Annotated in this window: 85 protein-coding genes and 1 tRNA gene (2 of these 86 only partly in view); 37 read left to right on the top strand and 49 right to left on the bottom strand. The window is 69.3% G+C overall.

Annotated features, from left to right (window positions below):
• Together NJ1_RS02455 and NJ1_RS02450 are read left to right on the top strand one after the other, a co-directional pair.
• Positions 1 to 864, top strand: the 3' portion of a protein-coding gene (locus tag NJ1_RS02455; RefSeq protein WP_084477652.1) for a 4-hydroxybenzoate 3-monooxygenase. It extends 324 nt beyond the left edge of the window; the window shows 864 of its 1,188 coding nt (coding positions 325-1,188); the start codon falls outside the window, past its left edge; it ends in the stop codon at positions 862 to 864.
• A gap of 19 nt (positions 865 to 883) precedes the next feature.
• Positions 884 to 2,590: a methyltransferase gene (locus NJ1_RS02450; RefSeq protein WP_245717178.1), complete on the top strand. Its 1,707-nt coding sequence runs from the start codon at positions 884 to 886 to the stop codon at positions 2,588 to 2,590.
• Positions 2,591 to 2,653: 63 nt separating this feature from the next.
• Here NJ1_RS02450 and NJ1_RS02445 read toward each other — a convergent pair whose 3' ends face one another.
• Positions 2,654 to 3,403 carry an SCO6745 family protein gene (locus NJ1_RS02445; RefSeq protein ID WP_067686683.1) on the bottom strand — a complete coding sequence of 250 codons (750 nt, stop codon included), beginning with the start codon at positions 3,401 to 3,403 and terminating at the stop codon, positions 2,654 to 2,656.
• 227 nt (positions 3,404 to 3,630) lie between these two features.
• Here NJ1_RS02445 and NJ1_RS02440 point away from each other — a divergent pair, with 227 nt between their 5' ends.
• Both NJ1_RS02440 and NJ1_RS02435 read left to right on the top strand, forming a co-directional pair.
• Positions 3,631 to 4,341: a metal-dependent hydrolase gene (locus NJ1_RS02440; RefSeq protein WP_067686680.1), complete on the top strand. Its 711-nt coding sequence runs from the start codon at positions 3,631 to 3,633 to the stop codon at positions 4,339 to 4,341.
• 85 nt (positions 4,342 to 4,426) lie between these two features.
• A complete protein-coding gene (locus tag NJ1_RS02435) occupies positions 4,427 to 4,921 on the top strand; it encodes a phosphoribosyltransferase (RefSeq protein WP_067686677.1) in 495 nt (164 codons plus the stop codon).
• Positions 4,922 to 5,050: 129 nt separating this feature from the next.
• On the opposite strand, the gene NJ1_RS02430 is transcribed toward NJ1_RS02435, so the two are convergent.
• From NJ1_RS02430 to NJ1_RS02415, 4 genes are all read right to left on the bottom strand, one after another.
• Positions 5,051 to 5,542 (bottom strand): peptidylprolyl isomerase, encoded by a 492-nt coding sequence (locus tag NJ1_RS02430; RefSeq protein WP_067686674.1) that lies wholly within the window; start codon positions 5,540 to 5,542, stop codon positions 5,051 to 5,053.
• Between the two features lie 263 nt (positions 5,543 to 5,805).
• The gene (gloA2, locus tag NJ1_RS02425; protein ID WP_067686671.1) at positions 5,806 to 6,192 is read right to left on the bottom strand and encodes an SMU1112c/YaeR family gloxylase I-like metalloprotein; all 387 of its coding nucleotides are present in this window, start codon (positions 6,190 to 6,192) and stop codon (positions 5,806 to 5,808) included.
• Positions 6,193 to 6,301: 109 nt separating this feature from the next.
• Complete coding sequence (locus NJ1_RS02420; RefSeq protein ID WP_157573695.1) at positions 6,302 to 7,264, bottom strand: fructosamine kinase family protein; 963 nt, start codon at positions 7,262 to 7,264, stop codon at positions 6,302 to 6,304.
• A 10-nt stretch (positions 7,265 to 7,274) separates the two neighbouring features.
• Positions 7,275 to 8,066 (bottom strand): helix-turn-helix domain-containing protein, encoded by a 792-nt coding sequence (locus NJ1_RS02415; protein ID WP_067686668.1) that lies wholly within the window; start codon positions 8,064 to 8,066, stop codon positions 7,275 to 7,277.
• A gap of 185 nt (positions 8,067 to 8,251) precedes the next feature.
• On the opposite strand from NJ1_RS02415, the gene NJ1_RS02410 reads away from it, so the two are divergent.
• Positions 8,252 to 9,088, top strand: coding sequence for an SDR family NAD(P)-dependent oxidoreductase (locus NJ1_RS02410; RefSeq protein ID WP_084477650.1), 837 nt, complete (start codon positions 8,252 to 8,254; stop codon positions 9,086 to 9,088).
• Positions 9,089 to 9,127: 39 nt separating this feature from the next.
• On the opposite strand, the gene NJ1_RS02405 is transcribed toward NJ1_RS02410, so the two are convergent.
• Positions 9,128 to 9,685 (bottom strand): sugar O-acetyltransferase, encoded by a 558-nt coding sequence (locus NJ1_RS02405; protein ID WP_067686664.1) that lies wholly within the window; start codon positions 9,683 to 9,685, stop codon positions 9,128 to 9,130.
• 485 nt (positions 9,686 to 10,170) lie between these two features.
• On the opposite strand from NJ1_RS02405, the gene NJ1_RS02400 reads away from it, so the two are divergent.
• A complete protein-coding gene (locus NJ1_RS02400; RefSeq protein ID WP_422615728.1) occupies positions 10,171 to 10,515 on the top strand; it encodes an iron chaperone in 345 nt (114 codons plus the stop codon).
• 59 nt (positions 10,516 to 10,574) lie between these two features.
• Here the strand turns inward: NJ1_RS02400 and NJ1_RS40325 are convergent, their stop codons facing one another.
• The 3 genes from NJ1_RS40325 to NJ1_RS02385 all read right to left on the bottom strand — a co-directional run bounded on the left by NJ1_RS40325 (position 10,575) and on the right by NJ1_RS02385 (position 14,647).
• The gene (locus tag NJ1_RS40325) at positions 10,575 to 12,815 is read right to left on the bottom strand and encodes a DUF4153 domain-containing protein (RefSeq protein WP_245717177.1); all 2,241 of its coding nucleotides are present in this window, start codon (positions 12,813 to 12,815) and stop codon (positions 10,575 to 10,577) included.
• Between the two features lie 96 nt (positions 12,816 to 12,911).
• A complete protein-coding gene (locus NJ1_RS02390) occupies positions 12,912 to 13,961 on the bottom strand; it encodes a HAMP domain-containing sensor histidine kinase (RefSeq protein WP_084477649.1) in 1,050 nt (349 codons plus the stop codon).
• Complete coding sequence (locus NJ1_RS02385) at positions 13,958 to 14,647, bottom strand: response regulator (protein WP_157573694.1); 690 nt, start codon at positions 14,645 to 14,647, stop codon at positions 13,958 to 13,960. Before NJ1_RS02385 ends, NJ1_RS02390 begins: the two co-directional genes overlap by 4 nt.
• Positions 14,648 to 14,765: 118 nt before the next feature.
• Between NJ1_RS02385 and NJ1_RS02380 the strand changes: the two genes are divergently transcribed.
• The 4 genes from NJ1_RS02380 (at position 14,766) to NJ1_RS02365 (ending at position 17,842) form a co-directional block, all read left to right on the top strand.
• Entirely contained in the window at positions 14,766 to 15,317 is a 552-nt protein-coding gene (locus tag NJ1_RS02380) for a hypothetical protein (protein ID WP_067686660.1), read from the top strand.
• A 282-nt stretch (positions 15,318 to 15,599) separates the two neighbouring features.
• On the top strand, positions 15,600 to 16,094 hold the full coding sequence (locus NJ1_RS02375; RefSeq protein ID WP_067686943.1) for a copper chaperone PCu(A)C: 495 nt from the start codon (positions 15,600 to 15,602) through the stop codon (positions 16,092 to 16,094).
• Positions 16,087 to 17,286 (top strand): Dyp-type peroxidase, encoded by a 1,200-nt coding sequence (locus NJ1_RS02370; RefSeq protein WP_067686658.1) that lies wholly within the window; start codon positions 16,087 to 16,089, stop codon positions 17,284 to 17,286. Before NJ1_RS02375 ends, NJ1_RS02370 begins: the two co-directional genes overlap by 8 nt.
• Positions 17,287 to 17,506: 220 nt before the next feature.
• Positions 17,507 to 17,842, top strand: coding sequence for a YnfA family protein (locus tag NJ1_RS02365; RefSeq protein ID WP_067686656.1), 336 nt, complete (start codon positions 17,507 to 17,509; stop codon positions 17,840 to 17,842).
• A gap of 171 nt (positions 17,843 to 18,013) precedes the next feature.
• On the opposite strand, the gene NJ1_RS02360 is transcribed toward NJ1_RS02365, so the two are convergent.
• Positions 18,014 to 18,364, bottom strand: a complete 351-nt coding sequence (locus NJ1_RS02360) for a hypothetical protein (RefSeq protein WP_067686655.1) — start codon at positions 18,362 to 18,364, stop codon at positions 18,014 to 18,016.
• A gap of 210 nt (positions 18,365 to 18,574) precedes the next feature.
• On the opposite strand from NJ1_RS02360, the gene NJ1_RS02355 reads away from it, so the two are divergent.
• Positions 18,575 to 19,564, top strand: coding sequence for a glycosyltransferase family 9 protein (locus NJ1_RS02355; RefSeq protein ID WP_067686653.1), 990 nt, complete (start codon positions 18,575 to 18,577; stop codon positions 19,562 to 19,564).
• Here the strand turns inward: NJ1_RS02355 and NJ1_RS02350 are convergent.
• On the bottom strand, positions 19,546 to 19,884 hold the full coding sequence (locus NJ1_RS02350; RefSeq protein WP_067686650.1) for an ArsR/SmtB family transcription factor: 339 nt from the start codon (positions 19,882 to 19,884) through the stop codon (positions 19,546 to 19,548). The genes NJ1_RS02355 and NJ1_RS02350 overlap by 19 nt on opposite strands.
• 183 nt (positions 19,885 to 20,067) lie before the next feature.
• Here NJ1_RS02350 and NJ1_RS02345 point away from each other — a divergent pair, with 183 nt between their 5' ends.
• Both NJ1_RS02345 and NJ1_RS38680 read left to right on the top strand, forming a co-directional pair.
• A complete protein-coding gene (locus NJ1_RS02345) occupies positions 20,068 to 20,757 on the top strand; it encodes a M23 family metallopeptidase (protein ID WP_084477648.1) in 690 nt (229 codons plus the stop codon).
• Positions 20,758 to 21,016: 259 nt separating this feature from the next.
• Positions 21,017 to 21,355 carry a hypothetical protein gene (locus tag NJ1_RS38680; protein ID WP_157573693.1) on the top strand — a complete coding sequence of 113 codons (339 nt, stop codon included), beginning with the start codon at positions 21,017 to 21,019 and terminating at the stop codon, positions 21,353 to 21,355.
• A 217-nt stretch (positions 21,356 to 21,572) separates the two neighbouring features.
• Here NJ1_RS38680 and NJ1_RS02335 read toward each other — a convergent pair whose 3' ends face one another.
• From NJ1_RS02335 to NJ1_RS02320, 4 genes are all read right to left on the bottom strand, one after another.
• Positions 21,573 to 21,803, bottom strand: a complete 231-nt coding sequence (locus tag NJ1_RS02335; protein ID WP_067686644.1) for a hypothetical protein — start codon at positions 21,801 to 21,803, stop codon at positions 21,573 to 21,575.
• 69 nt (positions 21,804 to 21,872) lie between these two features.
• A complete protein-coding gene (locus NJ1_RS02330; protein ID WP_067686641.1) occupies positions 21,873 to 22,202 on the bottom strand; it encodes a plasmid stabilization protein in 330 nt (109 codons plus the stop codon).
• 102 nt (positions 22,203 to 22,304) lie between these two features.
• Positions 22,305 to 22,619, bottom strand: coding sequence for a hypothetical protein (locus NJ1_RS02325; protein ID WP_245717176.1), 315 nt, complete (start codon positions 22,617 to 22,619; stop codon positions 22,305 to 22,307).
• Between the two features lie 42 nt (positions 22,620 to 22,661).
• The gene (locus NJ1_RS02320; protein WP_067686637.1) at positions 22,662 to 22,916 is read right to left on the bottom strand and encodes a hypothetical protein; all 255 of its coding nucleotides are present in this window, start codon (positions 22,914 to 22,916) and stop codon (positions 22,662 to 22,664) included.
• A 119-nt stretch (positions 22,917 to 23,035) separates the two neighbouring features.
• On the opposite strand from NJ1_RS02320, the gene NJ1_RS02315 reads away from it, so the two are divergent.
• Together NJ1_RS02315 and NJ1_RS02310 are read left to right on the top strand one after the other, a co-directional pair.
• Positions 23,036 to 23,296 carry a hypothetical protein gene (locus tag NJ1_RS02315; RefSeq protein ID WP_218025113.1) on the top strand — a complete coding sequence of 87 codons (261 nt, stop codon included), beginning with the start codon at positions 23,036 to 23,038 and terminating at the stop codon, positions 23,294 to 23,296.
• A 12-nt stretch (positions 23,297 to 23,308) separates the two neighbouring features.
• Positions 23,309 to 24,829, top strand: coding sequence for a catalase (locus NJ1_RS02310; protein ID WP_067686631.1), 1,521 nt, complete (start codon positions 23,309 to 23,311; stop codon positions 24,827 to 24,829).
• Positions 24,830 to 24,922: 93 nt separating this feature from the next.
• On the opposite strand, the gene NJ1_RS02305 is transcribed toward NJ1_RS02310, so the two are convergent.
• Both NJ1_RS02305 and NJ1_RS02300 read right to left on the bottom strand, forming a co-directional pair.
• Positions 24,923 to 25,360, bottom strand: a complete 438-nt coding sequence (locus NJ1_RS02305) for an aldehyde dehydrogenase family protein (RefSeq protein ID WP_157573692.1) — start codon at positions 25,358 to 25,360, stop codon at positions 24,923 to 24,925.
• Positions 25,361 to 25,658: 298 nt separating this feature from the next.
• Positions 25,659 to 25,734, bottom strand: a tRNA-Arg gene (locus tag NJ1_RS02300).
• A gap of 318 nt (positions 25,735 to 26,052) precedes the next feature.
• On the opposite strand from NJ1_RS02300, the gene NJ1_RS02295 reads away from it, so the two are divergent.
• Genes NJ1_RS02295 through NJ1_RS02285 form a run of 3 tightly spaced genes read left to right on the top strand, consistent with a single transcriptional unit; the run spans position 26,053 to position 35,329 of the window.
• Complete coding sequence (locus NJ1_RS02295; protein ID WP_084477675.1) at positions 26,053 to 32,499, top strand: type I polyketide synthase; 6,447 nt, start codon at positions 26,053 to 26,055, stop codon at positions 32,497 to 32,499.
• On the top strand, positions 32,496 to 33,944 hold the full coding sequence (locus tag NJ1_RS02290) for an MFS transporter (RefSeq protein WP_067686627.1): 1,449 nt from the start codon (positions 32,496 to 32,498) through the stop codon (positions 33,942 to 33,944). The genes NJ1_RS02295 and NJ1_RS02290 overlap by 4 nt, the downstream gene beginning before the upstream one ends.
• Positions 33,926 to 35,329, top strand: coding sequence for a condensation domain-containing protein (locus NJ1_RS02285; RefSeq protein WP_067686625.1), 1,404 nt, complete (start codon positions 33,926 to 33,928; stop codon positions 35,327 to 35,329). Before NJ1_RS02290 ends, NJ1_RS02285 begins: the two co-directional genes overlap by 19 nt.
• 7 nt (positions 35,330 to 35,336) lie before the next feature.
• Here NJ1_RS02285 and NJ1_RS02280 read toward each other — a convergent pair whose 3' ends face one another.
• The 9 genes from NJ1_RS02280 to NJ1_RS02240 all read right to left on the bottom strand — a co-directional run bounded on the left by NJ1_RS02280 (position 35,337) and on the right by NJ1_RS02240 (position 58,424).
• Positions 35,337 to 35,696, bottom strand: coding sequence for a hypothetical protein (locus NJ1_RS02280; RefSeq protein ID WP_067686622.1), 360 nt, complete (start codon positions 35,694 to 35,696; stop codon positions 35,337 to 35,339).
• 239 nt (positions 35,697 to 35,935) lie between these two features.
• The gene (locus tag NJ1_RS02275; protein WP_067686619.1) at positions 35,936 to 37,453 is read right to left on the bottom strand and encodes an FAD-dependent oxidoreductase; all 1,518 of its coding nucleotides are present in this window, start codon (positions 37,451 to 37,453) and stop codon (positions 35,936 to 35,938) included.
• Between the two features lie 69 nt (positions 37,454 to 37,522).
• Positions 37,523 to 37,978 (bottom strand): flavin reductase family protein, encoded by a 456-nt coding sequence (locus NJ1_RS02270; protein WP_084477674.1) that lies wholly within the window; start codon positions 37,976 to 37,978, stop codon positions 37,523 to 37,525.
• A gap of 192 nt (positions 37,979 to 38,170) precedes the next feature.
• Complete coding sequence (locus tag NJ1_RS02265; RefSeq protein ID WP_067686614.1) at positions 38,171 to 39,328, bottom strand: FAD-dependent monooxygenase; 1,158 nt, start codon at positions 39,326 to 39,328, stop codon at positions 38,171 to 38,173.
• Positions 39,329 to 39,363: 35 nt separating this feature from the next.
• Positions 39,364 to 40,251 (bottom strand): SDR family NAD(P)-dependent oxidoreductase, encoded by an 888-nt coding sequence (locus NJ1_RS02260; RefSeq protein ID WP_084477647.1) that lies wholly within the window; start codon positions 40,249 to 40,251, stop codon positions 39,364 to 39,366.
• A 5-nt stretch (positions 40,252 to 40,256) separates the two neighbouring features.
• Entirely contained in the window at positions 40,257 to 41,753 is a 1,497-nt protein-coding gene (locus NJ1_RS02255) for a phthiocerol/phthiodiolone dimycocerosyl transferase family protein (RefSeq protein ID WP_067686608.1), read from the bottom strand.
• Complete coding sequence (locus NJ1_RS02250) at positions 41,750 to 55,510, bottom strand: hybrid non-ribosomal peptide synthetase/type I polyketide synthase (protein WP_067686605.1); 13,761 nt, start codon at positions 55,508 to 55,510, stop codon at positions 41,750 to 41,752. Before NJ1_RS02250 ends, NJ1_RS02255 begins: the two co-directional genes overlap by 4 nt.
• A gap of 109 nt (positions 55,511 to 55,619) precedes the next feature.
• On the bottom strand, positions 55,620 to 57,101 hold the full coding sequence (locus NJ1_RS02245; RefSeq protein WP_084477646.1) for a cytochrome P450: 1,482 nt from the start codon (positions 57,099 to 57,101) through the stop codon (positions 55,620 to 55,622).
• A gap of 321 nt (positions 57,102 to 57,422) precedes the next feature.
• The gene (locus tag NJ1_RS02240; protein ID WP_067686603.1) at positions 57,423 to 58,424 is read right to left on the bottom strand and encodes a bile acid:sodium symporter family protein; all 1,002 of its coding nucleotides are present in this window, start codon (positions 58,422 to 58,424) and stop codon (positions 57,423 to 57,425) included.
• Positions 58,425 to 58,508: 84 nt separating this feature from the next.
• On the opposite strand from NJ1_RS02240, the gene NJ1_RS02235 reads away from it, so the two are divergent.
• Positions 58,509 to 59,360, top strand: a complete 852-nt coding sequence (locus NJ1_RS02235) for a LysR family transcriptional regulator (RefSeq protein ID WP_067686600.1) — start codon at positions 58,509 to 58,511, stop codon at positions 59,358 to 59,360.
• Between the two features lie 111 nt (positions 59,361 to 59,471).
• Here the strand turns inward: NJ1_RS02235 and NJ1_RS02230 are convergent, their stop codons facing one another.
• Together NJ1_RS02230 and NJ1_RS02225 are read right to left on the bottom strand one after the other, a co-directional pair.
• Positions 59,472 to 59,816: a hypothetical protein gene (locus NJ1_RS02230; RefSeq protein WP_067686598.1), complete on the bottom strand. Its 345-nt coding sequence runs from the start codon at positions 59,814 to 59,816 to the stop codon at positions 59,472 to 59,474.
• 77 nt (positions 59,817 to 59,893) lie between these two features.
• A complete protein-coding gene (locus tag NJ1_RS02225) occupies positions 59,894 to 61,612 on the bottom strand; it encodes a cation:proton antiporter (protein WP_067686596.1) in 1,719 nt (572 codons plus the stop codon).
• A 208-nt stretch (positions 61,613 to 61,820) separates the two neighbouring features.
• Here NJ1_RS02225 and NJ1_RS02220 point away from each other — a divergent pair, with 208 nt between their 5' ends.
• Positions 61,821 to 62,873: a hypothetical protein gene (locus NJ1_RS02220; protein ID WP_067686594.1), complete on the top strand. Its 1,053-nt coding sequence runs from the start codon at positions 61,821 to 61,823 to the stop codon at positions 62,871 to 62,873.
• On the opposite strand, the gene NJ1_RS02215 is transcribed toward NJ1_RS02220, so the two are convergent.
• Complete coding sequence (locus NJ1_RS02215; protein ID WP_067686591.1) at positions 62,824 to 63,150, bottom strand: hypothetical protein; 327 nt, start codon at positions 63,148 to 63,150, stop codon at positions 62,824 to 62,826. The genes NJ1_RS02220 and NJ1_RS02215 overlap by 50 nt on opposite strands.
• A 242-nt stretch (positions 63,151 to 63,392) precedes the next feature.
• Between NJ1_RS02215 and NJ1_RS02210 the strand changes: the two genes are divergently transcribed.
• Positions 63,393 to 63,728, top strand: a complete 336-nt coding sequence (locus NJ1_RS02210; RefSeq protein ID WP_067686590.1) for an RNA polymerase-binding protein RbpA — start codon at positions 63,393 to 63,395, stop codon at positions 63,726 to 63,728.
• 92 nt (positions 63,729 to 63,820) lie between these two features.
• Here NJ1_RS02210 and NJ1_RS02205 read toward each other — a convergent pair whose 3' ends face one another.
• The 8 genes from NJ1_RS02205 to NJ1_RS02170 all read right to left on the bottom strand — a co-directional run bounded on the left by NJ1_RS02205 (position 63,821) and on the right by NJ1_RS02170 (position 86,512).
• Positions 63,821 to 64,603 carry an ABC transporter permease gene (locus NJ1_RS02205; protein ID WP_067686933.1) on the bottom strand — a complete coding sequence of 261 codons (783 nt, stop codon included), beginning with the start codon at positions 64,601 to 64,603 and terminating at the stop codon, positions 63,821 to 63,823.
• 89 nt (positions 64,604 to 64,692) lie between these two features.
• Positions 64,693 to 65,685, bottom strand: coding sequence for an ATP-binding cassette domain-containing protein (locus NJ1_RS02200; RefSeq protein WP_067686589.1), 993 nt, complete (start codon positions 65,683 to 65,685; stop codon positions 64,693 to 64,695).
• Entirely contained in the window at positions 65,682 to 79,343 is a 13,662-nt protein-coding gene (locus NJ1_RS02195; protein WP_084477645.1) for a non-ribosomal peptide synthetase, read from the bottom strand. The genes NJ1_RS02200 and NJ1_RS02195 overlap by 4 nt, the downstream gene beginning before the upstream one ends.
• Positions 79,344 to 79,684: 341 nt before the next feature.
• Positions 79,685 to 81,499: an apolipoprotein N-acyltransferase gene (gene lnt, locus NJ1_RS02190; protein ID WP_084477644.1), complete on the bottom strand. Its 1,815-nt coding sequence runs from the start codon at positions 81,497 to 81,499 to the stop codon at positions 79,685 to 79,687.
• 67 nt (positions 81,500 to 81,566) lie between these two features.
• Positions 81,567 to 83,162 carry an amidohydrolase gene (locus tag NJ1_RS02185; RefSeq protein WP_067686927.1) on the bottom strand — a complete coding sequence of 532 codons (1,596 nt, stop codon included), beginning with the start codon at positions 83,160 to 83,162 and terminating at the stop codon, positions 81,567 to 81,569.
• A 267-nt stretch (positions 83,163 to 83,429) separates the two neighbouring features.
• A complete protein-coding gene (locus NJ1_RS02180) occupies positions 83,430 to 83,924 on the bottom strand; it encodes an FxsA family protein (protein WP_067686588.1) in 495 nt (164 codons plus the stop codon).
• Between the two features lie 207 nt (positions 83,925 to 84,131).
• Positions 84,132 to 84,794: a response regulator gene (locus NJ1_RS02175; RefSeq protein WP_067686586.1), complete on the bottom strand. Its 663-nt coding sequence runs from the start codon at positions 84,792 to 84,794 to the stop codon at positions 84,132 to 84,134.
• 455 nt (positions 84,795 to 85,249) lie between these two features.
• On the bottom strand, positions 85,250 to 86,512 hold the full coding sequence (locus NJ1_RS02170; RefSeq protein WP_067686580.1) for a sensor histidine kinase: 1,263 nt from the start codon (positions 86,510 to 86,512) through the stop codon (positions 85,250 to 85,252).
• 118 nt (positions 86,513 to 86,630) lie between these two features.
• On the opposite strand from NJ1_RS02170, the gene NJ1_RS02165 reads away from it, so the two are divergent.
• Positions 86,631 to 87,398, top strand: a complete 768-nt coding sequence (locus NJ1_RS02165; RefSeq protein WP_067686570.1) for a TSUP family transporter — start codon at positions 86,631 to 86,633, stop codon at positions 87,396 to 87,398.
• 87 nt (positions 87,399 to 87,485) lie between these two features.
• On the opposite strand, the gene NJ1_RS40320 is transcribed toward NJ1_RS02165, so the two are convergent.
• Positions 87,486 to 88,769: a TetR/AcrR family transcriptional regulator gene (locus NJ1_RS40320; RefSeq protein ID WP_245717174.1), complete on the bottom strand. Its 1,284-nt coding sequence runs from the start codon at positions 88,767 to 88,769 to the stop codon at positions 87,486 to 87,488.
• 188 nt (positions 88,770 to 88,957) lie between these two features.
• Here NJ1_RS40320 and NJ1_RS02155 point away from each other — a divergent pair, with 188 nt between their 5' ends.
• The 5 genes from NJ1_RS02155 (at position 88,958) to NJ1_RS02135 (ending at position 94,757) form a co-directional block, all read left to right on the top strand.
• Positions 88,958 to 90,487, top strand: coding sequence for a TldD/PmbA family protein (locus tag NJ1_RS02155; protein WP_067686925.1), 1,530 nt, complete (start codon positions 88,958 to 88,960; stop codon positions 90,485 to 90,487).
• A gap of 10 nt (positions 90,488 to 90,497) precedes the next feature.
• Positions 90,498 to 91,895 carry a TldD/PmbA family protein gene (locus NJ1_RS02150; protein ID WP_067686922.1) on the top strand — a complete coding sequence of 466 codons (1,398 nt, stop codon included), beginning with the start codon at positions 90,498 to 90,500 and terminating at the stop codon, positions 91,893 to 91,895.
• A 252-nt stretch (positions 91,896 to 92,147) separates the two neighbouring features.
• On the top strand, positions 92,148 to 92,744 hold the full coding sequence (locus NJ1_RS02145; RefSeq protein ID WP_067686563.1) for a dihydrofolate reductase family protein: 597 nt from the start codon (positions 92,148 to 92,150) through the stop codon (positions 92,742 to 92,744).
• Positions 92,745 to 92,886: 142 nt separating this feature from the next.
• Positions 92,887 to 93,879: an aldo/keto reductase gene (locus NJ1_RS02140; protein WP_067686556.1), complete on the top strand. Its 993-nt coding sequence runs from the start codon at positions 92,887 to 92,889 to the stop codon at positions 93,877 to 93,879.
• A gap of 287 nt (positions 93,880 to 94,166) precedes the next feature.
• Positions 94,167 to 94,757: a pyridoxamine 5'-phosphate oxidase family protein gene (locus NJ1_RS02135; RefSeq protein ID WP_067686553.1), complete on the top strand. Its 591-nt coding sequence runs from the start codon at positions 94,167 to 94,169 to the stop codon at positions 94,755 to 94,757.
• Between the two features lie 260 nt (positions 94,758 to 95,017).
• Here NJ1_RS02135 and NJ1_RS02130 read toward each other — a convergent pair whose 3' ends face one another.
• Complete coding sequence (locus tag NJ1_RS02130; protein ID WP_067686919.1) at positions 95,018 to 95,290, bottom strand: helix-turn-helix transcriptional regulator; 273 nt, start codon at positions 95,288 to 95,290, stop codon at positions 95,018 to 95,020.
• 77 nt (positions 95,291 to 95,367) lie between these two features.
• Here NJ1_RS02130 and map point away from each other — a divergent pair, with 77 nt between their 5' ends.
• Entirely contained in the window at positions 95,368 to 96,135 is a 768-nt protein-coding gene (gene map / locus NJ1_RS02125) for a type I methionyl aminopeptidase (RefSeq protein WP_067686550.1), read from the top strand.
• 83 nt (positions 96,136 to 96,218) lie between these two features.
• Positions 96,219 to 97,031 (top strand): TetR/AcrR family transcriptional regulator, encoded by an 813-nt coding sequence (locus NJ1_RS02120; RefSeq protein WP_157573690.1) that lies wholly within the window; start codon positions 96,219 to 96,221, stop codon positions 97,029 to 97,031.
• Between the two features lie 31 nt (positions 97,032 to 97,062).
• Here NJ1_RS02120 and NJ1_RS02115 read toward each other — a convergent pair whose 3' ends face one another.
• Positions 97,063 to 97,779: a DUF8817 family protein gene (locus NJ1_RS02115; RefSeq protein ID WP_067686547.1), complete on the bottom strand. Its 717-nt coding sequence runs from the start codon at positions 97,777 to 97,779 to the stop codon at positions 97,063 to 97,065.
• Between the two features lie 157 nt (positions 97,780 to 97,936).
• On the opposite strand from NJ1_RS02115, the gene NJ1_RS02110 reads away from it, so the two are divergent.
• Positions 97,937 to 98,320 (top strand): PPOX class F420-dependent oxidoreductase, encoded by a 384-nt coding sequence (locus tag NJ1_RS02110; protein ID WP_067686545.1) that lies wholly within the window; start codon positions 97,937 to 97,939, stop codon positions 98,318 to 98,320.
• Here NJ1_RS02110 and NJ1_RS02105 read toward each other — a convergent pair.
• From NJ1_RS02105 to cobN, 3 genes are all read right to left on the bottom strand, one after another.
• Entirely contained in the window at positions 98,313 to 98,702 is a 390-nt protein-coding gene (locus NJ1_RS02105; RefSeq protein ID WP_067686542.1) for a PPOX class F420-dependent oxidoreductase, read from the bottom strand. The genes NJ1_RS02110 and NJ1_RS02105 overlap by 8 nt on opposite strands.
• A gap of 180 nt (positions 98,703 to 98,882) precedes the next feature.
• Positions 98,883 to 99,422: a DUF8020 domain-containing protein gene (locus NJ1_RS02100; RefSeq protein WP_067686540.1), complete on the bottom strand. Its 540-nt coding sequence runs from the start codon at positions 99,420 to 99,422 to the stop codon at positions 98,883 to 98,885.
• A gap of 325 nt (positions 99,423 to 99,747) precedes the next feature.
• Positions 99,748 to 103,509, bottom strand: a complete 3,762-nt coding sequence (gene cobN, locus NJ1_RS02095; protein ID WP_067686530.1) for a cobaltochelatase subunit CobN — start codon at positions 103,507 to 103,509, stop codon at positions 99,748 to 99,750.
• Positions 103,510 to 103,808: 299 nt separating this feature from the next.
• On the opposite strand from cobN, the gene NJ1_RS02090 reads away from it, so the two are divergent.
• On the top strand, positions 103,809 to 104,036 hold the full coding sequence (locus NJ1_RS02090; protein WP_067686526.1) for a hypothetical protein: 228 nt from the start codon (positions 103,809 to 103,811) through the stop codon (positions 104,034 to 104,036).
• A gap of 220 nt (positions 104,037 to 104,256) precedes the next feature.
• Positions 104,257 to 105,456 carry a precorrin-3B synthase gene (gene cobG, locus NJ1_RS02085; RefSeq protein WP_067686523.1) on the top strand — a complete coding sequence of 400 codons (1,200 nt, stop codon included), beginning with the start codon at positions 104,257 to 104,259 and terminating at the stop codon, positions 105,454 to 105,456.
• A gap of 71 nt (positions 105,457 to 105,527) precedes the next feature.
• Here cobG and NJ1_RS02080 read toward each other — a convergent pair whose 3' ends face one another.
• Positions 105,528 to 106,454, bottom strand: a complete 927-nt coding sequence (locus tag NJ1_RS02080) for an LLM class F420-dependent oxidoreductase (protein WP_067686913.1) — start codon at positions 106,452 to 106,454, stop codon at positions 105,528 to 105,530.
• A gap of 130 nt (positions 106,455 to 106,584) precedes the next feature.
• Between NJ1_RS02080 and NJ1_RS02075 the strand changes: the two genes are divergently transcribed.
• On the top strand, positions 106,585 to 107,136 hold the full coding sequence (locus NJ1_RS02075; protein WP_067686521.1) for a hypothetical protein: 552 nt from the start codon (positions 106,585 to 106,587) through the stop codon (positions 107,134 to 107,136).
• Here NJ1_RS02075 and ddaH read toward each other — a convergent pair.
• Positions 107,105 to 108,019, bottom strand: a complete 915-nt coding sequence (gene ddaH / locus NJ1_RS02070; protein WP_245717173.1) for a dimethylargininase — start codon at positions 108,017 to 108,019, stop codon at positions 107,105 to 107,107. The genes NJ1_RS02075 and ddaH overlap by 32 nt on opposite strands.
• Before the next feature lie 132 nt (positions 108,020 to 108,151).
• Here ddaH and NJ1_RS02065 point away from each other — a divergent pair, with 132 nt between their 5' ends.
• From NJ1_RS02065 to NJ1_RS02050, 4 genes are all read left to right on the top strand, one after another.
• The gene (locus NJ1_RS02065; RefSeq protein ID WP_067686518.1) at positions 108,152 to 108,589 is read left to right on the top strand and encodes an Lrp/AsnC family transcriptional regulator; all 438 of its coding nucleotides are present in this window, start codon (positions 108,152 to 108,154) and stop codon (positions 108,587 to 108,589) included.
• Positions 108,590 to 108,674: 85 nt separating this feature from the next.
• Positions 108,675 to 109,310 carry a precorrin-8X methylmutase gene (locus NJ1_RS02060; RefSeq protein WP_067686515.1) on the top strand — a complete coding sequence of 212 codons (636 nt, stop codon included), beginning with the start codon at positions 108,675 to 108,677 and terminating at the stop codon, positions 109,308 to 109,310.
• A complete protein-coding gene (cobJ, locus tag NJ1_RS02055; RefSeq protein ID WP_084477643.1) occupies positions 109,307 to 111,034 on the top strand; it encodes a precorrin-3B C(17)-methyltransferase in 1,728 nt (575 codons plus the stop codon). Before NJ1_RS02060 ends, cobJ begins: the two co-directional genes overlap by 4 nt.
• A gap of 36 nt (positions 111,035 to 111,070) precedes the next feature.
• On the top strand, positions 111,071 to 111,616 hold the full coding sequence (locus NJ1_RS02050; RefSeq protein ID WP_067686512.1) for a PadR family transcriptional regulator: 546 nt from the start codon (positions 111,071 to 111,073) through the stop codon (positions 111,614 to 111,616).
• Between the two features lie 143 nt (positions 111,617 to 111,759).
• On the opposite strand, the gene NJ1_RS02045 is transcribed toward NJ1_RS02050, so the two are convergent.
• The 4 genes from NJ1_RS02045 to NJ1_RS02030 form a co-directional block, all read right to left on the bottom strand.
• Positions 111,760 to 112,497, bottom strand: coding sequence for a cobalt-precorrin-6A reductase (locus tag NJ1_RS02045; RefSeq protein ID WP_067686904.1), 738 nt, complete (start codon positions 112,495 to 112,497; stop codon positions 111,760 to 111,762).
• Positions 112,494 to 113,081, bottom strand: coding sequence for a DUF8020 domain-containing protein (locus tag NJ1_RS02040; protein ID WP_067686509.1), 588 nt, complete (start codon positions 113,079 to 113,081; stop codon positions 112,494 to 112,496). Before NJ1_RS02040 ends, NJ1_RS02045 begins: the two co-directional genes overlap by 4 nt.
• A 379-nt stretch (positions 113,082 to 113,460) precedes the next feature.
• Entirely contained in the window at positions 113,461 to 114,552 is a 1,092-nt protein-coding gene (locus tag NJ1_RS02035; protein WP_067686504.1) for an NAD(P)H-dependent amine dehydrogenase family protein, read from the bottom strand.
• 6 nt (positions 114,553 to 114,558) lie between these two features.
• Positions 114,559 to 115,343, bottom strand: partial view of an aromatic ring-hydroxylating dioxygenase subunit alpha gene (locus NJ1_RS02030; RefSeq protein ID WP_067686498.1) — the 3' portion only. It continues 256 nt past the right edge of the window; 785 of the gene's 1,041 nt are visible here — the last part of the coding sequence; its start codon lies beyond the right edge, outside the window; it ends in the stop codon at positions 114,559 to 114,561.

Raw genomic sequence — 115,343 nt, 5'->3', positions numbered from 1 at the left:
CAACAACACCTCGTGAGCGACCTCATCACCCAATACCGCGCACGCGGAGGCACACTGCGTTTCGACACCACCGTCGAACACATCGACCACACCGGCGAGCACATCCACGTGCACGCCCGCGACCACACCGCACGAGCACTGCGATTCACCGGCTCCTACGCCGCCGGCTGCGACGGATCCCGCGGAGTCTCCCGCACCGCCCTGGCCGGCACCGTCACCACCACCGACCACGGCGTGACCTGGCTCGCCCTGCTCGCACAGGCCCCACCCGCGAGCGCCTCGGTCATCTACGGCGTACACGCGGACGGCTTCGCCGGACACATGCCCCGCACCGCCGAGATCACCCGCTACTACCTGCAATGCGACCCCGACACCGATCCGGACGCCCTCGCCGAGGATCAGATCTGGACCCACCTGCGCACCCGCCTCCAAACCCCCGGCAGCCCACCACTTCCCACCGGCCCGATCATCGAACGCGCACTCGTGCGACTGCGCTCGGAAATCGTGGACCCCATCGGATCGGGACGCCTGTTCCTGGTCGGCGACGCCGCCACCTCCATCAGCCCCTCCGCCGCCAAAGGCGCCAACCTCGCCATCGTCGGAGCCCAACTCCTGGCCCGCGCACTCCTTCACGCGGTACGCGAGGGAGACGACTCGGCGCTGCGGCGGTACTCCCAGGAGCACCTGCCCCGCATCCACCGCGCCCACGAATTCTCCCAATGGATGATCGAGCTCCTGCATCCCCCCGCCGCCACGCACCCCGACGCCCCCTACCTCGGGACCATGCAGCGCGCCCGCCTGCACAACCTCGCCACCTCGCGCGTGCACCAAGACTTCTTCGCGCAGAACTACGTCGGAATCTGACACCCCTCAGGAGGAATGTGTGACTCGTGCAGTGCCCCCCTCGCCCGCACTGCGTTTCGCCGCACCCGGAATACGGCCGAGCGAACTGGCCCGACTCGATGCGGCAGTGACCTTCTTGACCGGCAACGACACCGCCAGCGCGCTGGCCACCGTGGTACCGGAACTCACCACCACCGAACGCGACACCCTCGCCCAGCACTGCCGCCTGTCACACACGGCCCTGCTGATCTGCCCCGAGGACATGAGCGAACTCGCCACCGCCCTGCACGCGCGCGGACTCACCGGCCGCGCGCCCGTGCCCAGCGTCGTGGTGCGACAGCGCCTCGCCGCCCGCCACCACCTGCCCGCCGGGCAACCCGACGTGTGGATCGTGCACGCACCGGTCACCGCCGCGGACGGCACACCCTGCACCGTCGAGATCTTCACCCTGCTACCCGCACCCGACATCGACACCACCGCCATCGCCGCGACCGAGGAAGCCGCCGGACACGAACGCCACCTGGGCCTGGACGCCTCGACCACCGACGAGGTCACCCTCGCCGGATTACGGTCCCTGCTGATCGGACACGGCCGCCTGCGCAGCGACGGCGGCGGTTACAACCCGCACGAGGACGTCACCGTCCTGTACTTCCGCAGCCCCGCCAGAAACCCGCACCAGAGATTCGAAATCCGCTGTCCCGGAACACATCCCAGACTCCTGGACACCCACATGCGCGACACCAACGACGCACCCACCCGACTGCTGCGCCTGATGACCGGAGCCTGGGCCACCCAGGCACTGGCGGTCACCGCCACCCTCGGAGTCGCCGACCGGCTCTGGAGCGAACCCGGAATGCCCGTCACCGACCTGGCCGCCGGCACCGGCACCGACCCCGAAGCACTGCACCGACTGCTGCGCTACCTGCGCGAACTCGGCATCGTCACCCCCGACGGCGATGGCTACGCACTCACCGAACTCGGCGAACTCCTGCCCGCCGCCGCCGACCAGAGCCTGCACCCGCTGGCGAACCTGTACGGCGGCTACTTCTACGAATCCTTCGGCAACCTCGAACACACCCTGCGCACCGGAGAAACCGCGTTCGACGCCCACTTCGGGCGACACCACTTCGAATACTTCACCGCCGAACCCGACCGCGCCGAACTCTTCGACGCCGCCATGGCCGCCAGCGCGACCATCTTCGGCCAGATCGCCGGACTCGTCGACTTCACCCACACCCACACGGTCCTGGACATCGGCGGCGGCAACGGCGCCCTGCTGTCCGGACTGCTCGACGCCGTACCGCACCTGCGCGGCATCCTTTTCGAACGCGCGACCACCCTGCGCACCGCACGCGCCGCACTCGAACGATCGGGCTGCCTGACCCGCTGCGACCTGGTGCCCGGCGACTTCACCGTCGAGATACCCGAGGGCGCGGACACCTATTTCCTCTCACGCGTCCTGCACGACTGGGACGACACCGCGTGCCACGCCGTACTGCGCAACTGCGCGGCCGCCATGTCACAGGAGGCCACCCTCTACATCATCGAACGCCTGCTCCCCCACGATGATTCACCGTCACTGGCCCCCGCCTGGGACATACACATGCTGTGCAACGTGGGCGGGCGCGAACGCACCCTGAGCCACTTCGACGACCTGCTGCGCACCGCCGGACTGCACCTGCGCGACATCCAGCCCCTGGCCATGGACTTCACGCTCATGCGCGCCACCCGCACGGTGCCCAACTAGAACCAGCGCGGGTTCATCCGGCCGGGTGTGCCGGTCGGATGAACCCCCGCAACACCCCGTGCGCTAGCGTGCCGGACCGAAAACCTGTGCGTGCGCGGCACTCAACAGCGCCGGCAGCTCGATCGCCTGCTCGGGACTCAGCGCGGCGAACGCCGGAGCAGCCAGCTCATCGGTCAGCGCCTCCGCCTGCATCCACCGGCCCTTCAACTCCGGGGTGATCTCCTGGAAAGGCTCCGGCCACCCGAAATTGCGCGCCTGATCCGCACCCGGCATCAACGGCGAACCGGCGATCAGCACCGCCTGCACAGGGGTCAGACCACTGGCCAGCACCGCCATCAGATGCAGCCCGCCCCGCAACTCGCGCAAGGTCTGAATCTGATGCAGCACCCGCGCGGGCGCGTCCTGAGCCTGCGCCAGCGCCCGCCAGCCCGCGAACAACGGCACACCGTACGGATCAGCGGTGGACACCACGATCTGCAGCAGCTCCGAAAGACGTTCGACCTCGGCGAAACCCGCGAGCTTGCGGCGGCCGAAATCCTCGCACGCCTGCAGATAACCCTGCGCGCCCTTGGCCGCCGGAGTCGAGGAGGTGGACTCCCACGCGGCCCGCACACCCTCGGGACGGAAGAAACCGAACGCCGCGCTCACCACATCGGCATCCACATCACCCAGCACACCCGCACGCCCGCGCGTGTACGAGGGCAGGAAACCCGGCACGCCCACCAGCGCGGAGAACGCCTTCACCTCCCGGGAGAACATGAATCCCCCGCCGATCTGCTGGATCTGATCCTTCACCGCGGACGCAACCGGCATGTCCGTTCCTCTCTGAGCGGAAAGCGCATTCGACCCGAGACTATTGCACCGGATTCGTACACCGTCCAGCGGACCTCGGAACCGGCCCACTCACCCCATACCACCGAAACCGATATGGCACCAGCCCTTTTCACCACTGTGGCCACGGACTCGATTGGGCCTCAACACACCTCGGCGCACCCCGAACCGTGAACGAGCAACCGGTTGCATGAGCTAACCTTCCACCGGTGCTTGGATATTCACACGCCACCAGCGGCGCGCTCGCCTGGTCCGGAGCCGCCGCCGCGTTACCGCTCACCGTATTGACCTACCCGGCAATGCAATCCGGGGAAATCCGCGCGGTGGACCTCATCATGGGAACCTTCCTGACCGCCGGCGCGGCCCTGTTACCCGACGCCGACCACCCCTCGGGCACCATTTCCCATGTACTGGGCCCGGTTTCGCACTACGCGTGCAAATTCATCTCCACGATCTCCGGCGGGCACCGACACGGCACCCACTCCTTCGCCTTCGTCGCCCTCGTCACCTACGGCACCTGGGCCGGAGAACACTGGCTCGGCCGCTGGTTCACCCTCGCCCTGGTGTTCTTCCTGCTCGCCCTCGCCGTCAAAGCCCTCAACCTCGGCGGCACCGGCGACGGACCCCGCGCCTGGATCACCGACATCGTGCTCGCCGCCTGCGGCACCTTCGCCATCGACCACTGGATCAGCGACAAACCCGCCTGGCTGCCCTTCGCCGTCGGACTCGGCTCACTCGCGCACCTACTCGGCGACTGCCTCACCGACCGCGGCTGCCGCCTGCTGTGGCCCTTCAAGGTCCGCACCCGCGTCCCGCTCATCGACCGCACCGGCAACAAGGTCGAAACCCTCATCATCGCACCGCTGTTCGCGCTCGGCACCCTCGCGCTGCTCTGGTACACCATCACCAACCAGCCCTGAACCGCGCCCGCACGATTCGCAAGCCCACACATCGCGGCTCGTATGATCGGCCGGAGTCGATCGAGCCGCGAGAACAGGAGTGGGGATGAGCGAACGCGAGGAACTGAGCTGGGAACTGTTCGGCTCCGCCGGACGAGAACTGGCACAGCAGATAGCCGACGACGGATTCGAACCCGACCTGATCCTGTCCATCGCCCGCGGCGGGCTCTTCGTCGCCGGCTCCCTCGGCTACGCCCTCGACGTGAAGAACCTGCATGTCATGAACGTCGAGTTCTACACCGGCGTCGACCAGCGACTCGACCTGCCGGTCATGCTCCCGCCCGTCCCCAGCGCGGTCGACCTCACCGGCGCCACCGTCCTGGTCGCCGACGACGTCGCCGACACCGGCGCGACCCTGAAACTCGTGCGCGACTTCTGTTCCGACCACGTCGCCGAAGTACGCTGCGCGGTCATCTACGAGAAGCCCCGCTCCAGGGTGAACTGCGAATACGTGTGGAAACACACCGACCGCTGGATCAACTTCCCCTGGTCCGTGCAGGCACCCGTGGTGCAGCGCAAACCCCGCGTCCTGGACGCCTGAACCACACAACGCGCCGGTCCCGCCGACAGACACCCGGAGCCTCGCAACAGGCTGCGCCACACACCGATACAGCAACGCGCCGGGCTCGTGTACACGAGCCCGGCGCGTTTTCGTTCGAAACGGAAGGTGTCAGACCAGTTCGGCCGACAGGATCGTCACCGCATCCACCGGCACGTCCTGATGCCCGGCCTTGGAGCCGGTACGCACACCATCGATCGCATCAACCACAGCGGTACCGTCCACGACCTTGCCGAAAACGGTGTAGCCCCAGCCGTCCTGGCCCGGGTAGTTCAGGAAGCCGTTGTTGCTGGTGTTCACGAAGAACTGCGCGCTCGCCGAATGCGGATCGCTGGTGCGAGCCATGGCAACGGTGTACTTGTCGTTCTTGAGGCCGTTGGCGGCCTCGTTCTCGACACGATTCGGGGCAGGCTTCTGACCCATGTCCGCGGTCATACCGCCGCCCTGGATCATGAAGCCCTGGATCACACGGTGGAACACGGTGTCCGAGTAGTGGCCCGCCTTGACGTAGTCGACGAAGTTCGCGACGGTCTTCGGCGCCTTGGCCTCGTCGAGTTCCAGGGTGATGTCCCCGGCGGAGGTCTTCAGGAGCACTTTGGTCATGCGGACCATCGTATGGGAGCCCCGAAACGACAAACCGCGCGGCATCTGCTGCGTACCGAAACCTCACGCAAATGTTTGCGGGACAACGGCACTGGGGAATCTGATTAGCCATCTCGCTCGTCCAAGGAGGCAGTTGTGGAGTCGCAAACCGGATGTACCTCGGTAAAGCGACTCGGTGTGGGTAGGTCGCACGAAGACATGCGTAGATGCGCATAGTGCCATTGTCTAATTGGAACACTCACCCGCGGAGCAAGTCCCACTGCTCACGCTTCGTACAGTTCGAGAGGCAGATCGTCGGGATCGGCGAAGAACGCGAACCGCTTCCCCGTGTACTCGTCGACACGCACATCCTCTACGAACACCCCCTGCGCGGCGAGCTCCGCCACCGCCTCCCCCACATCCGCGACCACGAACGCCAGATGCCGCAGCCCCGCCGCCTCCGGCCGCGACGGCCGGGCCGGCGGATCGGGAAACGAGAACAGTTCCAGCTGCCCGCCATCGGGCAGAGCGAGATCGAGCTTGTACGAACGCCTTTCGGCGCGATAGTTCTCCGCGATGATCCCCAGGCCCAGGACCTGCGTGTAGAAGGCCTTCGACTTCCGGTAATCCGTCGCGATGATCGCGGCGTGATGGATCCGCTGCAGTTCCACGCGCCCGACGTTATCGCACCCGGCGGCGTTTTCACCGCAGCCGGGTGCAGCGGCGGGCCTCCCCTCCCCTGAGCAGTCTTTAGTCCTTCCTTTTCTATCCTTGACGGTTTCAACACAATTTGGGTACACATGCGTAGATGCGCATAGCGTCATGTACATATGAAATACATCGACGGTGTGCCACTTGCCCCTTCTGCAGCTGATTCTCGGAGCTCCTACTGCGCCAGCGCAGCGGTCGCTGCGGCCAAGGCCATCCCCGATACGAGCCGCCGAACAGCACCACATGCACCAGCAGAGGGTGCAGCTGATGCAGCGGAATGCGTTGCCGCCAGCCCGAAGCCGGCGGCACGAGCTCCCGATAGGACCCGAGAATCCGGTCCAGGAACGGCACACCGAAGAGCGCGAGCATGGCCAGATCGGTTTCCCGATGCCCGCCGTGCGCCGCAGGATCCACCAGCACGGCGCGATCTCCGGTCCAGAGCACGTTGCCCGACCACAGGTCACCGTGGATGCGAGCAGGCGGCTCGCCGGGCCCGGCGAGGTCACCGATGCGGTCGATGACGCGCTCGATCAGCCGGACTCCGTCGGCACCGAGTACCGGCGCGGCGGTAGCCAGATACGGCGCGAGACGACGTTCCGCGTACCAGCGGCCCCACTCCCCCGTGCTCGATGAATTGTCCAGGGGCAGTTCGGCGATGTAGCCGGGCCACGGCGCACCGTAGGACCCCGGTGTGTGCGCGTGCAGCGCGGCCAGCTCACGGCCGAATCGATCCGCCGCGTCCGCCGTCGGGGAACTCTGGACCAGCCACGGCAGCACCAGCATTCGCTCGTCGACGGCGAGCACCGGCGCGACGAGGGATTCGTGCCCGTCCGCGAGCCAGCGCAGGCCCGCGGCCTCCGCGGCGAAAACACCCTTTCCGTGCGCGTCCGGCGTGCGCCTGGCTTTCACGAACACCGCACGCGCGGAACCGGTTTCAGCTCGAAACACCGACCACGCGTGGTTGTCACCGATGCGCTCGAGTCGTGCTATCGGCTCGCCGAGCAGGTCGGCCAGGTGCACGCTCACGTCCATCGGGAACACGTTAATCCGCGACGACGGCGATTCGTTCGCGAAGCAGCGACGCGGTGGCCGCGTCGGCGGGGAAGAAGGCTTCGATCGCCAGTTCCGCGACGGTCACGTTCATCGGCGTGCCGAATACCGTGGTGACACTGATGAACGCGAGCTCCCTGTCCTGGATCCGGATGCGGAGCGGAACGACGGCCTGGTCGGGCTCGGGCAGGCCGGGCAACTCCTCACCGCCGGGGTACTCGCGCAACTCCTTCAGCAGAGCGATCAGTTCGGGGGCGCCGCTCGCGTCGATCTGCCGCTGTAACCGCTCGAAAAGGTGTCCGCGCCATTCGGGAAGATTGACGATCCGGCCGGCCAGGCCGTCGGGATGCAGGCTCAGGCGCAGGACATTGACCGGCGCGACGAGCAGGCGCGGGTCCACACCCTCGAGGAACAGGGCGATTCCGGCATTGGCGTCGACCATGTTCCAGCCCGCGTCGACCGCCAGGGCCGGATGGGGTTCGTGCCCGGCCAGGATCTGGCGGATGGCGCTGCGCACGGGTTCCATCTCCGGGGTGTCGAGCGAGGGTTCGGCGTAGACGGGCGCGTAGCCCGCGGCCAGCAGCATCCGATTGCGTTCTCGCAGCGGAATTTCCAGCTCCTCGGACAGGTGCAGGATCATCTGACGGCTGGGCGTGGCGCGCCCGGTCTCGATGAAGCTCAGGTGCCGGGTGGAGGTCTCGGCGCGGCCCGCCAGTTCCAGCTGGCTGAGTCGCCGGGTCACTCGCCAATGCCGCAGCAGATCCCCGGCCGTCTGTGTACGCATGTCTCGATCGTACGAATCGGGCGCGAGCAGAACGATTACCCGTCAGGTAATTTCCGCGGCACGCTCGGTGGCACGCCCTCGGGTGGCGTGGCAGCGACGGGCATCCAGCACGACAACTGCGCACGCTGTCGGCGGCTCTCGCCACGACAGGACAGCGCCGCGCCGGTATGGCAGGCTCGCCGGGCATGAAAACCATGCTGATCACCGGGGCCACATCGGGAATCGGTCTGGCCGCGGCACGGCAATTGGCGGCCGACGGACACCGACTCGTCCTGGTCGGACGCGATACCGGCAAACTCGCCGCAGCCGCCGATCAGGTGCGCGCGGCCGGCGCCTCGGCGGTCGACACCTACCTGTGCGATATCGGATCGCAGGCATCGGTGCGGCAACTCGCGCACCGGGTGCGCGCCGAGCACGAGCGGATCGATGTGCTCGCCAACAATGCGGGCGGATTCACCATGCGCCGCACCGAAACCACCGATGGCATCGAGACCACGTTCGCGGTCAATCATCTCGGCGGATTCCTGCTCACCGAATTGCTGCTCGATCTACTGATTCGTTCGACCCCCGCGCGCATTCTCTTCACCTCCTCGGTCATGCACTACGGCGCGACACTCGATACCGAGGATCTGGGATTCCGGCACGGATACACCCCCAACGCCGCGTACGGCCGGGCCAAGCTCGCGAACATTCTCTACGTGCGTGACCTGGCCCGGCGGCTACAGGGAACGGGCGTGACCGCCAATGCTTTTCATCCCGGCGCGGTCGCCACGAACATCTGGGACGCGGCTCCCCGATTCACGCGCCCGGCATTGGCTCTCGGGAAGAAACTGTTCATGATCTCGCCCGAGGAGGGGGCACGCGCGCTCACCTATCTCGCCACCGATCCCGATGTCTCGGCGGTGTCGGGCTGCTATTTCCAGCGCAATCGGGTGAAAGCGCCGACGGCGGCGGCCCAGGATGACGCGGCCGCACGCCGATTGCATATCGCGTGCGCCGAATCGACCGGGCTTTCCGGCTGATTCGCACCGCCGGTACATGGGCCGCCGAGCATGGGGCGGTCAAAGCGTCTCGATCACCCGTGCGGGGTTTCCCGCGGCGAACACCTTCTCGGGAAGATCACGGGTCACCACGCTGCCCGCGCCCACGACGGTGTGTGCGCCGATGGTGACACCGGGGCAGACGATGACTCCCCCGCCGAGCCAGACATTGTCGCCGATGGTGATCGGGGCGGCGGTCTCCCACCGTTCCCGGCGCAGCGCGTGATCCCGCACGGGATGCAACGCGGTCAGCAATTGCGCCCGCGGCCCGATGGAGACGTCATCGCCGATCGTGACGGGCGCACAGTCCATGACGATGGCGTCGTAGTTCAGGAAACTGTTGCGGCCCAAGCGGATCAGATACCCGTAGTCGCATTGGAAACGTGGCATGATCCACGAGCCCTCACCGATGTCGCCGAGCAGCTCCTCGAGCACGGCGCGGCGCTGGGCGTCCTGGTCGGACGCGGTGGCGTTGAACGTGTCCAGCAGCCGCCCGCAGCGGCGGCGCTCGGCGACCAGTTCTGGATCGTCGTCCCGATAGAGGTCCCCGCGCAGCATGCGATCTTTCTGTTCACCCACGCGACAATCCTCGCCTATCCGGGCAGGAAGGCTCCGGGCCGAGCGGGCCATACGCCGCTCGATGGGCTCAGCCGCCGGGATTCCTCGGTAGTGCGGCGGCGAAGATACCGAGAAATACCGATTCCCCGCGCAGGGGGTGACGCCACCATGAATACGGGTCGGTTACCCGATGGCAAATGCCATCACCGGTGTCACCCCACTCGGCATCACCGAACGACACCGTCTCGCCACCGCCGTCGAGACACAGCTCACTGTCGCGCACCCGTCGCCCGGCATGTTCGAGTGGGGCGGAACCGGCTCGCACCCGGCGCAGCGCCGACCGGACGAGCCACCACGGGCGACGCACACGCGGGGCTCCCCCGGTCAGTCCCGTCCCCGACGACACATCACTCGATCGTGCGGTCACACGGGTTCGGTTTCGGTACGGTCAGGGCATCTCTCGTGTCGTGTGATTCGACCGTTTCCGAAGGGCAGCCATGGCCGGTGTGAGGACAGTCGACGAGTACATCGCGGGATTCGCGCCCGTGGTGCAGGACGTACTGGCGGGAATGCGGGCCGCGATCCACGCGAGCGTCCCGGACGGCACCGAGACGATCAGCTACGACATGCCGACCATTCAGGTGGGCGGCAAGTCTGTGGTCGGGTTCGCCGGGTGGAAAAAACACGTGAGCATCTATCCGAGCCCGGCCGAGGATTCCGACCTCGAGGCCCAGATCGCGCCGTATCGGTCCGGACGGGGAACGCTGAAGTTCCCGCTCGACGCACCGATTCCGTACGACCTCATCGGCCAGGTGGCCGCGCTGCTCGCCGAACAGCGCGGACGGTCCTGACTCGAACGGCCCGGACGCTGAGGCACCGACACTGAGGGACCGACGCGGACGGCGCCGCCTCAGCGGCGACCGGACGAGCGCGAGAGGTTCCAGCCCTGCCAGGTGTCGTCCTCGATCGCCGCGCGGATACGGACCGCGATCTCCTCGCGCTGAGTCTCCGGCAGGCGTTCCAGGGCCGGCAGCGCATCCGGTGACAACGAGTCCAGATACCCGGTGTCCAGCTTGCCTTCCGACTGCCAGCGGTCGATATTGCGGTCCGCCACGAAACGCTCGGGATTCAGCAGCGCCACCGCCAGCAGCGTCACCGCCGCGGTACCGGCGGCCGCGCGCGGCACCCAACCGCGCCGCAGCTCGACCAGGCTCGCGAGCACCAGCACGTACACACCCGCGATCCACAGCTCGAACACCTCGACCAGCAGCCGCAGCACGGTGAAGCCGTACGCCTGCTGGTAGAGCCACATCCGCTGCAGCGCCGAGGCCACGATGACCAGCACCAGCACGCTCACCACGCTCACCGCGATCCGCAACCATCGCCGGTCCCCCGCCGACTCCTGGGCGGCATAGCGCTGCACGATCGCGATCACCGCGAGGGTCAGCATGCTGACGATCGACAACTGCGCGAAACCGTTGCGCGCGTACTCGGCATAGGTGAGCGCGGCGGTGCGCTGCACGTAGTCGTCGCCACCGAACAGGACCGCGAGCTGAGTGGCCATGAACACCGCGAACACCAGGGTCAGAGCCGCCATCGGCAGGCCCCACTCCAGGCGCGAGAAGCGACCCGCGCGCGTCGTGCTCGAATTCTGGTGCACTCCATGGACTTCCGCTGCGGCGAGCGGTCCCGCCAGCAGATACAGCGCACCGGCCGTGCCGAGTCCGGCCACCAGGAACACCACGGCCCAGCGGCTCACGGTCTTCCCGTTCACGGTCGGGATCAACCCGTCCACCAGTTGTGCGAACACCGCGTCCGCGCCCGCCAGCAGCGGCACGATCATCATCAGCAGCAGCACGGTCACGCCCAGCGACAGCCACACCCGCTCGCGTGCACCGCCCCGCCGCAGCCGGATCCGCTCGAGGCCCCTGTACAGCCACGGCACCGTTTGCGCGGCCATCACCGGTACCGCTATCGCGTCGAACAGCGCACCGTGAACGGACCGGCGAGCCACGACCGCGAACGAACCGGCCACCGCGGCGCCGAGCACACACAGGACGAAAAGCCACGGCGCGGCCCGTACCGCGCCCACACCCAGCAGCCCGAGCGCCATCCCGATCCAGAACACGCGACCCCATGTCCGCCACCGGCCGGCGTCACTCCCCGAGATACCGGCCGCGGCGGACTCGTCCGACCGATCGTCTGACTGCGCAGCGTTGTCCGGATCGCTCGTCGACGCGCGGTCCGCTGCACCGGTGGCAGGGGTCTTCTCCGCGCTCTCGTGCGGCTCGACGGCTGCGGGACGCCGGTCCGCGGGCGCGGCACCCACCTCCTCGTGCGGCGCACGCGGCGCAGGGCTCTCGGACTCCAGCGTCGGATTCACCAGGCTCGCACCGAGTTCGTTTGTCGCCGAGCCGGTTTCGGTGACCGGTTCGCTGCCGCCCGGCGCGGGGATGCCGTGTTCGGTGCTTGCGGAGTCATCCGTGGCCGGGGTCCGGGGCGCACTACTCGCACTCGAACCCGAGGCCTCGGCATCGGCCACCTCGGGTCGGCCGGGTTCGGTGACCGCGGACCCCTCGACCGCGGTCACCGAGCCCGGACTCGCACCGGAAGGGACAGCTGGGTCCGATTCTGTTGCGGTGCAGGCTTTCTCGGCCCGTGCTGTGTGGTTCGCGGCCCGGGGAGCACCGGACGCAGCGGCACGATGGTCGGCGGAATCCGTACCGGCGACAGTGGTATGACCGTCGTCGTCCGCTACGACCGGACCCGTCGCGGTCATCGGTGCTGCGGTCGGGTCTTTCGACAGGCCGCCCGAATCCTCATCCGCCGGGGTGACGGCTGAGGTCCATCGGGCCCGGCGATCGGCGGTGTAGATGGCGGCCGTGCTCGCGAGGCCCGCGAGGAACCACCCGATGCCGGGGCGATCGGTCGGGATCAGGACGACGGCCCCCACGCCGGAGACCGCGATCGCCGGTAGGACCGCCCGCGGCAGGGGCACGCGCCGGGAGCGGGGCACAGGCATCGCGGACAGCGGAGGCAACAGGGCCGAGGCGGGCAGTAGATCGCCGAGGTCGGGGGGCCGCGGTGGTCGTGGCGGCGGGGGGACGGCGGACCAGACCGCGAGCGGGCCGGGGGTGGGCGTCGTGGGCATTCGGACCTCCACATGGGTGTGCGGGAACCCGGGAGCACCTGCTCCTCGGGGTGTCGATCGGGGTTCGGGATTCGGTTCGGCGACGCGGCCGATCCGTCAGGTGGGCAGCGTGACTCGGATTCGGGAGCCGGGATCGGTGATCGCGATCGTGCCGCCGTGCAGTTCGACGATCCAGCGCGCGATGGCCAGCCCCAGACCGGTGCCGCCGGTGGTGGGGCGGCCGCCGCGAGAGAAGCGTTCGAAGACCCGGGCGCGCTCGGCGGGCGGGATGCCGGGCCCGTCGTCCTGCACCTCGATGACGGTGCCCGCGCGCACGGTCGTGACGTGGATCCGGACCTCACCGTGTGCGGGGCCGTGCCGGGTGGCGTTGTCCAGCAGGTTGAGCAGAACCTGGTGCAGGCGGGCACGATCGGCCCGCACGGTGGTGTCGGGGGCGGTGATCGTGAAGCGCACCGGGCGATCCACCGCGGCGGCCATCACCTCGGCCTCGGCAACCACCTCCTTCAGAAGTGGTTCCAGCAGAACCGATTCCAGATCCAGGCGCACCGCGCCGGCCTCGATGCTCGACAGGGCCAGTAGTTCCGAGACCAGCAGGCTCAGGCGTTCGGTCTGCGCCAGGGCGGTGCGCAGGGTCACCGGGTCCGGCTCGGAGACGCCGTCCACCAGGTTCTCCAGCACCGCGCCCAGAGCCGTGATGGGCGTGCGCAATTCGTGCGAGACGTTCGCGATGAAATCGCGGCGCTGCTGATCGGCGGCGGCCAGGTCCGCGGCCATCTGATTGAACGCCTCCGCCAGCTGGCCGACCTCGTCACGGGAGGTGGCGCGCACCCGGCGCGAATAGTCGCCGTGGGCCATGCGTTTGGCGGCCGCGGTCATATCCCGCAGCGGCAGGGTCATGCCGTGCCCGAGGAACTGCGAGGTCACCAGGGCGATCAGCATGGCCGCGATGGTGGTGCGCGGCGGGAGCCAGCCGATCCGCAGCGCGAAGAACCCGAACGCCACCGCACCCGAACCGACCATGAGCAGCGCCAGCTTGGCCTTGATCGAAGGCACCCGATCCAGCGGGCGCGGCAGCAGATTCACATATCGGCGGGCGGTGATCCGCCAGGCGGGTTTGCCGTCCTCGATATCGCGGTCGGTGTTCATCTCGCCTCCAGCGCGTATCCGACACCGTGCACGGTGCGGATGAGGTCCGCACCGAGCTTGCGGCGCAGCGCCTTGATATGACTGTCGACCGCGCGCGTGCCGGACGCGTCCGCCCACCCCCACACCTCGCTGAGCAGTCGTTCCCGGGCCAGCACGGTGCGCGGGCGGCGGGCCAGATGCACCAGGAGCTCGAATTCGAGTGGGGTGAGCTGGGTTTCCGCGTCCGCCCGCCACACCCGGCGCTGATCGGTGTCGATTCGCAGATCACCGACCACGAGCGTGGCGCCCGGGGCGCTGCTGCGATCGACCCGGCGCAGCAGCGCGTGCACGCGGGCGGTCAGCACCCGCATCGAGAACGGTTTGGTGAGGTAGTCGTCCGCTCCCACTCCGAGGCCGACCAGCATGTCGGTCTCGTCGGTGCGGGCGGTGAGCATGAGCACCGGCACCGGACGGGTGGCCTGGATCCGGCGGCACACCTCGAGCCCGTCGAAGCCGGGCAGCATCACATCCAGCACCACCAGATCCGGCTCGATCCCCGCGGCGGCGCGCACGGCGGCCGGGCCGTCGTGCGCCAGGTCCACGGTGAACCCCTCCGCGCGCAGCCGCGCGGCGATGGACTCGGCGATCGTCGGCTCGTCCTCGACCACGAGAATGCGCCGCGCGGTGCGCTGCTGGCTGAGTTCCATGGTGGGAACCCTATGCAGTCGGAGTGGAGATGGTTCGCGCCGATTGTGAAGATGTTGTGGAGACGCGGTCATACCACCTGCACACGTGCACGACTACACGTCGTCGTAGCATTACCCGGTGCGCTCACCGACGGATCACACCGCGCCCCTGCGCGGGGCCGCCGTCGGTGCGGCGTCCGGAGCGGTAGCGGTCTTCGCGCACGCGGCCGGTGGCGGAACCGCGTTTCCCAGCGGTACGGCATTGGCGCTGTTGGTCGCCGCGTGCGCGATGGTCGGGGTACCGGCCGCCTCCTTCCGGACACGTCACGGTCTGAGCTGGATGATGGGCCTGCTGGCCGTCGGTCAGACCATCGGACATCTCGCGCTCTCGATCGCGCCCGGGCACCACCATCCCGTCGCGGGCTCGGGCATGCTGGCGGCGCATCTGGTCGCGATACCGGTGGGCGCGACGGTCATTCGCGCGGCCGAGACCGGAATGCGGCGGGCGATCACGAGCGTGTGCCGATTCGTGCTCGCGTGGGTCGCCCCGATGCCAGCACACGGACCCGCACGGATCGTCACGACCGAGGATCGGATCGCCGTACGGCGACTGCTGGTGAGTTCGGGGATCGGACGGCGCGGGCCACCCGGCCGGGCAGGTCTGCTTCTCACTCACCCCGCTCCGGCGTAGCTGCTCTCGTTCCAGACGCGTTCTTCCCGGTCTCCGCGCGCACCCGTGGTGCGCACCCGACACCGAGGTACGCCGCCGACGGTGTCGTTCGTCGCTCGATCTCGTATCGACGTCTCGAATCGCGCTGTCCGCGTACGGAATCCGCCCTGTTCGATCAGCCGCACGCCGCACCGGGTCCACCCCTGCCTCCCCCGACGATTCGGAGTCTCCGTGTCTCACACCCTCTTCGGCCGCCGTGGTGCGCGCCGCCTCTGCGCTGCCGCCGCCATTGCCGCCCTGACGATGCTGCCTGTCGCCTGTTCCGCCGATTCGAGTTCCGCGACCTCGAACAGCAAGACCTCCAACTCCAAGGCCTCGGACACCGTCACGATGAGCGATCAGTGGATCAAGGCCGCCGACAGCGGCATGTCCGCCACGTTCGGCACCCTGCAGAATTCCGGTGATCAGCCGGTCCAGCTGGTCGCCGCCACCAGCCCGGCCTCGGCGACGGTCGAGATCCACGAGGTTGTGTCCGACACCCCCGGCGGCGACAAGACCATGCGCCCCAAGGCAGGTGGTCTGACCATCCCCGCACACGGGAAGGCCACGCTCGCCCCCGGCGCCGATCACCTGATGTTCATCGATCTGAAGCAGCCGCTGCGCACCGGCGCGTCCACACCCCTGACCCTGACCTTCTCGGACGGATCGACCATCACCGTCACCGCACAGGTGCGCGATTTCGCGGGCGGTAAAGAGAAGTACGAGCCCGCGCCCGAGAACTCCGCGCACGGTGGCTGATCGCACGCAACCGCACTCCCGGCTCTCGCGCCGCCGACTGCTCGGCGGCGGCGCGGCGGTGGCCGGAATCGGCTGGGGTGCGGCCACTCTCACCTCGCACGAGCAGAACCGGAGCGATCCGGGCCTGGATACGACGCCGTTCCACGGAACTCATCAGGCCGGGATCGACACCGAACCGCAGGAGTACGCCACGTTCGTCGGCTTCGATCTGAAGCCCGGAACGGACCGCGAGGACATCATCGGCATCCTCGGCATCTGGACCGACGACGCGGCGCGGCTCACCCAGGGGGAGCCCGCCCTCGCCGACACCGAACCGGAATTGGCCCGGCGGCCCGCTGGTCTGACCATCACCGTCGGATTCGGGCCGGGGCTGTTCACCGCCGCCGGGCTGCCGGACAAACGGCCGTCGTGGCTGCACGCGCTGCCCGCCTTCCCCATCGATCAGCTCGATCCCGCCTATACCGGCGCGGATCTACTGCTGCAGATCGGTGCGCGGGAGGCGACCACGGTGGCGCACGCGGTGCGGGTGCTGTCCAAGGACGTGCGATCGCTGGTGTCGGTGCGCTGGGTGCAGCGCGGGTTTCGCAACGCCTCCAAGGGCCGGACCATGCGCAATCTCATGGGCCAGGTCGACGGCACCGTCAATATCGCCCCGCACACGGTCGATTTCGATCAGCTCGTCTGGGACGACGGGGCCGCGCAACCGTGGCTCGCGGGTGGTACGTCAATGGTGTTGCGGCGCATCGCCATGAGACTCGACGCCTGGGACGAGATCGATGCCGAAGCCCGCGCGATCACCCTGGGCCGTCGCGACTCGGACGGCGCGCCCCTGGGCGGCACCGCGGAATTCGACGAACCCGATTTCCAGGCCGTCGACCAGTACGGCATCCCGGTCATCCCACCCTCCTCCCATATCGCGCGGGCGCACCACCGGCACGACGGTGAACGCTTCCTGCGCCGCGGCTACAACTACGACGACCCACCGGCTCCCGGCCAGATCTCCGATTCCGGTCTGTTGTTCGTGGCCTGCCAACGCGATATCGACACCCAATTCCTGCCCGTACAGCAACGATTGGCGGAATTCGACGCTCTCAACATCTGGACCACCCCGATCGGCTCGGCCGTCTTCGTCATCCCCCCGGGCGTGCCCGGCCCGGGCGGCTACCTCGGCCGGCAACTCTTCGAGAGCTGATCACAGAAAGGAGTAAGCAGCCACGAGGCGGCGCCGGCGATCGCGTAGCGCGCCGGCCCGCCCGAGGCCGCACGCCGATCGCATCCGGGCATCGAGGATCGCGGCCCGATGCGACAACGCCGTGACCACCCCTGCACGCGAGGTGCGCGGGCGAGCACCGGCCTCCGGACGGACGCGTGCACCCCGGGGTCGCAGCGGTGGCCCCTTAAGGTTCGATTCCATGACCGTGCTCCGATCCATCGTGTTGTTCGCACTGGCCGCTGTCGCCGAGATCGGTGGCGCGTGGCTGATCTGGCAGGGCGTCCGGGAGCATCGCGGCTGGGGGTGGATGGGGGCCGGGGTGATCGCGCTGGGGGTGTACGGGTTCGTGGCCACGCTGCAACCCGATGCCGACTTCGGCAGGATCCTGGCCGCCTACGGCGGGGTGTTCGTGGCCGGGTCGCTCGCATGGGGAATGGCGATGGACGGGTTCCGGCCGGATCGGTGGGACGTGATCGGGGCGGCGGTGTGCCTCGTCGGAGTCACCATGATCATGTACATGCCGCGCTCGAGCTGAACCGCCGGTCCCAGAGACGCGGCCGCTACCCCACGAAACCGCCTGCGGCCACACCACATTCATGCATCCCCTGCACACTCGCACCCCAGGCCCGGCCGACGAGAAACGGTCACCGCACGGACTGTGCGATGACCGTTCGGCCGGGCGGGAGTGGGCTCGGTTCGACTCGGCTCAGTGCCAGAGTGCCGCGACGAAGACATTGAGGATGGCGAGTCCACCCGCGGCGTGCGTCATCCACGGGAGCGCCTTGCCGCGCTTGGCATCCGCGCGACCCATTTCGGCGAACGCCGCGACCAGCACCGCGATCACCAGTTTGGTGATGATCTTGGGCATGTTCGGGTCCTTGCCGAGCGAATCGATCGACTCGGCCATGCCGACCAGCACGACGCCGGTGACGAGCTGCGCGCGAGCGCCCCACACCATGAGTTCCGATACGCGCGGCTGCGAGGCGACGTAGCCGCCGACCACCGCCGCCATACCGAGCAGGTGGGTCACGACGACAAGGTTGTAGACGAACGTCATGGGGCACACGGTAGTTGATCGGCCCGCGTCAACGACAGCCAGTAGTACTCATTTGCTCCGTCGATCCGTCATACTCCCGACCTTTCGGACATTCGCCCGACGGGGTTTCGCACGCCTACGAGCCGGGTAATCCGCTCCCAGTGGTTCCCCCGCGTGGCTGTGCGGCGGGCCCTCCCGGCAGGACACGTGTTATCGGCTAGGAGAACTCAGGTGGCGGTTGTACTCGTGCTGCGGGCACGCGGACTGGGTGATCTGCTCACCGCTGTCCCCGCGCTGCGCGCCCTGCGACGAGCCCGGCCCGCCGATCACATCGTGCTGGCCGCGCCCCCTCGGCTCAAACCCATCGTGGACCTGATCGCCTCGGTCGACGAGATGCTGCCCGTCCTCGCGCCGATCGGAATGCGATGGGACGGTGAGACTCCCGCACTGGCGGTCAACCTGGACGGTGAAAGCGCCGAGAGCCTCACACAATTGACCAAGACCTGCCCCGCGCGCATCCTCACCTATCGCAATGCGGCGTTCCCGGAATTGCCCGGCCCACGGTGGCAGCCCGATATGCACGAGGTCGACCGCTGGTGCCATCTGCTGGACTCCGAGGGCATCGCGGCCGATCGCCGCAATCTCGGCCTGGTGCCGCCGGTGTCCACCACCAGCCATCGCGATTGCGTGGTCGTGCACATCGGCGCGGGCGCACCCGCGCGGCGCTGGCCGGCGGACCGGTTCGCCGCGGTCGTACGGCATCTGCTGGTGCAGGGCCGCGAGGTCGTGCTGACCGGCGATGAAACCGAGCGCGAACTGGCGCTGGGCGTCGCCGCCCGCGCGGGACTCTCACCGGCGCGAGTCCTCGCGGGTCAGCAGAACCTGATCGAACTGGCCGCCACGGTCGCCGAGGCCGCACTGGTGGTGTGCGGGGATACCGGCGTGGCGCATCTGGCCACCGCGTTCGGCACCCGCACGGTGTTGCTGTTCGGTCCGACGCCGCCCAGCCGCAGCGGGCCGCCGCCACACCTGCTGGGTCGGCACGCGGTGCTGTGGGCGGGCACGGTCGGGGACGCGTCGGCGAACACCCCCGATCCGGGACTGCTGAAGATCGCGGTGCCCGAGGTGATCAACGCGGTCGACAAGCAGCTGCGCAAGCGGCCGTGGCCCGGCACCGGCGTGGATCGCCGCTCACCGCAGGCCTATCGCCGCGTCGGTTGATCGGGCAGATCCGCGCGTGCGGTGGACAGTGCCGCGGAGTACGCGGCGATCGCACTGGGCCAGAACTGCTCGAGATAGTCGCGGGCATCGGCCAGCCCCCGCGGATCCAGGGAGTAGAGGCGGCGGTTCCCCTCGGGCCGCATCATCACCAGATGGGCCTCGCGTAGGACCTTGAGGTGCTGGGAGACCGCGGAACTGGTCACGCCGATGGTCGCTGCGAGTTCGCTGACCGAACGCGGCCCCTGCGGCAGCGCTTCGAAGACCGCGCGGCGGGTGGGGTCGGCGAGCGCACTCAGCACATTCACTCCGTTAGTCGCCACTTACGTAGTGTGGCGCAGAGGTGACAAGTCGGTCAATACACCCGCAGTGGTCATTGGCCAACGTCATCCGAGAATTACCCTCGTGTCGTTATCGAGTTGTAATCCGCCAACTGGGCTTTTGTACCGCTGTGACGGTCGCAACAGGGTTTCGGAACCCACTGGGGCCTGACGTACGTTCGATGCATGCCCGTAACCGTTCCGTTATCTCGCCACCTCAAGGCCGGCCGGTACCGAACGGCCGCAACGCGTGCCGTGGCCGTTACCGCCGTTGTCAGCGCCTCCCTGGGGGTGCTCGCAGCAGCCGATCAGCATGCCGCGGGCGACGCCACCGCCGGCACTCCCGAGGTCATCGCCGCCGCGACCCACGAGGCCGCGTTCACCGCGTTCACGCCCCCCGAAGCGCAGATGCCGCAGAACGTCCCGCCCGAGGTCGTGGACTTCCTGCACAACCTCGGTATCGAGCAGGCCCGGCCCAAGACCGTGCGCCCCGTCGCCGGCCCGCTGACCTCGGGCTTCGGCGCCCGCTGGGGCGAGATGCACGCCGGCATCGATTTCGGCGACGGTATGGGCACTCCGATTCGCGCCGTCACCGACGGTACCGTCCTCGAGGCCGGTCCCGCCTCGGGCTTCGGCCTGTGGGTCCGCATCCAGCAGGACGACGGCACCATCGGGGTCTACGGCCACATGCAGGACATCCTGGTCCAGGCGGGCCAGCAGGTCCGCGCCGGCGACGAGATCGCCACCGTGGGCAGCCGCGGCTACTCCACCGGACCGCACCTGCACTACGAGGTGCACACCTCCCCCGGCGTCAAGATCGATCCCCTGCCCTGGCTGAACGCTCGCGGCATGGACGTAGGCATTCCCGTCGACTGATTCCTTCCCACCCACCCTCGATGTCCGGTAGTCGATGAGGGACTACCGAAACACGCTGGCGCACAACAGCCTCGGCCGCATTCCGGCCGGGGCTGTCGGCATTCCGGCCGACGGGTCGCACCGCAGCCGCCGCGCAGAAGCACTCGGAACACAGAAGCCCTCAGAACTGGGGGCATCGAGCGACTCGGTGAATGCGCGGGTGACCGGTTACGGTGAGCGATCCAAGGTCCGCCGACGGCAGTGGCGGACCAGGTTATCGATGCGCTACCCCGAGGGAAACATGATCAAGTACTTCTCCGCCGCCGCGCTGATCGCGACGGCCACCGCCACCCTGCTGGTCGCCCCAGCCACCACGGCCCAGGCCCAGTCCCCCACCTGCTCCACGGCCATCGATCTGATCAACGCCGCCGTCGATTCGAGCGGCGACAGCTTCGACCTGGCCACTCAGCAGGCCCTGGCCGACCGCCTGCACGGCCTCGCCGCGGTGTCCTCGGGTGAGGAACAGCGCGTCATCGCCGCCTACGCCGACGCCCTGATCGACGACAACGTCACCTACCTGACCCCGTTCACCGACGACCTCAACCGCGTCTGCGCCTGATATCCGCGGCGCACTGCGCCTGATATCCGCTGCGCACAGCGCCTGATATCCGCTGCGCACAGCGCCGATCGGACCGCACCGCAGTCCGCAGCCCCCTGTCACCGATCCGGTGGCAGGGGGCTGCGGGCGTTCACAGGTCTCGCGCTCGTTCACATGTCGGGGGTCGTTCACATGTCGGGGGTCGTTCACAGGTCGAGTCGGTCGGCACCGAGCTGGTTCACCCGAGCAGGCGCTGGCGGGCGAGGCGTTCGCTCAATTCGGGAAGCGCTCCGGCGGGCGCGCTGTCGAGGTCCTGCACACACTGGCGGACAACCGCGGCGACCACGGTGCGCTCGAGCTTGCCACCGAATTCGAGGTAGAGACGATCGACGGTCGACTCGACGGAGCACTCGGTCCAGGTCGAATCCGCGAGTGATCCGGTGACAGCGGGGTCCAGCGTGGTTGTCATCACGAACCGCAGATACCCACTCCGGAGGGAATATCACCGCCGAAGCGAATATTTACGACATTCTCGTCGTCAGTCCTTGCCGAGCGCCTTCGCCAACTGCGCCTTCGTCATGGTGGAGCGGCCTTTGACGTTGCGCTGGCGGGCCTCGTTGTAAAGCTGGTCTCTGGTAAGACCTTTGGGCCCGTTGGTGCCCGAGCGCTGTCCACCGCGCTGCTGCGGGGACTTGCCCTGCAGAGAGGTGCGGCTGGCGGTCTCGGTCTGGCCGGCGCGGGCGCGGTTCTTGTTGACCGTGCGGGCCCCGATCTCCGCGGCGCGCTCGGTGCTCGCGCCGCGCTCCTTCGCCGAATCCTTGATGTGCCGATACTGGCGTTCCTGTTCGGCTGTCCATTCCTTGGGCATGGCACCCTCCTGTTCCGGAGTTCGAGCGGTGATATCGGGCGCCTTACCCGGCCCCGGACGCACGAAACCCGTGCGGCTGCTGCCACACGGGTTTCGCGAGACCTACTTCTTCGGAACCAGGATGCCGGTCAGGTCGGCGTTCTTGATCGGAGTGTCCGGATTCGCCTGCGCACCGCACATGAGCGAGATGGCGCCGATCGAGGCGTCCACGGTGTCCGCGCTCGGTGTCGGGGTGACCTCCGTGTCCTTCTCCAGATACTTGCGGACGGTGACCCGCTGCTTGTCACGATCCTGCGCGGTGAACTCGCTGCAGGGGGTGTCCCCGCCCTTGTTCACCACTTCCTCCGCCTTGTCGCAACCGACGAGAATCACGGTGGAGCACAGGGCCGCCATCAGGACGGGAATTCGTTTACGCACGACAACTCCTCGGGGTGTGAGGCCTGGGACTGCTCGGGTCGTTTACGGGCTGGGCTGCGGCACGTCCACGTTGCAATCGTCGATCTTCGGGTTCACTCCGGCGTAGTTCAGCGGGCCGGCCAGGATGGTGATCGCGATGGTGCTCGCACCCGCGCAGTTGGTGGGCGCGTCGTCGAAGTAGTGCCGTTGACCCGCGGCGACCGCGCCGATGATCAGCCATAGCAGCACCAGCGCCATGAGCACGCCGCCGAATCGGGTTCCGCCTCCGCGCACCCTGCGTTCTCCATAGGTTGCCATTGCGCTTGCCTCCGTGTGTCGATTCTGCGTCACAGGCGAGCGGCCCGTGACCCATTCACCGCCATACCCGGGGATGGCCCGGACAAACCGGGCAACGATTGTGTACCGGTCTTCCGGGTATGCGGCCCACAGCAGGCAAGATCGTCCAGCAGAGTGGAAAACCCATGATCCTCGAGCCCGGAACGTCCGCCACGCAACCCGAACCCGGTTCGCCGGTGCCCATTCCCGATCCCAACAGACCGACCCCCGCGCCCGATCCGGTGGTTCCGCCCCCGGTCCCGGACCCGGGTACGCCGCTCCCGCAACCGGGCCCGGCCGATCCGATCCCCCCGATCCCCGCGCCCGATCCGGATCAGCCGCCCCCGCCCCTGGTCGTGTGAAAGGAAGTCGAGATGTCCGATCGAAATTTCACCACCGACGACGCCGGAATTCCGGTTACCAGCGACGAGCATTCGCTCACCGTCGGCCCCGACGGGCCGATCCTGCTGCACGACGCCTATCTGATCGAGAAGATGGCGGCGTTCAATCGTGAGCGCGTGCCCGAGCGCCAGCCACATGCCAAGGGCGGCGGTGCGTTCGGCACCTTCGAGGTGACCCACGATGTGAGCGCCTACACCATGGCCGAGGTGTTCCAGCCCGGGAAGAAGACCGAGATGCTGGCCCGGTTCTCCACCGTCGCCGGTGAGCGCGGCAGCCCGGACACCTGGCGTGATCCGCGCGGTTTCGCCCTGAAATTCTATACCGGGCAAGGGAATTTCGATCTGGTCGGCAACAACACCCCGGTGTTCTTCGTGCGCGATCCGATGAAGTTCCAGGACTTCATCCGCTCGCAGAAACGCCGCGCGGACAACAATCTGCGCGATCACGATATGCAGTGGGACTTCTGGACGCTGTCCCCCGAATCGGCGCACCAGGTGACCTGGCTGATGGGCGATCGGGGTATCCCCCGCAGCTGGCGGCACATGAACGGGTACTCGAGCCACACCTACCTCTGGTACAACGCGTCGGGCGAAAAGTATTGGGTCAAATACCATTTCAAGACCGACCAGGGCATCGAGTACTTCACCCAGGACGAGGGCGATCAGATGGCCTCGATGGACACCGACTACCACACCCGGGATCTGTGGGAGCACATCGAGGGCGGCGACCATCCCAGCTGGACGCTGCACATGCAGATCATGCCGTTCCAAGATGCCAAGACCTACCGCTTCAATCCCTTCGATCTGACCAAGGTGTGGCCGCACGCGGACTATCCGCTGATCGAGGTGGGCCGAATGACGTTGAACCGCAACCCGGCCGATTATCACACCGAGATCGAGCAGGCCGCGTTCGCACCCAGCAGCGCGGTGCCCGGCACCGGGCCGAGCCCGGACAAGATGCTGCTGGGGCGCTGGTTCTCCTATCCGGACGCACATCGAGCCCGGATCGGCGTGAACTACTCGGAGCTGCCGGTCAATACGCCCCGCGCCACGACGGTGCGCTCCTATTCCAAGGACGGGGCCATGCGCCATCACAACCCCGGCGATCCGGTCTACGTCCCCAATTCCAAGGGCGGTCCGCACGCGGACGCCACGTCGGCGGGTCCAGTACTGGGCTGGCACACCGACGGTGAAATGGTCCGCACCGCATACACGTTGCGGTCCGAGGACGACGATTGGGGGCAGGCCGGGACCATGGTGCGCGACGTGCTCGACGATGCCGCGCGCGATCGGCTGGTGGACAATATCGTCGGGCATCTGCTCAACGGCGTCTCCGAGCCGGTGCTCGCGCGAGCCTTCGACTACTGGCACAACGTCGACAAGGATCTGGGCGACCGGGTCGCGGCGGGCGTCGCGCAGAAGCAGGGACAGAGCGATCCCAAGGCCGCGGAGCAATCCAACAAGGCCCGGTCCTCCGCACGCCACAAGGCCTGAGCATCCCCTCGGAATCCGGGTGTCCTTGCGGGACACCCGGATTCCGGGGAGATCCGGACCGGATCAGCTCCCACGGAGATATCCGGAGCGGTCTCAGCTACAGGTTCCCGCGCCCGCGTCCCGGGCGCCGGAGATCACCGCCTGACGCTGCTCCTCGGTCAGCACCGACCAGTCCGCGGACCCGGGGAATTCGGCGATGGCGTCCTCGACCGCACGATCGACGGCCGCCTGCCCCGATTCCTCGCGCATCGCATCGAGCCGATCCTTCAGATCCGCACAGCTCTTGCTCCGCAGTTTCTCCGGCGAGATGGCCGAGGGAACGGAGACGGATCGCGAATTCTGCGGGGGCAACAGAACTTCGGGGCTGTCGGTACCGCTCACCGCGGTCGAGGGCGTGGTGGTGGCGGAGAACACCCCGGGCGAGGTGTCACATCCCGACACCGCGAACGCCAGCGCACACGCACACACACCGCCGAGCACGCGCACGCGCCGACCGCGTCCCCGCGCGGGCGCGGCAGACTTGTCACTCATGGATGGCCTCTCCTGATGCCACCTGCGACCAGCGGAACATCGCGTCGTCGAGGTGACCGTCACCGTTGACGGCCCGCCTGCTCACAGGGTTTCGCGCACGTCTGCCCGGCCGCGTCCGGACCGGATAGACACTGGACATCATTCGCATACCCCCGGAGGGCACGGTGAATCACCGTCACACCGATGCCTCGACGTGCGCCCACGGTCCGCGCGGCGAGAGTCGAACGCCCACCGCGCCGGTGACGAGGCCGCGGCGGGCTGCCGTTCGGGCCTCGCGCGCAGGAACTCTCGCGCGTCGTGGAGCCCACGAGAGGATTCGAACCTCCACCTGCCTGAGTCGAATTCAGGCGCTCTGTCCGTTGAGCTACGTAGGCGGCGTTCCACCACGGTAGCCGCACGCCCGACGATACACCACCGAATATTTGCGTGCGGAAGTTGTTGTGTGAGCACATGTTTCATTGTTTCGCCGATCGAGCGCGGTAATTGGTGCGAGTCACAGAGCGGCCGGGTCCGGGTTTGTGCAACACCCTGATCTTCCCTCTCCGAGTGGACGAAACCCGTTGTGGCACACGTACTATCACCGCATCCTGCATCGGCGCAGCAAGAGGATCACCGTGTGTGTCACCGGGCGAGGAGTCCTGTCCCGGGCGCCGAGGGGACGGGATTTCGCGCTGCCCGAGTTCGGAGGAACCGTGTCGGATATAGCGATCGTCGGTATCGGCTGCCGTTATGCCGGCGGCATCGACTCACCGGAGAGTTTCTGGGAGTTCGTGGTCGCCAAGAAGGACGCGGTCGTGGAGATCCCGGCCACTCGATGGGACCATCGGCGCTGGTACGACCCGGATCGCCGCACCCCGGGCCGCAGCTACACCAAACGTGCCGCCTTCCTGACCGGCGATCCGTGGGAATTCGATCCGGACTTCTTCGGCATCTCGCGACGCGAGGCCACCGGCCTGGACCCCCAGCAGCGGCTGCTGCTCGAGGTGACCTGGGAGGCCCTGGACGACGCGGGGATCGCCGCGCGCGCATCGGGTTCCGCGGTGGGGGTGTACGTCGGCGGATTCGTGGTGGATCAGTCGGTCGTCGGCGTGGTCGGCCCGGCGCTCGCGCATGTGGACATGCACACCGCCGCGAGTGCCTCCTACACCATGCTCTCGAATCGAATCGCGTACGCGCTCAACCTGACCGGACCCGCACTCACCGTGGACACGGCGTGCTCTTCCTCGCTGGTGGCGCTGGATCTGGCGTGCCAGTCCCTCGATCGCGGCGACTGCTCGGTGGCGCTGGCGGGCGGGGTGAACGTGATGCTGCAACCCGAGACGTTCGTCATGATGTGCAAGGGCGGGTTCCTGGCCGCGGACGGGCGCTGCAAATCCTTCGACGCGGACGGTGACGGGTACGGCCGCGGTGAGGGCGGCGGCATGGTCGTGCTCAAGAAGCTCGACGACGCGGTGCGCGACGGGGACCGCGTCTACGCGGTGATCAAGGCGACCGGCACCAATCAGGACGGCCGCACCACCGCCATCACCGTCCCGAACGGCGATTCACAGGAGTCCCTGGCCCGCACCGTCTGCGCCCGTGCGGGTATCGACCCCGCGACGGTCACCTACGTGGAGGCGCACGGCACCGGCACCCCGGTGGGCGACCCCATCGAACTGCGCGCCCTGGGCCGGGTGTACGGCGCCGAGAGCGGCCGCCCCGATCCGCTGGGCGTCGGTTCGCTCAAGGCCACCCTCGGGCACACCGAGGCCGCGTCCGGGGTGGCCGGGGTGATCAAGTCCGCGCTGGCGCTGGCGCACCGCACCATCGCACCGCAGGGCTGGTTCGGCACTCCGCATCCGGGCATCCCGTTCGCCGAACTGGGCCTGCGCGTCCAGCTGGAACCCGAACCGGTGGGTCTGGACGTCGAGCGAATGACCATCGCGGTCAACGGATTCGGCTACGGCGGCACGAACGCGCACGCCATCCTGCAGGAGTATCCCGATCCCGTACCCGCCCCGCCCGCCGTCCCGCGCCACTTCGGCGTGCTGCCCGTCTCGGGCCGCAGCCCGGGTGCGGTGCGCGAGCTGGCGGGCCGGGTCGCGGATCTGATCACCGCCGGGGCCGATCCCGCACACCTGGCCGAGGCGGCGTGGACCCGAATGGCCCAGCACCCGTTCCGCGGCGGCGTGCTGCTGGGCGAGGACACCGTGGATGAACTGCGCCGCTACGCCGCCGGAGAGGGCCGCGACGCGGTGCGCACCGTCGCGCGCCGCACCGCCGAACCGGTCTTCGTCTTCTCCGGCATGGGACCGCAGTGGTGGGGCATGGCCCGCGAACTGCTGGGCGCGGACGGGGCCTTCGCCCGCACCGCGCGCGGTATCGACGAGGTGTTCTCCGCGCTGGCGGGCTGGTCGATCATCGAGGAACTGCTGCGCCCCGAGGACGAGTCGCGGGTGACCCGCACCGAGATCGCACAGCCGGCGAACTTCCTGCTCCAGGCCGCGCTGGCGAGCGAGCTGGCCGAGTTCGGCATCGAGCCCGCCGCGATCGTGGGCCACAGTGTCGGTGAGGTCGCGGCCGCCTACGTCTCGGGCATGCTCTCGCTCGAGGACGCCGTGCGGGTGGTCTACCACCGCGCCCGGCTCCAGGGGACCACCGCCGGATCGGGCGGCATGCTCGCGGCGGGACTGAGCCTCGAACAGGCCCGCGAGCTGATCGGCCAGGACCGAGGCGTGGATATCGCCGCGATCAACGGCCCGAGCTCGCTCACCCTCGCCGGGGACGAGGAACGGCTCGACGAGATCGCCGAAAAGCTCACCGACGACGGCATTTTCGCGCGCCGACTGCACGTCGAGGTCCCCTACCACAGCCGTCTGATGGAGCCGATCCTCGACGAGTTGCGCGCCGCGCTGGCCGATCTGACCCCGCACGCGCCGAGCATTCCGCTCTACTCCACCGTCACCGGCGCGGCCGTCACCGCGGCGGACTGGAATGCCGACTACTGGTGCGACAATGTGCGCCGCCCGGTGCGGTTCGCGGACGCGATCAGCGCCCTGATCACCGCCGGCAGCCAGGTTTTCCTGGAGATCGGCCCGCATCCGGTACTCTCGGGCAATATCCGCGAATTACTCTTGGGCGCAGGCGATTCCGGTGTCACGATCTCGACTCTCGACCGCAAGCAACCCGATTCGGTGAGCCTGCGCCGCACCCTGCTGAACCTGCACGGCGCGGGCGTGCTGGACACCGCCGCGCTCTTCGCCGATCGCCCGGCCACACCGCACATCCCGCTGCCCCGCTATCCGTGGCAGCGGACCCGATTGCATTCCGCGCTACCGCTTTTCGAGCAGATGCGACTCGGCACGCCCGGCGGCTACGCCATGCTCGGGGATCCCGACCTCGAGGGCCGGCCCGGTTGGCTCCTGCAGATCGGTTCGGAACTGCTGCCGTGGCTCGAGGATCACGTGGTGGCCGGGGCCAGGATTCTGCCCGGCGCGGCCTATCTGGACGCGGCGCTCAGCGCCGCCGCCTCGCGCACCGGTGGTGGCCGCGCGGCGCTCGAACAGGTGCGATTCGTGGCCCCGCTGATCATGAGCGGTCCGGACGTGCCGCTGCTCGAGACCAGCGTCGAGGACGCGAGCGGGCGCTTCCTGATCCGCTCGCGCAGCGCCACCGGCTCGGTGTGGACCATGAACGCGACCGGCCGACTGCTCACCGGCGCCTACGAGAGTTCGAAAGTCGCACTCCCGCAGCTCGATTCGGAGGTGGAGTTCGATCCGGCACTGTTCTATTCGGCGCTGGCCGCCCGCGGGCTGCAGTACGGCCCGGCCTTCCGCCGGGTGATCTCGGTGCGCGCGGACGCCGATACGGTCGTGGCCGAGGTGGACGGCCGCACACCGCCGGAATCGGGGCACCTGGCGCATCCGGCGGTCGTGGACGCCGCCATGCAGACCGTGGCGCTGCTGTTCGCCGACGCCGCGCTCGGTGCGGGCGCGATGGTCCCGGTCGGGGTGGAGGCGGTGCGCCTGCTGGGCCCACTGCCGGAGGCGATCACCGTGATCGCCCGCCGCCACCCGGCGATCGGACTGTGCGCCGATGTGGACCTGCTCGACGCCGATCAGAACCTGTGCATGCAGCTCGTCGGGGTGCGGGTCGGCGCGCTCAATCCCGGTGCTAGCCCGCTGCACCGGATGGCCGATTTCTACTACGGCGAGACCATGCAGCAGCGCGAGCCGATCGATCCGGCCACGCTGCCCGCCGCGCCGGCCACCGCGACCGTGGTCGTGGCTCTGGACCCGAGCGAGCGCGCCGAACAGCTCGCCGCCGGGCTCGCGGGCTCACGCCACCACCTCGTGGATCCGTCGGACGAGGAGCTCGAGGAATCGCTCATCGCGACCCTGCACGCCGCCCTGGGCCCGGACGTCGAGCATGTGCACGTCTGCGTGGTGGCCGGGTCCGGGCACGACGACCTGCGGCAGGTGTGGACCCTCAAACGCGTCGCGGTCGCCATCGAGCGATTCGCCTCCGCCGTCGACCGCAGCGACGCGCTCGCCGGCGGTGAGGGCCCGTGCCACGCCACCCTGGTGACCCAGCGCGCGTTCACCCTGCCCGAGAGCCCGATCACCCCGGACTTCGCCCACGCCGCACTGGCCGGTGCGCGGCGGGTACTGCTGAACGAGCAGTTGCGCCTGCGCTGGCGGCTGATCGACATCGACCCCGGGACCGCGCTCGCGGACCTGCTCACCGAACTCGCCGTGCCCGGAGCGTTCTCGCACGACAATTCCGACGAGGTGCTGCTGCGCGAGGGGCAACGCTGGGCCCCGGTGGTGACCACCCCGCTGCAGGAGCGGATCGACACCCTGGACACCGCTGTGCCCCTTGCCGATCCGGCCGCCAACTTCGCCTTGGAGGTGCCGCGCTCGCGGCTGCTGTCCGCGCTGGCGTGGCGCGGCACCGGTCGCGCGGATCCCGGCCCCGGCGAGGTCGAGGTCCGGATGCGGGTCATCGGGATCAACTACAAGGACCCGCTCAAAGTGATGGGCATCCTGGGCGAGAAGGAGCTCGCCGGAACGTTTTTCGGCACGGCACCCGGAATGGAGGGCGTCGGGGTCGTGGAGCGGATCGGAGCGCAGGTGACCGGGCTGAAGGTCGGCGATCAGGTCGCCGTGGCCGCGCGGGACATGATGCGCCGGTTCCTGATCGTGCCCGAGCAGCTCGCGATCGCGCTGCCCGAGGGTTTCGAGCCCGGAGTGTGCACCAGCACCACCGCGTTCGGCACCGCCGAGTACGCCCTGCACGATCTCTCGCGCCTGCAGCCCGGGGAGACGGTCCTGATCCACGGCGCGGCCGGTGGTGTCGGGCAGGCCGCCATCCAGGTCGCGAAGCTGCTGGGCGCCAGGATCATCGGCACCGCGAGCACCGACGAGCGGCGCGCGCACATCCTGGAACTCGGTGCGGACCACGCCCTGGATTCGCGGTCCCTGAACTTCGCCGACGAGGTGCTGGCGCTGACCGGCGGCGCGGGCGCGGAGGTGGTGCTCAGTTCCGCACCGGGTGAGATCCTGCGCCAGAACTTCAAGGCCGTGGCCGAATTCGGCCGCATCATCGAGGTCGGCAAGGCCGACATCTACACCGGCGGCCTGCTGGAGCTGTCCAATTTCGACAAGAACCTCACCTACTTCTCCATCGACCTGGACCGCATGTGCGCGGTGCGGCCGCTCCAACTCGCGGAGCTGCTGCGTCGCGTCTACGACAAGATGGAGGCCGGAATCTACCGGCCGCTGCCCTTCGACACCTTCGGCACCCACGAGGTGGCCAAGGCCTTCGAGGAGGTCATCCGCTCGACCCGCACACCCCGGGTCGCGCTCGCCATGGACGAGGCCGCACCGCCGGTGCGCCCGTGGCTGCCCGAGGTCGACATCCGTTCCGGCGGAACCTATCTCATCACCGGCGGCTTCGGCGGCTTCGGCCTGGCGACCGGGCGCTGGCTGTTGAGCAAGGGCGCCCGGCGACTCGTGCTGGTCGGGCGCGGCGGCGCGAGCACCCCGGCCGCACGCCAGCAGATCGCGGCCTGGCGCGCGGGCGGCGCGCAGATCGTGGAGGAACGCGCCGACGTCACCGACTTCGAGGCGGTCGCGGCCCTGGTGGCGCGCGCCCACACCGCGGACGCACCGCTGCTCGGGGTGTTCCACACCGCGGGCGCGGTCTCGGACAACCGGATCGCGGATATGGACCTGGATCAGGTGCGCGCGGTGTACGAGCCCAAGGTGCACGGCGCGCGCATCCTGCACCGGGCCGTGACCGAGGCCGAGATCGCACTGGACGCGTTCGTCCTGTACTCCTCGGGCGGATCCATGTTCGGCATCTTCGGCCAGTACAACTACTGCGCGGCCAATGTGGCCGTGGAGGCCCTGGCCGAACAGTGGGTCCGCGAGGGCGTGCCCGCCCTCTGCGTCGGCTGGGGTCACATGTCCGGGGCGACCGGCGGAATGGCCTCGGAGGAGAAGGTCTCCAAATACCTCGAGCTGGTCGGCTTCGCGCCGATCGACATGGCCGACGGCACCGCGTATCTGGAGCAGACCATGCGTCTGGGCGCCACGCGGGCCGCGATCATTCCCACCGATTGGTCCAAGCTGACCGCGGCCTTCCCGCAGATGGCCCGCACCGGGCGGTTGTCGGCGCTGGTGGCGACCTCGGTGCAGGACAATTCGGAGCTGGCCCGGTTGAAGTCCGAACTGGCGGCACTGGAGGAGGCCAAGCGCGGCCCCGCCGTGGCCCGGATGCTCGCCGATCAGCTGGCGGTGGTGATGGGCGTGCAGCCCGAATCGATCAGCCTCACCGTCCCGGTTCCCGAACTGGGCCTGGATTCGCTGATGGCCGTGGAATTCGGTGCGCGAGTGGGCAAACAGCTCGGCATCGAACTCATGTCGCTGCAGATGGGCCGATCCTTCAGCCTCGAGCAGGCCGGGCCGAAGGTGGCCGAACTGATCCTGGCCGCGGGCGGACCACCGGCGGAGACCCCGTTCCCCGCCGCACCTCCCGCACCCGACACACCGTCGATTCCTGATGTGGCGGAAGGCAATTCACAGGCGGAGGGCAATTCACAGCCGGAAACCCTCGTACCCGAGGACATCGAGCGATTCGCCGAGGCCCGGTCGTGACCGATGTCGAGGCCCGCCCACCCGAGCGGCGGGCCGGGGGCGAACTCACCGCCTGGCTGGCCTTCGCGGGCTGCCTGGTCGCGGTGTTCATGCAGATGATCGACGTGACGATCGTGAACACCGCGCTGCCGGACATCACCACCGATCTGGCCGCCTCCTCGGGGGCACAGCTGCTGGTGGTCACGGCCTACTCGCTGGCGTTCGCGTGCACGCTGCTCACCGCGGCCCGGCTCGGCGAACTGTTCGGGCGGCGCGTGATGTTCCTGGGCTCGGTGCTCGCGTTCACCGCCGCCTCGGTGTGGTGCGGAATGTCTTCCAGCGCAGCCGAACTCGTCACGGCCCGGGTGGCGCAGGGCATCGCCGGGGCGGGGATGGCGGCACAGACCATCGCCATCCTGACCGTCACCTTCCCGCGCAGCCGCCACCCGCAGGTGTTCGCACTGTACGGCGCGGTCGCCGGGTTCGCGGGCATGCTCGGCCCGATTCTCGGCGGCGCGCTGGTCACCGCCGATCCGTGGGGCCTGGGCTGGCACGCGGTGTTCCTGATGAACCTGCCGCTCGGGATCATCGCCTTCGGCTTGGCTCTGCGGTTCCTGCGACTGGGTCGTCCCGCACACCGCGATCGACTCGATCTCGGCGGCGCGGCCCTGTCCACGGTGAGCCTTTTCGCGCTGCTGTACGGACTGGTGCAGGTGCAGCAGAACGGCTGGCAGCCCGGCTCTTTCGCCATCCTGGGTATGGCGCTGGTGTGGGCGGCGGTGTTCGTGTTCCATCAGCGCGGCAGCGCCCGCCACGGCGGTAGCCCGCTGGTGCGGTTCGACCTGTTCGCCGATCGCGCGTTCGCTGTCGGCGCGGTGCTGGTGACCGTGTTCTTCGGCCTGTTCACCGCGTTCGTGTTCGGGGTGTCCATCACCCTGCAGGAGGAGCTGGGGTTCTCGCCCTGGCTCACCGGCGTGCTGATGACCCCGTTCGCGCTGGGCGCGGGGGTGGGCGCGCTGGCCTCGCCGATCCTGGTGCAGCGGTGGGGTTCCCGGGGGCCGGCGGTCGGCATCGCCGCGTTCGGCGGCTGTGTGGCGATCGGGGCGGGCTATCTGTTCCTCACCGACGGTGTGGTCTCGGTTCCGCTGTCGCTGGTGCCGGTGTTCGTCTCCGGGCTGGGCGTGGGGATGTTCGGGGTGCAGTTGCAGCCGCTCATGCTGGCCGGACTCGATCAGCGCCAGCTCGATGCCGCGTCCGGTCTGCTGCCCACCATCGAGCAGATCGGCAACGGGATCGGTCTCGCGGTGCTGAGCGCGGCGTTCTTCCGGGTGCACACGCTCGGCAGCAGTATCACCCTGTTCGCGGCCATCGCGGTGGTCGCGGTCCTGATGGGCGCGCTGACCCTCGCGCTGCCCCGGCCCGCGCTGCGACGAATCGAGGAGTCCCCGTGGTCAGTTTCGGATTGATCGACGAGTGGGAGCCCACACCGGGCCGGCTCGTCAGCTGGGTCGCCACCGCCGACTCGGTGGCCCGCGCGGCGCGCGCTCCGGTGCATCCCGCGCCGCCCTCGCATCAGCAGGAGCAGTACCTGCGGGCCGCGGATCGTCATGCCGCCACGGACTTCCGCTATTCGGGATTGTGCCTGGTGACCGCCGAGGTGCCCGAACTCCTGGACCGGGACGCGATGACCCGGGCGATCAACGCGTTCCTGCTGCGGCACGACACCTTTCGGACCTGGTTCGAGATCGCGGCGGGCGGCGCGGTGGTGCGGCATCTGCTGCCGCCCGACGCGGTGGAGTTCCTGCCGGTGGAGCACGGCGAGATCGACAATGCCGAGGCCATTCGCGAGCACGTGCAGAAGACCACACCCGATCCGTTCCAATGGGATTGCTTCACCTTCGGCGCGATCGAGCACCAGGAGTCGACCACCCTGTATCTGGCGGTGGATCATCTGCACACGGACGGTGTCGCACAGTATCTTTCGTGCTTCGACCTGGCGACGCTGTACCTGCGCGAGATGTGGGACGGCGCGGTGAGTCCGGTGCGGCCCGCGAGCTATCTCGACTACTGCGTCCGTGAACGCGAGCACTCCGATCGGCTCACCCTCGCCTCCCCCGGCGTGCGCCGCTGGCTCGAGTTGGTGCGCGGGCACGACGGCGAACTACCTTGCTTCCCTTTGGATCTGGGCAAACGCCACGGTGGCTATCACCGCAGCGCCCATCGCACGGTGCCGCTGTTCGACGAGGCCGGGGCGCTCGCGTTCGAACAGGCCTGCCGCGCGGCCGGGGCGGAGTTCACCGGCGGCATCTTCGCCGTCGCGGCCCTGACCGAGCGCGAGCTCACCGGCAGCGACTACTACTTCGGCATGACCCCGATCAGCACCCGGGGCTCGGTCGCGGAACTGGCCTCGGTCGGCTGGTACGTGAATCTGGTGCCGGTGAGCTTCCCGATCACCGCCACCGCCTCGTTCGAGCGCGTCGTGACGCGCGCGCAGCGCGCGTACGAGAGCGGTCTGACGCTGATCTCCACCTCGTTCCATCGCGTGCTGGAACTGGCGGCGGGCGACGACGGCATCGCGGTGCGCCCGGGCTGGGTGACGCCGATGATCTCCTACGTGGACGCACGCGATTTCGAGGGTCACGAGTTCTTCGATGTCGCGCGCGGCGGCGTGTACGCGAACCGGGCCGCCAGCGAGGAGGTGCTGATGTGGATCAACCGGATGCCCTCGGGCACCTCGTTGAGCGTGATCTATCCCGATACGCCCGTGGCCCACGAGTCGGTGGATCGCTATGTCACGGCGATGAAGTCGGTGTTCGGTCAGGTCGCCGCGACCAGGGCCGCACAGGTGTGAGAGTGACCTAATCCAACCATCGTCGCGCGGCGTCGGCGGTGTCGTCGGGACCGGAGTTGAACGCGATCGCCGCTGCCGGAGCGTGCCGGCGGACCAGGTTGACCACCGTCTCGAACAAGCCGAGCAGCGGCTCGTACGTGCGGATCCCGCCCCCGATCACCACGCACGCGTACTCCTGCTCACGCAGCGCGCGCACGATCATGCCCTCGGGATCGTCGTCGAGGTCGACCAGGCACAGCCGCGCCTCGATCCCGTACTCCTCGAACCGCGCCTGGCCCCGGGCCACCGCCGCGATCACCGGCTCCGGATCCCACCCCGAGATCAGTGCGGGATCCACCCCGATCACCAGCACTCGTCCCCGCGGCATGCGCGCTCCCTTCCGCGTCGGTCCGGCACCGGATCTCCACCCGGCGCGTACCCCGCTGGTCCGTGTCGCACCGATGCTGCCACAGTCGCGGCGGCGAACCAGCGGTTCGGCCGGGCCACGCAGGATTCGCGTGGGCCGGTAAGGCCGGGATCTCACCGGCCGGACGGTCGGACCAGCGCCACTGCCGACCGGTGCCTTGCCGAGGCCCGGTACTTCGGCGGGTTACTGCCGTGTCACTCCTACCGCCGGTGCCCCGGCTCGATCGGGGGCGATACCTGTGCCAAGCCGGTGCCGGCCGGGCCTTCGAGCAGGGTGCCGTCGGCGGCGAAGCGGGAGCCGTGCAGGGGGCAGTCCCACGTTTTCTCGGCGGCGTTCCAGCGCACGATGCCGCGCAGGTGCGGGCACACGGCCGAGACCGCGGTGGTGGTGCCGTCGACGGTGCAGGTCGCGGTGGGTTGCAGGAAGCGGCGATCGAGGCGGCCGGTGCCCTCCGGAGGTAGCGAGCCGTCGTCACCGGCGCGCGCGGCGCGGAGCCAGCCGGTGGACAGTTCGAGCGCGACCTCGGCGCCGGTCTTGGCCGCGGCGGGCAGCGCCTTGATCTCGTTCGCTCGCCAACTGGACAGGGGGACAGCCCAATCCGGGGTCTTGCCGGTGATGCGGCCCGCCAGCGCGTGGGCGGCGGCGACGGCATTGGTCATACCCCATTTGGCGTATCCGGTGCCCAGCAGGATGTCCTCGCGTCCCGGCAGCATCGGACCGACATAGGGCAGCTCTCCGATCGGCACGTAGTCCTGCGCCGACCAGGTCGCGATCGGTTCGGCGTCCGGGAACCACCGGCGCGTCCAGCCGATCAGGTCCGAGACCAGCTCGTCGGTGTGGCCCTTGCGGCCCACCGCGTGATTGTTCCCGCCGACCAGCAGTAGATCGCCGCCCGGATCCGGGACCCGGCGCAGCGACCGGGTGGGCCCGCCCGCGCTGATGTACATGCCGTGCGGGATCGGTTCGCCGGTGCGATACGCGGTGAGATAGGACCGCTCGGGGCGCAGCCGCGCGAAGAAGCCGCCACGATCGAGAATCGGGGTGCCGGTGGCCAGCACGACGGTGCCCGCGCGCACCGGACCCCGATCGGTGTCGAGCAGATGGTCGCCGTCGTCGGTGGAACGCACACCCCGCACCGCGCTGGATTCGTGAATCTGCACGGCATTGGATTCGATGTCCGCGGCCAGCATCGACAGCAGCGCCATCGGATTCACCTGGGCCTGATCGCGGAGCCGGACCGCCCCGAAGGACGGGAACGGCGTGTCGACCTCGTCGAGCCGCTGCACCGGCAGGCCCGCCTCGCGCAGCACATCGTATTCGGCGCGAACGGCTTTCGACTCCCGGGCGGTCTGGGCATAGGTGAACGCGTCCGCGTGCTGATACGCCACGCCGCGGGCCTCGCAGTAGTCCACGAGCCAGCTCTGCGCGGCGCGATTGGCCTCGAGGTACGCCTCCAGCGTCGCACGTGAGTGCCCCCGCCGAATTCGCTGGCCCCGAATGCCTTGCAGCACACTGATCTTCGCCGTGCTGGCACCGGTGGTTCCCTCGCCTATTCGCTTGGCCTCCAGGACCGCGACGTGTTTCCCGTGCTCGGCCAGCAGCAACGCGGTGACCAGTCCGGTCAACCCGGCGCCGACCACGACCACGTCGTACCGCAGATCCGGCATCACCGGAAGCCGCGCGGGAGTCGGGACATCGATCAGCCACACAGGTGTCATGGTGTCGCTATAGCCGCGGTCAGCGCCGCGAAACGCGGTACGGGCCGTATCACCGGCGCCACAGCGGGATCAGTTCGTCTCGACCGGGTCGGCGGGCTGCCCCGGTGGCAGGTTCGCGACGGAGTGAAAGCGCAGGCTGGGACCGTCGCCGGGCGTTTCGGCCGCCGTGGGTGACAGCAGGTATCCGACATGATCACCGAAGTCGATGCGCTGCAGAATCTTCCCGGTGAGCCAGGCGCTCGCCGCCGCGAGGATGGGCAGCCGGTGCGGGCCCGGCCGCCATTCGCAGTGCTCGAACTTGTCGATCTCGGCCCCGGTCTCGGCCCCGAACAGCTGAGCCAGCGCCAGACCGTCCTCCCCCAGCAGGTGCACCGCGAGGTGGGTGGCGCGCTCGGCGACCTCGTAGGTGTAATTGTTCTTCGACAGGCAGACCAGGAAACGCCGCGGTTCGATACCGACCTGCGCGCCGAACCCGACCAGGCAGCCCGCGCGGACGCCGCCCGCGAGGGTGGTGACCACCCACATCGGCGCATCGCCCTGCGCGACCAGCCGGTCGAAGGATCGATGAATGCTGTTGTCCACGCGTCGCACAGGCCCCTCCAGCAGCTGGATCCGGCGGTCGTCAGAGTTGCCCGCTCAGCGTACCTATCGGTCTGTAGCTTGGCTGCGCGCCCCGGCTCACGAGACCGGGCATCGTGTGGCTTCCCGTGCCGGGGCTCAGGACTCCACGAACTGTTCGACCGGCAGATCGAATCGCATCGGCGCGAGATTCTGCTTGCGCAGCACCGACATCGGGGCGACGCGGATCACGGCATCGCGCAGCCGGACCACCGCCGGGTTCTGGATCTGCTCGAGCGTGGAGAGCTTGCGCGATTGCGCGACCAGCATGCGGGTGCGATCGCGACGCGCGTTCTCGTACCCGCGCAGGGCGCTGAGCGGATCCGGGTCCGAGGCGAGATGGTGCGCCAGCACGTAGGCGTCCTCGACCGAGGAGGATCCGCCCTGGCTGAGGCTGGTGAGCATCGGGTGCGCGGCATCGCCCAGCAGCGTCACCGGCCCGTCGCCCCAGACCTCCAGGAACGGGCGGTCCTGCGCCGGAACGGTGTGGATCGCCGCGTCCGGGGTGCGGTCGATGACCTCGGTGACCTCCGGCGCCCATCCGGCGAAAACCGTTGCGATGGCGTCTTTTCCGCCGTTCCAGGTCCGCGCCTGCTCGACGGGCAGGTTCTTGGTGCCCCACCAGTAGACCCGGCCGCCGCCGATGTCGATGAGGCCGAATCGCACGCCCCGGCCCCAGTAGTGATTGGCGTGTCCGGCGGGCAGCCGGGGATCGGAGAAGGGCACGGTGGCCAGCCAGCACACGTATCCGTGCTCGGTGACCGGCGCCGCGCCGGCCACCTGGGCGCGCACCTGCGAGCCGATGCCGTCGGCGCCGATCAGGACGTCGCCGTGCGCCGAGGTGCCGTCCTCGAACAGCGCCGTGACACCGTCGCCGGTCCGGGTGTAGCCGCTCAACCGCGCTCCGAGACGGATCGGGGTGTCCCCGGCCGCCGCCCGCAGGGTCGCGATCAGGTCGGTGCGGTGAATATTGACGATGGGCGAACCCAATTCGGCGGTGATCGCCCCGATCGGCAACTCGCGCAGCTGTTTTCCGGCCGTGGTCCGAATGCTGAAGTACTCCAGCGGGCTGCCCGCGCTCAGATCGACGCCGAGCGCGTCGAGCACCTTGGTGGCGTTGGAGGCCAAGCCGAGCCCGGTGCCGCTGTCGCGCCACTGCGGCCCGGCCTCGTACACCTCGACCTCGATGCCCCGGCGGCGCAGCGCCACGGCGGTGGTCAGACCACCGATCCCGGCGCCGATGACGATTGCTTTCACGATGGGAACGTCCTTGTCTGCGTGGATGATCGGGGTCAGTCGGCGATCGGGAGACCGCGGGCGATGGCGAAGTCCAGGACCCGGTCCGGCAGCAGCCGCGACACGGCGGCCACCAGCACCGAATCGGTGCCGACCTGATATCGGATGCGCGGGTTCGAGGCGGTCATGGCGTGCTGGACGGCGTCGGCGACCTGCTGGGGCCGGGTGCGGCTGGATGCCGCGCGCTCGGCGTTGGCCGCCACGAAACCGGTGAAGCGCCTGCGGTAGACCTCGGCGATCTCCGGGGGCGTGTCGTTCATGATGCGATCGGCGGTGTCGGCCAGTTTGCCCCAGATCGGGGTGGCGATCGCGCCCGGCGCGACGATGGACACCGCGACCCCCAGCGGCGCGAGTTCACGGCGCAGCGATCCGGACAGGCCCTCCTTGCCGAATTGCGAGGCGGCGTAGGCGCCCAGGTACGGTGAGGCCACCTTGCCGACGCCCGAACTCACGTTAACGATCCGGCCGGCGAGCCCCGTCGCGCCCGGACGGCGGGCGCGCAGCAGCGGCAGGAATTCCCGGGTCACCGCCAGGGTGCCGATCAGATTGACCTCGAGCTCCGCGCGGAGCTGATCGCTGCTCACGCATTCCAGCGGCGCGGACACGCAGATGCCGGCGTTGTTGACCAGACCGTGCAGCCCGGCGGGGCCCAGTTCGGCGCTGATCAGCTTGTGCGCGTCCGCGATCGAGGTCTCCGAGGTCACCTCCAGCAGGACCGGGCGCAGGCGTTCGGTGCCCGCTTGCGCGCGCAGCTGTTCCGCGCTCGCCTCCGTGCGCACACCGGCGTAGACGGTGAATCCCTCGCGCGCCAGATGCAGTGCGCTCGCCTTGCCCAGTCCGGAGGACGCTCCTGTGATGACTACCGCTCCGAGTTGTTCGTTCACGCCGATCAGCCTTTCCCGTGTGTGCTCGACTGCTGGGCCTCGGTCCGCGGCGCGGACTCCGCCAGCAGGATGGCCAGGGACGCATCGGCCAGCCGCACCGCGCGGGCGGTGGACACGACGTCCTGGATATAGGTGAAGTTCCAGTGCAGCGCACCGTGTGTGGTGTTCACGGTGGCGACGAAATACCCGCTGACCGACACGCCCGCGATGAACTGCGCGCCGGACAGCGTCCAGTCACCGAGACGATCGGCGAACCGGTATCGGCCGATATTGGACAGGCACACGTTGCCGGGTCCCTTGGCATCCACCACGGCGAACGAACGCTCGGCTCCGGCAACGGATCCCGGGCACAGGAAACGCAGGGTCACCAGGAGCGCGAGATGCTGCTGCAGAAGTTTGCGGCGCGACAGTCCCCGGTTCAGCTCGCGGGCGCTATGCCAGATACTCGGGACCGCACCGTAACTCAGCGCGGAGGGCACCGTGGCGACGTACGCCCCCGCGTCCGCCTGATCGACCGGCGGATCGAGTTCGGCCCGGAAGTCGATGGGCGAGCCGATCCCGATCCGGCCCGCGCGGCCCGGGGCGCATTCCTGCCCGAGCGCCTGCGCCATCGCCGCGGCCAGCGCGGCGTGCACCGTGACGCCCTCGGTGCGACAGCGCTCGACCACCGCCTCGAGCTGCTCGGCGGTGAGTTCGCGGTGCAGCAGCCGGGTCCGGCGATCGGCCGCCGGAACCACGACCTCCGGCGCCAGCCGCCCCGCCCGGGCGAGGGCGGCCGCGGCCTGGTCCGCGATCGCCGCCCCCGCGGCGTTCACGATGCCGCGCAGGCCACGAAACCGCTTGGGCAGCAGGTGTTCCGGCGCGGGCAGCGCCGGGCGCGGGGTGATGATGTCGGCGGCGGTGGTCGCTGGATCCCGTAGCCGATCGGCCAGCTCGAGCACTCGCCGCAGCAGGGTCAGCGCCGTGGTGCCGTCGGCGATCACGTGCGAGATCGTGAGCAGCAGATCATGCTGCTCGCCGGATGTTCCGCCGTGGTGCACGATGTCGACGAATCGCAGCAGCGGCCCGGTCCGCCACGGCAGCGAGGAGGACAACTCCACGGTCTCGACCTCGCGCTGCCACGCCGAGTCGTCGACCTCGCCGCCGCCGGAGCTCGCGGTTCCCGCGCCGTCTGCCGCCACCGCGGCGGGCGAACCGGCCTCGGCGAGCACGATGCGAATCGGGATGGCCGGATGCGCCGGTGCGGTGAAGCGCGGTTCGGTGCCGTCGACGGCCGATTCCACGCTCACCCGCAGCAGCGGATGTTCCGCGGCCAGCGCCGCGGCCGCCGCGGCGAGCAGTTCGGGCGCCAGCTCTCCCCGAACACGCACTCGCGCAACGACATTGAGCGGCGAGACCTGGTCGCACACCCAGTACCAGCGTTCGACCGGGCTCAGCGGCCGCCGTACTTCGCCGGTGTGTGGAAGTGCCACCGCGGCGGTGCGGTCGGTTCGACTCGTCATCGGTTCCCCAGATCTGCCAGCCCGGAGCGCGTGCCCGCCAGCCGCGCGCCGAGAATTCTCGCCAGTGCCGCGACATGCGCGCCGGACATCATGGTCAAGTGGTCGCCGGGTACCTCGATGATGTCCAGGCCGCGTGCGGCCCATCGGTCCCAGCCGTTGGTCGGACTCTCGAATCTGCTGCCCACCCGCCGATGTGCGCTCCCCGCGATCTCGGGCAGCTCCTGCGCCGCCTTCAACAGCACGATATCGCGATCCAGCTCGGTCATCGTGTAGTCCAGTGTCGCTTGATAGTTCGCGCGGAAGACCGAGTACAGCCGCCGAACCAGTTGCGGGGAGCTGTCTTCGGGCACGATGCCCTTGGCCACGGCCTGGCGCAGGATGGAATCGAAGAGCCGCTCCTGGGTCTCGGAGGTGTCGAACCGCGCCTGCGCGGCCTTGTCGCCTTCGGCGTACCAGAGCAGTTCCAGGAAGAACCAGACGATCAGGTCGGGTTCGGCGATCGGTTCGGGACGATCACCCAGGGCGATGGTGTCCAGCAGTACCAGCTGGGCCAGATCCGCCTCGGGCAGCTGCCGCGCCATCTCCAGCGCCACATAACCGCCGAAGGACCATCCCGCGATGTGGTACGGCCCCTGCGGGCAGACCCGGCGCACGGCGTCGAGGTAGCTCGCGGCGAGCTCGCTCATCGAGGTGAGCGGTTCGGTGCCCGGTGCCACACCGGCCGCCTGTAGCGCGTACACCGGCCGATCGCCGGGAAGTTGTCGGGCCAGTTCCAGGTAGCACAGCACGTTCCCGCCGATCGGGTGCACCAGGAACAGCGGTGTCGGATCGGTGAGCGCGGTGCGCGAGGTGCGCAGCGGCACCAGCGGATCGAATTCTCGCGCGACGCCACCGGCCCGCACGATTGCGGCCAGCCCGGCCGCGGTCGGCGCGGCGGCGAACGCCTCGAGCGGCACCTGTACCGACCACCGGCCACCGACCGTCATCGCCACCCGCATGGCTCCGATCGAGGTGCCGCCGGCCTCGAAGAAGTCCGAGTCGGCGAACAGCGCGGGCACACCGGCGAATTCGGCGAGAATCGCGACCAGCGCCGCCTCCAGCTCGTCGGCGGGTTCGCGGCCGCCGGAGACCGGCGCGCCCGACCCGGCGGCCAGCGCGCGCAGTGCCGCATCGTCACGCTTGCCGCTGGGTGTGAGCGGGAAGGCCTCGATCCATCGGTAGCGCGACGGAATCATATGTGCGGGAAGCACTTCGCGCAGGCCCGCGCTCAGCGTCGCCGCATCCACCTCGCTCGGCCCGATCAGCAGAGCGGCGAGCACGGTGTCGCCGTCGCCGAGCCCGTGCGCGAGCACTGCGGCCCGGTCGATTCCGGGCAGGGCCAGCAGCGCCAGTTCCACCTCGGCGCATTCGACGCGATACCCGCGCACCTTGACCTGCGTATCGGATCGACCCAGGCACACCAGCGCTCCGCCGGGCAGTTCCACACCGAGATCACCCGTGCGATACCGGATCTCGCCACCGGGAGCGGCGACGAACCGGGCAGCGGTCAGACCCGGCCGGCCCTCGTAGCCGTGCGCGAGAGCGCGGCCACTCAGATAGATCTCGCCCTTGACACCGCGCGCCACCGGCGCGAGCCGCTGATCGAGCAGGTGCACGCCGACACCGTCGATGGCGGCGCCGATCGGCGGCAGCTGCGGCGCGGTCTCGGCTCCCGCGGTCATCGGGAAGGCCAGTGCCACATGGGTTTCGGTCGGACCGTACTGGTTCTCCACGACGAGTCCGGGGTTGGTGGCCCACAGTCGCCGGATCTCCGGGGTGATCCGCAGTTGCTCACCGGAGGACACCACCGTCGTGAGCCCGGCCGGGTATCGGCCGCCTGCCTGCGCCGCTTCGGCCAGCGCCTGCAGACCCACGTACGGCAGATAGAGCCGCTGCACACCACCTTCGGCGAGCAGTTGCGCCAGCCACGGCGCGTCCAGGCGCTGCTGCTCGGAAATCAGCCGCAGCGTGCCCCCGCCGCACAGGGTGGAGAACAGTTCCTGGAAGTAGACGTCGAAGCCGGCCGGGGCCAGCTGCAGGGTGGTCGCGCCGCGCGCCGCCGACACCGTCCGGTTCTGCCAGGCGACGAGATTGGCCAGGGCCCGGTGCGGCATGCTCACCCCCTTGGGCTCACCGGTGGAGCCCGAGGTGAACAGCACGTAGGCGGTCTGCTCGGGATGCACGGCGGGCAGCACCGCCGGATCGCGGACCTCGGCATCGAGCAGCTCCGCGGCGTCGGTGACGACGCGCACCGGCCGAGAGCGCTCGATCATCGCCGCGCGCCGGGCGTGCGGATATCCGGGATCGAGCGGAACCACGGCCGCGCCCGCGCGCAGCACGCCCAGCACCACCGCGATCTGCTCCGGTGAGCGCGCGAGCAGCACCCCGACGCGGTCGCCGACGCCCACCCCGTCCGCGCGCAGCCGGTGCGCGATTCGTTCGGAGGCGTCCGAAAGTGTGCGATAGGTCCATTCGACGCGGCCGTCGGTCAGCGCGAGTCGATCCGGAACCAGGCTCGCGGTGGCCTCGAGCAGATGCACCACATCGTCGGCGCGGGCGGCGTCGAGGTCGATCGGCGCGCCGGGCGTGCGCACCAGGGCTTCGAGCACTCCGAGGAACACGCGGGCGTACTCCCGGCATTGCGCGCTGGTGAGCGCGTCGCGCCCGGCGTTCACCCGCAGCACCACATCCTCGGTGCGCGGATCCACCGCCGCGGTCACCAGCAGCGCGAAATTGGTCTCCTCGCGTGCGGAGAACTCGGTGATCGCCACCTCGCCGCCCTCCAGCAGGGGCGCGAACACGTGGTAGTTGACGTAGTTGAACGCGGTGTCGATGATCGGATCGCCGTGCCGGTCCGCGATCATCGAGCGCAGCGGGTACCGCCGGAACGGGTGACTGCGCCGATCTCGCCGTGCCACTCGGCGTACGGCATCGAGCCAGCTGTGCGCGTCGGCCTCCAGTCGCATGGGCACCGTGTTCAGGAACAGGCCCGCACCGGTGTCCGCTCCGGCGCGAGCGGGTCGCGCGTGCGTCACCACGCCGGTGGTCACATCCGCCGAGCCCGACATGGCCCGCAGCGTCAGGCAGTGCGCCGTCAGCAGCACCGCCTTGACCGGAAGCTGGTGTGCGGCAGCGAATCCGTGCAGCGCGTCACGCAGCCAACCCGGCAGGGTCGCCTGCGATTCACTCGGCCCGTCCGCCCCCGGCCGCTCGTGGTGCCGGGCCGATTCGATGGTGGTGGCGCTCGAGCCCTCGAGCAGTTCGGCCCAGTAGGCGCGTGCCGCCGGATCGGACTGCGCCGCCCGTTCGGCGCGCACGAATTCCGCGAGCAGGGTCGGCGAGTGCGGGGTCGGATCGACCGCGTCGATGTCGAATCCGAGCAGGTGCGCGTAGTCCTGCAGCAGTTCACGAATCAGGGTCGCGACGCTCCAGCCGTCCAGGATGGCGTGGTGGAAGTGCAGGACCAACGCGAAGCCGCCCGGCTCCGGAACGACCTGCATGCGGTGCAGCGGCGCGGCGTCGAAGGCGTGGTTGTCGAAATCGAGGGGGTTTTCCTCGTCGATGGTCAGTGTGTCCGGAGCGCACTCGCGCATGAACTCGATGCTGCGCACGAACTGGATCGGCAGCGAGCGCCCGGTCAGATCGAACCCCGAGCGCAGGGCCGGATGGCGACGCAGCAGGGAGTCGTATGCGGCACGGAAGGGCTTCTCGTGGAACGGCATTCGCAGGCGGTAGCGGAAAACATCCTGATACAGCGTGGAATCGGCGCTCTGCAGGCTGTGGTACAGCATGCCCAGCTGCAGCGCGCCGGCCGGGAAGGCGTCCTGGACGTCGGTGAGGGCGGCCCGGTCGATGAGCGGGATCAGCTCGAACGCCGATTCCACTCCGGGCCCGCCCGCGCCGTCGCTGTACGCCGTTGCCGCCGAGGCGAGTTCCGCGATGGTCGGGCGTGCGAAGAACGCCTCGACGTCGAATTCCAGTCCCCGGCGTTCGGCCGCGGTGCGCAGGCGCAGCGCGATGATCGAATCGCCGCCGACGGTGAAGAAGTCGTCGAACACCCCGATGCTCGCCACCTCGCGCCCGAGCACCTGCGCCCACAGCGCCGCGTACTCGGCCTCGAGTTCGGTCCGGGGCGCCTGGGCGTGCACGTCCCGCTCCACCGGCGCGGGCAGTGCCCGGCGATCGAGTTTGCCGCTCGCGGTGAGCGGTACGGCCTCGAGTTCCACGAAACGGGCCGGGACCATGTAGCCCGGCAGCCGCTCGATCAGATGCGCCGCGATGTCCTCCGCACGCGCGGAGCCCACGTAGTAGGCGGTCAAGGTGGTGGGCGCACCGGGATGCGTGTCGTCCACGACCACTCCCGCCGTGACACCGGGGCAGGCGGCGAGGTGGGTGCCGATCTCGCCGAGCGTCACCCGGTTGCCGCGCACCTTCACCTGATCGTCCAGGCGGCCCAGGTATTCGAGGGTGCCGTCCGCGCACCAGCGCACCAGATCACCGGTGCGGTAGCGACGTCCGTTCGGGACGCTCGCATCGGTGACGAACGACTCGAGGGTCAGATCGGGGCGCCCGCGATAGCCGCGCCCGACGCCCACGCCCGCGATGTTCAGCTCGCCCGCGACACCGATCGGGCAGCGCTCGCCGCGCGGATCCAGCACCAGCAGGGCGATATTGTCGATCGGCCTGCCGATCGGAACACGCCGCACCGCGGCGGTTCCCGGGTCCAGGTCGAACCAGGAGACATCGACGGTCGCCTCGGTCGGGCCGTAGAGATTGATCAGGCGCACCCCGGGCAGGCCGAGGTCGGCGAACACCCGGCGGAACCGGTTGGCCAGGGTGGGAGTGAGCGCCTCACCGCTGCAGAACACCAGGCGCAAGGATGCGAGCGTATCCGGTCCCGTTGCGCGAGTGGCGATCTCGTCCAGGAACGGGCCGAGCATGGACGGCACGAAGTGCAGCACGCTGACCCGGTGCCGGGCGATCTGATCCAGGATCGTGCGCGGATCACGCTCCCCGCCCGCGGGCAGCACGGCCACCTGCGCACCGGCCAGGGTCCACCACATCAGTTCCCAGACCGAGACGTCGAAGGTTGCCGGGGTCTTGTGCAGGATCACGTCCGTGTCGGTCAGCGGGTAGCGGCGCTGCATCCAGGCCAGCCGGTTCACCACCGAGGCGTGCTCGATCATGACGCCCTTCGGCGTGCCGGTCGAGCCCGAGGTGTAGATGAGGTAGGCCAGATCGCTCGGCCGGGTGTGGCTCACTCCCGGCGCGCCCGAAACCCCCTCCTGCTCGACCGCTACCCGGCGGACACCGAGTTCGGTTGCCAGCGAGTCGAATTCGTCACCTGCGATGAGCAGGCGGGCGCCACAGTCGCCGACGATGGTCCGGATTCGCAGGGCCGGGTAGCCGGGATCGATCGGCACGTACGCGCCACCGGCCGCCAGGACCGCGTGCACGGCGATCAGCAGCTCCGGTGACCGCGGCAGCACGATCGGCACACAGTCCTCGGGACGGAGTCCACCGGCGCGCAGCGCGGCCGCCAGGGCCTCGACCCGTGCCCCGAACTCGGCGTAGCTCGATTGGCCGACCTCGTCCCCGCCCCATCGCACCGCGGGGCGGTCCGGTGTCGCCGCGATCCGCTCGGCGAGCACTCGGTCGAGGGTGGTGTCGGGCAGGGGCACCGGATCCGAGCTCTCGAACTCGGCGAGCCGCGCGCGGTCGGCGCCGGACAGCAGCGGCAGCGAGGTGACCGGCGCGTCGGGCGCCGCGACGGCGGCGTCGATCATCGCGAACACCTGCCGCAGGGCGGTGCCGAAGGAGAAGTCCGCGTCGAAGACGTCATCGGCGTAGAAGAAGTCGATGTCCAGGGAGCCGTCGCCCTCGTTGTCACGGACCACGATGTTCAGCGCGTCGAGGGAGTATCCGGAGGAGAGCAGCGACAGCTCCGCGGCGAACTCCGGGAGTTCGACCGCGGGCACCTGGACGTAGGAGTAGGTCACATCGAACAGGGCCGCGGCCGCGGCCGGACTCGCGTTCTCGCGCAGTGCGCCCTGCAGATCACCGAGGGCGAATCGCTGGCGGCCCTGCAGATCCCACACCGCCGCGGCGGTGCGCGCCGCCAGCTCCGAGATCGACAGGTCCGCATCCACCGGGATGTGCAGCGGCAGCATATTGACCATGTCGCCGACCGTCGCGAACTCCTGCGGCGTGCGCCGGTTCAACAGCGGCACCCCGAGCACGATGTCGCCCTCACGGTGGATGCGCCGCAGATAGGCCGCGAGCACCGCGGCGGTGAACGCGAATACGCTGCGCCCGCTGCCCCGGACCGGCGCCATCCTCGCGCCGTCGATGTGCACGGTGCGCTGCGAGCGATGGTGGGTGCGGACCGTGGCGTCACGGGCGAACAGTGCCGGGGTCAGCTCCCCCACCTCGTGCAGCAGCGCCGCCCGATCGGCGTCCCATTCGGCCGAATGCCGGTAGCGCTCATCGGCTTCCACGATATCGAGGTAGCTGGGCGCGGGCGTGGTGTCCGGCTCGCCGGACAGGTACCCGGCGCACAGTTGACGCAGCACCACCCCGGCCGACCAGCCGTCCGCGACGGCGTGGTGGAACCTGCTGTAGATCAGGAACGAGTCGGCGCGGTCCAGCACGATGACGGTCTCGGCGAGCGGGCCGTCCAGTGGCATGACCACGTCGGTTCGCTGCCTCATCCACTCGAGCGCGGCGGCGCCGGGATCCTCGGCCCCGGTGCAGTCGATCACCTCGACCGATGCGACCGCCGGGCTGATCCGCTGCACCAACTCAAGCTCGTCCAGGCGAATCCGCAGCGCGTCGTTGCGCAATGCGGTGCGCCGCACCACCTCTCGCATGCGTTCCACGTCGGGTGCGCGGTTGATCCGGACGTACCCACCCACCTGGGTGAGCGGCAGATCCGGGTACCGGGCGCCGACCGCGACGATGTCCTGCTGATAGCGAGTCAGCGGCCGGCCGGGTTCGGGTGGGGGCGTGAGTGCCTCGGTCCGGGCGTTCGTCACCGGCAGCGGCGGGTGCTGACCCGCGGCCTCTCCGTCGGCGAGCGAGGTCGGCCGCTGTGGCCGACCGGCCCGGCCGTTCGAGAGCGGCGTCGAAACACGCTCTCCCCCATCCACGATGGGTACGCCTTCGGCGGTGGTGACGATGGCGTCGAGGCTCGAATCCTCGGCGCTCGAGTTCCGATCGGCTCCGGACCCGTCGATGAGGGCGAAGAGTTCGGCGTCGGTCATTTCACCGGATGCGTGCGAGTGCGAGCCCACCAGTTCCGGAGCCGCCTCGCGCACGGTGTCGATCATGCGGCGCAGCGCCTCGGCGATATCGGGGCGAAGCACGGCCGTGGCGAGCTCGGTCCGGCCCGCATCGGTGACCGCGTCGCCGGACATCGCGCCGGTCAGCGCGTCCAGCTGGATCAGCAGCCGATCGGCGGGATCGGGTGCGGGCGGGGCGATCTCGGCACAGATGTGAGTGGCCAAGGCCGTCGGTGAGGGATGGTCGAAGACCACCGTGGTGGCCAGCTGCATGCCGGTGGCGACCTTGAGGCGATTGCGGAATTCGACCGCGCCGAGGGAGTCGAAGCCCAGATCCTTGAATTGCGCTGTGGGCGCGATCGATTCGGGGCTCTCGTGCCCGAGCACAGCCGCGGCGACCGAACGCACCAGGGCCAGCACCGTCTGATGCTGTTCGGTGGCGGTGAGTCCGGCCAGACGCGCGGCGAGCGCGCCGGTGTCCGAACCGGTGTCGACCGCCACCCGGCGCCGGGGTGCGCGTACCAGGCCCCGGAAGATCGCGGGGACCTCCTCGCCCGGCCCGGAACTCAGTGCGGCGGTATCGATCCGAGCCGGGATCACCACGGCCCGGCCGAGCGAGAGCGACGCGTCGAACAGGGCCAGTCCGTCCGCGGTGCGCATCGGGACGAAGCCGCCGCGCGCCATGCGGGCGCGGTCGCGCTCGTCGAGGTGACCGGTCATGCCGGTGGCATCGGCCCACCAGCCCCAGCACAGCGAGGTCGCGGTCAGCGAACGCTGGCGGCGATGCTGGGCCAGGGCGTCCAGGAACGCGTTTGCCGCGGCGTAGTTGGCCTGTCCGGGTGAGCCGAACGTGCCTGCGGCCGAGGAGAACAGCACGAACATGGACAGATCCAGGTGTGCGGTGGCGGCGTGCAGATTCCAGGCCGCGTCCACCTTCGGGCGCAGCACGTCGGCCAGCTGCGCGGGGGTGAGCGCGGTGAAGACGCTGTCCTGCAGCAGGCCCGCGGCGTGCAGCACGGCGGTCAGCGGATGCTCGGCCGGGATCCCTGCCAGCAGGGCCTCCAGGGCGTCGCGATCGGCGACGTCGCACGCCACGATCTGCGCGTGTGCGCCGAGTTCGGCCAGCTCGGCGGCCAGCTCGGCCGCTCCCGGGGCGTCGGCGCCACGGCGGCTGGTCAGGACCAGGTGCCGGTATCCGTGCTCGCTCACCAGGTGTTTGGCGAACAGCGCGCCGAGCACCCCGGTTCCGCCGGTGATCAGCGCGGTGCCGGGTGAGAGTGCCGGAACGGGCTGTCGCAGTACCAGTTTGCCGATGTGCCGGGCCTGGCTCAGGTAGCGCAGCGCCTCGGGTGCGCGCCGTACGTCCCAGATCGAGACCGGAAGCGGGCGCAGCTCCCCGGATTCGAAGAGCCGCACGAGTTCGACGAGCATTTCCTGGATGCGGTCCAAGCCCGCCTCGTACAGATCGAACGCCTGGTACCGGACTCCCGGATACTCGGCCGCGATCCGGTCGGGTTCCCGGATATTGGTCTTGCCCATCGACAGGAAGCGCCCGCCGCGCGGCATCAAGCGCAGTGAGGCGTCGACGTATTCGGCGCCGAGGGATTCGAGGATGACGTCGAATCCGGCCCCGTCGGTGGCCGCGCGGAACTGCGTCTCGAAGTCCAGGGTGCGGGTGTTGCCGATGTGCGTGTCGTCGAATCCGATCTCGCGCAACAGGTATTGCTTGGCGGGGCTGGCGGTCACGTAGCATTCCGCGCCCCACAGCCGGGCCAGCTGGATCGCGGCCAGTCCGACGCCGCCGGTCGCGGCGTGCACGAGTAGTCGATCGCCCGGGCCCAGCTCGCCCAGATCGCGCAGCCCGTAGTAGGCGGTCGCGAACACCGCGCACGTCGAGGCGGCCTGTTCGAAGGACCAGCCGAGCGGAATCCGGGTGATGTGCCGATGGTCGGTGATGGTGGTCGGGCCGACACCGTCCATCACGCCGAACACCCGATCACCGGGCTCGACGGTGGTGACTCCGGGACCGACCTCGAGCACCACGCCCGCGCCCTCGCCGCCGATGCCCGCGCGCGGATCGGCGTAGACACTCAGCGAGATCATTATGTCGCGGAAGTTCACGCCGGTCGCACGGGCCGCGACGCGCACTTCACCGAATGCCAAGGGGCGGTTGATCTCCGGCCATTCCTGCAGGACCAGGTTCTCTCCGTCCAGGGTGCCGCGGCCCTGGGTGCGCAACTGCCAGCCGTCGGTGTCGGCCAAGGCCGCGTTGCCGACCATATCGGTGTGCGCACGGGTCAGGCGGGGCACGAACAGCGATCCGCGCCGCCACGCCAGCTGCGGTTCGGCCAGGGCGAGCGCCGTCGCGACGGCGTCGCGCCACGCCTCGGGATTGTCGAGATCGACCAGCAGGAGCCGGCCCGGGTTCTCGGTCTGCGCCGAGCGCAGCAGACCCCATACGGGCGCGCCGAGCAGATCCGGGATGTCCTCACCGGTGGCCACGCTGACGGCGCCGCTGGTCAGGACCACCAGGGGCGCGTCGGCGGTCCGCGCATCGCCGAGCCAGTCCTGGACCCGCGCCAGCAGCGCGGCCAGCGTCGTGTGAACCGCTTGCGGCACATCGATGTTCGGTATCTCGCTCGCCCATTGGCGCAGCACGCCCGCGGTGCCGGACGGTGACCGAGCGGGCAGGGGCAGCTCGGCCCAGGCCGTGTCGGGGATCGGCTGGGGCGCCTGCGCGGGAATCCAATCCACACCGAAGAGCGCGTCGCCGGTGCCGTCCCGGTGCGAGGCGAGCTGCGCACGCGAGACCGGGCGCATGGTCAGCGCGTCGACCGAACCGACCGGCGACCCCACCGCGTCGGTGAAGGTGAGCGCGACGCGATCGCCGCCGTGCGGAGTGATGCGCACCCGCAGGCCGCTCGCGCCGACCGCTCGCAGCGAGACGCCCTCCCAGGAGAACGGCAGGCGGATCTGGCTCGGATCGGCCGCGGTCATGAAGCCGCCGACGCCGAGCCCGTGCAGCGCCGCGTCCAGCAGCGCGGGATGCAGGCCGAATCGCTTGGCGTCCGCGCCGGCCTGCTCGGGCAGCGTCACTTCGGCGAGGATTTCCGCACCGAGCCGCCACACCGCGCGCAGGCCCCGGAACACCGGCCCGTACCGGTAGCCCTCCGCGTCGAGCCGCTCGTAGGTGTCGGAGATGTCGACCGGTTCCGCGCCCGCGGGCGGCCACGCTCCGGAAACGACCGGGGCGCCGATGGTTTCGGGAACGACCACGCCCTCGGCGTGCTGCGTCCAGACATCGGTGTCCGCGCCGACCGGGCACGAGTACACCCGCAGCGGGCGTTCCCCGGAGGGCTGCGCCGCGCTCACGACGACCCGGATCGCCACCGCGCCCGGATCCGGGACGATCAGCGGCGCCTGCAGCACGAGTTCCGCGACGCGGGGCGCGCCCGCGCGCTCACCCGCGAACAGGGCCAGTTCGGTGAGCACCGCCCCCGGAACCAGGACCGCACCCTGCACCCGGTGATCGGCCAGCCACGGGTGGGCGGCCAGGGACAGCCGACCGGTGAAGACCAGGCTGTCGGATTCGATATCGGTCAGGAAGGCGCCGAGCAGTGGATGCTCGGCGGCCGAGAGGCCCAGCGCCGCAACGTCTCCCGTTCCGGCCTCCGCGGCGTCGATCCAGAAGCGCCGACGCTGGAACGCATAGGTGGGCAGTTCCACCGTGTGCGCGCCGAAACCCGCGAGGTATCCGCGCCAGTCCGGGACCGGCCCGGCGGTGTGCACGAGCGCGGCCGAGGTCAGCAATTGGCGCATCCCGCCCTGATCGCGGCGCAGCGACCCGACCGCCACCGCGTCCTGCGCGCCGGTCGCGTCGAGGGTCTCCTGCAGACCCACGATGAGCACCGGATGTGGACTCGATTCGACGAAGGCCCGGTAGCCGAGGCGATGAGCGGTCAGGACCGCGTCCTGGAACAGCACGGTCCGGCGCAGATTGCGATACCAGTAGTCCGCGTCGAGTTCGGTGGTCTCGATGCGCTCACCGGTGACGGTGGACAGGAACGATACGGTGCCGCGCCTGGGGGTGATCCCGGCCAGCGCAGTGGCGATGTCCGCGCGGATCGTCTCGACCTGCGGTGAGTGCGAGGCGTAGTCGACCGGAATGCGGCGGGCGCGGATCTGGGCCGACTCGCAGTGGGCGAGGAGTTCCTCGCAGGCCCCGGCCGCACCGGAGACCACCGTGGACTGCGCGCCGTTCACCGCGGCGACGCCGAGTGCGCCGGGCCAGCGGGCGATCAGGTCGGTCGCTTCGGTCGCGGGCAGCGGCAGCGAGATCATGCCGCCGTGCCCGGCCAGCGTGGTGATCGCCTTGCTGCGCAGGGTCACCACCTTGGCCGCGTCGCGCAGTGACAGCGCCCCGGCGACGTAGGCGGCGGCGATCTCGCCCTGCGAATGTCCGATCACCGCATCGGGCCGAATGCCGAGCGACTGCCACAGGGCCGCGAGCCCGGTCATCACCGCGAACAGCGCGGGCTGCACGACATCGACGCGATCGAGGTCGGCCGCGCCCGATTCACCACGCAGCACGGCGGTGAGCGACCAGTCGACGAACTCGGCGAAGGCGGCGTCGACGGCCGCGATGTGATCGGCGAAAGCCGGTGCGGTGTCGAGCAATTCGGCCGCCATCTCCGGCCATTGCGAGCCCTGGCCCGGGAACACGAATACCGTGCCGCCGGTGGCGAGGGCCCGGCCCGTGATCACGTTCGGCGCGACGCGCTCGGCGGCGAGGGCGGCCAGGCCCGCACGCAGCTCCCCGGGATCCGCGCCGAGGACGACCGCGCGTTCATCGAAGGTGGCCCGGCCGCTCGCCAGTGAGTACGCCAGGTCCACGGGTTCGGTGGGAGGCGTTGCGGATTCGAGCCGTGCGAGCAGCCGCGCGGCGTGCTCGCGCAGGGCCGGTGCGGACTTGGCCGACAGCACCAGCGGCACGATCGCGGGCGCGGTGGCCACGACGGCCTCCGGCGTGGGGTCGGGTCGCGCCGTCACCGGCGGCGCTTGCTCGAGGACCACATGCGCATTGGTGCCGCTGATGCCGAACGCGGAAACCCCTGCGCGGCGCGGTCTTGCGGCGTGCACCGGCCACGGCGTCTCCTCGGTGACCACCCGGACCGTGCCGCTGGACCAGTCCACCTCCGGCGTCGGCGCCGCGACATTGATGGTCCGGGGCACTCTCCCGCGCCGCATGGCCTCGACCATCTTGATCACACCCGCCACACCCGCGGCGGCCTGGGAATGACCGATATTGGATTTCATCGAGCCCAGCAGCAGCGGCTGTTCGGCCGTGCGCGCCGCGCCGTAGGTGGCCAGCAGCGCCGCCGCCTCGATCGGATCGCCGAGCTTGGTGCCGGTGCCGTGCGCCTCGACCACGTCGATGTCGCCGGCGCCCAGCTCGCCGTCGGCGAGCGCCGCGCGGATGACCCGCCGCTGCGCCGCCCCATTGGGTGCGGACAACCCGTTGGACGCGCCGTCCTGCCCGATCGCCGAACCGCGCAGCACCGCGAGCACCGGATGACCGTGGCGCTGCGCCTCGGAAAGCCGTTCCAGCACAAGCACACCCGCACCCTCGGCCACTCCGAAACCGTCCGCGGTCGAGGAGAACGGCTTGCAGCGCCCGTCCGGGGCCAGCGCCCCGAGCCGGGCGAAGCCGACGAAGATGCTCGGCGAGCACACCACCGTCGCGCCACCGGCCAACGCCAGAGCGCACTCCCCCGCCCGCAGCGCCCGCATGGCCAGATGGATGGCCACCAGCGAGGAGGAGCAGGCGGTGTCGACGGTCATCGAGGGTCCGTCCAGACCCAGCGCGTAGGACAGCCTGCCCGAGGCGACGCTGATGGTGGTGCCGGTGGTCAGATATCCGGCCAGCCCCTCCCGATCGCGGTAGACCCGCGCGCCGTATTCCTGTGCGGTGACGCCCATGTAGACACCGGTGTCGGAGCCGGACAACGCCTGCGGATCGATGCCCGCGCGTTCGATGGCCTCCCACGAGATCTCCAACAGCAGTCGCTGCTGCGGGTCCATCGCCAGCGCCTCGCGTGGACTGATCCCGAAGAAGGCGGCATCGAAATCGCCTGCGCCGTCGACGAAATTGCCGTGCCGCACATACGTCGAGCCCGGAGCGTCGGGATCCGGGTTGTTCAGTGCCGACATGTCCCAGCCGCGATCCAGTGGCAGGGCCGCGGCGGCACTGCGACCCGAACTGACCAGATCCCACAGCCCCTCCGGCGCGCTGATGCCGCCGGGATAGCGGCATCCCATGGCGACGATGGCGATCGGCTCGCTCTGCCGGGCCCGAACCGCGTCGAGTGTGCGACGGGTGTCGTGCAATTCGCCGGCGGCCTTCGCCAGATAGGAACGCAGTTCAGCCTCGGCTGCCATGTGTCGAACCCTCCTGTGGTGCAGAGACATACGTGTGCGAGCGGGAACACACCCGGCGGAACTCGACGGGCGGGGTGTGGGGTCGCCGATCCGGATGACCGGCGCTGGATCAGCCCTGCGGTACGGCGCCGATCAGTGCGGGCGAGATCGGCCGCACGGTGGCCGGCAGACCGTCCGAGGGGACGGGCAGCGTGGTGAACCGCCATCGGGGTTCGTAGTCCTCGGGAAGTCGCCATTCCATCGCGCGCACCATGGCGTCCAGCAGGGCGACGGTCTTGAGCGTGCCCAGGTCCATTCCGGCGCACTTGTGCGCACCGGCGCCGAAGGGCACCCAGGCCAGGCGCTGGGTGCGCGTGTCGAGACGATCGGGCGCGAATCGCTCCGGGTCGAAACGCTCCGGGTCCGGCCAGTACTCCCCCAGCAGGTGGGTGGCCCAACTCCCCACCGCCACAAGGGTTCCCGCCGGGATGAAGCGGCCCAGGACGTCGGTGTCGCGCACCGCCCGGCGCAGGTATATCGGGGACGGAGCGACCAAGCGAAGGCTCTCGCGAATCACCAGATCCAGGGTCGGCACGGCCTCGATCGCGACGTCCGCGGGCGCGCCGCCACGGGCGAGCGACTCGTCCCGGACTCGCCGCTGCCAGTCCGGGTACCTCCCGAGGTGGTACGCGACGGCGGTCGCGGCCGCGACCGAGGTGTCGTGTGCGGCAATGAGTGTGAAGACCATGTGCTCGGCGATCTCGATATCGTCGAAGCCGTCGCCGTGTGCGTCGGCGGCCCGGCACAGCACGGTCAGGAAGTCCTCGCCGTCGCGGATCCGGGCCTGCGGTGCGGCCCGGACGTAGTAGTCGAGCAGTCGCGCCCGCGCCCGACGCGCGGCATGCCACCCGGTTCCCGGCACCGACACTCGCAGGGGTGCGCCCTCGGCCCGGATGCAGGTCTCGACATCGGCGATCAGAGCGCGCGCCTCGGCATCGAAGGGCCTGGCCAGGAAGGTGCGCGCGGTCATCGCCGCGGACACTTCCTTGATCAGCGCCAGCAGCGACACCCGCGCGACGGCCCGGCGCTGCGCGATCGCCGCGGTGGCGTCGGCGGCCATCCCCGCCGCGTATCCACGGACCGCGCCGGGGATGTAGGCCTGCTGCAGCAGGCGGCGATGGCGCAGATGCTGCGCGCCGTCCATGACCAGCGGGCCACCGTCGAACCACGGGCCGATGATCTCGCGCCACCCGCTCTCGAACGCGCGGGTCTTGTTCACCAGCACCTCGTGCACCGCGTCGGGACCCACGACGCTGACCACGTCCATGCCGAACGCCCGGGTCCAGGACACCGGACCGTGCCGGCGGTACAGCTCCGTCTGCACTCGCGGTCCGTCGCGGAGAAAGTGAATCCCCTTCCCCACCAGTGGAATACCTCGATCACCCGGTACGGGCACGAGCCCGCTGCCCGCCGGAGGGGTCGCCAGATCCGCCGGGCGCGCCGGAGTTCGGGCCAGCAGTCGATCCCACAGTCCCCCGGGTGCGGGCGGGTGAGAGGCGCTCACCGCGGGTGACGGGATCCCGCGTGAGTCGATCGAATCCGTTCGCGCCATGGCATCGTCGTCCTTCAGTGCCGTCGCCGAAGACGCCCTGCGACTCGGCGTGGCCGGGCACCAGGGGAACAATCGGACGGTGTGGTCGGACGTCGTTGTCCCGATGTCTCGGTCGCGACAATGCGACACCGGTCAGTCTCACATATGACACGTGACCCCGCATCTTCAGAACTCGTTGGTCACGAATCCCAAAGCACGGCAATGCTTTTGTGCTCTGCGCCGAAAGCGGACAAAAGGTCTGCCCGGCCGACTCTGACAGGTTAACCGGAACCTCGCCAATAGCAAGTGCTTGCGTTCGCTCCGCCCCGGCCCCCGCTCGACTCAGACCGCGAGCGCGGCCGCCGGGACGGACGCGGTGACCTCCGCCCGGCGCGCCGCCCGCTGCGCCAGCACGGTGCAGGTGAGCAGCTGGACCTGGTGAAAGATCATCAGGGGCAGCACGATCAGGCCGACGGGCTGACCCGCGAACAGGACCGAGGCCATGGGCAGGCCCGTGGCGAGACTCTTCTTGGAGCCGCAGAACACCAGCACGATGCGATCGGCGACGGTGAACCCGGCGAGTTTGCCGAGCACGGTGGTCACCGTGAGGACCGCGGCCAGCAAGCCCGCGCAGACCACGGCGGTCGCGACGATCCGGATCGGGGGCACGCCGCCCCAGATATGTTCCGCCACACCGGCACTGAATGCGGCGTAGACGACCAGGAACACCGATCCCCGATCGACCGAGCGCAACACCGCCGGGCGGCGCAGGACCCAGCCCAGACGGGGCCGCAGCAGCTGGCCGATCACGAACGGCAGCAGCAACTGCACCATGATGAACAGCACCGTCGAGGCTCTCACCTCGACCTTGCCGGTCGTGCTCATGAGCAGCACCACCAGCAGCGGCGTGGCGAAGACGCCGATCAGGTTGGACAGCGAGGCGCTGACCACCGCACCCGCCACATTGCCGCGCGCGATCGAGGTGAACGCGATCGAGGACTGCACGGTCGAGGGCACCAGGCACAGGAACAGCACCCCGGTGTAGAGATCCTGGGTCAGCACCGACGGCGCCAGGATTCGCAGCGCCAGACCCAGCACCGGGAACACGACGAAGGTGACCGACAGGACCGCCAGGTGCAAACGCCAATGCCGCAGTCCCGCAAGCGCTTCCCGAGGTTCCAGGCGCGCGCCGTAGAGCAGGAACAGCACCGCGATGGCGATCCTGGTGGCCCAGCCCAGCAGGTCCGCCACCTCACCGCGTGCCGGAAATACGCTCGCCAGGCCCACGCACGCCAGGATGCCGAGCATGAATCCGTCGATCGGGAGTGCCGAGAGCCGCTTCATATCGAGGACGCTACGGCCGGGTGCATACATCACGAAAGACGTTCGACCGGATATCTGTGAACGTACATCGTGATAAATTGAGCCGTGTTCGATCCGGAGTTGTTGCGCACCTTCCTCGCCGTGGAGCGGGCCGGCGGATTCACCGCGGCCGGAAAGGTTCTCGGGCTGCGCCAGTCCACGATCAGCGGCCATATCGCACGCCTGGAGAAGGCTGCCGGGCGCGCACTGCTGCGGCGCGATACCCGCAACCTCGCCCTCACCGCCGACGGCGTGGCCATGATCGGCTTCGCGCGCTCGATCCTGGACGAGAACGCGCGTGCCGAACGGTATTTCTCCGAGTCCACGCTCACCGGGCTGCTGCGCTTCGGGGCGTCGGATGATCTGGTGGCCAGTGAACTGCCCGCGGTGCTGCTGGAATTCCGTCGCGCGCATCCCGGGGTGGACCTCGCGCTCACCGTCGGGCTGAGCGAGAACCTCAAGACCCGAATGGAATCGGGCGAACTGGACCTGGTCTTCGGCAAGCGCCTTCCGGGCGAGCGGCACGGCGAACTGATCTGGAGTGACCCGCTGGTCTGGGCGGGGCCGCCCGGCAGCGCGGTCCCGGAGGATCCCGTGCCGTTCGTGACCTATCCGGCTCCGAGCCTGACCCGGCGCCTGGCACTGCAGGGGCTGCGGCGCGAGGGACGCGTCTCGCGCACCACCTGCGTCAGCGACAGCCTGCTCGGCTTACGTGCCGCGGCGCTCGCGGGCCTGGGATTCATCGTGCACGCCGAGAGCCTGCTGCCGGACGGGCTGGTGCGCATCCAGGACCCGGGGCTGCCGGATCTCGGGCGGCTGGAGTTCGTGCTCATGCACCGGCGTACCCGCCGCACCGCGCCCGAACAGGCCCTGCACGATGCCATCGTCGCGAATGCCCATCGGCTGCACGGGGTCTGAACCGGCCGCGCCGAATCGCACCGCGCCGCACCGGCTGTGCCTTCGCTCGGCAAAAGCGCCGTTCCCCACCGATATCGGCGAGGAACGGCGTGGGTCGGGTCGGAGATCCGGTCAGAGGGTGGGGCACAAACCTGCCCCGGCCGGCGGCTTCGCCGGCACGATCTGCTCCGGAACCGGCACCGGTCGCTCGGGAGCCAGCGGAGCGTTCCCGCGATCCGGCGAGAAGGGCGCATTGCCCCGCTCCGGAGCGGACGGCGAGTTGCCGGGCGACTGCGAATTGCCGGGAGACTGGGAGTTGCCGGGCGAAGGAGCCTTCGGCGCCGACGGCGTGGTGGGCGCCGAGCCGGTCGGGCCCCCCACCTCACCGGAGCCCCAGGCCGAGGACGGATTCATCGTGATCATGGCGGCGCTCACCAGCGCGCCCACGAAAAGGCCGATGCGCTTTTTATGCGTCATGAGCTGGGACGTTACCTACCGACCGGGATGTTTTAGGGACGCCCGGTCAGCCCGGTATGTCCCGGCGAACCGCCCGCTCAGTCCCCCGGTCCGGGCAACTGCTGCAGCCGAGCCCCTTCGATATCCAGGGCGCGCTGGAAACGGGTCAGGGTACGCGAGCCGTACAGGCCCATCGAGCGGGCATCGAGCAGCTCGGACTGTTGGGCCGCAAGCACATCCAGGCGCAACAGCCGATACTGCTCACGCGTGTCGAGCAGACTGTCGAACTCCCCGTCCTCGGGAGTGACGGTGCGCGTGCGCAATTCGTCACGCACCAGCTTCACCACATCGTCGGAGAACGCGCTGCCGTCGGGTAACGCCAGGGCGGGATCGTCCAGGACGATCTCGGCCCTGGCCGTCAACTCGGCGTGCAGTTCGGCGAATTCCTCACGGTCCCGGGTGATGTCGTCCCCCGGCACGCGCACCGCGCGAATCACGAACGGCAGGCTCAATCCCTGCACCAGCAGCGTGCTGATCGCGACCACGAACGCGATCAGCAGCAGTTCGGCACGATAGGGCGTGGAGGTCGGCAATGATTGCGCGGCCGCGAGCGTGATCGCCCCGCGCATCCCCGACCAGGCCAGCACCACCCCGCCACGCCAGCCGAAATTCTCCGCGACCGCGAACTTGATGTCGCCGCGCTTGCGCACGATCCGGTCCAGGAAGCGCTGCTGGCGCTTCTCGGTGAACCGTTGATCGACGTCGGGATCGTTGGCCCGCGCCTCCATCCGCTCCAGCACCGGTGTCATCGTCTCGGCCCGATTGGCGTCCCGGCGCAGCGAGGCCACCAGCGGCGCCACGAACAGCATGCGCATGGCGATCACCAGCACGGCGGCGAGCAGCCCGATCCAGACCGCCTCGCGCACACTCAGACCGGCCTCGGAGACCTCGTCCAGGACCGTCTTCACCTGCAGGCCCATCAGCAGGAAGACCCCGCCCTCGAGCAGGAACGCGACCGTCGCCCAGTTCGTCGCCTCGGTCAATCGGTCGGTGGCGCGCAGGAAGCGCGGGCTCAGATGCCCGGTGACCAGGCCCGTCACCACCACCGCCAGCACACCGGAGGCGTGCAGTTCCTCGGCCGGCACGAACGCCAGGAAGGGCACCACGAACGAGATCGCGGTATTGAGCACATTGTCGTTCAGCAGCGCGCGCACTCGCACGTTCACTATCCCGACCACCACGCCGACCAGGACCGCGCAGGCCACCGAGTACACGAACTCGCCACCGACGTGCAGCGGATGCACCGTCGCACCCATCGCCGCGACCGCCGAACTCAGCAGCACCAGCGCGGAGGCGTCGTTGACCAGGCCCTCGCCCTCCAGAATGGTCAGCAGTCGCGAGGGCAGCCCGAGTCGCTTGCCGACCGCGGTGGCGGCGACGGCGTCGGTCGGGCTGATCACCGCGCCCAGCGCGAAGGCAGCGGCCAGACCCAGGCCGGGCAGCAGGATCGAGAACATCAGACCCGAGCACAGCGTGGTCACCGCGACCAGCAGCACCGCCAAACCCGCGATCGCCTTGAAGTCGCGCCGGAAATCCTGGGCCGGAATGTGCACCGCCGCGGCGTACAGCAGCGGTGGCAGCACCCCGGCCAGGATCCACTCCGGCTCGACCTGGAAATCCGGAATGCTGGGCAGCAGGCTCATGGCCCCGCCCGCCACGACCAGTATCAGGGGCGAGGCCACCCCGATCTGCCGGGCGAACGCGGCGACCACCACGATGCTGATGACGCAGGTGACCGCGATCAGAGTCAGTTGCACTCTCGCATCCTGCAACGTTCATCGGAATTCGGCCAAGCCGCCACGCACGAGGTGGACCGACCGCAACCTGCGCACGCAAGCTCCCCGGCCCGGGTGCCTCCGGCCCGAAAAGGTGCTCTCGAGCGGGTCATCTCATACCCGGGTACTACGTGCGAACCCCACCGCCGGGGGATCTGCGGCGCCGCCCGCCGGCCATAGCGTCGCCGATATGACCACCGCGCCTCTCGCACCCGCCGCCCGGCCCGCGACCGTCACTGCCCGGCGACCGCACCGCCCCCTGCTCGTGACCACCGCGGGCATGGCCGTGCTCGCCGTATTCTCCCTGTGCGCCATGCTTTTCGACGATCGAATGCTGTTGCACGAATCGGTCTGGCTCAAGGCGTTCAAGTTCGCGTTCGCGTTCGCCCTGTACACCGCGACGCTGTCGTGGTTGCTCTCGTTCCCGCATCGCGGGCAGCGGCTCACCTGGTGGATGGGCACCGTCTTCGCCGCGACCAGCGTGGTGGACGTCGGATTCATCACGGTGCAGGCCGCGCGGGGCACCTTCAGTCATTTCAACGACGAGAGCGACGCGGTCAACGTGATCGGCCAGCAACTGTTCCAGTCCGGGGTGCCGGGGCTGTTCCTGGCGAATCTGGTGATCGCCCTGGTGCTTTCGTGGCAGCACGTCACCGACCGCCCGACCACCCGGGCCATCCACTACGGCCTGGGAATCGCCGTGGTGGGTATGGCGCTGGGATACCTCATGGGCTTCAGCGGCGAGCAGAAGGTCACCGACGCGTACGGCAAACCGGTGACCCTGGTGGCCGGGCACACCATCGTCGAGGGCAGGCCGCAGCTCCGCGACGGGGTCGGCGGTATGCCGATCACCCACTGGAGCACGATCGGCGGCGATATGCGCATTCCGCACTTCGTGGGCCTGCACGGCATCCAGGTCCTGATCCTGGCCGCGTTCCTGCTGGCCCGATTCGCTCCGCGGGTGCCGCTGCTGCGCGACGAGCGAGCCCGGGCCGATCTGATCCGGGTGCTGGCGCTGGGCTATGCCGGGCTACTGGGCGTGCTGCTGTGGCAGGCGTTGCGCGCGCAACCGCTGATCCGGCCCGACGCGGCCACCCTCGGCGCGCTGGGCGTGGTGGCCGCGGTCACCGTGGCGGGCGCCGTCCTGGTCCGCGTGGTGCGAGGCGGGGCGACGCCGCCCGCGAGCGCCGAGATCAGCGCAGTCGCTCCGCATCCCGGGTCAGCTTCACCAATGTCGCGGTGAGATCGGCCAACTCGAACCGATCCGCGCCCTCCGCCACCGCGGTCGCCACATCCTCCGCGGCACAGCGGGCCGCGAACCACCGATCCGAGAGATCGGCGACCTCCTGGGCGCTCAGGACCACCGAATCCTCGGGAATACCGGTGCCCTTCAGGCTGTTCCGATGTTCGTAGGCTCGCTGTCGGCACGATTGCCGACAGTACCGGCGGCGACGTCCGACCTCGGATTCGGCGATCTCCCTGCCACACCACTGACAGGGCGGAAGTACGCGGCGCGACATGGTTCGACACAGTAGTCAGCTCGAGGCGCTCGAACCCAATGGGCACGCCGAGACACCCCGGTCTCGGACAGATTCGCCGCCACCCGAAAAGGCACTTCAGGACTACCGACCGACACAGCGGCACAGCGTCGTGCGGGGACCTAGTAGAATGGCAGGGTTCTCTACGGGAACCTAAGCGTGCGCATAGGCGTTGACATTGCAGTAAGCAAGACGTAGCCGACAGGCGAGAAGGGACCGCACTCATGGCAGATCGCGTACTCCGGGGAAGTCGACTCGGAGCGGTGAGCTACGAGACCGACCGCGACCACGACCTCGCGCCGCGTCGGATGGCCCGCTACAAGACGGACAACGGCGAGGAATTCGATGTTCCGTTCGCCGACGACGCCGAGATTCCCCCGACCTGGCTGTGCCGTAACGGCCAGGAGGGTGCGTTGATGGAGGGCACCACTCAGGAGCCCAAGAAGGTCAAGCCGCCGCGCACCCACTGGGACATGCTGCTCGAGCGTCGCAGCAAGGAGGAGCTCGAGGAGCTGCTCCAGGAGCGGATGGATCTGATCAAGAGCCGTCGCCGCGGATAAGTAGCGCAGCGCATACGCATCGAGCCCCGCTCCCTTCTCGGGAGCGGGGCTCGGCGCTTGTCCGGGGTGGACCTTGCGGTGGTGACAACCGATCAGTGGCTGGCGACCTTGCGGTACTGCAGCAGCGCGATCGGCACCGCGACGGCCAGGATGCCGATCGAGCACAGGATGGCGTACAGCACGCAGTGATCGGCCGGCCAGCCCTCGGCCGGGACGAAGGTGGGCGGCGCGCCGTTGTCGAACAGCTTGCGGCCCGCCGCGGCGACCGCGGTGATCGGATTCCAGGCCGCGATCACGCGCAGCGGACCGGGCAGACTCTCACCGGAGATGAACGCCGAGGAGATGAACGACAGCGGGAACAGCCAGATCAGGCCGGCGCTCTGGGCAACCTCCACGCTGGGTGAGACCAGGCCGGTGATCGCGCCCACCCAGGACATGGCGAAGGCGAACAGCAGGATCACCGCGAATGCCAGTGCGGCATCGAGGATTCCGCCGTTGATCCGCCAGCCCACCACATAGCCGCACCCGGCCATGACGGCCAGTGCGAGCACGTTCACCACCGTGTCCGAGAGCGTGCGGCCCATCAGCACCGCCAGCCGCGACATCGGCAGCGTCCGCATCCGGTCGATGATGCCCTTGTGCAGATCGTTGGCCAGGCCGACGGTGGTGAAGGCCGCGTTGAAAGCCACTGTCTGCGCGAAGATTCCGGCCAGCAGGAATTCCCGATACTGGCTGCCGCCCAGGGACGCGCCGAACACGTACGCGAAAAGGAACACGAACATCAGCGGCTGGATGGTGGCGGTGACCAGCAGCGTGGGAACTCGCAGGATGGTCAGCAGGTTTCGATAGGCGACGATGGCACTGTCACGAAACACACGCGGCAGCAACAGCATCGGACCGGGCGACGGGGCGCGGACGGGCGCCTCGGCGGCGGGCCGCGCGGCGGGGGCCACGGGAGTGGTCGTCACGACAGGATCTCCTCTTGCACGGGGTCTGGGGCGGGGACCGGCACTTTGCGTTCCGCGGATTTGCCGGTGAGGGAAAGGAATACGTCGTCCAGGCTCGGCCGGTGCACCGCGGCGTCCACGACGCACACGCCCGCGTCGTCGAGCCGCCGCAGCGCCTCGACCATGGTGCGGGTGCCGTCGGCCACCACCACGACGGCCTGATCGGTCCCGTCGTCGTGGCTCGGCTCGCCGATGCCGACTCCCGCCAGCACCGTCAGCGCGGGCTTGGGATCCTGTCCGGCGGCCAGGGTGACGGTGAGCTTGTCACCGCCGATCGACATCTTGAGCTCGTCGGCCGAGCCGCGCGCGATCACGCGGCCCCGGTCGATGACGGTGATCCGGTCGGCCAGCAGATCGGCCTCCTCCAGATACTGCGTGGTCAGCAGGACCGTGGTGCCGTCGTCGACGAGTTCGCCGATGACCCGCCACATATCGAGCCGCCCGCGCGGATCCAGACCGGTGGTCGGCTCGTCGAGCACCACCACCGGCGGACGGCACACCAGCGCACCCGCGAGGTCCAGCCGCCGGGCCATACCACCGGAGTAGGTGCCCGCGCGCCGGCCGGCCGCGTGCTGCAGCCCGAGGGCCTCCAGCAGCTGATCGGCGCGATCGGCGGCCGCCTTGTGCGACATGCCGTACAGCCGCGCGACCATGCGCAGGTTCTCGAAGCCGGTCAGGTTCGCGTCGATCGCCGCGTACTGCCCGGACAGGCCGAGCCGATTGCGGGCGCGCGCCGGATCCTTCAGCACGTCGATTCCGGCCACGTGCACCGACCCGGAGCTGGGTGCCAGCAGGGTGGTGACGATGCGGACCGTGGTGGTCTTGCCGGCCCCGTTGGGGCCGAGCAGTCCCATCACGGTGCCGGACGGAATCTCGAGATCGACTCCGTCCAGCACGCGCACTTTCCCGTAGTACTTGACCAGCCCGCTGATCTCCACTGCCAGACTCATCGGATGCCTTCCCGCTCGGTGCGGGAGCTGAGCTCGGCCAAGTGATCCCGCAGCACCGGCCCGATGACGGCAAGCGATTCGGGCGTGGTCATGCCCGAATGTCGGCAGCGCACGAGATGATCACGCACGTTGCCGGTGATGTACGGCTCCCACGCCGCGGCGTTGCGGTCCGGATCGGCCCGGTTGATCTCGTCCTCGGCGGCGGTGAAGAAGAGCATGTCGCCGTCGAAGATGCCGGGCCGGAATCCGTGCGCCTGCATCGCGCCGTTGGTGTAGCCGGTGTACAGCCGCTCCATGTGGTCGACGGTCAGGGCCGCGAACGGCCCCGGCCGGCTGCGCAGGAGTTCCGCGGCCTCGTTCAGTGTCATACGCGGATCGATATCGGCATCGCCGCCGAACATGTCGCTGCCGAATTCGCCGATGATCTCCGATACCGACGGAACGGCGTGATCGACCCAGCGATCCGAGAGCTGGTAGCTGTCCATCAGCGCGAGCATCGCGACCTCGTCGCCCGCGGCCTGCAGCTGCACCGCCACCTCATGGGCGATGAGCCCACCCAGCGACCAGCCCAGCACGTGGTACGGCCCCTGAGGCTGCACCGACTTCATGTGCGCCACATAGTATTGCGCGGCTTCGACGAGACTGTCGTGGCCCGGTTCACCGATCACGTGCGGAGCCTGCAGACCGTAGACCGGCCGATCCTGCGGCAGGTGCCCGGCGAGTCCGGAGAAGCACCAGGACAGGCCGATCGCCGGGTGGACGCAGAACAGCGGCGGGACATCGGAATCCGTGGCCGCCCGCAGCGGCAGCACCGCGCCCAGCGACGCGGCCAGTGCCGCACCCGTGTCGCCCTGCGCGTCGTCCAGCCGGACGGCGATGGCGGCCGGGGTGGATTCCCCGAACATGGCCTGCACCGGCAGATCGATCCCGGCGGCCCGCACGTGCGCGACCACCTTCGTCGCCAGCAGCGAGTTGCCGCCGAGTTCGAAGAATCCGTCGTCGACGCCGACCTGCTCGACCCCGAGCACCTCGGCGAAGGCGGCGCACAGCGCCTCCTCGGTCGGGGTGGACGGCGGCCGGTAGCCCTCGCGGGCCGCGAACACCGGCTCGGGCAGCGCCGCACGATCCAGCTTGCCCACCGGGGAGAGCGGGACCCGGTCCAGCAGCATGATCGACTGCGGGACCATGTAGTTCGGCACCAGCTCCGAGACGTGCGCGGTCAGCTCGGCCGTGGTGGGCGCGGTGCCCGTGCGCGGCTTCACGTAGCAGACCAGCGCGGTGGATCCGGCCGGAGTGCGATGGCCGATGGTGGTCGCGAACTCGACCGCGGCGTGCCGGGCCATGGCCGAGTCGATCTCGCCGAGCTCGATCCGGAAACCGCGAATCTTGACCTGGTGGTCGGTGCGGCCCACGTACTCCAGATCCTGTGCGCGACCGGCCCTTTCGAGCCAGCGCACCAGATCGCCGGTGCGGTACATGCGCTCGCCCGGCTTGCCGAACGGGTTGGCCACGAACCGCTGCGCGGTCAGACCCGGCCGCCGCAGATAACCGCGGGCCAGGGCCGCGCCCGCCAGATGCAGTTCACCGGTGACACCGGCCGGGGCCGGGTGCAGGCGGGCGTCCAGGACGCTGGCGCCGACGCCCCGGATGGGACCGCCGATGTCGATCTGCCCGCCGGGCGTCATGGGCCGGGAGATGATCGTGACGATGGTGGTCTCGGTGGGTCCGTAGACGTTGTAGAGCCTGCGGCCCGGAGCCCACCTGCTCACCAGATCCGGTGGCAGCGCCTCGCCGCCGACCAGCACGTGCCGCAGCGCGGTGACGCCGGTCGGGTCGACGGTGCCCAGCGCGGAGGTGGTGATGAAGGCGTGCGTGATGCCCTCGTCGATGAACACCTGCCCCAGCTCCTCGCCGCCGACCACACCGGCCGGGGTGAGCACCAGGGTGGCCGCGCCACCGAGCGCGAACAGCAGATCCAGCATCGCCGCGTCGAAACTCGGTGTGGCGAAGTGCAATACGCGAGCGCCGGGGCGAACGTCGAAACGTTCGGCGGTCTCGGCGGCGAAATTGGACAGGCCGCCGTGGGTGACCACCACGCCCTTGGGGACGCCGGTGGAGCCCGAGGTGTAGATGACGTACGCCGGGTTGTCCATGCGCAGCGGCACGATGCGGTCCGCGTCGGTGATCGGCGCGTCGGAGGTGGCCAGCACGCGACGCCGGAACGACGGCGCGTCCAGCACGGTCCAGTTCGCCCCGTCGGGCATCCGCTCGCGATGCGACGAGAGCGTGATGCCCACGGCCGCACCGGAATCCAGCAGCATATGGCTGATGCGCTGCTCGGGGTAGCCCGGGTCGACCGGCACGAACGCCGCACCGGCCTTGGCGATGGCCAGGGTGACCGCCACCGATTCCGCCGAACGCGGAATTCCCATGGCCACCAGGGTTTCCGGGCCCACCCCGAAACCGATCAGCACCCGGGCGAGCCGGTTGGTCCAGCGGTCCAGGGCGTCGTAGGAGATCTGGGTGCCCGCCGCGCGCACGGCGATGGCCGAGCGGTCGAGATCGGCCGCGGCCGCGAACACCTCCGGGAAGGTGACCGCGCGAGCGGGTTCACTCCCCCGCACCGGCGCCAGCGCCGACCATTCGCGCGAATCGAGCAGTTCCAGATCGCCCACGGCGGTGGCCGGATTCGCGGTGGCCGCGCCGAGCAGTCGCACGAACCGGTCGGCCAGGCGCTGCGCGGTGGCCTCCTCGAACAGGTCCGCCGCGTAGTTGACCTCGACCGTGATGCCGTCGGGTTCGCGAGCGCCGGACCAGGATTCGGTGAGGGTGAACTGCAGATCGAACTTGGCGATGCCGGGATCGGCGTCGTCGTTCTCGATGCGCAGGCCGGGCAGCTCGAGCACTCGCACCGGCTGGTTCTGCACCGAGAGCATGACCTGGAACATCGGGTGATGCGACTGGGTGCGGGCCGGGTTGAGCACCTCGACGAGGCGTTCGAACGGCACGTCGGCGTGTGCGAACGCCTCCAGGTCGGTATCGCGGACCGCGTGCAGCAGATCACCGAAGGCCGCGCCGCCGTCGAGCCGGGTGCGCAGCACCAGGGTGCCGACGAACATGCCGATCATGCGATCGAGCGCGGGGTGCCCGCGCCCGGCGATCGGGGTGCCGACGACGATGTCGTCACCGGCGGTGAGGCGATGCAGCAGCGCGACGAGCGCGGCGTGCAGCACCATGAACATGGTGACGCCGTGTTCGGCTGCCAGCGACTGCAATTCGCGGTGGGTGCGGGCATCGAGCCGGCATTCCACGGTGCCGCCGCGGTAGCTCGGCACCGGCGGACGCGGCCGATCCGCGGGGACCGACAGCAGCTCCGGGATCCCGGCCAGGGCGCCGCGCCAGTAGTCGAGCTGGCGGCTGATCACCGAGTCCTCGTCGTCCTCGCGCCCCAGCACCTCCTGCTGCCACAGCGTGTAATCGGCGTACTGGACGGGCAGTTCCGGCCAGTCGGGGGTCTGTCCCCCGGCATGGGCGCTGTAGGCCACGGCCACGTCGGCGGCGAGTGGCTGCAGCGACCAGCCGTCCATCGCGATGTGGTGCACGACCAGCACCAGCACATGCTCCCGGTCCTGGTTCGAGGATCCGGTCAGCCGCAGCAGCTCCGCACGCAGCGGCACCTCGGTGGCGAGATCGAATCCGGCCGCGGTGACGCGGCGGATCTCGGCGGGCACCGCGTCGGCGGGCACGGTGCGCACGGGCAGATCCAGTGCGGCCTGCTCGAGGTCCAGCACGTGCTGGCACGGTTCGTCGTCGAGTTCGGGGAACACCGTGCGCAGCGTCTCGTGCCGCTGCTGCAGATCGTGCAGTGCGGCGCGCAGTGCGGGAACGTCGAGCTCGCCGGTGAGACGCAGGGCGACGGGAATGTTGTACGCGCCCACGCCCGCTCCCGGTTCGCCGGTATCGAACGTCTCCAGGAACCACAGTCGGCGCTGGGCCGTGGAGAGCGGGATCCGCTCGGGCCGGATCCGCCTGCGCGGTTCCGGACGCAGGTCCGTCGAGGCGGTGCCGCTGTCCAGGGACGCGGCCAGTCCGGCCACGGTGGGTGCGGCGAAGACCGCGCGCACCTCGAGCCGTACGCCGGTGGCGGTCCCGAGTCGGGCCACCAATTGGGTGGCCAGCAGCGAGTTTCCGCCCACCTCGAAGAAGCTGTCGTCCGCGCCGAGGGCCTCGGCGCCGACCAGATCGCCCATGATCTCGGCGACCAGACGCTCGGTATCGGTCTCCGGATCGCGGGAGACCACGGCGACGGCGGCCTGCGGTTCGGGCAGCGCGTCGCGATCGAGCTTGCCGACCGGGGTCAGCGGAATGTGCTCCAGCAGGGTGATGCCGCTCGGAACCATGTGGGCGGGAAGGTCCTTGGCGCAGTGCGCGCGCAGGGCCTCGGTGTCGACGGCGGTGCCGTCGGCGGGCAGCACGAAGGACACGATGCGCGGGGTGCCCGCGATGGTGCGTACCTCGGTGTGCGCGAACCGGATCGACGGGTGCGCGGTCAGGACCGCGTCGATCTCGCCCAGCTCGATGCGGAAGCCGCGCATCTTGACCTGGTGGTCACTGCGGCCCAGGTAGATCAGCGCGCCCTCGGCGGTCCAGCGGACCACGTCACCGGTGCGGTAGAGCCGCCCGCCCTCGAGTCCGAACGGATCGGCGATGAAACGCCCGGCGGTCAACCCGAAACGATCCAGGTAGCCGCGCGCCACGCCCTGTCCGCCGACGTACAGCTCGCCGGGAACGCCGATCGGAACCGGCCGCAGCCGCTCGTCGAGCACGACCGCCCGGGCACCGCGCACCAGGGTGCCGATGGCGACCGGTTCGCCCGGCACCAGCGGACCGGCGATGGTGATGACCACCGTGGCCTCGGTGGGGCCGTAGCCGTTGAACATCATGCGGCCCGGAGCCCAGCGCGCCACCAGTTCCGGCCCGCACGCCTCACCGCCGACCATGACCGCCCGCAGCTCCGGCAGGGGCCAGCGGTCACGATCGATGGTGGCCAGTGCGGCCGGGGTCATGAAGGTGTGACTGATCCGCTCGCGCTCCATCAGCGCGGCCAGTTCGTCACCGCCGTACACATCCGGCGGGACGATGACCATGGTCGCACCGGATCCGACCGCCAGCAGCAGATCCAGGATGGCGGCGTCGAAGCTCGGCGAGGAGAAGTGCATGGTGCGCGAATCTCGTTCCACGCGCATGCGATCGCGGATCTCGTCGGCGAAATTGGACAGGCCGCCGTGCGTCACGGTGACGCCCTTGGGCTTGCCGGTGGACCCGGAGGTGTAGATGACGTACGCCAGGTCCGCGGTCCACAGGGTGGTGAGCCGATCGGCGTCGGTGACCGGGCCGTCGTCGAGCACCTCGAGCTCTTCCAGAAGTTCGGCGTCGTCGACCAGCAGCCATTCGATCGGATGGTCACCGGCGGCGTCGTAGAGGCTGTCGGCGTGCTCGACCAGGCTCACTCCGACCGTGCAGCCGGAGTCGACGAGCATGTGCCGCACCCGATCCGCCGGATAGTTCGGATCGATCGGGACGAAGGCGGCGCCCGATTTGGCGACCGCCAGCACCGCGAGCACGGATTCCACCGAGCGGGTGAGCCCGAGCGCGACCCGGTCCCCGGGGCCCAGGCCCCGGCTGATCAGCGCCCGCGCCAGCCGGTTGGAGTAGACGTCCGACTCCAGGTAGGTCAGCGCGGTCTCCCCGCAGCGCACGAACTCGCGATCGGCGTTGAGGTGCGCGGTGGCCGCGAAGTAGGCCGCCAGGCTGCACTGCGGTTCCGGGGCGGGACCCCAGGCGGGAGTGAGCAATTCGCGCTCGAGATCGGTCCGCGCGTCGATGTCGCGCACCCGGATCCGCGGATCGGCGGTGACCGCCTCGAACACTCGCAGCAGCCGGTGCGCGAGCGTCTCGATCGTGTGCTGATCGAAAAGTTCGGCGGCGTAGAGGAATTCGTAGACCCGGTCCTGTGCGTCCAGGCCCGGGAGCACACGCAGCTCCAGATCGAACTTGGCGAGCGCGATGTCGAGTTCCTCGGCCCGCAGCGCCAGGCCGGGCAGCTGCAGTGCCGGCAGCGGGGTGTCCTGCACCGTGAGCGCCACCTGCACCAGCGGCTTCATGGTGCGGCGGTCACCCGAATTGCCGCCGCGCGCGGCGAGTTCCTCCACCACGCGTTCGAACGGCACCTCGGCATTGGCCATGGCGGCCAGCTCGGTGTCGCGGTCGGCCTGCAGCAGTTCGGCGAAGCCGCGATCGGGATCCACGTCCGAGCGCAGCACCAGGGTGTTGACGAACATGCCCACGAGCTCGTCCAGGCGGGTGTCGGTGCGGCCCGCCACCGGGGTGCAGATGACGATGTCGCGACCGCCGGTGACCACGCGCAGCAACACCGCGAGGGTCGAGCGCAGCACCATGAACATGCTGACGCCGTGGGTGCGGGCGGTCTCGGCGAGCTTGCGCTGCAGGGCGTCCGGGACCTCGAAGCGCACGGTGCCCGCGCGCTGGGTGGGCTCGAGCGGCCGGGGCCGGTCGTAGGGCAGGGGCAGTTCCTCGGGCAGTTCGGCCAGCGCGCCGCGCCAGTAGGCCAGCTGGGTGGCCGCGAGGCTCTCGGGATCGGAGTCCTGGCCCAGGCATTCGCGCTGCCACAGGCTGAAGTCCGCGTACTGCACCGGCAGCGGGGTCCACGCCGGGGCCACGCCGCCGTTGCGGGCCGCGTAGGCCACGGCCAGGTCGCGGGTCAGCGGGCCGAGCGACCAGCCGTCGGCCGCGATGTGATGCAGCACGATGCCGAGCTGGTGACGGCGAGCACCGGTGTGCAGCAGCGTCATTCGCAGCGGAATGTCGCGGGTGAGATCGAAGCCGCGCCGGGCCAGCGAGCGCAGCGCGGTGTGCGCGCCCGCCTCGTCGGTCTCGATCGGCTCCAGCCCCGGCAGGCACGCCCGGGTCTCGAGCACCCGCTGGAACGCGCCCTGGTTGTCCTCGGGGAAGACGGTGCGCAGCACCTCGTGCCGCTCCACCACGTCCGCGAGGGCGGCGCGAATGGCCGCGATGTTCGGATCGCCGTCGATCCGAAGCACGAATGCGATGTTGTAAGCGCTCGATTCGGGGGAATATCTGTTGAGGAACCACAGTCGCTGCTGCGGCAGGGACAGTGGTACGCGCTCCGGGCGCGGGGTATGCACCGCCAGCGCCGACCGCTGCGTCCGGGGCGCTTCCGTCAGCTTGACGGCCACGCCGGCGACCGTCGGCGCCTCGAAGATGGCGCGTACCGGCAGTTCCACCCCGAATTCACCGTGCAGAGCCGCGGTGAGGCGGGTGGCCAGCAGTGAATTGCCGCCGATCTCGAAGAAATTGTCCTCCGCGCCGTGCACCGGGGTGCCCAGGACGGCGCCGAAGACCAGCGCGACCTGCTGCTCCATCTCCGTCTCCGGGGCCCGCGAGGGTGCCGCGGCCACGAAATCCGGTGCGGGCAGGGCCTTTCGGTCCAGCTTGCCGGACGGGGTGACCGGCATGGCGTCCAGGATCGTCACCGCCGAGGGCACCATGTACCCCGGCAACCGGCCGCGGGCGGTGTCCAGCACCGCGGGGATGTCGATCTCGGTCTCGGCGGTGAGATAGGCGACCAGACGCGGGATTCCACGCTCGTCGTTGTGGACCACGGTGAGCGCGAACGTGATTCCCGGGTGATCGCGCAGCACGTGGTCGATCTCGCGCAGCTCGATGCGGAAACCGCGGATCTTGATCTGATCGTCGGCGCGGCCCAGGAAGCGCAGCTGCCCGATTCCGTCGGTGACCACCAGATCGCCGGTGCGGTACATGCGTTCGCCGCGACGGCCGTGCGGATTGGCCGGGAAGCGCTGTGCGGTCAGGGCGTGCTTGCCCAGATAGCCGCGGGCCAGGCCGGGGCCGGACAGGTACAGCTCGCCCGCCACGCCCGGCGGCACCGGATGCAGGCGGGGGTCGAGCACGAACAGCCGCATGCCGCGCACGGGCAAGCCGATCGGCACCGGCTGCCCCGCCACCATCGGACCGGTGGCGGTCGCGGCGACCGTGGCCTCGGACGGGCCGTACATGTTGTGCATGCGCCGCGCGGGGAGACCGGGGCGTGACTCGGGTGCGGTCCAGACCCGGACCAGTTCCTCGGGGCAGGCTTCGCCACCGACGATCACGGCCTCGAGGTCGGGCAGGTCCGCCTCGGGCACGGTGGCCAGGGCGGCGGGGGTGACGAAGGCATGGGTCACCCGCTCCTCGCGCAGGATCGCCGCGAGCTCCGCGCCGCCGAAGACTCCGGCGGGCGCGACCACCATGGTGGCTCCGGCCGCGAAGCCCAGCAGCAGCTCCAGCACCGAGGCGTCGAAGCTGGGCGAGGAGAAGTGCAGCGTGCGCGCGGAATCGGTGACCCGGAACAGATGCATCTGCTCGTGCGCCAGCGACGCGAGCCCGGCATTGGTGACGACCACGGCCTTGGGCTTGCCGGTGGACCCGGAGGTGTAGATGAGGTACGCCGGACCCGCGGTGCGCAGCGGATGGTGCCGTTCGGCGTCGCCGAGCGGGGAATCGCGCAGGCGCGCGCATTCGGCGGCCAGTTCGTCCGAGCCCAGCAGCAGCCAGTCCACGTACGTCTTGCGGTGCCGCCCACGACTTCCCGGCCAGTCCGGCATCTCGCCGCGGCGATCGGGGCTGGTGATGCCGAGCATGGCGCCCGAATCCGAGAGCATGTGCGCGATCCGGTCCGACGGGTAGTCCGGATCGATCGGCACATACGCCGCACCGGTTTTCGCGACCGACCACACCGCGAGCACGCAGTCCACGCTGCGCGAGAGCGCGATGGCCACGACCACCTCGGGGCCCGCGCCGTGCTCGATCAGCACCCGCGCCAGGCGGTTCGAGCGTTCGTCGAGTTCGCGGTAGGTGGTGTCGCGTCCCAGGTAGCGCACCGCGACCGCGTCGGGCACACGCTCGGCGGTATCGGTGAGCAGGCGCGCGAGGGTGGTGCCGGGTTCGCCGGGCGAGCCCTGGATCGGAACCAGTTTGGCGATCTCGCGGGTGTCCAGGATCGGCAGATCGCCGACCGGGACGGTGGGGTCGGCCACGGCCGCGGCGAGCAGCGCGCCGAAGCGGCGAGCGATCGCCTCCACGGTGGGCTTGTCGAAAACATCGGCCGCATAGCCGAATTCGGCGGTCAGCGGAGCGTCCTCGGCGCCGGTCCCCAGCGGCTCGTGCACCGTGAGCTGCAGGTCGAACTTGGCGATGTCCACCGAGATGGGCAGCACGGTGGCGTGCACGCCGGGCAGCTCGATCGTCAGTTCCGGGGTGCTGTCGTAGGAGAGCATGACCTGGAACAGCGGATGCCGAGCGGCCGAGCGCTCGGGGTTGACGACCTCGACCAGCCGCTCGAACGGCACGTCCGCGTTGGCGAAGGCATTGAGGTCGGTGTCGCGCACCTCGGCCAGCATGCGGTCGAAGCCGGCGGCCGGATCGACCACCGTGCGCAGCACCAGCGTATTGACGAACATGCCGACCAGCTCGTCCAGCGCCGGATCGCTGCGGCCCGCGATGGGGGTGCCGATGGCGATATCGGTGGTGTTGCACAGGCGCGAGAGCAGCGCCGCCAGGGTCGCGTGCAGGACCATGAACATGCTGACGCCGCGTTCGGTGGCCAAAGCGGCCAGGGCGCGGCGGATCTCGGCCGGAATGGTGAACTCGACCCGGCCGCCGTCGGTGGAGCGCTGACGCGGACGCGGGCGGTCGAACGGCAGATCCAGTTGATCGGGCAGGTCCGCGAGCCCGGCGCGCCAGTAGGCCAGCTGCCGCGACAGCGCGCTGGTGGGGTCGGCCTCGTCGCCGAGCAGTTCCCGTTGCCACAGTGCGAAATCCGCGTACTGGACCGGCAGAGCGGGCGTCGCCGGTTCCTCCCCGACCGCGCGGGCCGCCACCGAGACCATGATGTCGCGGATCAGCGGGGCGATGGACCAGCCGTCGCCGCTGATGTGGTGCAGCACCATCAGGAACACATGGGTGTCCGGCCCGGTCGCGTACAGCGCCACCCGGATCGGGGCCTGGCTGCGCAGATCGAACGCGTACCCGGCGAATTCGCTCGCCAGGGCCAGCACGTCGGCCTCGGTGGCGTCGATCGGATCCAGCGTCAGCGGGATCTCCGAGGCCGGATGCACCGCCTGGCACGGCCCCTGCGGGGTGTCCGGGAAGGTGGTGCGCAGGCTCTCGTGGCGCTCCAGCACGTCGATCAGACCCGCGCGCAGCGCCGAGATGTCCAGCGGCCCGGTCAGTTCCACCGCGAGCGGCATGTTGTAGGCCGCGGCGTGCTCGGCGAAGCGGTTCAGGATCCACAGGCGCTGCTGTGCCAGCGACAGCGGAATGTGTTGCGGCCGTTCACCCGCGACGAGCTTGGGCGAGGAACTCTCCGCCTGCGGACCGGCGGCGCGAGCCGCCAGGGCCACGACGGTGGCGGATTCGAACATGTCCCGGATGGTCAGCGACGCACCCAGTGCGGCGTTGACGCGGGCGATCGCCCGGGCCGCGCTGAGCGAATTGCCGCCGAGGTCGAAGAAGTTGTCCTCGATGCCGAAGTCGTCGGTGCCGAGCACCTCGGCGAATATCGCGCTGAGGCTGCGTTCCAGATCGGTGCTGGGTTCGGCGCTGACCGCCGGGGACGCGCGCCGGATGTGCGCGCCGGGATCGGGCAGGGCCTTGCGATCGACCTTGCCGTTGGCGCTCAGCGGTAGTTCGTCGAGCACGACCAGCACGGCCGGGACCATGTAGCCGGGCAGCACGGCGCGCAGACCGGTGGCCAGGTCGGCGGTATCGAGGGTGCCGGTCTCGGGTGCGGCCACCACGTAGCCGATCAGCTCGTCACCGCCGCGACCGCGACGGGCGACGCACACCGCGCGGGTCACGCGCGGATCGGCCAGCAGCGCGTTCTCGATCTCGCCCAGTTCGATGCGCAGGCCGCGCACCTTGACCTGGAAGTCGCTGCGGCCCAGGTACTCCAGCACCCCGGAGCGGCCACCACGCCAGCGCACCAGATCGCCGGTGCGGTACATGCGGGTGCCGGAGGTGAACGGGTTGGCCACGAAACGGTCCGCGGACAGACCCGGACGGCCGAGATAGCCGCGCGCGAGCTGGACGCCCGCCAGGTACAGCTCACCCACCACACCGGGCGCCACCGGCTGCAACCGGGCGTCCAGCACATAGGTGCGGGTGTTCCAGATGGGCGCGCCGATCGGCACGTCGGTCGCGCCGGGCGTGCAGTGCCAGGCGGTGACGTCGACGGCGGCCTCGGTGGGGCCGTACAGATTGTGCAGCTGCGGGGCGTTCGGGCCGGTGCCCAGGGCGGCGTGGAACTCCGCGACGGTGGCGGCGGGCAGACCCTCACCGCTGCAGAACACGCGCGTGAGGCCGGTGCAGCCGCGCACGTCGGTGTCGGTGAGGAACACCGACAGCATGGACGGCACGAAATGCGCCGTGGTGACGCTCTTCTCGGCGATGATCCGGGCCAGATAGCCGGGGTCGCGATGCCCGTCGGGCGCGGCGATGACCAGGCGCGCACCGATCTGCAAGGGCCAGAAGAACTCCCACACCGACACGTCGAAGGTGGCGGGGGTCTTCTGCAGCACCACATCGGCGCTGTCGAGCGGGTAGGCGTGCTGCATCCAGCGCAGCCGGTTCACGATGGCGGCATGGCTCACGCCCACGCCCTTGGGCTTGCCGGTGGAACCGGAGGTGAAGATGACGTACGCCAGGTGATCCGGGCGCAGCGGGGCCGAGCGATCGGCATCGGTGACCGGGCGACCGGTGTGCGCGCTCAGGTCCGCGTCGTCGATGTCGAAACGGGCTGCGCCGGGCGGCAATTCGAAGCCGTCACGCGCCGCGGTGAGCACGCAGAGCGGATTCGCCTGCTCCAGGATGGCGGTGATGCGGTCGGCGGGATGGTCCGGATCGATGGGCAGGTAGGCCGCGCCCGCCTTCACGATGGCGTACATGCCGACCAGCAGGTCCAGGCTGCGGCGAATCGCCAGGCCCACCACCGTGTCCGGGCCCGCGCCGCGCGAGACGAGTTCGCGGGCCAGTCGATTGGCGCGCTCGTCGAAGGCGGCGTAGGTGAGCGTCTCCCCCTCGAAGTCCAGGGCGACGCGGTTGGGGCACATGACCGCCCGGTCGGCGAACAGGCCGGCCAGGGTGCCTTCCTGGCGTGCGACCTGGGTCGAATTCCATTCGTGCAGAACGCGTTCCCGCTCGAGATCGGTCAGCACGGCCAGATCCCCGACCACGACCTTGGGATCCGCGCGCAGGAACCGCTCCAGGTAGTCCAGGAAGCGGCCGTGGTGCATCGCGAGTTCGGCGTCGCCGTAGAGGTTCGGGTTGGCCTCGAAGTCGATATTGGTGCGGCCGTTCGCGCCGTTGTACAGGTTGATCGACAGATCCTCGACCGGCCCGGTGGACAGCACGTTCAGCGAACCGGTCAGGCTGCCGAACTTGAGTTCGCTGTGGAAGAGCATGAGGTTGACCATCGGCCCGAAGAAGCCGCGCGCGTCGCGGGAGTAGCCGCAGTCGCGGCGGATGTCGTCGCTGCGATAGCGCTGGTGCCGCAGGGCGCCGGTGATCTGCAACTCGACCGCGCGCACGGCGTCGGCGATGGTCTGCGAGCCGTCGAACCGCACGCGGATCGGGACCACGTTCGAGACCACACCCGCCGAACGACGCAGCGCGACAGTGGTTCGCGCCGAGACCGGCAGACTCAGCACCACGTCCTGTGTGCCCGTCACCGCCCGCACGTAGCAGGCGAGGGCGGCCACGAAGAGCGCGGAACTGTTGGAGCCGAAGGTGGTTGCGGCCTCCTGCACGGCGGTCTCGACCTGCTGGCCCAGGACCGCGGTGGCGCAGCGGCGGCCCGCCTCGGCATCGGCGCTCAGGCCGCCGGCGGACAGGGTGAGGGGTTCGCCGACACCGGCGAGCTGTTCGCGCCAGTAGTCGCCGTCCGAGCGGAAGCGGCTGGTGTCGCGGTAGCGCGATTCGTCACCGTAGATGGTGGCCAGCGGCGTGGCGCGGGTGACGACCGGCTCGCACTGATCCTCGAGGGCCGTATATATCTCCGCGGCGCGGGTGGTGGCGTTCATCGCGCCGTAGCCGTCGATGACGATGTGATGGCTGCGCGAGTACCACATGTAGTGCGAATCGCCGATCCGCAGAACCACATTGATACTGAGTGGATCGTGTTCGACGTCGATCGCCGAGTTCGAGTGATCGTTCATCCAGGCCAGCGCGGCAGCGCGCGGGTCCGGGTCGTCGCGCAGGTCGATACGCGCCCACCCGGGCCGATGGCTCGGGTCCACCACCTGGTGCGGCTCTCCGTCTATCTCCACAAGTCGGACATTGCCGACCTCGGCCTCCGCGCCGAACCGCTCGATGGCGTACAACAAACGCCCGACATCCAGATCGCCGTGGATTTCCACGTACTGCGCGATGGTGAGGGGGATGTCGGGCCGAATGCGCTGGGCGTACCAGAGGGCCGATTGCGCGGGAGACAGCGCGAAAGGTTGAGCCGAGAATTCACCAGATGAACATTGGTCGACACGATCGGTGGCCAATGAACTCATCAATAACTCCGTTCTGCCGCTGTTGACGCAACTCCCCGAGCCCCAAATGCCGATCACCACGGCTGCCGCGCGCACGCGCGAGCCTTAGGACGTGATCCACGCCCTATGATTCGGAGCATCCCCCCGACCGGATCGGTGGAGATCTCGAGTTGCCCCCAACGAACAGCGTTGGCGGAGCACAGATTCAGTTCAGTTAACTCAAGGCAAACCTCGCGATTGTCGCGTAACTCGCAAAAGTAATGTTCCAGAATCGGACATACCAGGCGAAAGGAAAGCGTTGGCTAAGCTTTGGCGAATTTCGATCGCCGAAGCGGGACGGCCCTCGTCGCACGTGCCCGCAGTTACCGCACCGGAAGGTCACCGGCGTCGCGGCGGACCGGATCGAGGGTGCTCGTCCGCCGCCGTGTGACTGCCGCCACACTCGCGGCCGCGGCCAGAATACACAAGAACACTTCCGGCGCGGGGCCTAACCGGGTCGCGAGTGTCGTGCTGTCGCGGAGCGGTAGCTGCGCGGTCAGGGCGGCGGGAACGAACTGCCGCGTCTGCTGCTGGATCGTGCCGTCGGGGGTGATCATGGCGCTCACCCCGGTGGTCACCGAGACCACCACGGCGCGACCGTGTTCCACCGCGCGAACCCGCGACATCGCCAATTGCTGATACGTCATCTCGCTGTCGCCGAAGGTGGCGTTGTTCGACGGGACGGTCAGAATCTGCGCGCCCGCGCGCACCGCCTGCTCGAAGGCGCGGTCGAACGCCACCTCGTAACAGGTCGCCACACCGATCGCGACGGGTGAGCCGCCGGCGGCGGGTTGCACGTGCACCACGCCGTCTCCGTTGCCCGGCACGAAATAGCCTGCCCGGTCCGCGTATTCGGAGAAGTGCCGGAAGAAGCCGCGATAGGGCAGATACTCCCCGAAGGGCTGGATGATCTTCTTGTCGTGCCGCTCGCCCGGTCCCTGCTCGCCGTTCCACACGATCACCGAGTTCGTGGTGGTGCGATCGTCGTTCACCAACACGGCGCCGACCAGGATGGGGGCCTTGATATCTCGCGAGGCCTGGGTGATGAGCGCGTAGGCGTCCGCGTTGCGCAGCGGATCGATATCGGAGGAGTTCTCCGGCCAGATCACCACGTCCGGCTGCGGGGACTGCCCCGCCGCGACGGCCCCGGCCAGTTCCTCGGTGCGCTTGACGTGATTGTCGAGAACCGCGCGGCGCTGGGCGTTGAAATCGAGCCCCAACCGCGGCACGCTGCCCTGGATCGCGGCGACCGTGATCGGCCGGTTGCCGTCCTCCGGGCCGGGCAGCGCGGTCCGGAGGATCACTCCGGTGATCGGAACTATAGCCACAAGCATTGCCGCAGCAACAATCCGGTACCAGGATGTGGGATGCGCAGCCCCCCATCTGGGACTATGCTGCGCGACCCGCGGGGCCTCGGAATCGGGCCGTGACCGTGCGATCCACACCACGAGTCCGGCCAGCCCGGTCCCCGTCAGAGCGACCGCGAAGCTCACCAGGGGCGCTCCGCCGATCATCGCGAAAGGCAGATACCACCCATCGGCCTGCCCGAAAGCCATTCGCCCCCAAGGAAACCCGCCGAACGGAAAACTCGATCGGCCCCACTCGGTCAGCGACCACGCCGACGCGACCCACAGCGGCCACCACCGCAACCCACCGATCAGCCGGGTCAGCACACCGAACAGACCGACGTACACCGACAGCGCCGCGGACAGTCCCAGCCACGGCACCGGTCCCACATAGATGCCCGTCCACGGCAGCAGCGGCAGGAAGAACGCCAGTCCAGCAATCATCCCGTACCCGAATCCCCCACGCAGCCGCCCACTCCCGCGCACCGTGAGCACGAGCAGCGCGATCCCCACCGGCGCGAGGAACCACAGCGTCCGGGGCGGGAAACTCGCGAAAAGCAACAACCCCGCGACAACCGCCGCCACCGTGCGCCACAGCACGGGATGCCGCTGGGCCCACGCCCGCCCCCGTCCGATCAGCCGCGAACCGGATCGCGCTGTGCCCGTATCGCTTTCGCTCACCGGCGACACCTCGTGGACCTGATCGCCGGAGTCGGTCGGCTCGGCCGCGGTCTCGTCACCGCCTCGGGTCACGACCTGCGCGGTCGGGTCGGTGGCATCGCCGTGGGCCATGGGAGCTCCGTCTCGGGCGGCACCGCTGGTGTGTGGTGCGGAATATGGTGCGGGCACGGCGTTTTCGTCAGGCCTCATGGATGACGGTTCCCCGGTGCACGGTGCGCAGGCAGCGGGGCGCGGGGGCGTCGGGGGTCAGGCGCGGGAGGCCGGGGACGCGGGAACGCGGGTCGGTGGACCAGCGCTGGACCGTGTCGGCGGCCGCGGCGACGACGAGATCCTCCGCGTCCCAGACCGCGTAGGAGGCGGGGGCGCCGGGGACGAGGGTGCCCGCGAGGCCGTCGCGGACCCCGCCCGCGCGCCACGCGCCCCGGGTGGCGGCGGCGAACGCCGCGCGCGGGGAGATCTGGTGGCCGGCGGTGCGGTGATTGACCGCCGCGCGTACCGCCGCCCACTGATCGAGCACGGTGACGGGGGCGTCGGAGCCGATGGCCAGGGAGATACCGGCGGATGCCATGGCGGCGAAGGGATTCAGGGTCGCGGCGCGCTCGGCGCCCAGGCGGGCGGCGTACATGCCGTCCGGGCCACCCCACGAGGCGTCGAACACCGGCTGCACACTGGCGATCACACCCCAGGCCGCGAGTTTCGCGATCTGGTTCGCGTCGATCAGTTCGGCGTGCTCGAGCCGGTGCCCCCGGGTGGCGACGGCCGGGCCGCCGAGTTGTTCGACCACGCGCTCGAAGCCCGCGACCACCGCATCCATCGCGGCGTCGCCGATGACGTGGAATCCGGTCTGAATCCCGGCTTCGGTGCAGGCCAGCACGTGTGCGGCAATGGCATCCACATCGAGGTAGCCGGTGCCGTCGGTGTCGCGGTCGGCGTACGGCGCGCGCAGCCACGCGGTGTGCGAGCCGATCGACCCGTCCACGAACAGATCGCCGCCGAGCGCGTGCACGCCGAGTTCCCGCACCAGGGCGCGGGCTTGTTCGGCGGTGCGCACCGCCTGCCCCCAGTAGGCGCGCACCTCGACCCCGTGGGAGAACTCGAGCAGCTCGCGCACGTCCTGCGCGCTGGAGATGTCCGGGCCCGCGCATTCGTGCACGGCCGCAATGCCGTTCGCGGCGGCGGCGTCCAGCGCGGCCCGGCGCGCGAGATCACGCCGCGCGCGATCGAGCGATCCGAGCGCGGCGCCCCGCACCCGGTGGTGGGCGTCGCCGCGCAGCGGTTCGCCCCGCGTGAATCCGGTCGCCTCGGTGATCGCGGGGACCGCCCGCAGCAGCGGGGTGGACACGATCGCCGAATGTGCGTCCACCCGAGCCAGATACACCAGGCGGCCGGGTGCGGCGGCGTCGATGTCCTCGACGGTGGGCGGGCGGCCCTCCGGCCAGGCCGTCTCGTCCCAGCCCTCACCCAGGATCGCGCCGTCCGGGTGCGCGCGGGCGTAGCCGGCGAGCAGGTCGAGACATTCGCGCAGCGATCGCGTGCGCGAGAGGTCGAGTCCGGTGAGCTTCAATCCCAGCGCGGTCACGTGCACGTGCGGGTCCACGAACGCGGGAGCCACGAACGCCCCGTCCAGCTCGATGATCTCCGCATCCGGGTGCAGCGCGCGCCCGGCTCGTTCCAGCCCCACCCACACCACGGTGCCGTCCGTCACGGCCATGGCCGTGGCGTCGGGATTGCTCGAACTGTAGATACGACCGCCGACAAGCAACTGGGTACTCACGAGTTTCCAGTCTGCCGCACGCGAGGCCACCGCAGGTAACCGCACTGCCGGTGTTCGAGACCACACTCAGCGGCGAGGCATTTCCGGACGCGTCGAGCGATCGAACGGTGTTCCGTCCCCGGGCGGCGCCTCACAGGCGGGCGATCCATCCGGACCGACTGTGCGCGTGATCCGTGCTGACCCCGCCTGTCCTCACATGCACGAGGCCGGGCATCACCAGGTGATGCCCGGCCTCGGATCGGGTTGGGGTGCTGCGGGGAACTGTGGTCAGCGCGGATCGATGGCGCGGTAGCCGGTGCCCTTGCCGTCGTCGAAGTGCTCGCTCACCACGGTGGCGTCGATGACCTCACCGTCGGGGTCGATGACCACATTGCGGTACCCGAACGGGCCCACCGCGGTGGCCACCCGGTTCAGACGCCGCGCGGCGAACGCCGCCACGACGGGGCGGAGCAGGAAGCGGGTGAACGGAACCAGCGCCACCAGACCCAGCAGCGAGGTGAGCAGACCCGGCACGAACATCAGCACCGCGCCCACGGTGACCAGCGCACCGTCCGCGACGGCCGTGCTCGGCTCGATCTCACCGCGCGAGGCGCGGCGGAAACCCTCGAACACCCGCCGCCCCTGCGAGCGCACCAGGATCAGGCCGGCGGCCGATCCGGCGATGAGCAGCAGAATCGTCGGGAACACACCGATCAGGTGGCCGAACAGCACCAGGGTGGCGATCTCGGCGACGAAGTAGGCGGCGAACAACAGGGCAGGCATCACGATCCTTTCGATCGACTTACCCTGCACAACGTCCCGCATCCGGATTTTTCTCCCGCTGCGGCAAACCTCACAGCGACGCACGCTCGGCGCACACTTCACGATCGGACGGATGCGGCGGTGTGGCGCTCGCCCCGGCGTGACCGCCGCCCGCGGGCGTCGTGATCGGGACCTACGTCCGGGGTCGAACCATCCGGCCTCGGGGGGTCAGGCGCTGCCGGGCCTGACCAATCCGGTCTCGTACGCGAGCACCACGGCCTGCACCCGGTCGCGCAGACCGAGTTTGGTGAGCACTCGCCCGACGTGGGTCTTCACGGTGGCCTCGGACAGGAACAGCTCCCCCGCGATCTCGGCATTGGAGCGCCCGGCGGCGATGTGCTCGAGCACTTCCCGCTCCCGGGCCGTCAGCACGTCCAGCAGGGACGGGTCGCGCCCGGCCGCCGGATCCTCCGCGATCAGGCGATCGAGCAGGCGTTTGGTGACCTTCGGCGACACCACCGCGTCCCCGCCCGCCACGCTGCGAATGGCGGAGATCAGATCCTCGGGCGGGGTGTCCTTGAGCAGGAACCCGCTGGCCCCCGCGCGCAGCGCGCCCAGCGCGTGTTCGTCGAGGTCGAAGGTGGTCATCACCAATACCCGGCTCCCGCACCCGGATTCGATGATCCGCCCGGTGGCGGCGACGCCGTCGGTGATCGGCATCCGCACATCCATGAGCACCACGTCCGGGCGCAACTCGATCGTCCGGGCGATGGCCGTGGCCCCGTTGTCCGCCTCCCCCACCACTTCGATATCGGGGTGGGCGCCGAGCACCATCCTCAACCCCGCGCGCATGAGCTCCTGATCGTCGACTACTAGAACGGTGATCGGCACACCCCCAATCTATCCGGCAGACCCCGACAAACCACCCCACCACCCCTCATCCGCCACACCCGCAACCCGGACTACCAGGGCTTCTCGCTCGCACCCGCGCACCCGCACACCGACAACCTCGCGACACCGACACGTGAAAACAGACACGTGAAATCCGGGGCTCGCGCACCCGCGGCCCGGTTACCCCTCGACTCCGGCGTGGACCGCGACCGGCACGGCTCGATCCATTGCCGGAGCGTCGCACCCGGTCACCCCACAGCGACGACCACACACGTCGATCGCGTTGCGGGAACCGGCGAACGATTCGGAGGCACCCACGGGTCACCGGGGAAATCCGGTCTCGCGCGATCGGGTTCGGCGCCATGCGCGATCTCTCCCGCTCCCCGCGTCGCACGAAATCGGCCATGCGGGCCTGGGATTCGGTGTTCAGGACGGTGTTCCGGGCGTCGATCGCGCTATTCGAGGTTGGCCCGATGCAGGGGGATGGTGGCGCGAACGGACCAGCCGCCGTTGACGTTTCGGCCCACGCTCAGAGTGCCCCCGAGCACGGCGATCCGCTCGCGCATGCCGACCAGGCCCAGACCGCTGCCGGGAATCCGGGTGCTCGAACCCTCGGGCAGCGGTCCGGCCAGTTCGCGGGCTTTTCCGGCTGCCGCGGTGGCCCCCGCGGGTGCGGTGACCAGCAGCCTGGGCGGATCCTCGAGTGCGCCGGGGCTGCCGGTGTCGATGACCTCGACCAGCACATCGGCATCCCCGCGCCACACCCTGACCTCGGCACACGGATCCGGCCCGGCGTGGCGGAGGGTATTGGTGAGCGATTCCTGCACGATGCGGTGCACACCGAGACTGACTTCCGGACTGACCGTGTCGAGTTCCCCGCTCAATTCCAGGGTGACCCGTAAACCCGTGTCGCGCATCATCTCCACGACCTTCGCGATTCCCGCCGTGCCGTGCTGCGGCAGCTGATCCGGCGCGTGCTCACCGCGCAGCAATTCGACGGTCCGCCGCAATTCGCGCAGCGCGTCGCGCCCGGTTCCGGAGATGATCGACAGTGCCTTCTCCGCGGTGTCGGGGTCACCGCGCACCGCGTACCGCGCCCCGTCGGCCTGCACGATGATCACGCTGACCGCGTGCGCGACCACATCGTGCAGTTCCCGAGCGATACGGGTGCGTTCGGAGGCGACCGCGTCGTGCGCGCGGCGCTCCCGGTCGTAGTCCGCGACCGCCAATCGCGCCGCGACCTCGGTGTCGTAGGCGTGCCGCGCGCCGACGAATTCGGCCAGCGTCCAGCACAGCGCGTAATAGAGGGCCGACACCGCGATATCCCCGCCCGCGGGTTTGCCGATCATGCTGTTCGCCAGCAGAGTCTCGAGCGCGAGCGCCCCCAGATACCAGAGCCCGTCGCGCCGGCCGACATACGCGACCAGGGTATAGAGCATGATGCCCAGACCGAGCGACGCGGGATGCACGGCGGGATCGTCGAGCGAACCGTGCACGAGCGACGCCGCCATCGACACCGCGACCATCGCCGCGGCCGCGGTGCGCGGATGGGTCCGGCGGAACACCAGCGGCAACGGCATCAACGCACTGAGCACCAGGTAGGCCACCTTGTGCTCGCTCTCGCTGACGGCGAGCACGTCGATGATCAGCAGTCCCAGCGCGAGCATCGAATCGGAGATCACAGGCTTGCCACGCAGCCACAGACTGAACCGGCGCATCACCCCACCCTAGGGCCCCGCCCCGACTCCCCCGCGAACCCGACCCGAAAGGCAGTGGCGTCGCCCCTGCGCACGCCCGGGTTTGCCGGGGGTTGGCACGGGATGCTTGGGTTCGGGGGTGAGTGTTGGGGACTGGGCAGTCTTGCTGACGGCGGCGGTGGCGGCGGGGTGGGTCGACGCGGTGGTGGGCGGCGGCGGGCTGATCGTGCTGCCGACCCTGTTCGTGGTGCTGCCGGGTCTCGCCCCACAGACCGCGCTGGGCACCAACAAGCTGGCCGCGTTCTCCGGAACCAGCGCCGCGGTGCTGACCTTCGCGCGCAAGGTCCCGATGCAGTGGCGCACCCTGCTGCCCGCCGCGGGTCTCGCGGCGATCGCGGCCGCGTGCGGTTCGGCCGCGGTGGCGCTGATCGATCGAGAGTTGTTCGTGCCCATCGTGATGGTGGTGCTGGTCGGGGTGGCGATCTTCGTGACTCTGCGCCCCTCGATCGGCGTGAGCATGGCCACTAATCCGCCGACCCGGCGCAAGACGCTCCTGGTGATCGGGCTGGCCGCCGGGCTGATCGGTCTCTACGACGGCATCCTCGGTCCCGGCACCGGCACCTTCCTGATCATCACCTTCGCGACCCTGCTCGGCACCGAATTCGTGCGGGCGGCGGCCATGGCCAAGGTGATCAACTGCGGATCGAACCTGGGATCGCTGATCTTCCTGGCCTCGACCGGACACGTGCTGTGGGCGCTGGGCCTGTCGATGGCGGTCGCGAATGTGGCGGGCTCGATCGTGGGTTCGCGCATGGCTCTGGCCCGCGGGGCCGAATTCGTGCGCGTCGTGCTGCTGATCGTGGTCGTGGGCATGGTGATTCGGCTCGGCTGGCAGCAATTCGGTTGATCCGCGACGGCTGGTCGATCCATACCGGCTGTACGCCCCGCGATCCCGAGTCCGGTCCGGCCGTGAGTGGCCGGACCGGATCGGAAACTATGCGAAGATGTTCGTGCCGGGACGCTTCCCGGTGTCCTCTGTCCCGCGACTGTCGGACTCCGCGTCGGACTCGCCGTCCGGGGTGAGGGTCGCGGCGGGCGGTTCGGTGGACCGGCGCAATTCCGGCGCGATACCCATGCGCCGATCGGTCAGCATCACAGGCGATCCCGCGTGCACACGGGCACGCCAGCTCGGCTGCTCCAGCACCGTCGAGCGCAATTGCGTCACCGGCGCGGTGGTCTGCACCGGTGGATCGGGCCGGATCGGCGTGGCCGCGGGCGGGACCTCGGCGGCCTGCGGACCGGCCACGGGAACGGATTCCGTTCCCGCGCCGGAGTAGTGGGCCTCGGATGCGCGAGTCTGCCCGGCGGGCACCGGCTCCGGGCGATCGGACCTGGCGATCCGCGCCGAGACGAAGGTGTTGCCCGGCTCGGCGGAAAAGGAATACCTCTCCGGAGCGGAAGTTCCTGCGGTTGGGGACGTTCGGTTCTCCGATAGCTCCTCCGGAGCCACACCCGTGTCCGACACGGCGACCTTCGCCGAGTCTGGGGTCACGGACTCGGGCAGCGCCGAATCAGAAGTCGCCGAATCAGAAGTCCCGGAATCGGCGTGCGCCGGTGCGGTTTCCGGCTCGGGGACGTCGTGCGAATGCGAGCACGGCGGAGTCAGCCAGGGCGCCAGCACTTTCGACGTGGTCTCGCGAATCTGCCGATGCAGACGATCCGGATCCTCGACCGCCTGGCGGTTCTGGAACAGCGCGGTGAGCGCACCGGTGACCGCACCGATCACCGCGCCCACGAGAGCGGCCGCGCCGACGTCGTCGAGTTCGTCCGGAAAGGCCACGCGCAGTTGCCGCGCGATCTCCTGCTGAGAAGCTAGCTGAGCGTATGCTGCGCGCCCGCTGACGGCCGGAACCGTGCGCGAGGTCTGCGCGCGCAACACCCCGATCCGGGCGGCGAGAGTGTCGCCGAGATGATCTCCGGGGTTGTCACCGGCCGCGCGCAGCGCGCGTAACAACACCTCGACGGGTCTCTCGTCGGGACGACGCGTGACAATGGCTTGCACAGCAGCCGTTACCCGTTCGTCCGGCTCCGGAAAGAGCAGCTCCTCTTTACTGGCGAAGTAGTTGAAGAACGTTCGGGTGCCGACTTCGGCGGCGGCGGCGATATCGGCGACGGTGGTCGCCTCGTAGCCACGACTCTCGAACTGTTCGACAGCGGCTTCGAGCAGGGCTCGGCGGGTACGTTCCCGTTTGCGATCGCGTAGTGCGGATGGCGGCACGCGGCCAGACCCTACGGCACTCGACGAGCAAAACGTGGCATGTGCAGGGCTTGTCGCGTGCCGTTTCATGCTGTGCGTCTTCACACTTCGTGCATTGTTGCAGCGTGTGCACGTTTGCACGGTGTGTATTTCGTTCCGAATGCGTCGATGGTTGAACGGCGGACGCTTCGCCCTCTAGCGTGGTCCGGGTGAGCATCGCAATCAAGGTCGTGGACGAGGAGTTCCGCGCACTGCCCCTGAGTGCGCTCGCCGACGCGGCATTGTCGGCGGCGAAGGCGGCCGGAGCCGACTATGCCGATCTGCGCGTGCATCGACTGCAGCAGCAGTCCATCCGCCTACGGGACGGACGCGTCGAGTCCATAGGCAACAGTACCGATCTCGGCTTCGCGGTGCGCGTCGTCGTCGACGGCACGTGGGGCTTCGCCTCGAGCGCCGACGTGTCCCGCGAGTCCGCGGCCGAGGTCGCCGGGCGCGCCGTGACGGTAGCCAAGACGTTGCGGGCCCTCAATCGCGAGCGCGTGGAGCTCGCGCCGGAGCCTCGCTACGACGGCGCGGAGTACGTCTCCGCCTACGACCTCGATCCGTTCTCGGTCCCGACACCGGACAAAGTGGCACTGCTGCTGGACTATTCGGAGCGGTTGCGGGCAGCCGACGGCGTGGATCACGTGACGGCAGCGGTCCTGCAGGTGAAGGAGCAGACCTACTACGCCGACACCTTCGGATCGCGCATCACCCAGCAGCGGGTGCGCCTGCATCCCCAGATCGAGGCCATCACCGTCGATCCGGCGGTCGGCGCCTTCGAAACCATGCGCACCCTCGCCGCTCCGGCCGGGCGCGGCTGGGAGTACGTGACCGGCGCGGACGGAATCTGGGACTGGGACGGGGAACTCGCGCGCATCCCGGCCCTGCTCGCGGAGAAGGTCAAGGCCCCCACCGTCGAGGCCGGCCCGACCGATCTGGTCATCGACCCCAGCAATCTGTGGCTGACCATCCACGAATCCATCGGCCACGCCACCGAGTACGACCGCGCCATCGGCTACGAATCCGCCTATGCCGGAACCTCGTTCGCCACCCCGGATCAGCTGGGCACCCTGAGGTACGGCACGCCGATCATGCACGTCACCGGCGACCGCACCCAGGAGCACGGGCTGGCCTCGGTCGGCTGGGACGACGAGGGCGTGGCCGGGCAGCGCTGGGATCTGGTGCGCGAGGGGACCCTGGTGGGCTATCAGCTCGACCGGGTGTTCGCGCCGCGTCTGGGTCTGGAGCGCTCGAACGGCTGCTCCTACGCCGACTCCGCGCACCACGTGCCGATCCAGCGCATGGCCAATGTGTCCCTGCAACCGGATCCGGACAACGACACCTCCACCGCGGAACTGATCTCGCGCGTCGAGAACGGCCTCTACATCGTCGGCGACAAATCCTGGTCGATCGATATGCAGCGCTACAACTTCCAGTTCACCGGTCAGCGCTTCTTCCGCATCCGCAACGGCGAACTGGCCGGGCAGGTGCGCGATGTGGCGTATCAGGCCACCACCACCGACTTCTGGGGTTCCATGGAGGCGATCGGCGGCCCGTCCACCTGGGTGCTGGGCGGCGCGTTCAATTGCGGTAAGGCTCAGCCCGGCCAGGTGGCCGCCGTCTCGCACGGCTGCCCCTCGGTTCTGGTGCGCGGCATCAATGTTCTCAATACCCGAGCCGAAGCCGGAAAGGACTGACACGGTGAGTGTGCTCCCCGCACCCGAGGTCGTCGAATGCGCGCTGCGGGCCTCGCGCGCCGACGAGGCGATGGTGATCGTCACCGACGCGCACGAGGCGTCGCTGCGCTGGGCCGGTAATTCCATGACCACCAACGGTTCCTCCATCGCGCGGGACTGGGTGGTGGTGTCGATCTTCCGCGACGGCCCGAACTCCGCGCGGGTCGGCAGCGTCGGCTCCACCAGCGTGGATCCGGCCGATATCGAGGCCGTGGTGCGTGCGAGCGAGGAGGCCGCGCGCACGGCCGAACCCGCCAGAGACGCGATGCCGCTGCTGGATCCGGACGCGGTCGAACCCGACACCTTCGACCGGCTGCTCGAGTGGCACGGGATTCCGGCCACCACCGACATCTCCGTGTTCACCGATCTGGCCGGGGATCTCGCCGCCGGATTCGACGGCGCGGACCGGCTCTACGGGTTCGCGCACCACCAGATGCACTCCACCTGGCTGGGCACCTCCACGGGGCTGCGACGGCGCTGGGTGCAGCCGACCGGATCGGTCGAGATCAACGGAAAGCGCGGCGAGGGAACCGATCTGGCCAGCGCCTGGGTGGGCGTGGGCACCACCGATTTCGCCGATGTGGACACCGCCGGGCTGCTGGGCGAACTCTCGCGGCGGCTGGACTGGAGCGCACGGCGCGTGGACCTGCCCGCCGGACGCTACGAGACGCTGCTGCCGCCCTCGGCCGTCGCCGACCTCATGATCTACCTGGCTTGGAGCATGGAGGGCCGGGGCGCGCACGAGGGGCACACCGCGTTCTCCCGCGCGGGCGGGACCCGAATCGGGGAGCGGCTCAGCGGCATTCCGCTCACCCTCTACTCCGACCCCGGTGCCGCGGGCCTCGAGTATCAGCCGTTCGTCGCCACACCGTCCTCGTCGGAATCGCTCTCGGTGTTCGACAACGGCCTCAGCGCCCGGCGCACCGACTGGGTGCGCGAGGGCGTGATCGAATCGCTGGTCTACCCGCGCGCCACCGCCGCCGAATTCGACGCACCCACCACGGTTCCCGGGGAGAACCTGCTCATGACCGGCGGCACCGGCGCAGGCCTGCCGGAGATGATCGCCGGCACCGAACGTGGCCTGCTGCTCACCTGCCTCTGGTACATCCGCGAGGTCGATCCGGCCTCACTGCTGCTGACCGGACTGACCCGCGACGGCGTCTATCTCGTCGAGAACGGTGAGGTCACCGCCGCGGTCAACAACTTCCGCTTCAACGAGAGCCCGCTGGACCTGCTGCGCCGCGTCTCGGAGGCAGGCCGCACCGAGATCACGCTCCCGCGCGAGTGGAAGGACTGGTTCACCCGAACCGCCATGCCGCCCTTGCGAATTCCCGACTTCCACATGTCCTCGGTCAGTCAGGCCACCTAGCCCCACGACCGACCCGCCCGTACCCGCGACTTCGCATGGGTGCGGGCGGGTCGTTGCGCAACGCCCCGGCAGGATCGGCGCCAGCGCTGCTCCTGCCGGTGGCGACGGCAACGTCGACGGTCGGCACCTGCTTTACGGCGTCCTACCGCCTGCACCCCAGGTCCCGGGCCGAGCGGACGGCCGCGATGAATCCGGCGCGCCGCCGCCGTCTGTACTCGTGACGAGCGTCATCCGACACCTGGAGGCAGATCCATGAGCACGGTTATCGCAGGCGCGACCATGTCGGTCGATGGTTTCATCGCGGGACCGGAGGAGACCGGGTTCGAGCATTTGTTCGCCTGGTACGAGGGCGGGGACATCCCGTTCGAGACCACCCACCCCGAGATTCCGTTCCGGATGACGGCCGAGGACACCGCGCACGTGCGCGCGATGCTCGATGACGCGGGCGTCTTCATCGTCGGGCGCAGGCTCTTCGACCTGACGAACGGGTGGGGCGGCATTCACCCCTGGGACAAGCCCGTGGTCGTCGTGACCCACCGCGTCCCACAGGAATGGATCGCCGCGCACCCCGACGCCCCGTTCACCTTCGTCACCGGCGGGGTGAAGGAGGCCGTCGCGGTGGGTCACGAGATCGCGGGCGAGCGGTCCGTGGTGGTCAATGGCGGGACCATGGCGCGCCAGTGCCTCGAGGCCGGGCTCCTGGACGAACTGCACGTGGATATCGCGCCGGTGCTGCTCGGTGCGGGCGTGCCGCTGCTCGGCCCGTTCACCGGCGGTCCGATCCTGCTCGACGATCCCGAGATCACCCCCGGTCATCGGGTCACGCACCTGCGCTTCCGAATCCGCTGAACCCACCGAGCACCCGCCGTCGTTCCGCATCGGCTCGACCCTCGTTCTGCGTCGGTTCGACCTTCGTTGGGCATCGGTTCGGCTCCGCCGCACGTGCGAGGCCCTCGAATCCGGAGAGTGCTGCGCGTGAAACGCTGTAGCCATGCCCACCTCCGATAACCCTGAATCCGCCGCTGCCCCGATCACCCGATTCGGTCTGGGCACAGCGGCGGTCGGGCGGCCGGGGTACATCACGCTCGGACGAGAGCTCGACCTTCCGGCCGATCGGACGGCGGAGGCGATGCGCGCGCGTACCCACGCCCTGCTCGACGCGGCGTGGGCCGCGGGCGTGCGCTACTTCGACACCGCGCGTTCCTACGGCCGCGCGGAGGAGTTCGTCGGGCAATGGCTGCGGGCGCGACCCGAGATCGCAGACGAGGTCACGATCGGCAGCAAATGGGGCTACACCTATACCGCCGATTGGCGGACCTCCGGGGTGTCGGCGCACGAGGTGAAGGAGCACGCGGTCGCCGTGTTCGACCGTCAGATCCGCGAGACCAGGGAGCAGTTGGGCTCGCACCTGAACGTCTACCTGGTTCACTCGGTCACCCCGGACAGCCCCGCGCTGACCGACCGCGCTCTGCACGAGCGACTCGCGGCACTCGCCGCCGAGGGCGTGCGCGTCGGACTCTCGACCAGCGGTCCCGCCCAAGCCCACACCGTGCGCGCCGCCCTCGACCTCACCGTCGACGGCGGCCCCCTGTTCTCGGCGGTGCAATCGACCTGGAACCTCCTCGAGTCTTCCGCCGGACCCGCTCTGGCCGAGGCGCATTCGGCCGGATGGCTCGTGGTGGTCAAGGAAGCCATGGCCAACGGCCGCCTCGCCGGCCGCAACGCCACCGGACCCGGCACCGCGCCCCTGCGCGCCGTCGCCGCCCGTCTCGGCGCCACCACCGACGCCCTCGCCCTGGCCGCGGCCGCCGCCAACCCCTGGGCCGACATCACCCTCTCCGGCGCCGCGACCATCGCTCACCTGACCTCCAACCTCACCGCCGCCGACCTCACCCTCACCCCCGGCATCCGCACCGAACTCGCCCCACTCACCGAATCCCCCGAGACCTTCTGGCGCACTCGCTCCGAATTGCCCTGGGCCTGAACCGATATCGACCGGTCTCTGTCGCCCCCCAGGACCAAGCCCTGCCACCCGGGTTCTCCCGCCACCCCCGGCACGCCGGATCTGCACGTCGGCGATCGAGTCGAGTGCACCCTCCATGTCGATGGAACCGGGTGGGGCCGTGCCGGAAATCCGATCTGGAACACCGCGAACCGCCGTGCGGCGCAGGCGCACCGGCGCTGACTGAGAGGGTTCTCACGGCGGGGGCGGCCACGCTCACAGTTACGCTGATCAGGGAGCCACTGTCGGGACCGATGGGAGAGCAACTCATGGCCAAGGAGTTCGCATATCTCGACGAATCGCTGCGCCGATTCATTCACGACCAGGCGATGTTCTTCGTCGCCACCGCGCCGTCCGAGGGCGGACGAGTGAGCTTGTCTCCCAAGGGGTACCAGGACACCTTCGCGATCCTCGACGATCACACCGTGGCGTATCTCGATCTGTTCGGCAGTGGCGCGGAAACGATCGCCCACCTGCGTGAGAACGGCCGGATCACGCTCATGTTCTGCTCGTTCACCCGAAACTCCAGAATCCTGCGCCTGTTCGGCACCGGGCGGGTCGTCCGCCCCGACGATCCCGAATTCCCGGACCTGCGAACACATTTCGGACTCGACCATCCCGGCATCCGGGCGGCGATCGTGATCGACGTGCAGCGCATCGCGGATGCGTGCGGCTACTCCGTCCCCTACTTCGAACTCATCGGCGAACGACCCGTGCTGGACGCGCATCACGCCAAACAGCCGGACGAGAAGTTCGCCCGGCGGATCGCAGGCGACAACAGCCACAGCATCGACGGGTTACCGGCGCTGGAACCCGACCACCCGATCCCCTCCGAGATCCCCCGCCCCACCACCCCCTGACGGCCACGCCCCCTTTTCGTCGTGGCTCGCTCTTTTCGTGGTCGCCCCACTCGCCACACATGCATAGATGCGCATAGCGCCATTTACATATGTGTCTGCTAACCGACTGCTCTCGATTCTTCTTCCGGCCGACGGTGGAGTACTGCCGCCTATCGCAGCGACCATCGCGGGTGATTCACGGACTCATCGATGCCACCCGATCCACCGCAGGATCAGGCCATTCCCCGACGGCATCACGATCGAGTGAGCGATCCCCCGGGTCAAGAAGCCGAGCGTCGCACGCTCTCGGCAGTCGGATGCAGGACCTCGGCGAGCTCGTCCAGCGGAATCCCGAGCACTCGACTCAACGCCACCACGGTCCCGAACGCCGGGGTGGGAAGGCGACCCGACTCGATCTTGCGCAGAGTTTCCGGCGAGATCCCGGCCGCCTCGGCGATCCGGTTCAGGTCCCGGCCGGCACGCGCCGCGCGCAAGGTTCCACCCAGGCGGCGGCCCGCTTCGAGCTGGGCCGGGGTCAGTGGGAGTCGCACCATGGCCGCAACCATACGGTTGGTATAAAAATACCGCAAGCGGCTATGGTCGGTATTAAAATACCGATTCGGAGGTTGTCATGGTCGAACTGAAGACTCCGGGCGAGATCGCCCGGATGGAAGTGACGGGGCGATTCGTCGCCGAGGTGCTCGCGGAGCTGCGCACCCGTGCGCAGGTGGGCGTGAATCTGCTGGAACTGGAGGCGATCGTGCGCGAGCGCATCCGGGAGCGCGGCGCGGTGTCCTGCTATTGGGACTACTCCCCCTCGTTCGGGCGCGGACCTTTCCGCAACACGATCTGCCTGTCGGTGAACGACGCTGTCCTGCACGGACTTCCCTTCGACTACGCCCTGCGCGACGGTGACGTGCTGACCATGGACATGGCCGTCGGCATCGACGGCTGGGTCGCCGACGCCGCCACCACGGTCATCGTCGGAACCGCCGATCCCGAGGATGTTCGCCTGGTGCGCGCCACCGAGGAGGCGCTCGAGGCGGCCATCGCCGTCGCACTTCCCGGCAATAGAATCGGCGACATCTCCGCCGCCATCGCGGCGGTCGCGCGCGCGGCCGGATACCCCGTGAACACCGAATTCGGCGGCCACGGTCTCGGACGGACCATGCACGAGGACCCGCACATCGCCAATGACGGCCGGGCCGGGCGCGGCTACAAGTTGCAGCCGGGCCTGACCATAGCGATCGAGCCCTGGTTCGCCCGGACCACCGATCGCGTGGTCACCGACCCCGACGGCTGGACGATCCGCTCCGCCGACGGCTCCCGCACCGCGCATTCGGAACACACCATCGCCGTCACCGCCGACGGCCCCCGGATCCTGACCCGCGCCACCTGACGACCGTCCGAGCCCGCGGGCCGGACCGCGACCCGCGCGCTGTCGTACTGCACACGAAAGTACAACTGCGCGATACTGATTCGATGGGTAACGACGACATCCCGCCGGCGACCGGTCCTGCCGCCCCGGGCAGCATCGATTCCGCCACGTCAGGCAGCGCTGACTCGGCCACCGGCGGCGGTGGCGTTCCTGCCGCGGGCGCCATCACGTTCTCCGGCGGCGACGACCTCGCACCGAGTGCCGGTTCACCCACCGGCCCTCGGTCTTTCGGCATCGACGACACCCTGGGCACCGCGATGGCGAGCCTGGAACGCGATCGCCGCCGTCTCCCCGAGGGGCAGCGCCGCATCTTCCTCGCGGCCATCGACGCGTTCGCCGAGCGTGGCTTCCATGCCACCACCACCCGCGATATCGCCGCCCGCGCGGGTTTGAGCCCTGCGGGGCTGTACGTGCATTTCGGCTCCAAAGAGGAAGTCCTGCACCGCATCTCCCTGGCCGCGTTGCGCCTGACCCAGCAGGTGGCCACCACCGCCGCCGCGGGCCCGGGCTCGGTGACCCAGCGACTCTCGAGCGCGATCCGGGACCTCACCGCCTGGCACGCCCAGCACGGCGCGTCGGTCCGCGTGGTCCTGCACCACCTGACCGATCTGACTCCCGATCACCGGGCCGAGGTCGCCGAACTGCAGCACTCGATCCACCGGGTGGTGCGCGACCTGGTGACCGAGGGCTCGGACGGAGGCGAGTTCACCGTCCCGGACCCGGGCTCCACCGCGATCGCCCTGCTGTCCCTCTGCGTGGATACCGCGCGCTGGTACCACCCCGATTACCGCCGCTCCCCCGACGAGATCGCCGCCGAGTACGCCGCCACCGCGCTGCGCATGGTCGCCGCCCGATGAGCGGCCCGGTGGCGTTCGGAACACGCGCGGGTCAGCCCTCCTCGACGAGCCAGTGCTGCAGCGCGGTCACCGCCTGAAGCTCACCGGCGACCGCGCGACGCTCCCGGACCCGAAGCTGCATACCTTCGATCTCGGCGACGAGCTCGGTCACTCGAGCGGAATTACCTGCGGCGGCCGCGATTTCGGCGAGCATGGCCAGTGCCCGCGCACGGTCCACCGCCGGTGCGGTCGATCCGTGGCGGCGCAACCCGGTCTCGATGACCCGGGCGGCGGAGGGGTCGTCGTTCTTGGAATCGCGGAAGATGCGGGCGTTGTCCAGCACTCGCGCCAGACCGACCAGCTTCTTGGACCCGCCGTATTCGGGATCGGGTTCGTCGCGCTGGATGTAGATGACGGTGTTGCCGACCGGATCCACGACGGTGAAGCGGGTCTGGCCGGGCCGGAAACGGGTGATGCGCGGTGCGCCGCGAGCCGGGATCCGCCCGTACCTGGCGCGCAGGGCGGCGGTGAACTCGGCGTGCCAGGGGGCCACGGCGTCGACCAGTACCAGGCAGCCGACGTGCGCTTCCTCCGCGGACAGATGCTTGGGAGTCACGCCGAAATGCAGCTGGAAGCCGTTGCGCTCGACCACGCCGTAGGTGTACGGCCGGCTCATCTCGTAGGTGACCTTGTAACCCAGGGTGCGATAGAAGTCGAGTGTCTCGGGCAGGTTGCCGCCCCACAGCATCGGAATCGAAATTTCCGCCATCGTGTGCCTCCTCGCGGTGCAGTCTCGGCATTCACGGTACGGAGCGGAAGCGGTTACCCGCACATGACTCGTGGGGTGATTCATCCCGCGCCGAACAGCCTTGCGTGTCGCGGATTCACGCTCTCTGCGGCCCGGCGCGCACACCCGATAGGCTGCGATGGTGGACAACCCCTTCGGGCCTGCGGGCACCTCGAATTACGTGCAGCTGACTTCGTTCAAGAAGGACGGCACCCCGGTCGGCACTCCCCTGTGGGCCGCGCTGGACGGCGGCCGCCTGTACATCTGGACCGTCGCGGACAGCTGGAAGGTCAAGCGCATCCGCCGCAATCCCGCCGTCACGGTGGCTCCGTGCGATGTGCGCGGAAAGCTGAAGGGCGAGGCCGTCAACGCCACCGCCACCGTGCTCGACGAGGCGGGCTCCGATCGCGTGCGCGGACTCATCAAGCGCCGCTACGGGATTCAGGGTCTGCTCGTGGTCCTGGGCAGTCAGCTGCGCCGGGGCAAGAACGCCACCGTCGGCATCGAAATCACCGTCACGTAGCGGTTCCGGCGGGCGTGACCTCGAGTCCGACGGAGCGATCCGCACCGCGAAAGAGCTTGTGGCCCTTGATCAGCAGTGCCCCGATCCACCCGTACTTACCGACGACGACGGTGCGGACCCGCTCGGTTCCGGCGTCGTCGAGCACCCGGGCGGTGCCAGCGATCGGCTGATCCACCGCGACCCGCCCGCGCGCGTCGGATTCCTGGAGGGTCACCGCCGGAGTCCGGCGGATCCGTTTGACCTTCCAGGTGTCCGCACTCGTCCAGATGACGAGCCGGTCGCCGTCCGGGGCGACCCACACCGGCGTGCCGACGGCGGTGCCGTCCTTCTTGTAGGTGGTCAGACGCACATACTTGGCCTCGGCCAGATCGTTCCATGTCATGCGGCAACGGTATGACCCGAACACCGGGCCTCACATCCGTCGGTGAGCGCTGCCCGGCCTACGTCTGTGGTCGTATACGCCGCACGCCGCCCCGCGTGCGGCCACTTTGTGCTCCCACGGCCCGGACCGCCGGGCCACGAATGGCCCGACGGTCCCCGAGATGTGCCGTTCAGTGCCGGATCACGGTTGATCCGCGGCGATCAGCGCACCGATCAAACCACCGACCCCGCAGCCGACGAGCGCGCCGATCAGGAAGAACCAGATCCCGATCAGGATTCCGACCACGCACCCGAGCGCCGCTCCCGCGACGATGGTCCCGGTGCTCGCGATGTTCTGCAGTTGGGCCACGTCGGTGCTCGGTGCGACGATATCGGCGGTGCTGGCGGGCCGGACCGTCAAAGTGGTTCCGGCGGCGTCGACTTCGGGCACGACGCTCACCGACCGATCAGCCGTCCGATAGGCCAGCGGTAGCGTGCCGATGACACCGCCGTCGGGCCCGATCACGGTGACCGTCCCGTCTCCCACTTCGAAGTGGCCGCCGGTGAGCGTGGTGGACACCGACGTGCGGTCCGAGGCGAGACTGGTGGTGTATTCGACCCCGCGATCGACCCCGCTGATACCGGGTGAGGCCAATCCCGGTTCACCGTGCGCGGTGACGGTGGCGACGCAGAGGGCCGCGATCGAGAGCATGGCGGTGGCGGCTATTTTGGCAATTCGCATAATGGTTCCCTGTAATCGAAGAGGCCGATTCACCGCAAGCCGAAATAGACGTTCTCCGAAGAGACCGCTGACACACTACGACTCGATTGCGCGTACTCGTTCGACGCGGCGAACCGGGGAATCCCGTTCCAGTTATCGGTCCCAATATCATCATTGGGTTGTCCGGCATCTCCCCGACGCGTGGATACCGGAACCATTCTCATGATCCTCTCAGGGAGCCGGGTAGGGCAGCCCCGGTGCCGGGGTTGTCCGCCGATGTCCTGCGCTTTCGACGCGGACTCGGCTTCGCGGACAACCCCGTTCGGTCAGCGAACGTGGAATTCGCTTATTCCAGTTCGCCTTCGGTCTCCAGGTACACCTGGCGCAGCCGATCCAGCGTTTCGGCTTCGGGCTGCTCCCAGAGCTTCCGCTCGGCGGCTTCGAGCAAACGCTCCGCAATACCGTGCAGCGCCCAGGGATTCGACTGCTCCATGAATTTGCGATTCACATCGTCGAATACATAGCTCTCGGCAAGCTTTTCGTACATCCAGTCGGCGACCACATTGGTGGTGGCGTCATAGCCGAACAGATAGTCGACGGTGGCGGCCATTTCGAACGCGCCCTTGTAGCCGTGCCGGCGCATGGCGTCGAGCCAGCGCGGATTGACCACGCGCGCACGGAATACGCGCGCGGTCTCCTCCGAGAGGGTGCGGGTGCGCACCGCGTCCGGGCGGGTGCTGTCACCGATGTAGGCCTCCGGGTTCTTGCCCGTCAGCGCGCGCACCGCGGCGACCATCCCGCCGTGGTACTGGAAGTAGTCGTCCGAGTCGGCGATATCGTGCTCGCGCGTGTCGGTGTTCTTGGCCGCCACCGCGATTCGCCGATACGCGATCCGCATGTCCTCGGCGGCGGGTGCGCCGTCGAGGTTGCGGCCGTAAGCGAATCCACCCCAGGCGGTGTACACCTGCGCGAGATCGTCGTCGGTGCGCCAGCTCTTGGAATCGATCAGCTGCAGCAGTCCCGCGCCGTAGGTGCCCGGCTTGGAGCCGAAGATGCGGGTGGTGGCGCGGCGCTCGTCGCCGTGCTCGGCCAGATCCGACTGTGCGTGTGCGCGAACATAATTGGACTCGGCGGGCTCGTCGAGATCGGCGACCAGCCGGACCGCGTCGTCCAGCAGCGCCAGCACGTGCGGGAAGGCGTCGCGGAAGAAGCCGCTGATGCGCACGGTCACGTCGATCCGCGGGCGGCCCAGCTCCGTCAGCGAGATCGCCTCGAGTGTGGTGACGCGGCGGCTCGCCTCGTCCCACACCGGCCGCACGCCCAGCAGCGCCAGCACCTCGGCGATATCGTCGCCGGAGGTGCGCATGGCGGAGGTGCCCCACACCGAGAGACCGACCGAGCGCGGGTACTCACCGTGATCGGCCAGATACCGCTCCAGGAGCGAATCCGCCATGGCCTGACCGGTTTCCCAGGCCAGCCGCGACGGCACCGCCTTCGGATCGACCGAGTAGAAGTTGCGCCCGGTCGGCAGGACGTTGATCAGTCCGCGCAGCGGTGATCCGCTCGGTCCGGCCGGAATGAAACCGCCGTCGAGCGCGTGCAGGATTCGCGAGACCTCGACGCCGGTCTGGCGCAGGCGCGGCACCACCTCGGTCGCGGCGAAGCCGAGCACCTTGCGCACGGCATCGAGCCGGGCGGTCGCCTCGGCATCGGAGTTCGCTTCGCGCGCACCGGATTCCACGATCCCGGCGATCGCCTCGCCGGCTCCGGAGGCGATGGCCGCGCTCACGGCCGAGATTGCCTCGGCACCGTTCGCGGCGGCACCCTCGACGGCGCCGGTCGCGCCGGGCGAGTGCCACGAGCCCACCAGATCCTCGGTGATCGCGTCGATGGCATCGACATCCCAGTCGACTTCCTGCATGGCGGCGACCAATTCGCGCGCACGGGTCTCGAACGCGTCCACCCGGCCCCGTGACTCGTCACCGGCTTCGCTGAGCCCCAGCGCTTCTCGCAGTCCGGGTACATTGCTCTCCCCGCCCCACAGCTGCCGCGCGCGCAGCATGGCCAGCACCAGATCGACCTCGGCCTCACCCTCGGGAGCCTGGCCCAGGATGTGCAGCCCGTCGCGGATCTGCACGTCCTTGATCTCGCACAGCCAGCCGTCGACATGCAGCAGCATATCGTCGAACACGTCCTCTTCCGGGCGCTCGGCCAAGCCGAGATCGTGGTCCATCTTGGCCGCGCGCATCAGCGTCCAGATCTGCTGGCGGATGGCGGGCAGCTTGGCCGGGTCCAGGGTGGAGATGTTCGCGTGCTCGTCGAGCAACTGCTCCAGGCGCGAGATATCGCCGTAGGTTTCCGCGCGCGCCATCGGCGGAATGAGGTGATCGACCAGGGTGGCGTGCGCGCGGCGCTTGGCCTGCGTGCCCTCGCCCGGGTCGTTCACCAGGAACGGGTAGATGAGCGGCAGATCACCGAGCGCGGCATCGGTGCCACAGGAGGCCGACATGCCGAGCGTCTTCCCGGGCAGCCACTCCAGATTGCCGTGCTTGCCCAGATGCACCATGGCATCGGCGGCGAACCCGTCCGGCGCGGCCAGCCAGCGGTAGGCGGCCAGATAGTGATGGCTCGGCGGCAGATCGGGATCGTGGTAGATCGCGACCGGGTTCTCGCCGAAGCCGCGCGGCGGCTGCACGATGATCACCACATTGCCGAAACGCATTGCCGCGATGACGATCTCGCCCTTGGGGTCGGCCGAGCGATCGACGTACAGTTCGCCCGGCGGCGGACCCCACGCCTCGATCATCCCCTCGCGCAGGTCATCCGGCAGCGTCTCGAACCACTCGGTGTACGCGTCCGCGCCGATCCGGATCGGATTGCCCTCGAGCTGTTCGGCGGTCAGCCAGTCCGGATCCTGGCCACCGGCGGCGATCAGCGCGTGGATGAGCGCATCACCGTCCCCCGACTCCAAGCCCGGAATCTCCGCGGTATCGCCGAGATCGTAACCGGCGGCGCGCATTTCGTTGAGAAGCTTGATGGCGCTGGCGGGCGTGTCCAGACCGACGGCATTGCCGATGCGGGCATGCTTGGTCGGGTACGCCGAGAACACGACGGCGACCCGTTTGCGATCGGCCGGAATGTGCCGCAGTCGCGCGTACCGCACCGCGATACCCGCGACCCGGGCCGCCCGCTCGGGATCGGGCACGTAGCTCGACAGCCCGTCGGCGTCGAACTCCTTGAACGAGAACGGAACCGTGATGATGCGGCCGTCGAACTCCGGCACCGCCACCTGGGTGGCGACATCGAGTGGGGAGAGCCCGTCGTCGTTGGCCTCCCACTGCGCCCGGCCGCTGGTGAGGCAGAGCCCCTGCAGGATCGGCACATCCAGGTCCGCGAGCGCGCCCACATCCCAGGCCTCGTCGTCACCACCGGCCGAGGCGGTGGCCGGTTTGGTGCCACCGGCCGCGAGCACCGTCACCACGAGGGCGTCCGCGGTGCGCAGGCGGGCCAGCAACTCCGGCTCGGCGGCGCGCAGCGAGGCGCAGTAGATCGGCAGCGCCCGCGCGCCCTTGTCCTCCACGGCCCGGCACAGCGCGTCGATGTACGCGGTATTGCCGGCCAGATGCTGGGCGCGGTAGTAGACGATCGCCACGGTCGGCGCGTCCTGGGCCACCGGTCGCGAATCGCGTTCCAGCTCACCCCAGTTCGGCATCTGGACCGGCGGCTCGAAACCGTGGCCGGTCAGCAGCACCGTGTCGGACAGGAAGTTGTGCAGCTGCAGCAGGTTTCCGGGGCCGCCCGCCGCCAGGTAGTTGTGCGCGTCGGCGGCGACGCCACCGGGGACCGTCGAACATTCCATCAGCTCGGCGTCCGGGGCGATCTCACCGCCGAGCGCCACCATCGGAATCCCGCTCGCGCGAACGAGCTCCAGCCCCTCCGCCCAGGCGCGCTTGCCGCCCAGGATGCGCACGATCACCAGATCCGCGCCCTCCAGCAGGCCCGGCAGATCCTCCGGCAGCAGACGCGCGGGGTTCGCGAGCCGGAAATCGGCCCCGCTGGCGCGCGCGCTCAGCAGATCGGTGTCGGAGGTGGACAGCAGCACAATCACAGGGTTCGGCCTTCCTAAGGGTTTCGCGCCCAGCACGGTTCGGCGCCCGCCGGGAAGGTCTGACTGTCACAGTGGCGCGACCGTACCGGAATTGCACCGGATTCTTCTGGTCCGACGAGCCCCGCGATGCTATCGCGCCCGGGTCACAGTGCGGCAAACGCTCATCCGTCAGCCTGTTGGAACGCCATCCCCGGGCGTACGCTGCCGGTATGCCAAAGACTCCGGGATGGGTCAGGCGGAATCGATTCGCCGCCTGGTCAGGATACTTTTCGGTACTGGTTGCCTTCGCGACGCTGGCAATGGCTTTGACCGCTGCGGCCAGTGGTCACACCCAGTACGCCATCATCGCGGGCATCATCTGCGCCGCCACCGTGCTCTTCGCGACCACGACCCTGGCGACCACCATTCACCGCGACCACCTCGATCACCACCACAACCCCCACCTGCTCAACGACACCTGGCAGCAGCCACCCGCCTTCGCGCGCCACCGCGGCCACGGCACCACCGAGCCGCACCGAGCCGCCTGACCCCCCGGACGGCGGGCGCCGACCCCACACCGACGCCCGCCTCGCACCATCGGACTTCACCCCCGTCTCACGATCCGTCCCACCCGATCCGGTGGTCCGGAAAACGACATGGGGGTGAAGTCGTGTTTCCGCGCCCCGCCGTCGGAGCTCGGGTCCGGCCGTGATCGGTCGGCGTCCCGGGCAGGGCCGATCACGCCGTGCGCCGTAAGCTCGAGAGGTCATGACTCGTTCCGAATCCGATTCCTGCCCCGGCGTACTGCGCCTGCACCAGGCCGCCGACGGGCCGCTCGCCCGAATCCGCGTACCCGGCGGGCAGCTCACCTCCGAACAGCTCGAGGCGCTCGCGGCGGCGACCGTCGATCTCGCGGACGGCACCATCGAGCTGACCTCGCGCGGGAATCTGCAGTTGCGGCAGGTGCGTGACGCGGGCGCGCTCGAGGAACGGCTCACCGCGGCGGGGTTGCTGCCCAGCGCGTCCCACGAGCGGGTTCGCAACATCATCGCCTCGCCGCTCTCGGGCCGGATCGGCGGCTGGAGTGATGTGCATCCGCTGGTCCCGGCGCTGGATCAGGGCCTACAGGCGGATTCGCGACTGGCCGACCTGCCCGGACGCGTGCTGTTCACCCTCGATGACGGGCGCGGGGATGTGAGCGGGCTCGGCGGCGATATCGGAGTGCACGCGCTCGACGAGACCACCTATGCGCTGCTGCTCGCGGGCCGGGACACCGGAGTGCGGGTGAGCGGCGAGGACGCGGTCGATCTCGTGCTGGCGGCCGCCCACGCGTTCCTCGAACTCCGCGACGGGCACTGGCGCGTGCACGAGCTGCCCGAGGGCACCGCGCGGCTCACCGACCACCTGCTGAGCAGGCAGACCGGACTCACCACCTCGAGCGACATCGTCGAAGTCGGTGCACGACAGGATGTTCCGATCGGCTGGCTGGTGCAGTCCGATGAACGCGTCGCGCTCGGCGCGGGGGTGCGGCTCGGGTCCCTGCCCGCGCGCACCGCCGAGTTCATCGCCGCCATCGAGCGACCCATCCTGCTGACGCCGTGGCGCAGCCTGATCGTCACCGATCTCGACGAGTGGACCGCCGAGCAGGTGGTCCGGGTGCTGGCCCCGATGGGCCTGCTGTTCGACGCCGCCTCCCCCTGGCTGCTGGTGAGCGCGTGCGCGGGACAGCCCGGATGCGCCAAATCCCTCACCGACGTTCGCGCGGACGTCGCCGAAGCGGTCGAATCCGGGCGCGTAGCGCCCTCCGGCGCAGCACAATTCCCGCTCGCGGGCCTCGAAGCGGCCGAGATCGTGGCCTCCGGCCGCCAGCACTGGTCCGGCTGCGATCGCCGCTGCGGACGCCCGCGCGGCGAGGTCACCGACATCATCGCCACGCCTGACGGGTACCGGATCATCCCCTCCGCCTGATCGCACCGGCCCCCGGCCGCGATCTCCGCGCCTACCCTGTCCGACCGACCGCCCGGAACGCGCGGGACGGATCAGAGCTGCGGAAGCACCTGGGCGGCAATCAGTTCCAGGTGGGTCAGGTCGCCGCGTTCGAGCTCCGGGATCATCAGGTAGACGCGGGTCACGCCGATCTCGGCGTAGCGGCCGATGGTGTCCACGGCCTGGGCGGGCGATCCGGCCAGCCCGGTCCGCTGCAGGTCGGTGTGCTCGATGCCCATCAGGGCGGTTTGGCGGGCCACCTCGGCGGGGTCGTCGTCGATGCAGGCGACCAGCGCGGCGGAGAGGATCAGCGAGGCCGGGTCACGGCCGATCGCGTCGGCGGCGGCGCGCACTCGGTCCAACTGCACGGCGGTGTCCTGGATCGAGGCGTACGGCATGTTGAATTCGGTGGCGTAGCGGGCGGCCAGGCGCGGGGTTCGCACGGGACCGGTGCCGCCGATGATGATCGGGACGAGGTCCTGCGCCGGCTTCGGGAGCGCCGGGGAATCGAGCAGCCGGTAGTACTCGCCGTCGAAATCGAACCGGTCGCCGTGCGCGGTCGACCACAGCCCGGTGATGACGGCCAACTGCTCCTCGAAGCGAGCGAATCGGTCGGGCGGGAAGGGGATGCCGTACGCGCGGTGCTCCTCGTCGAACCAGCCCGTGCCCAATCCGAGTTCGACCCGACCACCCGACATCCGATCGACCTGCGCGACCTGAACGGCCAGCGGGCCCGGCAGCCGGAACGTGGCGGCGCTGACCAGCGTGCCGAGGCGGATGCGCGTGGTCTCGCGCGCCAGCCCGGCCAGGGTGATCCACGCGTCGGTCGGCCCCGGCAACCCCTCGACCTCGTCCATCGCCAGGTAGTGATCCGACCGGAAGAACCCGTCGAACCCCAACTCCTCGACGGCCCGGGCCGCCTTGCACTGCATGTCGTAGTCCGAGCCCTGCTGCGGCTCCGTCACGATGCGCACATCCATACCGGCCATCGTGCCCCGCCCACCGGGACTTCACCCGACGATCGTGGACCGGAGGCGTGGGCGCTGGTGGACACGCCCGGAATTGGGCAGAGTGGGAGTGCGCGTGGCGAGTCGGGTGCGGGAGGTGGATATGACCGTGGCAAGACTGAGCGACTCGGACATCGGCGAGATGTCCGAGGACGAACGGCGGGAGTTGATCCGGCGACTCCAGGCGCCGCCGGAACTGCTGCTGCCCCCGGCGAGGGTGGTGCTGCTGCATCGCCGAATTCGGTTGACGCTCATGGTTCTCGGCTGTCTGGCACTGATTCCGTGGATGGTGTATCTGGGGTTGACCCTGCCCGCGGAGTATCAGGCGCAGAACTGGTCGCTGGCGTGGATCGGATACGACGTCGCACTGGTGCTCATGATGGCCGGTACCGCGTATCTGGGCTGGAAGCGCCGGGTGATGCTGATCGTCCCCGCGCTCGCGACCGGGGTGATGCTGCTGGTGGACGCGTGGTTCGACATCGTGACCGCCGCCGGCGCGGATGTGTGGTGGTCGGCGGGCACGGCTGTGCTGGCGGAGATCCCGCTGGGCGCATTGCAGATCAGCGGAGCGGTCATGCTGTTGCGATTCCTGATCCTGGCGCATCCGCTCCGCGATCCGGCCATCAGCCCATGGAAGGCTCGGCTGCCGTTCTGACCCCGTGCAATTCGAGGGTGCAACATTTCACGCTGCCACCGGCCTTGAGGAGTTCGGACAGATCCACGCCGATGGTGTCGTAGCCCCGCAGGCGCAATTGCTCGGACAATCCGACGGCCCGATCGCTCAGGAACACGTGATATCCGTCCGACACACCGTTGAGGCCCAGCACGTTCGCGTCCTCGGCGGTGGCGATCACCGCGTCCGGATACAGCTGCGCGAGCAGCCGGGCGCTGGCCCCGCTGAAGGCGGCCGGGTAGTAGACGATGGTCTCGTCCAGCACCATGAGCGCGGTGTCCAGGTGATAGAAGCGCGGATCGACCAACTCCAGGGTCACCACCGGCAGACCGAAGAATTCCGCCACCTCGCGATGCGCGGCGCGGGAGCTGCGGAACCCGGTCCCGGCGAGAATGCGATCCCGGGCGATGGCGAAATCGCCTTCGCCCTCGTTGGTTTCGCCGGCGGCGGCCACACTGGCGAAGGGCTGCGCGCACATCCACTCGTGATAGGCCGGGCCCTCCAGGGCCCGTTCGGGATTGGCGAATCGCGCCGAGAGCGCGCGGTCACCGATCACCAGTCCGCCGTTGGCCGCGAACACCATGTCCGGCAGGCCCGCGACCCCGTCGACCACGTGCACACGGTGTCCGTGCTCCTCGTACGTGGCGCGCAGGGTCTCCCACTGCGCGAGGGCGAGCGCGCGATCCACCGGAGTGGTGGCATCCATCCACGGATTGATCGCGTAGTGGACGTCGAAGTGATCGGGGCGGCACATCAGGAACTCGCGCGTGGTCGGCCGGCGCACGCCGGACGGCTCGGGCGCGGCGGCAACCGACGGGGTTACTACAGACGGGGTGACTACAGACGGGGTGGCTACGGACGTCAACGAAGACTCCTCTCGAACCCAGACATGGACTTGAGACGAAGGTAAATGGCGTACCGTTGCGTCAGAAATAGCGAATCGTTGCGTGATCACGGGTTGAAATAGCGAATCGTTGCGTACGCGGAAGGACGGACCGTGGACGAACTCGATCGGCGGATTCTCGCCCTTCTGCTCAAACACGCGCGCGCCTCGTTCCAGGAGATCGGCGCGGTGGTCGGCCTGTCGGCTCCGGCGGTGAAACGGCGGGTCGACAAGATGGTGGCAGGTGGTCAGATCACCGGGTTCACCGCGGTCGTCAATCCCGCCGCGCTGGGCTGGCGCACCGAGGCGTACGTCGAGGTGTTCTACCGCGACAACATCTCGCCCAACGAACTGCGCCGCAGCCTCGAACCCATCCCCCAGGTGGTCGGGGTGTGGACGATCGCCGGGGAGGCCGACGCGCTGGTGCACGTCATGGCCACCGATATGGCCGAGATCGAGGCCACCGTGGAGCGGATCCGGGAGAACGCGCGCGTCGGGCGCACCCGCAGCAACATCGTCATGTCCCGGCTCATCGAACGCCCGCGCACCTGACTCCCCCGCCCGCGAATCACGTCCGTGTGGTCCGGCGCACTACCCGCTCCACGCCGCCGCGCGGGCGAAATCTAGGGTGGACGCCATGTCCGACGTGCGCACCAGCTATCTCACCGACGGGGCCGAGATCTATCGGCGCTCCTTCGCGACCATCCGTGCCGAAGCGGATCTCGCGCGATTCCCCGCGGACGTGTCGCAGGTCGTGGTCCGCATGATTCACGCGTGCGGTCAGGTCGATCTGGCCGCGGACGTCGAATACAGCGACGGCGTGGTGGCCGCCGCGCGCACCGCGCTGCGATCCGGCGCGCCGATCCTGTGCGATGCGAACATGGTCGCCTCCGGCGTCACCCGCACACGCCTGCCCGCCGGCAACGACGTGCTGTGCCTGCTCGCCGATCCCCGCGTGCCCGCCCTGGCCGAACAGATCGGCAACACCAGATCCGCTGCGGCACTGGAACTCTGGCGCGATCGACTGGAGGGTGCGGTGGTCGCGATCGGCAATGCGCCGACCGCCCTGTTCCATCTGCTGGACCTGCTGGACGCCGGTGCGCCACGCCCGGCCGCGGTGCTCGGCATTCCGGTCGGCTTCATCGGCGCGGCCGAATCCAAGCAGGCGCTCGCCGAATACGGCGACATCGAATTCCTCACCGTGCGCGGCCGGCGCGGCGGCAGCGCCATCACCGCCGCCGCCCTCAATGCGATTGCGAGTGAACAAGAGTGAGCGGCAAACTCTGGGGCATCGGACTGGGCCCCGGCGATCCGGAACTGGTGACGGTCAAGGCGGCGCGCATCATCGGCGCGGCCGACGTGATCGCCTTCCACAGCGCCAAGCACGGCCGCAGCATCTCCCGCGCCATCGCCGCGCCGTACATGCGTGAGGGCCAGCTCGAGGAGCACCTGGTCTATCCGGTGACCACCGAGACCACCGAGCATCCCGGCGGCTATCAGGGCGCGATCGACGAGTTCTACGAGACCGCCGCGGCGCGTCTGGCCGAGCATCTGGCCGCCGGGCGCTCGGTGGCCCTGCTCGCGGCCGGAGACCCGCTGTTCTACAGCAGCTTCCAGCACATGCACCGCAGGCTCGCGGACCGATTCGAGTCCGAGATCGTTCCGGGCGTCACCTCGGTCAGCGCCGCCTCGGCCGCCCTGGGCACGCCGCTGGTGGAGGGCGAGCAGGTGCTCACCATCCTGCCGGGCACCATGCCCACCGAGGAGCTGACCCGGCGACTGCGTGACACCGACGCGGTGGCGATCATGAAGCTCGGCCGCACCTACCCGAACGTGCGCCGGGCGCTCGCGGATTCCGGCCGCCTGGACGAGGCGTATTACGTCGAGCGCGCCAGCAGCACCCGCCAGCGCGTGCTGCGCGCCGCCGACGTCGACGAGGCGAGCGTCCCCTACTTCGCCATCACGGTGGTGCCCGGCCCGACACCCGAAACCCGAATCGCGCTGACCGACAGCGCTGCCCACGCGGCCGAGCCGACCCGGACCCACGCGAACGGCACGCACCCGGCCCACAGCAGAGCAGCCGATCCCACGCACGAGACGCACAGCACGGCCTCCACCCCCGTGACTGCCGCGGCTCCGCTCGATTCCACCGACCGGGACCACCGAGCCTCCGCCGCGGCTCTGCTCGATCCCTCCGAACCAGACCCCGCCCTGTCCGACGCATCGGAATCGGCTGTGGTGCAGCATGATCGACCCGGCGAGGTGGTCGTGATCGGTCTCGGCCCCGGGGCCGAGGGCTGGACCACGCCGGAGGTGACGCGCGCGCTCGCCGAGGCAACCGATATCGTGGGGTACTCGACATACGTGAATCGGGTGCCGGAGCGGGTGGGACAGCGACGGCACGCGAGCGACAACAAGGTCGAATCCGAGCGGGCGGCAATGGCTTTGGATATGGCCAAGCAGGGGGCGCGAGTGGTGGTGGTGTCGTCCGGGGATCCCGGGGTGTTCGCCATGGCCGCCGCGGTCGTCGAGGAATCGGCGGATCCGCAGTGGCGCGAGGTTCCGGTACGGGTGTTGCCGGGGGTGACCGCGGCCAGCGCGGTGGCCAGCCGGATCGGCGCACCGCTGGGGCACGATTTCGCCATGATCTCGCTCTCGGATCGGCTCAAGCCGTGGGAGACGGTGGCCGCGCGCATCTCCGCGGTGGCGGGCGCCGATATGGCGTTCGCGGTCTACAACCCGGCGTCCTCGCAGCGGCAGTGGCAGGTCGCCGCGATGCGGGAGCTGGCGCTCGAGCATCGCAAGCCCGAAACGCCGGTGGTGATCGGCCGCGACGTGGGCGGGCCGACCGAGACCGTCCGGGTGGTTACGCTGGGCGAGCTGGATCCGGCCGAGGTGGATATGCGCACCCTCCTCATCGTCGGTTCGTCCACCACGACCGTGTTCGACGCGGCCGATGGACCGCGGGTTTTCACCTCTCGACGCTATGGGGACTAATATTCCATAGTGGAACATAGGCTGGAAGGAGTGGCAGTGGCTCAGGACAATGCTCGGCGCCCGCTCAATTCGACGGCCGCATCCCTACTCGGATTCCTGCACCAGGGCGATATGTCCGGCTGGGACCTGGTCGCGCTGGCGCAGGACCGGATCGGCGACTTCTGGACGATCACCCAGAGCCAGGTCTATCGCGAGCTGGGAACCATGCATCAGAACGGCATGGTGGACAAGGGCGAAGCCGGCGCCCGCGACCGCACGCCCTATCGCATCACCGAGAGCGGCCGAGAGGCGTTCGCCGAGTGGATCGCCCGCGATCCCGGCGCGGAAACCATCCGCGTCCCACTGCTTCTCACGCTGTCGTTCGGCGAGTTCGTCGACCCGCACCGTCTCGACCGCATCATCGCGGCCAATCGCACCGTGCACGAACAGCGTTTGGCCAAATACCTCTCCGGTCACGACGAGGAGAAGACCTCGGCGTTCGAACGAACCACGCTGGACTTCGGAATCCGCTACGAGCGTGCGGTATTGGAGTGGTTCGATCGGCTGCCGGAGTTGCTGGACCACAACAGCCGACTGTCCTGACCGCACGGGGATCCACCCGAGCGTGATCCGCTCCGCCCGGGAGCGATCCACCCGCCCGGCAGGGACCCTGCCGGGCGCGGGAGCGATCCACTCGTCGCGAGTGCACATTCACTCGGGACCGGTCCGTGCTCCCCGGGAGCGCCCTATGTCCCGCGAGCGCGCAACCACTCCCACGCCGCCGCAACGGTTTCCACCTGGACGGCGCCCTCGGGCAGCTGCGGGCGATCGACGATCACGACCGGCAGGCCCAGGGTTCGGGCGGCGGTGAGCTTCGCCTCGGTCAGCGGTCCCCCACTGTCCTTGGTGACCAGCACGTCGATCCGCCGGTCGGTCAGCAGCGCGATCTCGTCCTCGACGGTGAACGGCCCGCGCGCGAGCAACACCTCGTGCCGCGCGGGCACCGCATCCTCGGGCGGATCGATGGCCCGGATCAGGAACCATTGCCCGGACTCCGCGAATGCCGCCACACCCTGGCGGCCGACGGTCAGAAACACCCGATCACCCAGTCCGGCAATCGTTTCCGCGGCGACGACCAGGAACGGAACCCGGGTCCATCGATCACCGGGCTGCTCGATCCAACCCGGGCGGCGCACATGCAGCACGGGCAATCCCAGTGACTTCGCAGCGGCCGCGGCGTTGGCGGTCATCCCGCCGGCGAAGGGATGCGTCGCATCCACCACCGCGTCGATGCCGTTGCCGGTCAACCACTTACGCAGTCCGTCCACACCACCGAAACCGCCGATCCGCACCTCACCCGCCGGCAGGATCGGCTCACGAACACGACCGGCGAGCGAGGAGACGATGTCGAATCCTCGCTCGCCGGAGGCGATGTCGGCCAGCTCCCGAGCTTCCCGGGTGCCGCCCAGGATCAAAGTTCTCAGGGCTGCCCTTGGAAGTACGCCGAGCCCGAATCGATCAGCGGCTGGCCGCCGGCGATCAGCAGGCCGATCAGCGCGCCGAACGGCAGACCGACGCCGAAGAAGAAGGCGCCGATGATCGCGCCGATCACGCCACCCAGCGCCGCGTGCTGCAGCTCCGAGAAGAACCACTCCTGCGAGCCGATCTCCTTGGCGGTGATCAGCGTGTCGGTGACCGGGGTCAGGGTCAGCTGACGTCCGTCATTGGCCACGTCGGCGCGCAGCTCGACCGGCTTACCGGAAATCTCGCCCGCGAGCGCCACCTTGGTGACCACCACGCCGGCCTCGTTCGTCAGCACGACGTTCTTGCCCGCGGCGTCGAGGCCGAACTGTCCGCCCGTCACCTGCGTAATGATGCCATTGCCGACCTCGGCCAGCTTCACCGTGTAGTCGACGCCCTGCTGGGCGCCCTGCACCTGGTTCAGCGGCTTCTGATCCTGCACAGCCGGAGCCGGCTCCACGGGGACGGCATATCCGGTCCCCGCCGCGATGCCGGTGGCGGCGACAGCGAGGAATGCGGTGGCGGCGACCTTCGAATACTGCTTCATTCTTCTCCCAAATACTGCGAGTAGCGCACCCGGTAACGATCGGGTTACAGCACGCCACCCTACCGTTGACTCATCAACGTTTCATTCTGAATGCTTCACTGCCGTCAGGAATTCCGATATCGCGACATTTCGCACGCATGTCGGACCCCCTGGGCCCTCCGACCGTACCGGTCCCGAACTAGACGTAACTTTCCAGGTCAATGCGGTTCGGCTACACGACACGGATTTCCGCCGGATCGCATGCGCACGCGGCGCCCGCAGAGTGCCACCGTCTTACCTGCGACAGGTGTCGCAACAGTGACTCGAACAGTGCCACTCCACAGTGCCCGCCGCACCCGCACATCCGCCCGGGAGCCGGGTGCGCTCGATGGTCGTGGGCCTACCCGCTGAACCGCCCGGCGAACCCGCGCAGGGGTAGGTCGGCGCTGGTCAGCAGACCGGACGGGGCTGCTACGACGGAGGCGATGGCGTTGAGGGCGGGCAGGCCGGTGACGGTCATGCCGATGGAGGCGAAGTTGGCCGGGTCCGACAGGTCGATGCCGGGTTTGGGGAAGATCATGTGCTTGTTGTAGACGCAGGGGTCGCCGGTGATCCTGGTGATGTAGCAGCCCTTGATCTTCCAACTGGGATCGGTGTGCGGGGTCATCTGCCATTCGAGATGGGTTTCGATGCGCGGGACGCCGTCGACCATGCCCTGGTACTTGATGTAGTTTCCGCCGAGCGAGCCCTTCGGCAGGAGATACCAGCCCAGGTCGACGTCCTGGGTACAGGCGCCGAGTTCGCAGCTGAAGGTGACCTCGTCGAGTTCGAGTCCGAAGCAGTCGGCCATCATCAGAATGCTGTCGGCGAAGACCCGGGTGAATTTCTCCAGCTTGCCGGGAATGCTCGGATCGTCCGCGGGCAGGCCGTAGCCGACCTCGATCCAGGTCTCCTTGGAGTGGTGACAGGACACATCGACCGATTCGATGGTGGTGATGTTCTCGATCTCGGCGACATCGGCCGAGCACACCACCCCGAGGATCTGGTTCAGGCCCGGGTTCATGCCGGTTCCGTAGAAGCTCGACCCGCCCTTCTCGCAGGCCTCGCGCAGCAGTTGCGTCACCGGTTTTCCCGACGGATGCGGGTGGTTGGTGTCCCGGTGCCGGCCGGTGATCCAGTCCGCCGTGGTGACGATGTCGATTCCGGCCTCGAGGACCCGCACGTACAGGTCTTCGTCGGGGAACACGCCGTGGAAGGTCAGGACGTCGGGTGTGGCGGCGAGGATCTCCTCGATCGATCCGGTCGCGAGCACGCCGTTGGGCGCCAGGCCCGCGATCTCACCGGTGTCGCGGCCGATCTTCTCCGGTGTGTAGCAGTGCACTCCGACGAGTTCGAGATCGGTGCGCGCACCGATGCGTTTGATCATCTCGGTGCCGACATTGCCGGTCGCGACCTGGAAGACCCGGATCGGCGCGGTACGGGAGGCTGTCATCGATATCTACTCTCGGCTCGTCTTGCTCGATAGGTCCGCGGCGCGCAATTCCGCGGCGCTGCCGCCGCGGCCGTCGGGATAGAACTGTGTGGACCAGGTGCGGATCGCGGTGAAGCCCTGGAATTCCCGGGGCGAGAGCGCGGGCGGATCGGAATACCGCTGGTGCTGCCAGATGTGAACGTCCTGGGTGAACTGCCGGATGATCTCCTGGGCGAAATCCCGCGCTCTCGCCTCGGCCTTGGCCGGGTCGGAACCCGTTGTGCGGCCGATGTATACGCTGAATCGCACATCGCAGGTGGAGTCGTCCACCGGGGTGACCGCGGTGATTGTCCGGTTGTCGATCATTCCCCAGCTCTTGGTCACCGCCACCCCGAGACCGCCGTTGATCGCCCGCACGCCGCTGTGCACGTCCTCGATCGACTGCCCCTCGGCCCCCTGGAAGGTGATGGTGAAATCGACGTAGGAGACCGGCTCGGCGAAATCGTGCCGGGTGAACACCGGCACGATCGGCGTCTTGTGCACGAAGGTGAAATGCGCGAAGTCGACGCCGTTCTCGAGCACGTACTGCGGATGCAGTTCCAGTCGCTCCCGGACCAGGGTCGCCCTCGGGTGGTAATCGGCCGCGCTGCTCCCGTCGCCGAAGTCGGCGAAGACATCGGGAACCTCGAAATACGGTGCGCGACGCTCGATGTCGTGCCACAGATAGATCGACTCGTTGCGCTCGATCACCGGATAGGTGCGAATTCGCCTGCCCCGATTGGGCCGCTTCTCGTACGGGATGCGGACATTGT

This window comes from Nocardia jejuensis NBRC 103114, assembly GCF_001613145.1.
GTDB classification, from domain to species: Bacteria; Actinomycetota; Actinomycetes; order Mycobacteriales; family Mycobacteriaceae; genus Nocardia; species Nocardia jejuensis.
The sequence above is the reverse complement of the archived record's forward strand: the minus strand, read 5'-3'. Positions and strand labels throughout refer to the sequence as shown.

Coding starts and splice junctions, on each gene's coding strand:
- NJ1_RS02445 (WP_067686683.1), bottom strand. CDS start 3,403: ATGCCGGTTGCGTCCGCGGTGAAGGATCAGATCCAGCAGATCGGCGGG.
- NJ1_RS02435 (WP_067686677.1), top strand. CDS start 4,427: ATGAGCGAACGCGAGGAACTGAGCTGGGAACTGTTCGGCTCCGCCGGA.
- NJ1_RS02430 (WP_067686674.1), bottom strand. CDS start 5,542: ATGACCAAAGTGCTCCTGAAGACCTCCGCCGGGGACATCACCCTGGAA.
- NJ1_RS02420 (WP_157573695.1), bottom strand. CDS start 7,264: ATGGACGTGAGCGTGCACCTGGCCGACCTGCTCGGCGAGCCGATAGCA.
- NJ1_RS02415 (WP_067686668.1), bottom strand. CDS start 8,066: ATGCGTACACAGACGGCCGGGGATCTGCTGCGGCATTGGCGAGTGACC.
- NJ1_RS02410 (WP_084477650.1), top strand. CDS start 8,252: ATGAAAACCATGCTGATCACCGGGGCCACATCGGGAATCGGTCTGGCC.
- NJ1_RS40325 (WP_245717177.1), bottom strand. CDS start 12,815: ATGCCCACGACGCCCACCCCCGGCCCGCTCGCGGTCTGGTCCGCCGTC.
- NJ1_RS02390 (WP_084477649.1), bottom strand. CDS start 13,961: ATGAACACCGACCGCGATATCGAGGACGGCAAACCCGCCTGGCGGATC.
- NJ1_RS02385 (WP_157573694.1), bottom strand. CDS start 14,647: ATGGAACTCAGCCAGCAGCGCACCGCGCGGCGCATTCTCGTGGTCGAG.
- NJ1_RS02375 (WP_067686943.1), top strand. CDS start 15,600: ATGCTGCCTGTCGCCTGTTCCGCCGATTCGAGTTCCGCGACCTCGAAC.
- NJ1_RS02365 (WP_067686656.1), top strand. CDS start 17,507: ATGACCGTGCTCCGATCCATCGTGTTGTTCGCACTGGCCGCTGTCGCC.
- NJ1_RS02360 (WP_067686655.1), bottom strand. CDS start 18,364: ATGACGTTCGTCTACAACCTTGTCGTCGTGACCCACCTGCTCGGTATG.
- NJ1_RS02345 (WP_084477648.1), top strand. CDS start 20,068: ATGCCCGTAACCGTTCCGTTATCTCGCCACCTCAAGGCCGGCCGGTAC.
- NJ1_RS38680 (WP_157573693.1), top strand. CDS start 21,017: ATGCGCTACCCCGAGGGAAACATGATCAAGTACTTCTCCGCCGCCGCG.
- NJ1_RS02335 (WP_067686644.1), bottom strand. CDS start 21,803: ATGACAACCACGCTGGACCCCGCTGTCACCGGATCACTCGCGGATTCG.
- NJ1_RS02330 (WP_067686641.1), bottom strand. CDS start 22,202: ATGCCCAAGGAATGGACAGCCGAACAGGAACGCCAGTATCGGCACATC.
- NJ1_RS02320 (WP_067686637.1), bottom strand. CDS start 22,916: ATGGCAACCTATGGAGAACGCAGGGTGCGCGGAGGCGGAACCCGATTC.
- NJ1_RS02315 (WP_218025113.1), top strand. CDS start 23,036: ATGCGGCCCACAGCAGGCAAGATCGTCCAGCAGAGTGGAAAACCCATG.
- NJ1_RS02310 (WP_067686631.1), top strand. CDS start 23,309: ATGTCCGATCGAAATTTCACCACCGACGACGCCGGAATTCCGGTTACC.
- NJ1_RS02305 (WP_157573692.1), bottom strand. CDS start 25,360: ATGAGTGACAAGTCTGCCGCGCCCGCGCGGGGACGCGGTCGGCGCGTG.
- NJ1_RS02280 (WP_067686622.1), bottom strand. CDS start 35,696: ATGCCGCGGGGACGAGTGCTGGTGATCGGGGTGGATCCCGCACTGATC.
- NJ1_RS02275 (WP_067686619.1), bottom strand. CDS start 37,453: ATGACACCTGTGTGGCTGATCGATGTCCCGACTCCCGCGCGGCTTCCG.
- NJ1_RS02270 (WP_084477674.1), bottom strand. CDS start 37,978: ATGTGGGTGGTCACCACCCTCGCGGGCGGCGTCCGCGCGGGCTGCCTG.
- NJ1_RS02255 (WP_067686608.1), bottom strand. CDS start 41,753: ATGACGAGTCGAACCGACCGCACCGCCGCGGTGGCACTTCCACACACC.
- NJ1_RS02250 (WP_067686605.1), bottom strand. CDS start 55,510: ATGGCAGCCGAGGCTGAACTGCGTTCCTATCTGGCGAAGGCCGCCGGC.
- NJ1_RS02245 (WP_084477646.1), bottom strand. CDS start 57,101: ATGGCGCGAACGGATTCGATCGACTCACGCGGGATCCCGTCACCCGCG.
- NJ1_RS02240 (WP_067686603.1), bottom strand. CDS start 58,424: ATGAAGCGGCTCTCGGCACTCCCGATCGACGGATTCATGCTCGGCATC.
- NJ1_RS02230 (WP_067686598.1), bottom strand. CDS start 59,816: ATGACGCATAAAAAGCGCATCGGCCTTTTCGTGGGCGCGCTGGTGAGC.
- NJ1_RS02220 (WP_067686594.1), top strand. CDS start 61,821: ATGACCACCGCGCCTCTCGCACCCGCCGCCCGGCCCGCGACCGTCACT.
- NJ1_RS02215 (WP_067686591.1), bottom strand. CDS start 63,150: ATGTCGCGCCGCGTACTTCCGCCCTGTCAGTGGTGTGGCAGGGAGATC.
- NJ1_RS02210 (WP_067686590.1), top strand. CDS start 63,393: ATGGCAGATCGCGTACTCCGGGGAAGTCGACTCGGAGCGGTGAGCTAC.
- NJ1_RS02200 (WP_067686589.1), bottom strand. CDS start 65,685: ATGAGTCTGGCAGTGGAGATCAGCGGGCTGGTCAAGTACTACGGGAAA.
- NJ1_RS02195 (WP_084477645.1), bottom strand. CDS start 79,343: ATGAGTTCATTGGCCACCGATCGTGTCGACCAATGTTCATCTGGTGAA.
- lnt (WP_084477644.1), bottom strand. CDS start 81,499: ATGGCCCACGGCGATGCCACCGACCCGACCGCGCAGGTCGTGACCCGA.
- NJ1_RS02180 (WP_067686588.1), bottom strand. CDS start 83,924: ATGCCTGCCCTGTTGTTCGCCGCCTACTTCGTCGCCGAGATCGCCACC.
- NJ1_RS02170 (WP_067686580.1), bottom strand. CDS start 86,512: ATGCGCCGGTTCAGTCTGTGGCTGCGTGGCAAGCCTGTGATCTCCGAT.
- NJ1_RS02145 (WP_067686563.1), top strand. CDS start 92,148: ATGAGCACGGTTATCGCAGGCGCGACCATGTCGGTCGATGGTTTCATC.
- NJ1_RS02140 (WP_067686556.1), top strand. CDS start 92,887: ATGCCCACCTCCGATAACCCTGAATCCGCCGCTGCCCCGATCACCCGA.
- NJ1_RS02135 (WP_067686553.1), top strand. CDS start 94,167: ATGGCCAAGGAGTTCGCATATCTCGACGAATCGCTGCGCCGATTCATT.
- NJ1_RS02130 (WP_067686919.1), bottom strand. CDS start 95,290: ATGGTGCGACTCCCACTGACCCCGGCCCAGCTCGAAGCGGGCCGCCGC.
- map (WP_067686550.1), top strand. CDS start 95,368: ATGGTCGAACTGAAGACTCCGGGCGAGATCGCCCGGATGGAAGTGACG.
- NJ1_RS02120 (WP_157573690.1), top strand. CDS start 96,219: ATGGGTAACGACGACATCCCGCCGGCGACCGGTCCTGCCGCCCCGGGC.
- NJ1_RS02115 (WP_067686547.1), bottom strand. CDS start 97,779: ATGGCGGAAATTTCGATTCCGATGCTGTGGGGCGGCAACCTGCCCGAG.
- NJ1_RS02110 (WP_067686545.1), top strand. CDS start 97,937: ATGGTGGACAACCCCTTCGGGCCTGCGGGCACCTCGAATTACGTGCAG.
- NJ1_RS02105 (WP_067686542.1), bottom strand. CDS start 98,702: ATGACATGGAACGATCTGGCCGAGGCCAAGTATGTGCGTCTGACCACC.
- NJ1_RS02100 (WP_067686540.1), bottom strand. CDS start 99,422: ATGCGAATTGCCAAAATAGCCGCCACCGCCATGCTCTCGATCGCGGCC.
- NJ1_RS02090 (WP_067686526.1), top strand. CDS start 103,809: ATGGCTTTGACCGCTGCGGCCAGTGGTCACACCCAGTACGCCATCATC.
- cobG (WP_067686523.1), top strand. CDS start 104,257: ATGACTCGTTCCGAATCCGATTCCTGCCCCGGCGTACTGCGCCTGCAC.
- NJ1_RS02080 (WP_067686913.1), bottom strand. CDS start 106,454: ATGGATGTGCGCATCGTGACGGAGCCGCAGCAGGGCTCGGACTACGAC.
- NJ1_RS02075 (WP_067686521.1), top strand. CDS start 106,585: ATGACCGTGGCAAGACTGAGCGACTCGGACATCGGCGAGATGTCCGAG.
- NJ1_RS02060 (WP_067686515.1), top strand. CDS start 108,675: ATGTCCGACGTGCGCACCAGCTATCTCACCGACGGGGCCGAGATCTAT.
- NJ1_RS02040 (WP_067686509.1), bottom strand. CDS start 113,081: ATGAAGCAGTATTCGAAGGTCGCCGCCACCGCATTCCTCGCTGTCGCC.
- NJ1_RS02035 (WP_067686504.1), bottom strand. CDS start 114,552: ATGACAGCCTCCCGTACCGCGCCGATCCGGGTCTTCCAGGTCGCGACC.